Annotated in this window: 63 protein-coding genes and 1 tRNA gene (1 of these 64 running past the window's edge); 17 read left to right on the top strand and 47 right to left on the bottom strand. The window is 44.9% G+C overall.

Translation table 11 applies throughout. From position 1 onward, the window contains the following. The 9 genes from C7460_RS07800 to C7460_RS07760 form a co-directional block, all read right to left on the bottom strand. Positions 1 to 1,495 (bottom strand): PKD domain-containing protein (locus tag C7460_RS07800; RefSeq protein ID WP_115867534.1); only part of this gene is annotated, 1,495 nt, incomplete at its 3' end. Between the two features lie 3 nt (positions 1,496 to 1,498). Further along, the gene (locus C7460_RS07795) at positions 1,499 to 2,512 is read right to left on the bottom strand and encodes a M43 family zinc metalloprotease (RefSeq protein ID WP_170147929.1); all 1,014 of its coding nucleotides are present in this window, start codon (positions 2,510 to 2,512) and stop codon (positions 1,499 to 1,501) included. A gap of 77 nt (positions 2,513 to 2,589) precedes the next feature. Next, entirely contained in the window at positions 2,590 to 12,555 is a 9,966-nt protein-coding gene (locus tag C7460_RS07790; RefSeq protein WP_115867532.1) for a PKD domain-containing protein, read from the bottom strand. Next, positions 12,552 to 13,364: a tail fiber protein gene (locus C7460_RS07785; RefSeq protein ID WP_115867531.1), complete on the bottom strand. Its 813-nt coding sequence runs from the start codon at positions 13,362 to 13,364 to the stop codon at positions 12,552 to 12,554. Before C7460_RS07785 ends, C7460_RS07790 begins: the two co-directional genes overlap by 4 nt. An 11-nt stretch (positions 13,365 to 13,375) precedes the next feature. Beyond that, on the bottom strand, positions 13,376 to 15,331 hold the full coding sequence (locus tag C7460_RS07780) for a fibronectin type III domain-containing protein (protein ID WP_147302883.1): 1,956 nt from the start codon (positions 15,329 to 15,331) through the stop codon (positions 13,376 to 13,378). 325 nt (positions 15,332 to 15,656) lie between these two features. Next, on the bottom strand, positions 15,657 to 17,651 hold the full coding sequence (locus C7460_RS07775; protein ID WP_115867529.1) for an OmpA family protein: 1,995 nt from the start codon (positions 17,649 to 17,651) through the stop codon (positions 15,657 to 15,659). Between the two features lie 97 nt (positions 17,652 to 17,748). Further along, a complete protein-coding gene (locus tag C7460_RS07770) occupies positions 17,749 to 18,231 on the bottom strand; it encodes a hypothetical protein (RefSeq protein WP_115867528.1) in 483 nt (160 codons plus the stop codon). Between the two features lie 9 nt (positions 18,232 to 18,240). After that, positions 18,241 to 19,041: a (Fe-S)-binding protein gene (locus tag C7460_RS07765; protein WP_185148291.1), complete on the bottom strand. Its 801-nt coding sequence runs from the start codon at positions 19,039 to 19,041 to the stop codon at positions 18,241 to 18,243. Between the two features lie 28 nt (positions 19,042 to 19,069). After that, a complete protein-coding gene (locus C7460_RS07760; protein WP_115867526.1) occupies positions 19,070 to 20,395 on the bottom strand; it encodes a (Fe-S)-binding protein in 1,326 nt (441 codons plus the stop codon). An 83-nt stretch (positions 20,396 to 20,478) separates the two neighbouring features. Here C7460_RS07760 and C7460_RS07755 point away from each other — a divergent pair. From C7460_RS07755 to C7460_RS07735, 4 genes are all read left to right on the top strand, one after another. Then, positions 20,479 to 20,551, top strand: a tRNA-Phe gene (locus C7460_RS07755). 964 nt (positions 20,552 to 21,515) lie between these two features. Next, complete coding sequence (locus C7460_RS07745) at positions 21,516 to 25,550, top strand: CHAT domain-containing protein (protein WP_115867524.1); 4,035 nt, start codon at positions 21,516 to 21,518, stop codon at positions 25,548 to 25,550. Between the two features lie 6 nt (positions 25,551 to 25,556). Continuing rightward, entirely contained in the window at positions 25,557 to 27,692 is a 2,136-nt protein-coding gene (locus C7460_RS07740) for an OmpA family protein (protein ID WP_115867523.1), read from the top strand. Positions 27,693 to 27,704: 12 nt separating this feature from the next. After that, entirely contained in the window at positions 27,705 to 29,921 is a 2,217-nt protein-coding gene (locus C7460_RS07735; protein ID WP_147302882.1) for a hypothetical protein, read from the top strand. A 23-nt stretch (positions 29,922 to 29,944) separates the two neighbouring features. On the opposite strand, the gene C7460_RS07730 is transcribed toward C7460_RS07735, so the two are convergent. Genes C7460_RS07730 through C7460_RS07720 form a run of 3 tightly spaced genes read right to left on the bottom strand, consistent with a single transcriptional unit; the run spans position 29,945 to position 31,687 of the window. Then, positions 29,945 to 30,727 (bottom strand): pseudouridine synthase, encoded by a 783-nt coding sequence (locus C7460_RS07730; RefSeq protein WP_245986242.1) that lies wholly within the window; start codon positions 30,725 to 30,727, stop codon positions 29,945 to 29,947. After that, positions 30,717 to 31,307, bottom strand: a complete 591-nt coding sequence (gene scpB / locus C7460_RS07725; protein ID WP_115867520.1) for an SMC-Scp complex subunit ScpB — start codon at positions 31,305 to 31,307, stop codon at positions 30,717 to 30,719. Before scpB ends, C7460_RS07730 begins: the two co-directional genes overlap by 11 nt. Next, the gene (locus C7460_RS07720) at positions 31,307 to 31,687 is read right to left on the bottom strand and encodes a TraR/DksA family transcriptional regulator (protein WP_115867519.1); all 381 of its coding nucleotides are present in this window, start codon (positions 31,685 to 31,687) and stop codon (positions 31,307 to 31,309) included. The genes scpB and C7460_RS07720 overlap by 1 nt, the downstream gene beginning before the upstream one ends. 76 nt (positions 31,688 to 31,763) lie before the next feature. On the opposite strand from C7460_RS07720, the gene C7460_RS07715 reads away from it, so the two are divergent. The 3 genes from C7460_RS07715 (at position 31,764) to C7460_RS07705 (ending at position 36,009) form a co-directional block, all read left to right on the top strand. Then, positions 31,764 to 32,783, top strand: a complete 1,020-nt coding sequence (locus C7460_RS07715) for an isoaspartyl peptidase/L-asparaginase family protein (RefSeq protein ID WP_245986240.1) — start codon at positions 31,764 to 31,766, stop codon at positions 32,781 to 32,783. A gap of 57 nt (positions 32,784 to 32,840) precedes the next feature. After that, positions 32,841 to 34,466 (top strand): hypothetical protein, encoded by a 1,626-nt coding sequence (locus C7460_RS07710; RefSeq protein WP_115867517.1) that lies wholly within the window; start codon positions 32,841 to 32,843, stop codon positions 34,464 to 34,466. A 70-nt stretch (positions 34,467 to 34,536) separates the two neighbouring features. After that, positions 34,537 to 36,009, top strand: coding sequence for a M28 family metallopeptidase (locus C7460_RS07705; protein WP_115867516.1), 1,473 nt, complete (start codon positions 34,537 to 34,539; stop codon positions 36,007 to 36,009). Positions 36,010 to 36,042: 33 nt separating this feature from the next. On the opposite strand, the gene C7460_RS07700 is transcribed toward C7460_RS07705, so the two are convergent. From C7460_RS07700 to C7460_RS07690, 3 genes are all read right to left on the bottom strand, one after another. Beyond that, complete coding sequence (locus C7460_RS07700; RefSeq protein ID WP_170147928.1) at positions 36,043 to 36,336, bottom strand: GNAT family N-acetyltransferase; 294 nt, start codon at positions 36,334 to 36,336, stop codon at positions 36,043 to 36,045. 122 nt (positions 36,337 to 36,458) lie between these two features. Continuing rightward, positions 36,459 to 37,475, bottom strand: a complete 1,017-nt coding sequence (locus C7460_RS07695) for a DUF4382 domain-containing protein (protein WP_170147927.1) — start codon at positions 37,473 to 37,475, stop codon at positions 36,459 to 36,461. A gap of 174 nt (positions 37,476 to 37,649) precedes the next feature. After that, a complete protein-coding gene (locus C7460_RS07690; protein WP_115867513.1) occupies positions 37,650 to 45,236 on the bottom strand; it encodes a lamin tail domain-containing protein in 7,587 nt (2,528 codons plus the stop codon). 75 nt (positions 45,237 to 45,311) lie between these two features. Here C7460_RS07690 and C7460_RS07685 point away from each other — a divergent pair, with 75 nt between their 5' ends. Both C7460_RS07685 and C7460_RS07680 read left to right on the top strand, forming a co-directional pair. Continuing rightward, positions 45,312 to 46,304 (top strand): aspartate-semialdehyde dehydrogenase, encoded by a 993-nt coding sequence (locus C7460_RS07685; RefSeq protein ID WP_115867512.1) that lies wholly within the window; start codon positions 45,312 to 45,314, stop codon positions 46,302 to 46,304. Positions 46,305 to 46,376: 72 nt separating this feature from the next. Next, on the top strand, positions 46,377 to 47,573 hold the full coding sequence (locus tag C7460_RS07680) for a THUMP-like domain-containing protein (RefSeq protein ID WP_115867511.1): 1,197 nt from the start codon (positions 46,377 to 46,379) through the stop codon (positions 47,571 to 47,573). On the opposite strand, the gene C7460_RS07675 is transcribed toward C7460_RS07680, so the two are convergent. From C7460_RS07675 to C7460_RS07620, 12 genes are all read right to left on the bottom strand, one after another. Then, positions 47,560 to 48,153 carry a class I SAM-dependent methyltransferase gene (locus tag C7460_RS07675; protein ID WP_115867510.1) on the bottom strand — a complete coding sequence of 198 codons (594 nt, stop codon included), beginning with the start codon at positions 48,151 to 48,153 and terminating at the stop codon, positions 47,560 to 47,562. The genes C7460_RS07680 and C7460_RS07675 overlap by 14 nt on opposite strands. After that, positions 48,150 to 48,950: a hypothetical protein gene (locus C7460_RS07670; RefSeq protein ID WP_147302881.1), complete on the bottom strand. Its 801-nt coding sequence runs from the start codon at positions 48,948 to 48,950 to the stop codon at positions 48,150 to 48,152. The genes C7460_RS07675 and C7460_RS07670 overlap by 4 nt, the downstream gene beginning before the upstream one ends. Before the next feature lie 23 nt (positions 48,951 to 48,973). Beyond that, on the bottom strand, positions 48,974 to 49,879 hold the full coding sequence (gene atpG / locus C7460_RS07665) for an ATP synthase F1 subunit gamma (RefSeq protein WP_115867508.1): 906 nt from the start codon (positions 49,877 to 49,879) through the stop codon (positions 48,974 to 48,976). A gap of 15 nt (positions 49,880 to 49,894) precedes the next feature. Next, positions 49,895 to 51,469: a F0F1 ATP synthase subunit alpha gene (gene atpA, locus C7460_RS07660; protein ID WP_115867507.1), complete on the bottom strand. Its 1,575-nt coding sequence runs from the start codon at positions 51,467 to 51,469 to the stop codon at positions 49,895 to 49,897. A 37-nt stretch (positions 51,470 to 51,506) separates the two neighbouring features. Then, positions 51,507 to 52,052: an ATP synthase F1 subunit delta gene (gene atpH, locus C7460_RS07655; RefSeq protein WP_115867506.1), complete on the bottom strand. Its 546-nt coding sequence runs from the start codon at positions 52,050 to 52,052 to the stop codon at positions 51,507 to 51,509. 4 nt (positions 52,053 to 52,056) lie between these two features. Next, positions 52,057 to 52,551 carry a F0F1 ATP synthase subunit B gene (locus tag C7460_RS07650; RefSeq protein ID WP_115867592.1) on the bottom strand — a complete coding sequence of 165 codons (495 nt, stop codon included), beginning with the start codon at positions 52,549 to 52,551 and terminating at the stop codon, positions 52,057 to 52,059. A gap of 78 nt (positions 52,552 to 52,629) precedes the next feature. Further along, complete coding sequence (gene atpE / locus C7460_RS07645) at positions 52,630 to 52,830, bottom strand: ATP synthase F0 subunit C (protein WP_115867505.1); 201 nt, start codon at positions 52,828 to 52,830, stop codon at positions 52,630 to 52,632. Positions 52,831 to 52,868: 38 nt separating this feature from the next. Beyond that, complete coding sequence (gene atpB / locus C7460_RS07640) at positions 52,869 to 53,909, bottom strand: F0F1 ATP synthase subunit A (RefSeq protein ID WP_115867504.1); 1,041 nt, start codon at positions 53,907 to 53,909, stop codon at positions 52,869 to 52,871. A gap of 18 nt (positions 53,910 to 53,927) precedes the next feature. Beyond that, complete coding sequence (locus tag C7460_RS07635) at positions 53,928 to 54,296, bottom strand: hypothetical protein (protein ID WP_115867503.1); 369 nt, start codon at positions 54,294 to 54,296, stop codon at positions 53,928 to 53,930. Next, positions 54,293 to 54,532, bottom strand: coding sequence for an AtpZ/AtpI family protein (locus C7460_RS24520; RefSeq protein ID WP_115867502.1), 240 nt, complete (start codon positions 54,530 to 54,532; stop codon positions 54,293 to 54,295). The genes C7460_RS07635 and C7460_RS24520 overlap by 4 nt, the downstream gene beginning before the upstream one ends. Continuing rightward, positions 54,483 to 54,905, bottom strand: a complete 423-nt coding sequence (locus tag C7460_RS07625) for a bactofilin family protein (RefSeq protein WP_115867591.1) — start codon at positions 54,903 to 54,905, stop codon at positions 54,483 to 54,485. The genes C7460_RS24520 and C7460_RS07625 overlap by 50 nt, the downstream gene beginning before the upstream one ends. A 16-nt stretch (positions 54,906 to 54,921) precedes the next feature. After that, entirely contained in the window at positions 54,922 to 55,758 is an 837-nt protein-coding gene (locus tag C7460_RS07620) for a M23 family metallopeptidase (protein ID WP_245986239.1), read from the bottom strand. A gap of 126 nt (positions 55,759 to 55,884) precedes the next feature. Here C7460_RS07620 and porW point away from each other — a divergent pair, with 126 nt between their 5' ends. From porW to uvrC, 3 genes are read left to right on the top strand one after another with little or no spacing between them, the layout of a single operon-like run. After that, positions 55,885 to 58,440, top strand: a complete 2,556-nt coding sequence (porW, locus tag C7460_RS07610) for a type IX secretion system periplasmic lipoprotein PorW/SprE (protein WP_147302880.1) — start codon at positions 55,885 to 55,887, stop codon at positions 58,438 to 58,440. Continuing rightward, on the top strand, positions 58,437 to 60,710 hold the full coding sequence (locus tag C7460_RS07605; protein WP_115867499.1) for a penicillin-binding protein 1A: 2,274 nt from the start codon (positions 58,437 to 58,439) through the stop codon (positions 60,708 to 60,710). The genes porW and C7460_RS07605 overlap by 4 nt, the downstream gene beginning before the upstream one ends. After that, positions 60,711 to 62,516: an excinuclease ABC subunit UvrC gene (gene uvrC / locus C7460_RS07600; RefSeq protein ID WP_115867498.1), complete on the top strand. Its 1,806-nt coding sequence runs from the start codon at positions 60,711 to 60,713 to the stop codon at positions 62,514 to 62,516. Between the two features lie 35 nt (positions 62,517 to 62,551). On the opposite strand, the gene porN is transcribed toward uvrC, so the two are convergent. From porN to C7460_RS07560, 8 genes are all read right to left on the bottom strand, one after another. After that, positions 62,552 to 63,385, bottom strand: coding sequence for a type IX secretion system ring subunit PorN/GldN (porN, locus tag C7460_RS07595; RefSeq protein WP_115867497.1), 834 nt, complete (start codon positions 63,383 to 63,385; stop codon positions 62,552 to 62,554). A gap of 12 nt (positions 63,386 to 63,397) precedes the next feature. Then, positions 63,398 to 65,047 carry a type IX secretion system motor protein PorM/GldM gene (gene porM / locus C7460_RS07590; RefSeq protein ID WP_115867496.1) on the bottom strand — a complete coding sequence of 550 codons (1,650 nt, stop codon included), beginning with the start codon at positions 65,045 to 65,047 and terminating at the stop codon, positions 63,398 to 63,400. A gap of 31 nt (positions 65,048 to 65,078) precedes the next feature. Beyond that, complete coding sequence (gene porL / locus C7460_RS07585) at positions 65,079 to 65,888, bottom strand: type IX secretion system motor protein PorL/GldL (protein ID WP_115867495.1); 810 nt, start codon at positions 65,886 to 65,888, stop codon at positions 65,079 to 65,081. A gap of 44 nt (positions 65,889 to 65,932) precedes the next feature. After that, positions 65,933 to 66,958 (bottom strand): T9SS ring complex lipoprotein PorK/GldK, encoded by a 1,026-nt coding sequence (gene porK, locus C7460_RS07580; RefSeq protein ID WP_245986237.1) that lies wholly within the window; start codon positions 66,956 to 66,958, stop codon positions 65,933 to 65,935. A 175-nt stretch (positions 66,959 to 67,133) separates the two neighbouring features. Next, complete coding sequence (locus C7460_RS07575; RefSeq protein WP_115867493.1) at positions 67,134 to 68,087, bottom strand: PorP/SprF family type IX secretion system membrane protein; 954 nt, start codon at positions 68,085 to 68,087, stop codon at positions 67,134 to 67,136. A 58-nt stretch (positions 68,088 to 68,145) separates the two neighbouring features. After that, positions 68,146 to 68,931 (bottom strand): uroporphyrinogen-III synthase, encoded by a 786-nt coding sequence (locus tag C7460_RS07570; RefSeq protein ID WP_115867492.1) that lies wholly within the window; start codon positions 68,929 to 68,931, stop codon positions 68,146 to 68,148. A 41-nt stretch (positions 68,932 to 68,972) separates the two neighbouring features. Then, the gene (locus C7460_RS07565; RefSeq protein ID WP_115867491.1) at positions 68,973 to 69,998 is read right to left on the bottom strand and encodes a DUF4271 domain-containing protein; all 1,026 of its coding nucleotides are present in this window, start codon (positions 69,996 to 69,998) and stop codon (positions 68,973 to 68,975) included. A gap of 40 nt (positions 69,999 to 70,038) precedes the next feature. Then, positions 70,039 to 71,682 (bottom strand): BamA/TamA family outer membrane protein, encoded by a 1,644-nt coding sequence (locus C7460_RS07560; RefSeq protein ID WP_115867490.1) that lies wholly within the window; start codon positions 71,680 to 71,682, stop codon positions 70,039 to 70,041. A 23-nt stretch (positions 71,683 to 71,705) separates the two neighbouring features. On the opposite strand from C7460_RS07560, the gene hemW reads away from it, so the two are divergent. Both hemW and C7460_RS07550 read left to right on the top strand, forming a co-directional pair. Further along, positions 71,706 to 72,854, top strand: coding sequence for a radical SAM family heme chaperone HemW (gene hemW, locus C7460_RS07555; protein ID WP_317127692.1), 1,149 nt, complete (start codon positions 71,706 to 71,708; stop codon positions 72,852 to 72,854). A 23-nt stretch (positions 72,855 to 72,877) separates the two neighbouring features. Next, a complete protein-coding gene (locus tag C7460_RS07550; RefSeq protein WP_115867488.1) occupies positions 72,878 to 73,243 on the top strand; it encodes a hypothetical protein in 366 nt (121 codons plus the stop codon). Here the strand turns inward: C7460_RS07550 and C7460_RS07545 are convergent. The 5 genes from C7460_RS07545 to C7460_RS07525 form a co-directional block, all read right to left on the bottom strand. Beyond that, positions 73,240 to 73,956, bottom strand: a complete 717-nt coding sequence (locus C7460_RS07545) for a LytR/AlgR family response regulator transcription factor (protein ID WP_115867487.1) — start codon at positions 73,954 to 73,956, stop codon at positions 73,240 to 73,242. The two genes, C7460_RS07550 and C7460_RS07545, sit on opposite strands and share 4 nt — an antisense overlap. Beyond that, positions 73,953 to 74,918 carry a sensor histidine kinase gene (locus C7460_RS07540; protein WP_245986236.1) on the bottom strand — a complete coding sequence of 322 codons (966 nt, stop codon included), beginning with the start codon at positions 74,916 to 74,918 and terminating at the stop codon, positions 73,953 to 73,955. The genes C7460_RS07545 and C7460_RS07540 overlap by 4 nt, the downstream gene beginning before the upstream one ends. Positions 74,919 to 75,051: 133 nt before the next feature. Next, positions 75,052 to 77,940 (bottom strand): excinuclease ABC subunit UvrA, encoded by a 2,889-nt coding sequence (uvrA, locus tag C7460_RS07535; RefSeq protein WP_115867485.1) that lies wholly within the window; start codon positions 77,938 to 77,940, stop codon positions 75,052 to 75,054. 21 nt (positions 77,941 to 77,961) lie between these two features. After that, a complete protein-coding gene (locus tag C7460_RS07530; RefSeq protein ID WP_115867484.1) occupies positions 77,962 to 78,696 on the bottom strand; it encodes an LOG family protein in 735 nt (244 codons plus the stop codon). 37 nt (positions 78,697 to 78,733) lie between these two features. Further along, positions 78,734 to 79,639 (bottom strand): TIGR01777 family oxidoreductase, encoded by a 906-nt coding sequence (locus C7460_RS07525; protein WP_115867483.1) that lies wholly within the window; start codon positions 79,637 to 79,639, stop codon positions 78,734 to 78,736. Positions 79,640 to 79,670: 31 nt separating this feature from the next. Here C7460_RS07525 and C7460_RS07520 point away from each other — a divergent pair, with 31 nt between their 5' ends. After that, entirely contained in the window at positions 79,671 to 80,258 is a 588-nt protein-coding gene (locus C7460_RS07520; protein ID WP_115867482.1) for a hypothetical protein, read from the top strand. Positions 80,259 to 80,428: 170 nt separating this feature from the next. After that, complete coding sequence (locus C7460_RS07515; protein WP_115867481.1) at positions 80,429 to 80,821, top strand: lysozyme inhibitor LprI family protein; 393 nt, start codon at positions 80,429 to 80,431, stop codon at positions 80,819 to 80,821. 74 nt (positions 80,822 to 80,895) lie between these two features. Here C7460_RS07515 and C7460_RS07510 read toward each other — a convergent pair whose 3' ends face one another. The 7 genes from C7460_RS07510 to C7460_RS07480 form a co-directional block, all read right to left on the bottom strand. Next, entirely contained in the window at positions 80,896 to 83,787 is a 2,892-nt protein-coding gene (locus C7460_RS07510; protein WP_115867480.1) for a TonB-dependent receptor, read from the bottom strand. Positions 83,788 to 83,896: 109 nt separating this feature from the next. Further along, positions 83,897 to 85,168: a hypothetical protein gene (locus C7460_RS07505; RefSeq protein WP_115867479.1), complete on the bottom strand. Its 1,272-nt coding sequence runs from the start codon at positions 85,166 to 85,168 to the stop codon at positions 83,897 to 83,899. A gap of 211 nt (positions 85,169 to 85,379) precedes the next feature. Beyond that, entirely contained in the window at positions 85,380 to 86,366 is a 987-nt protein-coding gene (locus C7460_RS07500; RefSeq protein ID WP_115867478.1) for an AAA family ATPase, read from the bottom strand. Positions 86,367 to 86,505: 139 nt separating this feature from the next. After that, entirely contained in the window at positions 86,506 to 87,546 is a 1,041-nt protein-coding gene (arsB, locus tag C7460_RS07495) for an ACR3 family arsenite efflux transporter (RefSeq protein WP_115867477.1), read from the bottom strand. Continuing rightward, positions 87,543 to 88,166 carry a low molecular weight phosphatase family protein gene (locus C7460_RS07490; protein WP_115867476.1) on the bottom strand — a complete coding sequence of 208 codons (624 nt, stop codon included), beginning with the start codon at positions 88,164 to 88,166 and terminating at the stop codon, positions 87,543 to 87,545. Before C7460_RS07490 ends, arsB begins: the two co-directional genes overlap by 4 nt. Positions 88,167 to 88,262: 96 nt before the next feature. Further along, complete coding sequence (locus tag C7460_RS07485) at positions 88,263 to 88,682, bottom strand: ArsI/CadI family heavy metal resistance metalloenzyme (protein ID WP_115867475.1); 420 nt, start codon at positions 88,680 to 88,682, stop codon at positions 88,263 to 88,265. 174 nt (positions 88,683 to 88,856) lie between these two features. After that, on the bottom strand, positions 88,857 to 89,063 hold the full coding sequence (locus tag C7460_RS07480; protein WP_115867474.1) for a hypothetical protein: 207 nt from the start codon (positions 89,061 to 89,063) through the stop codon (positions 88,857 to 88,859). A 236-nt stretch (positions 89,064 to 89,299) separates the two neighbouring features. Here C7460_RS07480 and C7460_RS07475 point away from each other — a divergent pair, with 236 nt between their 5' ends. Then, positions 89,300 to 90,801, top strand: partial view of a sensor histidine kinase gene (locus C7460_RS07475; RefSeq protein WP_115867473.1) — the start only. Its footprint extends 1,609 nt past the window's final position; the window shows 1,502 of its 3,111 coding nt (coding positions 1–1,502); the start codon lies at positions 89,300 to 89,302; its stop codon lies beyond the right edge, outside the window.

The raw sequence follows: 90,801 nt of genomic DNA, 5'->3' as shown, positions 1-90,801 counted from the left end.
CCCAACGAATGACATCTCCGGTGTGACCGCTCAAGCTTAAGGTGTAGTCGCTGTTGTCTGAGGCACACAAAGTGGTAGCTCCTGATACCGTGCCACCCACCGAAGCATCAAATACCTGAATTTGCTGAGAATAGGAGTCCTGACACCCAAAGTCGGAAGTAGCTGTTAAACCAACGGTATAAACTCCCGAAGAAGCATATGTAAGATTGGGACTGGAGGAAGTGGATGTATTTCCATCACCAAATGACCAGGCATAAGTCAATCCACCAGAATTTATCGATGAAGCATTCGAAAAACTAACGGCGTTTCCTTCACAAACATTTCCAGCTGTAAAAGAAGCCTCCGGTAATTCGTGAATGTTTACCACATGACTTACCTCATCCGTACAGCCATTATTAGAGGTGACAAGGAGTGTTACTTCGTAGCTGCCTGTAGCATCATAAAGGTGTGATGGGCTTGCTGAGGTCGAGGTATTGCCATCCCCAAAGCTCCACGCATAGCTTAATGTCCCTGAAGATATGCTGCTCGTATTCGTAAAATTTACAGCTGTCCCCAGGCAACGATCATTAAACGAAAAACCCGCCACTGGCTGAGCATGGACTATCACTTGCTGCGTATGTGTATCGATACAGGAGCCATCTACAGAACTTACTTGTAATGTCACATCATAGGTACCCGCCGCACTAAAAGTATGTTCAGGATTAATCTCAGTTGAGGTTGACAAATCGTCAAAATCCCAGGTGTAGGTTAAATTACCCTGAGCAATAGTGCTATTGTTGGTAAAGCTTATTTTTTCACCCAGACAAATACTTGTGGGAGCCGAAAAATCGGCAACAGGCTCTGGAAGAATAGAAATGGTTTCTGAATACACCTCCGTACAGTTGTAATTTGATTTTGCGGTAAGCATAACCGTATACTCTCCGTAGCTTGAAAAAGTGTGTGTTGGATTAGTAGCAGTGGATGAACCCCCGTCACCGAAATTCCAGGTGTAGGTCATGGTACCACTGGCTATGGACGACAGGTTTTGGAAAGACTGAGCTGTAGAATAGCACCTGTCGCTCCCCAACAAATTGAATCCCGCGGCAGGTGTTGGGCGAACGGTGACGGATTTCGTAATGGTCGCCTCATCTCCATTTTCATCTACTACGGTTAGTGATACCGATTTGGTCCCCGGAGAAGAAAAGATATGCTGTGGATCTCGCACTGCAGACCCCTCACCACCACCAAAATCCCAGGCATAAAGAACGATACTGGAACCATTTGGAGTAGATGTATTTGTAAATACTGTAGCCTCCCCCTGGCATGCGGTAGTAGCCGTGAAATTTGCTGTAGGCTGGGCTGCTAGCCAACCAGCTAACAGGAGCATTGGAACCACTAAAAATGCACGTAGCTTCTTACCCAAATCTTCTTGCATTCGCTGAAACCTATCCAACGAATCGGTAAATTTTCCGAATAGGATTTTAGTCAATTGATTCACTTGCGTTGTGTGTTTCATCCATCAATGTTTTAAAATCAGTTTTTGGGCTACTCCTTTTTCTGCCATTTTGATGTAAAGCAAAGTCTCACAGGTTAGAGGTGTCACCTGCCACCCTTTAGGCAGCTGCCTGCTCTCAAATAATATTTTCCTACCTGAGGCATCTACTATTTGCATACCTCCTGGATCTTCATCTATGAAAAAGCTGTGTATTGCAGGGTTTGGATAAATGGTCAGGCTTTGAGGCTGATGTAAGAGCGTTTCATAAGCCACCTCAAGCTCGGGGCGCAGCGTCAGCAGTGTTTGCCTCATGCGCTCAACCTGCCCAGCAGTGAAAAAATGCATACAATCATCAGGAGCCAGGTTCATGAAATTTTGAACCATGTCAAGTGACTCACATGTAGAGCGACTAAGATCGCAACCATGGGCAGGTCCGTATTGTGGAGGAGTATCAGCAACCTGATCACCATCCCCACAACCATCAGATTTCCATGGGTGGGCTAGCCCCAGCCAGTGCCCTACTTCGTGCGTTAATGTGCGGCCACCATCGTAAGGCACTGTGGCTGTTCCGGAGGTACCAAAAAAGGTATGGTCTATGACCATACCCACTTCCTCGTGATCAAACGACTCTGGTGTTTTGGCAAAAGCGGAAATGGAACCAACCAGATCACACACCCAAACATTTAGTACCCCAGGTATTTTATCACTTCCTCCCGTGCTACTAAAATGAATGTCAGATATGCCAAAAGGCCCTGCTGAAGATGATACACGCAGAATGCCGCCATCACCGATCTCCTGATCAAGGTAAAACTGAATATTGGCTGATGTAGCAACCTTCTGAAATGGTTTGACTACATGGTCCAAATCCTGGTTAGACTTGGAAAAGTCATTATTTAGCACGTTTAGCTGAGCATAAACTTGCTCTTGTGTGATTAGCTCAGGTTGATCGTAGACGATGTGAACAACCACAGGGACGTATAGTGTGGAACCATCATCATGCACTCGATAGTGATTGCTTTCTACTCCTGAAGAATACAAACAAGTCCTCGTTTGCCCAAAACTGCATGTAGCACAAGCAAGCCACGCCAAGACGCTATGTAGTACTAGCCTTCTCATCATTTGACCTTCACAAAACGCATTTTTTCTACCTGTGACCCTGCCTGTACGGTGACGATATAAGTCCCACTAGCTAGATCTGCAATGTCTATTTCTACTTGTCCCGAAGCATCTAAAAAGCCGTAGTGCAGGATTTCAGTACCGCTAAAATCAAACACCCTAAACTCCATCCTGGCCGCACTACTCAATTCAAAATCAAACGTGATTTCATCTTGCGCCGGGTTGGGATAGATGGCCAACTGTCTGAATTCCAGGAATGGAATTTTTGGATCTCCAACATCAATGCTGCGGGCATCAACAACCGTCAGGGTCTTGCTTTGGGTGTCAGTGCATATTCCATTAGAAACCTCAAGGCTTACAGTATACTCCCCTGGAGTAAAGTAGTAAATGGACGGGTTGACCATATTGCTAGAGTAGCGCCCATCTCCAAAGTCCCACCTGAACGATGCAGGTACAGGCTCCGTAAGCTGCACCATGTGTACTTTCTCATTCACACCAATTGTGCTTGGCATCAAAAAACTGGCTGCTATACGTTCACTGGTGCTTTCTATATTGACTACATCTGTTTCCGTGCAGCCAAATTCATCGGTTACAGTCACCCAATACATGCCGGGCTCCAGGTCTGTAATAACTCTGCTCGAGGCTTCAAAGCCATTGTCAGATTTCCACTCGTAGGAGACTGACTCTACACCCGCATCTAGTGAAAAAGTAGCTTCATCACATATCTTCCGATCATCTCCCAGTTCCAACCCAATGGCAGGACGTACTGTCACTTTCACAGTATCGTACCCCTCACAACCAAATTCATTTGTCACCATTAAAACATACTCACCGGATGTGCCCACGTCCAGATATCGTGAGCCCGGAAGTTCATTCCAATGGTACGAGTTGAAAACACCTGCATCGAGGGTTATTTGTTCTCCGTGGCATAGGGTAACATCCTCTCCCAGATCCGGCTGAGGAGAATTATTGATTGTAACTCTCGTAGTGTCGGTTAATTCACAACCATCCTGAGTCGTAATTTTGACCCAATACACACCGTCTTCATCGGTTGTTAGTTTAGAATTGGTACTTCCATTAGACCACAAGTAAGAGCTTCCCGGGTTCAGGGCATCCAATACGACCCAATCACATCCATTATATTCATTTTGTAAAGGGTCTTCTGGTAAAGGATTGAAATGTACATGGATACTATCTGTATAACTACACCCTTCTTCCGTGATTGCTTCCATCCAGTAATCTCCAGTACTGGTGACGGTCACTTCGGATTCAGATGCCCCGGTATTCCATTTATAATGAATTACATCAGCCGAAGGATGACCAGTCAACTCTACAGGCTCACCCGCACAATGTATCTGGTCTGGTCCTAAACTAAACTCTGGCACTTCATGAATTACCAGACCGATAGTATCTCTACTGACGCATAAATCTTCACTGATCACCTCCACCCAGTAGGTAGCGGTAGTAGTAGCCGTTATTTTGGCCGTAGTAGAACCATTGGACCACTTATAGCTAGCTGCATCCACGCCCGGATCCAGTAAAAACTCTCCACAGGCTTCGGTATCCGCTCCCAGGTCAGGTTTTGGGTTCCTCAAAAGGGTAACTTCTGTTGTATCCCTTGCAGAACAACCACTACTATTGGATACTTCTACCCAGTAACTACCTGAACTCTTTACCTCCAGGTGTTGCGCTGTACTATTGTTAGACCACAGATAAGAATCCCCCTCGTCTCCTGCATTCAAGGTCACCACGTCTTTACAGCTTTCCACTTCTTCAGCCAAATCAATGCGTGGTGCCTCACGAATGGTCACCGTTTTTGCTGAGAACGATGAGCAGGATTCTGAATAAGCCGTAAGCCTTACAGTATAGCTCCCCGCCTCTTTAAAGCTGTGAAAAGGGTTCGTTTCGTCGGACGTACTACCATCACCAAAAATCCAACGATAACTCAAGGAATCAGTGCCGGCATATGAAGTCATGTTTTCGAACTGAATAGACTGTCCTTCGCATCCATTGGTAAAACTAAAGTTGGGGGTAGGCACAGGCTCAATGGTCACTAGCTGCATACTTGTAGCCGAGCACCCGTTAGGATCTGTTGCGGTAAGCGATACGGAATAGGATCCAGCTGTAGAATAAGTTTTTTCAGGTATTCGCCGTACATCCTGTGTACCATCTCCAAAGTCCCACAAGTAGTCAATCGACTCGTTTAGGGAATCAGGCACGAAACTAATTTCAGCTCCAGCACATGACCCATAAAAACTAAAAGTAGCATCTGGAGAATCCAGCACTTCCACTTCTACAGAATCGGATTGTGTACATGCTCCGTATGAAACAGTCACTTTATAGCGACCATTATCTGAAACTTCCAACTTTTGACCAGTATGGCCATTGGACCAAAGGTAGCTAGCTCCCGTATTGCCAGCATCGAGCTGTGCTACACCTCCGGGACAAAGGGAAATATCTTCACCCAGGTCCACTACAGGAGTAGACCTGATCGTCACTGAGGTACTATCTATGTGCTGACACCCTTCTTCGGTTGTAACCTGCACCCAATAATCCCCTCCTCGTTCGACTGTGAGTGTGGCCGAAATGCTGCCGTCTGACCATAAGTAAGTGCTTTCAGGGTTTTGTGCATCAAGCACCACCATATCGCATCCTTCATAAGCTGTATCCAGCGGCAAGTCGGGTAAAGGATTAAAATGCACTTCCACGCTATCCCGATAATTACAGCCTTCATTTGTAGTGGCCTCCAGCCAATAAGTACCCTTGCTATTTACAACCAATGAATTGGTAGTAGCACCGGTATTCCAGAGATAACTGACTCCAGCCGTGGAAGTGATCCCCTCCAGCTGAACCTCTTCTCCATCACATGCCACACGATCTGCTCCTAAACTAAAGTCAGGTACAGCAAAGACATCAACTGCTACAGTATCTCTATTGACGCATAAGTCCTTGCTAATCGTCTCCACCCAATATGTTCCTGATTCGTTGGTCACAATCGTTTTTGAACTTCCGCCAGAAGACCAATTGTAGCTAACAGCATTTATGCCGGCACCCATAGTGATTTCTCCACACGCCTCCACATCAGGCCCCAAATCTGGTTTGGGATTCTCCAAAAAGACCACTACCGCGGTATCTCTACTCACACAGCCCTGGCTATCGCGGACCTCTACCCAAAAGCTTCCCGGTTTGGACACTTCCAGCACTTGTGTTGTGTGGTTGTTTGACCACAAGTAAGAATGACCAGAATTTCCTGCATCCAGGCGAGCAACTTCACTGCAGCTATAAACCGTATCCTCAAATTCTATGATAGGTACCGAGTGGACGGCAATCGTTTTAGTGGTGGTAACATCACAAGAGGCACTCGATACTTGAAGCCTAACCGTGTAGCTTCCAGATGTAGTATAAAGATGAGCTGGGGACGCTGAAGTAGAAACGGCTCCATCTCCAAAGTCCCAGGAATAAGTCAAATCCGCTCCTCCCGAAATGGTGGTATTATTTGTAAAAGAAACCTCTGAGCCCTCACAGGCGGTGGAAAAGCTAAAATCAGCTACGGGCACAGGTTCTATGGTTATTTCCTTAGCAGTGGAAGCTTTACACCCATCGGCATTGGTAACGGTTAGTTCCACGGTATATGCGCCTGCAGCAGTAAAGCTTTTAGAAGGTGAGAACCCTACTCCCTGAGTGCCATCACCAAAGTCCCACAGGTATTCCCATTCAGCATTGAATTCTTCAGCCTCAAAATTGATTGCTGAGCCTTCACAAGTACCGCTAAGGGTGAAACTCCCTTTGGGTTTGTCGAGCACCCGAATCTCCACCGAGTCCGATACCATGCAGCCACCATTGGAGACTTCTACCTTGTAAATACCAGCGTCAAAAACTGTGATAGTTTGTGTACTTGCCCCGGTAGACCATAAATGATCCGCACCGGTGTTTCCTGCGTCTATGGTCACAGACTCGCCAAAACAGATGGTGAGATCACCCCCCAAATCAACCACAGGGCTAGCAACCACTGTTAGGTTTACGCCATCCGTAGCTGTACATCCATTTTGATCTGTAACAGATACCGTGTACGAACCAGAGGTGGTCACTTCTAAAAAGCGTGTAGTATCACCAGTAGACCACTGATAAGCGACACCTGGAAACACTCCAGCATCAAGAATATCTGAATCACATATTTGCCTATCGGCACCCAGGTCTATGGTTACAGGGGTGTTGAGTGTTACTTCGGTTTCTTCAATTTTCGTGCACCCCGAACTGTTTGTCACTTCAAGCCCGAGGGTTCGGTTCACCGTTTCCGTGTAATAGCGACTAGTAGCCAAAGTGCTTCCACTTGCTACATCGTACCACCTGTAGGAGTCCATCGCAGCCCCCCCATCAATTTCCACTTCGCTTCCACAGGTAATAATTTCATCCCCCAAATCTACCGATGGCTGTGCCAACACATTTAACATTTTTGTCGCTGCCTGGACGCACTGTCCATCTGTAATTTCCAGGGTAACCTGATAGCTCCCAGCCTCCTCAAACTGATGCACAGGAGAAGCTACAAATGAAGTATTTCCATCACCAAATGACCAACTAAAACTTGCTTCTGAGCTATACCCTGATGATTCATTGGTAAACGACACCTCCGCACCCGCACAGGCATCGCCAACAGAAAAGTCCACTACTGGAGGCTCACCCACGGTAATTGTTTGCGAAAACGTACTCACACACCCTTTCGTACTGGACACCTGAAGCGTGACCTGATATTCGCCATCTGCTTCAAACAATTTTACAGGAGAATTTTCCACGGATGTGGTACCGTCCCCAAAGTCCCAACTGTATGAAGCAATAGCGTCGGAGCCGTTGGAATATGACACATTAGTAAAAGTGACCGTTTCACCTTCACACACGTGCGCGCGATCCACCGTATATCCAGCTGATGGTGGGGCCACGGTATTTACTTCAACCGTAGTACGAACAGCACATTCACCTTTTACTACTTCCAGCTGATAGGTACCGGCCTCAGTGACCAGTTGATTGGAAGAAGCACCGAGAGTTTGCCCTGTAGTCAGATTTTTCCACTGATAGCTATCGGCTGTTACGTTGCTGCTCAGGGTTAATTCAGCATTGCTACACAGTTCTCGATCTGGCCCCAGATCCAAAACTGGAGGAGCCTCTACCAAAATTTGTACAGAGTCTGTATAAGTCCTGGAAGGTGAGCCTATCAGGTCTGTAACGGTAAATGTCACTTCTGCTGTATACCAACCGCTTTCAGTTACCTCCAGCTGTGAGTTCGAATGTCCAAGGTCAACATTGTCTTTTTTCCAGCGGTAAGAAACTTCTGATGATTGTGCTGGAAAGGCCAAAGGCCTGGCATCTAGGATCGTCTGTTCACATACTGAACGATTGCTACCCAGATCATTTGGCTCTAGAATATATACTGGCAAGGTAGAGCTGGTGCGGCAGCTTTGCGGTTCGGGCGATATAACCTCTACCTCATAAAAACCTGAACGTGTAACCCTCACGCTATCATCCTCGGAAGTGAACCCACTCTGCTCGTAGGTCCACTGGTATGAAGATCCAGCTGGCAGATAGCTTGAAGGATCGCTTTTTGGTACCATATCATGGTAACCATTTACAGCGATGACATAATCACCCAAATCAAAAGCTGGGGCCCTGAAAATCTCAATGACTTGTGAAGTACTATCCACACATCCCTTGCCACTGGTAGCTATGAGCGATACGGTATGATCTCCCCACGTGGTATACGAATGTTCGGGCGATTGCTCTGAAGATGACTCACCGTCTCCAAAATCCCACAAATAATCGGAAATTGAGCCCGCAGCAATAGAGGATTGGTTTTGAAAATCGACCCCAATATTTTGACACGCATCGGCTACTGTAAAAGCTACAGATGGCAAGCTATTTACCTTTAGTTGCCTGCTGACCGTGCGAGAACAACCGGAACCAGTAGATTGAATCAACGATATGGTATAAATACCAGGGGTGGAATATGCATGCGATGGCTCAAATGAATCGGCAGTGTGGCCATCACCAAAATCCCAGGCGTAAGTGAGACTGCCTCCATCAGGATCAGATGAGGTGTTTTTTATATAAAATGTTTCGCCCGAACATACCTCAAATATTTTAGCGTTGAGCGCATCTTGAATCTCGAAACCTCCACTGGGCTTAGGCAATACTTCGAAGGATTCCGTCATGCTAGAAGTACATCCATATTCCGAAGTTGCTAAAAGGGTAGCGGTGTAAGTTCCTGCAGTAAAAAACTTGAGGGCCGGACTTTCTGCCCTGGATGAGCGTCCATCACTAAACCTCCATTCATATGTCATACCCCCACCACCAGCAATGGTCGAATTGTTTACAAAGTTGATCTCCTCGCCCTCACAGCCATTGGCCACACTAAACGCTACTCCTGGCAAAGGATCCACCACCAACTGGTCAGTATAGACATCTGAACAGCCAAGTTCAGAGCTGACTGTAAGGGAAACGTCATATGACCCGGCTGCCAGATATGTCTTATCCGGCTGGCGTTCGGTAGACGTGGTACCATCTCCAAAATCCCACAAAAAATCAGTAAGAGGGTCACCTGATGCTGCAGATGATAGGTTTGCAAATGAAAACGCTTCCGTGAGACACACTCTCGGTGATGAGGCATTGAAGGCAGCCACAGGAGAGGAAATTTGCTCCACAGTTACCTCATCTGAAAACGAACAAGTGCCAGAAGCAACTGTAAGTCTATAGGTATCAGCGCTATTAACTAAAAGTTGTTTACGGTTACCAACAACAGACCCTGCAGAGTTTTTCCACTCATACGAGCTTGCAGTGATGTTGCTCTCCAGTGTAGCACTTCCGCCTGCACAAATGGTCACATCATCACCCAGCTCCAACGCTGGGGGAGTATCAATGGTCACAGCTACAGACTGCACATGCGTACACTCTGGTGCCCCCACTAACTCTGGAAGTGCATAAGTTACCTCCACGGTGTAGGTACCCGATGAACTCGCTTCATAAATAGCATGAGTTGCTCCTCCTATTGTGATCCCATCCTTTTTCCACTGATAAGAAAGCTCACCTACCCCAGAGGGATAACTATCAGGAGTGGCATCTAATCTCGCAAAATCACAAGACGTAATGCTAGTGCCCAAATCTGTAGGCTCGACAAGATATACAGGAATGGTATATGCTGCACTGCAGCCATCATTTGTCTCCACCTCCAGGCTGTACTCACCATACTCTGTGACTTGTAACTCGTCCGTAGTGCTCAAAACATCACCTTGGGCATTGGTCCAGGTGAAACTACCGTTGCTCATGTTTGGAAAATCTCCCGCTTCATCTACTGCATCCAGAGTCAGATTGCCTTCACACGACAAGGCATAGGTAGGCAGGGTAAGGTTCGGTGTTTGATGTATTTGTACCACATCCGAACCACTGTCGCTACATCCGTGATCAGAAGTCACCGTTAGCTCTACTGTATACGAATTATGTGTGTCATATATATGGCTGGTATTCTGACCTTCCTTTGAATTTCCGTCACCCAGACTCCAATTGTATGTTACTTCTTCTGTCAGATGACTTTGGTCGGCTGCATTAAATATCACCTCTGTGCCGTCACAAACATCCGCCATATAAAAGTCAGCTACCGGAAAATCGTACACCTCAAAACTCTGAGAAGTACTGTCTATACACCCGTCATTGGTTTCGCGAAGGAGACTCACCGTATACCCGGAGGACTGGGAATAAGTATAAGTCGGATTAGAAGCAGTGGAACTATTACCATCACCAAAGTACCATTTGAAACTACTGAACCCTCTTCCACCAGGCACTGTAGAGTTGTTGGCAAAGGCAACATTTACTCCTTCACATACACCATCTACTTCGTTTCCTCCCACCTGCTTGGTAAACATCCCCTCTGGTGCGGGGAAAATCTTCAGGTTTATGGCTACACTGTCCTTACATCCCTTATTTTCTGACTCGGCTAACAACTCTACAGTGTAGTTTTCCAACTGCGAAACCTTGTAGCTCCGTGATGGACTTTCCTCTCCCTTAAGCTCAGGTTTTGCATGGTCTCCAAAATCCCACGTATAATGCAGGTTGTCCTTACCACCAAGTGCTTCATCATGAGCTATGCTGCTTTCGTTGTTAAATTTGATTACAACCCCTTCACACACCTGATAGGGTAGACTTAAATCCACTCCACCAGCATCCTGAGGCTTAAATACCACTTCAGGCTTCGGGTTTATTTCGATCGTTTGCGTAATGCTATCCCTACATTGATGGTCTTTGTGAGTAGCAATCAGTTTTATACTCAAATTCCCATGTATATCGTAGGTATGCTGCGGTGAAAATTCTGAGGATGAATTCCCGTCCCCAAAAGTCCAATCCATGCTCAGAACAGCTTCTGGGTCAGCCGTTGTTCCATCTATTGGTACATAAGTGCTGTTGTTTGTAAAATCAACAGGCAATCCTTCACATTCACGTGAAGGAAAAGTAAAACTTACCTCAGGTAAATTATGTACCTGAACCAGCCTGGTTGTAACAGGACTCACACAGCCATAAGCGTCTGTGACCTGTAGGTCGACATCAAAATAGCCCGACTCACTAAAAACATAATTTGGGTTTGAGTCAGAGGAAGTGTTATCCAAATCATCAAAATTCCAAGCATAAGATGCAACAGTGGTCCGTGAATCTGAGGTACTAGAGGTACCGTCAAAACTTACAGCATCACCATAACAAGACAGTGTATTTCCTGGGCTGAAAGTAAAAGCCGCAACGGGCAGGTCAATCACGTTAAGCGTATAGTCAGCACTGTTTTCACAGCCCGTATTCATTCGCTCAAAGAGGGTAATCGGTTTGTTATCCAGAGTCGTACCAATGTCATTGATCGAAAAGGAGTCCCCGAAAGTCGTGTCAGACTCTAAAACCCAATAAACATAGTCAGCACCTGAAGACGATAAGTTCAGGTCATTTCCCTCGCATATTACGATCTTATTTTCACTCGTATTTAATTGCCCTCCTGCTACTGCAGGCCTCGCATCTGGCTTGGTGTCACACTCTGCGTCCGCCAAAACGAGTCGGTGACTGGTACTGGGTTTAAACGTAATTGCAGCTTCTACATAGTTTCCTGTTGCATTTGGTGTGGAGGGCTGCTTTACCCATTTACTTCCCCCGTCTTCAGAAAGGTATATCGCTAGATCAGCTGCGGTTAATCCATTTAGTTCTCCTGGTGAATAATTGATCCTGAAATCACTCAGGTAGGTTTCATGACTTCCCGCCATAGACACATCAAAATACCGCTTCATAGATGTGCCATTTGCCACATTATCAGGAGGACTATCGCTATGTGTTCGGGTAATTGTAATCCCTAGTCCCGTAGAACTAAACCCAATACCCGAGCCTTCATAGTTATCTGCATACTCCCCTTTGGCGAGAGAAAACTCCTCAAAATGTAAGACCCCATTTCCAGAAATGTTTTGAGACTCACCAGTTAGCGTCGAATTGTTCGGAAAAGTGATCTTGGCATTGTTTCGTAGGACCAGGTCACCCCCAGAAACGTCTACTCCTATGCGTACATCTAAGCTGTTGTCGAGATAAACCTTCGTGTTATTTATTAAAGTAAGATTCGGTAGATAGAGCGTAGCTTGCGGGCTCTTGATCGTATCTACTCCCCCACCTCCAAATATCACAGAACCATAACCTGTGGTATCGCTGTCCACATCTACTTTGGCTATGAAAATGGTATTGCCTTCATTGATCAGGTCTCCGTCTACGCGCAAAGTACCACCCGCCATTTTGTACTTTTCAGTCTCTGCGGAATTAGATGCATCCTTTAGATTCCCCGACACGTACAGCAGTCCCGAACCACTGATAGAGACCTCAGTGTTTTTAGAGTAGAAATCTGTCTGCCCGAAGCAATAATGCTTCATGCTCCAAAACAGAGCGATCAGTATAATCAGGCGAGCGCTCATAATTTCATGATATAAGCTAATGTGTAATAAGGAGGTCGGTTTTCGTGAGCATCGCCTCCACCACTGCTTCCGGATGTGACATTAAATGAATGGCTGTGGTTGCCAGCTGATCGGATGCTAATGCCAGTAGTGCTGGATTTACTTTCCAAGTCAGCACCATTTTTACTATTCCCTCTTTTCAATTTATCATCTGATCCATCGGCTTTATATCCTCGAATACGGTGCGTATGCCCGGGATCATTTACAGTGTGGGTATGACTTCCCGCTGTACTTGTAGTTCCCGACACATTGTGAGAATGAGCAGGCATCTCATTGATGGATAAACTTACCTCCTCCAGCCCTCCGGTACGACCCGTAGTATCATAATCAGCAACTCGCTCGTCATACCCTACGATAAATCGCCCGCGAAGGTCGGGAGTTTGGACCGTGCGGCTCGAGCTTATGGTTCCTGCATCTGTATTGTCCAGTGGATTGTAATAGCGGCCATCGCAAAGTGCCCAGCCTTCTGGAGGAGTAATGCCCGTCCACATGATAATAGCCCCCTGAGGCATTGGGCTAAGTGGCGTCCAGCTTCCTGCAAAAATGTGAAGCTGTTGGGTACGGATATCATAGGCAATGAGTCCATCTTTTGGTGAGGCAATGTCGCTAGTCACGTCATTCACCCGAGGTAGTAGCACCCCTTTATTGGTAGCGGATACTTCCAAAATAGCACTTGCATCTACATTAGAAGTCCCTATTCCCACTCCATCCTGTTGGCCATAGCCAGCCAACACTCCCAGGAGCAAAATAATCGTTAGGTATTTTTCCATAGCTAAGCATTTCAATTGGTGTTAAAAGGGTGTTTTTGTGAGTAAATCACTTCACCAGATGGTGTGTATGCTCGCACCTGATAGAAGTATGCATCCCCTTTTTTCACATGGTCGGTATATTCAGTTTGGTTCTTTATGATTCCGGAAATAGGCTTAATAGATCGTTCGGTTGTACCCCGGTACACGATATATCCTTTAACAGGCACCTTGAGCTCATTCCATTGCAGTTTGTTAATCTTCTTACGCTTTTTCGTTTTCAGACTCAGCTCTAGGCTAGCCTCTACAGGCTCTAGCACCTGATTCCTGGCAAAGGCCGGGACTGAATAGTTGGATTCATTGCCTGTGGAGTCTACTGCCGACAGTCGGTAGAAGTAATCTTCATTTGCTTCCGCTGACCGATCGATGTATCGAAAAGAATAGGAAGGAAGCAGTCGTTGATTGACTTGAATAAAGTTTTGCTGTGAAGAGTCTGAACGATAAATGTGATATCCGGCCAAATCAGGCTCTACATTGGACGTCCAGTGAACGACCACTCCCTCTGCTGTATAAGTGATCTGCTCAATGAAAGGCTGCTCTGGTGGCGTGACATCTGGCAGCACTGCTGTAGCAAAATCAGATGGTGGGCTTCTATTGAAGGATGTGTCTACAGCCACTACATAGTAGTAAAACTCATTTTTAACATTCTCTGGGAGCTGCTGCTCAAAGAAGTTAGTATCCAAAGGGTCGGCTGTTAGCAACAGGTATTCCCCGGGAGTGTCGGCATCTACAGTTCTAAAGAGCAAATACCCCTGAAGATCTGGCTCTATGTTGGCCTTCCACTGAAGCACAAACCTGCCCGTATCTGAGGTTATGGTAAGACCTGATGGCTTATTCGGAGGAATAACATCCTGAACATCTACGAACGCCCGGTTGGAGTGCGATACATTGTTGGCATGGTCCAAAGCCTCAATTTTGTAGTAATATGGCCCTGGAATACTGAGCTTCTCCTGATAGGTCTGTATATCCACTCCTAGTAGGTCTTTATTGACTTGCTCGAATGGCCCCTCACTAAACCTACTCCTAAGCACATTTACGCCTTTTAGGTCGGGTGCTTTTGGGTTTTCCCACTGTAGTTTCACCTCCAGAGTATCCGCCACACCTTCCAGCCCTTTGGGCATGTCTGGTGGCGTCACATCGTCTAATGTCAAAGTAATGGGATCTGACAACTCAGTAGTAGCTCCGAAATAATCCACTCCTTCGAGGGTAACTTGATAACTGGTTTGCTCTTCTAGTCCTCCCAACTTGTACATTGGATTTGGGTAGACCAGATTTCCTACGCTATCAGGCACCATGCTGAGCATCACAGGCTCATTGTTTGCCTTTATGCGTTCACCCCCTTCTTGCTGGTAGTAAATGTTGACTGCATAAAACCGCTCTGGCTGTTGCTCCCAGTTAATTTCAACAATTTTTCTTTGCTGGTAAACCTCCACACCTTCCACGGAAGCATCCTTTTGGTAGGGGCCAGCTACTATAGATGTAGTACCTATATTGATCTCATTTCCAGAGGCCAATTGAGTCACTCGATACTCATAGCTATACCCTGACTGGACATCATAATCAATCCAATAAATTCCCAGAAAATCAGCAAAAGGTGTGCTCTCAAACGACTTTAGAAGCAGGTTTAACTGCAAGACTGGTTCTCGCTCCAAATCTTCAGGACTGTTGGCAACCTCTACGAAGAAGGTAAGCTCGTCATCCTGTGCAAGTACATTTTGTGGAATCCCTGATTTCTTAATAATTGGGGATGGGTTCAGTTTCTTCCACGATGCATTTCCTGGAGTTCTTCTGTAGATATTGAACCCTTCTGAATTAAAAATATCCTTCGAAAACCATTTCAACTCAATGGCTGAATGCTCCTGAAGATTCTCTGGATGGTTCCTCGAAAAGAGATAGGATTGCTGGGCATTTCCGATGTAGGGCAACATCATAAACACCCCTACTATCAGTGAGTGTAAGGTGGTCTTTGAACCAGGGAGTATGGCTTTTTTAGTGTGAGTTTTGCATACTATTTCCCTGATCACCAAGACATACGTCTTCGGTAAGGCAATCATTGTCGGCTAGGTCGGCTATAACGTTAGGTTCTTAATGTACCGTCAAGTTTAAGAACCAAAATCAACTAATCAAAACAAAAAAGTTAAAATTCGTTGATTTTTATGCCACCTACCTCGTGTGACTCTTTCATCAGCATGTTACCTCAAAACGTGACCTGGGATTTCGGCGGCATACTCCAGGCATGGCTACAAAAAACAGAGCTTAAGAATCGCCTAGTTCATCGTCATCGAAAAAACGATCATATTCATCGGATTCGTCTACAGGAGGAAGATCATCTTCTGTTTCGCGCGGATCATAGCGCAACACCTTAAACTCCGTCCGACGGTTGCGCTGATGTTGTTCTTCAGTAGTAGCATTGGGAACTATGAGCTGCGTTTCACCATAACCTTTTGCGACGATTCGCTCTGGATCTATGCCGTGCTGAATAATGTACTGCACTGCAGACTGAGCTCTTCGCTGTGACAGCTCCATATTGTAAGCGTCATCAGCGCGCGCATCGGTATGAGAACCCAACTCAATAAAAATGTCTGGATTGTCTTGCATGATGGTCACCAGGCTATCCAAAACCACTGCTGCATCTGGGCGAATATTGGCCTTATCCAGATCATAGTAAATATTGTTGAGCACTATTGGCTTTTCCAGCACGATACGATCCATCATGATCTCTGTCTCAAAAGTCACATTGGTGATAAATTCTGTAAGCGTTTCTTTAGCTACTGATTTTCCAATCGTAGAAAACTCCTTTCGCGTGGTAAAGTAATCTGTTTTCTCCCCGATCAGATTGTAATGCTCCTCTGCATAAACTCTAAACCTGAACGCACCATCTTCCCCTGAAAACACTTCATCCAACACTTCTCCTTCATCAGAAACCAGTGCGATTTTAGTATTGGGAAGAATGATTTTTTCACCTGCATCATCCGTAGTATAGGTATTTCCTTTTACGAAATAATTGACCACTTTGAGGTCCGGATCTTCATTCACAAAAGTGTAGATATCGTCATCTCCTTTGCCACCTGGCCTATTGGAGCTAAAAAAACCTCTGGTAAGGTCAAACTGATATAATGAAAAGTCATCGGATGCAGAGTTCATTGGTTGCCCCAAATTCTCTACGGTGATTTTTCCGCGCCTGCGTGTAGCTACAAAAATGTCAAGGTTTCCAAACCCGGCATGCCCATCCGAAGCGAAATACATCCTTCCATCGTCAGAAACAAACGGGAACATTTCATCTCCCGGAGTATTGATTTGTGGCCCCAGGTTCTGCACATCTACCCACCTGCCGCGGCGATTGAGCTGTGCCGAATAGATGTCTGCACCACCATAGCCTCCAGCTCGTGTACTGGAAAAATACAGCGTGGTACCATCAGGAGTAAGTGCCGGGGTACTGTCCCAAGCATCCGGATCATTGATACTGAGTGGCCTTGGCTCGAGCCATTTACCGTTACGGAAGCGAGTAAAATACAGATTCACTTCGTTGTTTCCAGTGGCTTTTCCTGTATTGCCCTTGGCATAGATGATGGACATTCCATTGCTGGAAATGGCAACTGTGCCTTCATTTACCTCAGCATGATTGATAATATCTGGAAGTGCTTCCAGGGTACGAATGCTCACGTTGGCTCCTTTGGTTCGTACTCTGTACAAATCCGTAAAAGGCGTCCCAGTAGTACCATATATTTTCCCTCCCTGGCGATTAGAGGTAAAGTACAAGTAGCCATTTACATATACGGGAGCATATTCTGCGTATTCGGTATTGAGCTCATCCAGCTCCTTAATTCGAAAATAGTTGGTTTCTGCCTCTATGATTCCAATCCTATCCAGGTTGTCCAGTTCTATTTGTGCCAGTTCTTTGAACTTGGCCTCACCCCCCGGGCTGGTCACAAATTCTCGAAGCAAATTCTCTGCTGCGTCGTAGCGCTGATTCGCTTTAAGTGATCGAGCATAGTAATACTCCAGGCCAGCCTCATCGCTGCCCGCTTTTCTGGCGGCATCATAATAAGGTGCTGCTTCTTTCAGTCGATTTGACTTACGGTATGCCTCTGCCAGCATAAAATTTTGCCGCGCATCATCCGGCTTCAAACCTTTTTTGAGCAATTCTATAGCCTGATCATACTTCCCACTTTCAAAATTACTTTGGGCCAGCTTTTCGGTACATGCCGACAGTAGGCATACAGATAGCAGGATATAGATCAATTGCTTCATAAGAGTCGCTAATGAGTATTTGGTCTAAAAGTAAACGAAAAATTAAGGATAATTGATCTCAACAGAAGGGTTAGCATCAATTCTTCTTTGCTTCGAATCAAAAATAACGACTCACCCAGGTATCACCAGCTGGTTGCACCCACCTTGTTTTCCACTCTCCTGCATTCGTGAGGGTATTGTCAAAAACCTGAGTGTCAGGCTTTACTTCCCCACTCAAAACCGCTTGTTTCAACTGATTGAAGGCGTAGGTTTTCACCTCACCGTCGGCGAGAAATGCAACTTGAGTCCGATCCAGCAAGGAAAGCCCGGTTTGCTGCTCTATTTGGCGTATGACATTTACAGACGCATCTATGCTGCAGCCGCTGGCCTGATGCATAGACTCATCCACGGCCAAAACTATAAATTGATCATGTACGATGCTAAAAGTAGCCACCAGCTGTTGGCCGTGCGCTGCCCACTGGCCTGTAAATGCGCTGAGCTGCTCATTGATCAATGCTTTTTGATCTGCTGTAAATCGCTGATTTGCCTGATATACCCATACCCGAGCATGATCGGGCATTTCATGAATTGCTGTTTCCATGTGCCAAATTTAGCCATTTAAACCCTCTGCTTCTGCAATGAGTTCCGCCAAATCGCGCACTTTTACTTCGGATTCCTTTTCCTTGTTTTTCACACCGTCAGACATCATGGTCATACAAAAAGGACAAGCCACCGCAATTGTGCCCGCTCCAGTTTCCAGGGCTTCTTCGGTACGCTCAATGTTGACTTCTTTTTTACCCGGCTCTGCGTCTTTAAACATCTGAGCACCGCCAGCTCCACAGCACAGCCCCTTCGTTTTGCAGCGCTTCATTTCTACCAGCTCAGCATCCAATGCCTCCAGCACCTCCCTGGGAGCAGAGTAGACATTGTTGGCCCGCCCCAAAAAGCAGGAGTCATGATAGGTAATCTTTTTCCCCTTAAACTCACCCCCACCAGCAAGCTTCACCTTGCCTTCGTTGATGAGCTGCTGCAAAAATGTGGAGTGGTGGATGACTTCATATTCGCCCCCCAACTCTGGATATTCATTTTTTAAGGTATTGAAGCAGTGTGGACAAGCCGTCACAATCTTTTGCACACCATATCCATTCATCACCTGTATATTGGCCATGGCCTGCATCTGAAAGAGAAATTCATTTCCTGCTCGCCGCGCAGGGTCTCCTGTACAGGTTTCTTCGGGCCCCAAGACAGCAAAGCTCACACCTACTTTGTTCAGTATTTTCACAAAAGCCTTAGTTACATTCTTGTATCTATCATCATAAGATCCGGCACATCCTACCCAAAAAAGCACCTCTGGGGTTTCTCCTTTGGCAGCCATATCAGCCATTGTGGGGATTTGTATTGATTCAGCCATAATTGGATTGTTGTTCTAAAGGTTGTAATTATTTTTCGTTGATTTCCTGCGCCCAGTTGAAACGGTCTGTGGGGGCAAACTTCCATGGAGCAAAATTGGTCTCCACGTTTTGAAACATCATATTCCACGACTGTGGAGCAGCGGACTCCTCCATAGCCACATAACGGCGCATCTGCAAAATGATATCGAGCGGATTAATGGTCACAGGGCAGGCTTCTACACAGGCATTGCAGCTAGTGCAGGCATTAAGTTCCTCTTTGGAGATATAGTCACCCAAAAGTGATTTACCATCTTCCAGACCTTTTCCTCCTTTTTGCAAGGAAAGGCCCACATCTTCCATACGATCTCGGGTATCCATCATGATTTTCCGAGGTGACAGTTTCTTACCCGTGATATTGGCAGGGCACTCTGCGGTACATCGCCCACATTCGGTACAGGCATAAGCATCCATCAGGTTTTTCCAGCTCAGGTCGTTGACGTCTTTGGCCCCAAACTTCATACCCTCCGGTGGAGGAGAAGCTTCCTCACCAGTGTTCATGCCCAGCATTATCTTCACCTCGTTGGTAATCTCCTGCATATTGTTCATTTTCCCTTTAGGCTCCAGCCTGCTGTAGTAGGTGTTTGGAAATGCCAAAAAGATGTGCAAATGCTTAGAGTAGGTAACATACACAGCAAAAGCAAAAATGCCTACGATATGAAACCACCAGGCAGCACGCTCCATGATCACCAGGGTACTTTCTGAAAACCCATCAAAAAAGTCTACAAACATTCCGCTGATGAGAAAAGTACCCGTCTGCGCATAGTTGGCATTGCCCAGATCTTGAAGCACCAGATCTGTGGCATTCATGGTGAGTATGGCTTTCATTAGTACGATCTCGATGATCAGGATGAGATTAGCATCTAGCGTGGGCCACCCTTTCATTTCTATTTTATGAAACCGGGGGATTTTGGTCACATTTCTACGAATCAAAAAGACCACACATGAAAATATCACCAATAAAGCGAGCACTTCGAAAAAGGAAATCAGAAAAGTGTAGAATCCTCCCAAGAACGGAGCAAACACCCGATGCGTACCCAGTAGGCCATCCAGTATGATTTCGAGTACTTCGATATTGATGAGAATAAAGCCCACATATATCAGCAAATGCAAAAATGCTGGCAGAGGCTTTTTAAACATCTTTTGCTGACCAAATGCTACCAGCAACATCTGCCGCAGGCGATCACCCTTGCGATCATCGATCTGTTGATCACGTCCGAGCTGAATGTTTTTTTTGATGCGGGTGATCCTCTTGTAAAGAAGAAAACCAAAGAATCCGAGTATGACCACAAAGGCCAATTGTGAGATGATTGTCATGGGGTTATAATGTTGTTATTATTTTCAGTAAAAATAATTTGCACGTTTTAAAAGTTTGTCTAGTTTTGCACACCGTTTAACACGGTGCTGTAGCTCAGTTGGTAGAGCATCGGACTGAAAATCCGTGAGTCGGTGGTTCGAGCCCACTCAGCACCACCTTTCAAAACCCTGGTTCTTTTTGAATCAGGGTTTTTTTGTACCCTATCAAAATCCATGAGGCGGTGGCTGGAGCGCCAGCCCGGTCGAGACCACTCAGCACCACCTTTCGAAACCCTGGTTCTTTTTGAATCAGGGTTTTTTTCTACCCTATCAAAACCCGTGAGACGGTGGCTGGAGCGCCAGCCCGGTCGAACCCACTCAGCACCACCTTTCGAAACCCTGGTTCTTTTTGAATCAGGGTTTTTTTGTATCCTATCAAAATCCGTGAGGCGGTGGCTGGAACGCCAGCCCGGTCGAGCACACTCTGCAACACCTTGCAAAACACTGGTTCTTTTTGAATCAGGGTTATTTTGTACCCTATCAAAATCCGTGAGGCGGTGGCTGGTACGCCAGCCCGGTCGAACCCACTCTGTAACACCTTGCAACACACTAGTTCTTTTTGAATCAGGTTTTTTTTCTACCCTATCAAAACCCGTGAGACGGTGGCCGGAACGCCAGCTCGGTCGAACCCACTCTGTAACACCTTGCAACACACTAGTTCTTTTTGAATCAGGTTTTTTTTCTACCCTATCAAAACCCGTGAGACGGTGGCTGGAACGCCAGCCCGGTCGAACCCACTCTGCAACACCTTGCGCATCCATGAATGGGTAATGACTGGCATTTTTGATAGCCCGCTTTTCAATCGACGCTGTTTTTAGAACAGACTCTTCTGAGATTACCTCTGTTAGACTAAGATTGATCTTCATGCAACATCAATTTAATGATTGATCGTGAATATACTAAATGACAAGAATTTAGTATGCATGCATACTATTTTATTTTTGATCACATCCTAATTAAACCAATCCATCCTGAACTTGATACCTCAAAGGAGGTATTTTGAAAAAGCAAGCGCCTTTCACCTTCATAAGAGCGCAATAATTTCCTAAATTCACTACTCACTAACTAACCTAACAAAATCGTGAACAGACTTTTGCTGAGTCTTACACTTGGGCTAGCTGTATCCATAGCCCAGGGCCAGGACTGGGCGCAAGCTTTTCAACAGTCCGTAGACCTCTACAATGACTACCAGTCAGAAGAGGCTCGAACTGCTGCTGAAAAAGCTTTAACACTTTTAGAGCAAGCCCAACCCTCAGCCTCAAAAAACAAAGCTGCCATTCTACGACAGCTGTCCATCATTTGCTACGACCTCACCGACGATGCTGCAGCGCTTTCTTATGCTCAAGATGAAGTGGAAATCCTACTGAGCTTAGGCGAAAAAAATACCAACTACGCACTCGCACTTCAAAACCTGGCGGTCATACGAATGGCACGTAGTGAATACGGTGTAGCTGAACCACTACTAACAGAATCCCTGGAAGTAACACGCACCTTTCACTCGGACGACAGCTATGAGGTAGCCACTATGCAGGGCAATCTGGCCATCGCAAAATTTCAACTCAAAAAAGATGAAGAAGCACTAGCACTTTTTCAAAAGGCTGTAACCACCATGCGAACGTTTGAAGAACTCGATGGTGACTATCTCAACATCATTTACAACTATGGTGCATTGCTTTCAGCAAAAGGCAAGTTTAAAGAGGCTCTCAGCTACTATCAGGAGCTAGAAGACTACTATAGCTATGATAAACCAAACGGTGAGTATGGTCGTATTTTGATAAAAATAGGCGACGCACTCGACGAGCTAGGTCGATTTGCAGATGCTACCCAAAAATACCAGCTCGCTAAAGAAAACTTTGAGCAGCTACAACAAACTGACGATGAAGCCTATGGCATAGCGCTAAACAACCTGGTCATCGACCTACAGAAAACGGGACAGTTTGCTAAAGCACTGAATCTGTCGGAAAACCTCCTTCGGGTAAAAGAAGCAGACCAAGCAAACGGCCTCCGCTCTTATGCACACGCACTGATTACACATGCCAACCTCCTGATTAGAAGTGGCGGCTCAGATGATGCCAGAGACTTGTTGCTAAAGGCAGATTCTATCTATGCAGAGGAGCAATTCGAGAAAGATGAAGCATTTGCACTGGCTCAGGAAAGCCTGGGTAGCATATACCTAAGCGAAGGCAATTTCAGTGAGGCCTCACAGCTAGTCCAAAAAGCCCTGGAAATTGCTGAGAAAAATGAATTAAACGACATTATTTACACACTGTATAACCTGCAAGCTCGTGTACTTCTGAGGCAAGCCAAGTACCAGGAGGCAGAATTAGCTGCTCAAAAAGCATTAACCAGCAGCGAGGAAAAATTTGGACCTGATGCGCTCAAAACAGCCTACATACATAACACACTAGCTACCATCTACACCCAGCAGGGCAAGTATGCACAAGCAGATCAAAGCATCCAGAAAATCTTACCCATCTTCAAAAAAAGCTTTGGAGAAGATCACCCTGAATATGCGATAGTGCTTACCAACTACTCCTCACTGCTGCAGCTTCAAGGAAACTATTATGCAGCCGAGCACCATTTGCTTAATGCAGAAGAAATCAAACGCAAGGCATTTGGCCCACAAAACGCCGACTACCTCACCACCCTTGAAAATCTGGCCTTGCTCTACCTACACACTGCTCGCTACACAGACGCCCTGGATTTGCTACAGCAAATCAAAAGCACTAAAGAGCAAACTTTGCCTCCCAACGACCCTTCTTTAGCCTATACACTATCCAATTTAGGCACGGTGAAGAAGCAACTTGCCGACTATGGTGAAGCTGAAAAGCTGCTAAAAAAAGCACAGAGTATTTACGCTCAGTCTTTGGGTGAAGACCACATCGCTCAGGCCAACGTGAGCAACAGCCTGGCACTTCTATATCAAAAAATGGGCAATCTGGACGCTGCAAAACCCTTATTCGGAAAGGCACTATCCATCTATGAACAGACCATGGGTCGCCACTCTCCAGACTATGCTACTGCATTGGAAAACCTGGCTACCCTACATCAGCTGGAAGAAGATTACACCACAGCCCGTGAGCTACTGGAAGAAGCACTTGAGATCGATGAAGCCATCCTGGGCACTCATCATCCGTTGTACTCAAAAACCCTACACAACCTGGCTAGCGTCTATGAAGAAGAAGAAAACTACGAGCAGTCGCGCGAGCTTTACCTCAAAGCATTGGATATCGATCGGCAGACATTTGGAGAGCAGCATCCTTCCTATGCCAGCACCCTTTACAACCTGGCCACCCTGGAACAAGAACTAGAAAACTACGAACAAGCCCTCTTGCATTACCGAAAAGTGGTAGAGATCAGAAAAAATGTATTAGGGACCAATCATCCAGACTATGCATTTGCTCTCTATGGGCTGGCCTCCATTCTCCACAAGACTGGGCAATTTGAAGAGGCGGAGCCACTATTCGCTCAGGTCACCAACCAGTACCTGGACTTTATCCAAAAATATTTTCCCTCACTTAGCGAAAACGAGAAAAGTGCCTTTTACAGCAAAATCAAACCTGTATTTGAGTCGTACATAGAATTTGCCGTAGAGTACAACCTACTTCAAAAAGGCACCTCCGAACAACAGCAGGCGCTCGTAGGACAAATCTATAACTTGCAGCTGGCCACTAAGGCCCTCCTGCTCAACGCTACCAACAAGGTTCGAAACACGATTCTCAGCAGCAATGACCCAGAACTTGTAGGGTTGTTTAACGAATGGCTCAGCCTCAAAGAACGTATCGTAAAAGCCTACAACATGAGTCAGGAAGAGCTTGCTCAAAGCGACATTTCTATCGCTAACCTGGAAAGCCAGGCCAATGATACCGAAAAAGAACTTTCACTTAAATCAGCAGCATTTGCCAGCACCTTTGAGCAGCAGCAGCCTACCTGGCAAAAAGTAGCCACAAGCCTGACGCAGGACCAAATGGCTATAGAAATCATCCGGGTTAAGAAAAAAATGAAAGCAGACTCTGTGCTGTACGTAGGTTTGATACTCAGCTCTGACACATCTACTGCTCCACGACTGGTTGTAAAAGCCGATGGGGCACACATGGAAAACAAGGGGTTTAAAACCTACAAAAACTCCATCGTGTACAAAGTGAAGGATATGCGATCCTACGACACCTTTTGGAAACCTTTCGACGAGACGATAAACGATGATATCAAGACAATTTACCTATCTGCAGATGGCGTACTCAATAAAGTGAACCTGGCTACCCTTTACAATCCAAAGGGCGATTCTTACATAATAGACCGATATAAGGTGCGCCTGCTTAGCAATACACGAGAATTGACCGAGTACCAGGCCAGTGGTGATTCGGACAATAGAATGACCCTGTTTGGCTATCCGCAGTACCAACTAGACGAGTCTTCCAAAGGCAGGGGCAGTCTATTGCTGGCTGGCAGCAATACCGAGCGTAGTTTTGGAGAAGAGATCTCTTTGCTCCCCGGAACACTGGAAGAGGTAAAATCTATCCAAAACATGGCTAATTCTGCCACCTGGCAAAATGAACTCTTTCTAGAAAAAGAAGCCAATGAAGCCAACATCAAGAACATAACGAGCCCCAAAGTACTGCATATCGCTACGCACGGCTTTTTTCTGGAAGACCTGCCTGAGATAGATGATGAAGCAGGGCTGGCTAGTCGCAACGCACGATTTAACCCACTACTTCGATCAGGACTACTGCTTGCCGGCGCACAAAATACCATGAAAAATGAAGATATACCTGGAGGAGAAGATGGTATACTCACAGCCTATGAAGTAATGAATCTCCACCTGGACCAAACGTCTCTGGTGGTGATGTCGGCATGTGAAACCGGACTGGGGGAAGTAAAAAACGGTGAAGGAGTCTATGGGCTACAGCGTGCATTTATGGTAGCAGGGTGTGACAACCTCATCATGAGCCTTTGGAAAGTAAACGACCAAACCACTCAACTCCTAATGAGTCAGTTTTACAAGCACTGGCTCGGAGGAAAATCTAAGCTTGATGCTTTTAATCAAGCCATTTTATCTGTTCGATCACAGTATGCAGAGCCCTACTACTGGGGCGCATTTGTCATGCTAGGAAAGTAATATGCTATGAAACCAAACCAACTCAACCTAATTACTATCTGGACTATAGGACTCATGCTCTTTAGCTTTTGGGCCTCAGCTCAGATACCGGATACACTTCGGACTCATTCAGATACGATCAACTTCTTTAGATCCACTGCCCAGCCGATACCAGAACTCAACAGTGACAAGGTAGAATATGCACCATCAATTTCGGCTGATGGCCGAACGATGATCTTCGAGTCTAACCGCCAGGGGAAATACGAGCTGTTCGACTCACGCCTGGTCAATGGCTCCTGGACCGAGCCCAGACCCATCGATGCGATCAACAACTTCGGAGACTCTACTGACTTAATAGGGGGACCCAGCATCACCTTTGATGGCAACACGCTCTTTTTCTTTGCCTCTTTTCGCGGAGGTCATGGTAGTGAAGACATCTACTACTCGGTGCGTGACGGAGAGTCCTGGACGGAACCTAAAAACATTGGCGAACCTATCAATAGCGCAGGATACGAAGGCTTTCCATCGATCTCAGCTGATGGCAAAACCATGTATTTTGTAAGGCAAAAATTCGAACCACTAAGAGACAAAGAGCTCGCCAAAGCATGGGAAAACAAGGCGTGCTTTAGTCTGTATATGACCAAAAAACAACCTGATGGTAGCTGGGGAATACCCGAACTGCTGCCCTATCCTATCAATCAGGATTGTGAAAAAGCTCCCCGCATCATGGCCGATAACCGCACCCTCATCTTTGCTTCCAACAGACTGGGAGGAAGGGGCAATTTTGATCTTTACCAAACGCAGCTTACGGATATTGGCGATTGGAAATATCCCGTAGCACTAGAGTATGTAAACACCCCGGTAGCGGATCAGTTCTCGTCCATTTCTGCACAGGGTGATCTGCTCTACTATGTCTATGATGCCAGCGAAATCTATTCGGTGCAAATACCTCCTCACCTCAGGCAGTTTAAAAACATCATCATCCAGGGCTACATTACCGATGGCAATACGGGCGATGGTATAGCTGCAGAAATCGTAGTGTCAGATGCATTTACCTCCGGCGAACTGATGACCATCAACAACAACCCCAACGATGGACGATACACCGTGGTACTGGCCGTAGGTGGCAACTACAACATCGAAGTAAAAAAGAATGGCTATACGTCTCAGTCACTTTTCTACGATCTCTCTAATGAGAATGAATACAAAGAAATCGACCAGGACATCCAGCTGTATAACGCTGCCAGTCTCAACCTCAATATTTACGATGGAGATCTTTTCGAGCCAATACAGGCCAATATCAAAGTAAAAGAACAAGGAGCCTCTGATTTTCTCATGGACATAGAAAACACTGCAGATGGGCGAATTACATTAGACCTGCCACTCGGCAAACTGTATGAGATCATCGTGGACAAAGAGCATTTCGACAGTGAATTCTTTACGCTGGATGTATCGGGACTGGTAGTATACCCAGAATTTATACGAGATGTAGAAATGCTCCCGCACAAACGGGACTTGCAGATCAACGTGGCTGACCTGGTCAACAATGGTAAAATCCGATCACGAGTACGCATCCGAAACCGCAACCGGGATGAAGTCATCGATGTGGAAGGCAACGAAACCGTAGCCCTACGTGTGGGCGATCGCTATGAAATAGAAGCTACCAGTGATCAGGGCTATGCCTTTAACAGTACGGTGATTGATGTAAATCCTGATGAAACCATCATTAGCTCAGGAGATGGTACCACCGGAGGAGTCTCCGTCAGCACCGGAGATGCCATGCCAAGTCTGGAAATGAAACTCCAACCGCTTTTGGCTGGTGCCAACCTCACCCTCAAGGACATTCTTTTTGAGTCTAACTCTGACCAGCTCAATGAAATCTCCTACGATGAACTCCAGCGTGTGATCGACCTAATGAAGCAAAATGCAGGCATGAAAGTGGAGATAGCAGCGCATACGGATGATGTAGGCTCAGCCGCGTACAATGCCGCACTCTCCAACCGAAGAGCCCAAAGTGTGGTGAAATTTCTGATCGAAAATAAAATTCCGGAAGAGCGATTTGTGGCTCGCGGATACGGCGAAAGCCAACCCATTGTGCCGAACGACTCGGACGAAAACAAAGCCAAAAACCGACGCGTGGTTCTTAAAATTTTGGAAATCTAAATGCTCCCAATCATGAAAAAATATATCATCCTTTTCCTTATTTTGACTGGCCTGGGTGCGCATGCCCAAAAACTTGAAAAGTACGAAGATGTCTTACCCTCTATTCTGGCGTTGCCTCCAAGTGGAGCTTTGGCACAGCTGAAAATATACCTGGCAGAAGAGCCGGACAATGCGAGCATCTATCTCCAAATGGCCGTAATCTACGAAACGCGCTACAAAAACAGTGATCCTATAAAAGACTATGCCTACAAAGTAGGCAATGCCCGTGAAGCCTTGAAGGCATACGCCATCACGGAGCGGTTTATTACCGAAAAAGATGTCCGTAAAAATGAAGAACACTACTTCAACTTCGGGCAGCTAGACGATAAAGGTCGTGTAGAAGTGGAGTATGACACCATCAGCAGCCACATGGCCGCCATGAAGGAGGAGCTGCAGTCGTTTATAGACCATGCACCCACGATCTACGAAAAGTTCACCAAAAGCTTTAGCAGCTATGACCGTGCGCATAAAAAGGTTTCAGCCATTTTAGGCCAGTACACCACCTTTAAAGACCTTTACTTGCTGTATGGACCAGAAGTGGACGCTCAGTTTGAGGAGATCAAAACTGCCTACCAAAACTGCTTGAGCTTCTGGGAAGAGTACAAAGCTGCAACTCAGCAGTTTGACATTGGCTACAACCAGACACTGGACATACAACCTGTAAAAGTGTACCGTCTGGATGGGCTCGAATCCAAAATCAACTTCCTGCAGGACAAGGTGCACATTTGGGACTATGCGCAGTGGGTAGATGCTACCCGCGAGGCGATCAACACTGAAATCGATAAGCTGCGGACCGATCTGAGCGCAGAAAACATCCGGCTCAACCAGCGGCTGGAGCAAGCTACGCCAGACTTTATACGAGACCAGTTTGAACCTTTGCGCGTCTCCAAAGAAGTACTCTTTCAGCTTCGCAAATACGATCTGAATTCTGTCGTGGAGCCTATCTTTTTGTACAAAGCCAAAAAACACGAACTGATTTATCAGCAACTACAAAGCAACCAAATAGACACTACGGCTTCTGCAGACGAGAGCCGAAAGCTGTACCTCTATGGACAAATGATCAACCGAATAAAAGAGGCGGACACCCTACTGGCTAATATTGATAAGAAAAACACCCAGGAGTCCTTTGAAAAGTATACTGACTTCATTCGCATGCATTACCAAAACCAATCAGGCATCGTGGAGTTTGCTCAAACGGAACGCAATGAAAACCAAGAGACTAAAGGACAATATGTATCACAAATCCGATCGCGATTGGTCTCTCTTCTGGCCGCTGATTCGCTGGTAGAGGAGATCAAACACAAGCGAATGGAAATCCCACTGAATGAGCAACTGGCTGTAGATTACGAACAGCTAACTGCAGATCCTATCACCACACATCGCTTTAGAAACTTTGATGAATCACAGTTTATAGGGGGTATCCTAAAAAATGAAGATGAAGGTAAGGTTCAAGCCTATGTGGCGGGCATTACTGCAGATAATAAAGTGGGGTGGTACAACGACTACCTCTTGCAAATAGACAGTACAGCTGGATACGATTCCCACACGCGAGTTGGAGCCATGCAGGTAATTCCTGGTGGGTTGGCCGTGATCCTGCACGGAACCGATACGAACAACACCCACATCAACCATCTGCTACTTTTAGATGAGCAGGGCAAACCGACGCTCAGCAGAAGACTGTTACTCAACCAATACCCAAGAACAATTACTTACAATGAACGCACCAACAGCCTCCTCGTAACTTACAAAGGTGAAGATTACATCTCAGACATCTTTCAGCAAAGTGAGATGATCATAGCGAGCTATAGCATTCTGGGTGATTTACAATGGCAGCAGCGCATGAGCTATAAGGGAGAAATCACTAGTGTCACAAACCTGGATGATGGCTACCTGGTAGTAGGAAATTTCAACGAATTGAAAGGTCTGGATGGAAAAATACAGAGAGCAGGCAATCAAAACACGGACACAAAAATCTTTGCGCTAAAGGTGCAACCGGATGGTGCTCTTGATGACCTAAAAACTATTGCATCGGTCGCTAGTAGCTATAGCACCATCACCTACAAAGTCAGCGATGACTGTATCAACCTGTTTGGGATGAAAGGGCCCTATGAAAAACTACTATCCATCACTGAAGAACCGGAGCACATCATCATCACCAAAGACCTGGAAGTACTGGCAAGCTCACTTTAAAACCTATCGGAAGGAGGGGGAGATCATTTCCTCCTTCCCCCACTCAAGTGCTTAAGCTGGTTGATTTCTTTTGGAGAAAGGTGTCTGAACTTACCTCGGGGTAGGTTTTTCTTGGTCAAAGTGCCAAACATCACACGGTCCAGCTTTTCTACGCGATAGCCAAAATGCTCGAAGATTCGACGTACGATTCGGTTTCGACCGATGTGAATTTCGATCCCCAATACCGTTTTGTCATCCGTGATCACCGCCATCTCATCCGGAGTAGCCATGCCATCTTCCAGCTCCACACCAGAGAGTATCGCATCAAAATCCTGATTGGTGATTGGCTTATCCAGGGTCACCTGGTAAATTTTCTTGATTTGATAAGAAGGATGCGTAAGCCGTTTGGCCAGCTCACCATCATTGGTAAACAGGAGTAGCCCGGTGGTATTGCGATCCAGACGCCCTACGGGATAGATGCGCTCATCGCACGCGTTTTTTACCAGGTTCATTACCGTATTGCGACCATGAGGGTCTGATACAGTAGTGATGAAATCGTTCGGCTTATTCAAGAGTACGTATTGCAGCTTTTCGGCTTTCAGCGCCCGGCCCTCATACTCTACTTTGTCAGAGCGGTGGACTTTGAAGCCCATTTCGGTCACCACTTTGCCATTCACTTTCACCTTACCATCGGCAATGAGTACATCTGCTTCACGTCGTGAACACACACCCGCATCAGCTATGTACTTATTGAGGCGTACTTCCTGTGGTTTAGGAGTATATTTCTGTTTGCCTTTGCCAGGCCCTGAAGGTTTCTTACTTTTCATCTTTTTCTTGTTCTTCCTCCGCGTCTTCTTCCTTTCCGATGGCATTGTCATCCTGCACAAAATCTTTCGGTGTTGGCAGGTCCTTCAGTGAGTTGATTCCGAAGTAATCCATAAACTTATCATTGGTACCGTAGAGCATGGGCCTTCCTATTGTGTCGGCCTTGCCTTTGATCTCGATAAGTTCTTTTTCTAATAATTTATTGACCGCATAGTCGCAGTTTACCCCGCGAATCTGCTCGATATCTGTTTTAGTCACCGGCTGCTTGTAAGCAATAATCGCCAGGGTCTCCATGGCTGAGTTGGAGAGCCTTTTCTTGGATTGTTGCTTTAGCAAAATACTAATGCTCGCCTGATAAGCCGGCTTGGTGAGAAACTGAAATCCCCCTCCGCTTTTTACCAGTCCAAAAGAAAAGTCATCGGCATCATATTTTTTTTCCAGAATCTCCAGCCCTTGAGAAATGTCGTCAAGCGGCACATCCGCCTCAAACATTTCTTTCAAGCAAGCGTGAATTTCATCCGGGGTGATGGGCTTCGGTGAGCAAAACACCAACGCCTCAATATGATGAACGAGGTAATCCACTATTTTTTCTGATTGAGCTTTGCTTCTATAGAGTGCATGGTATGTGGCACCGCTCTGAGTCGCTCTTTGCTGATAAGTTTACCTGTATCTACACAGATTCCGTACGTGCCGTTTTTGATTCGGATGAGTGCCTTTTCCAGGTTATTGATAAATTTTTGCTGACGGCCTGCCAAAGTACTCAACTGCTCTTTTTCAGCAGTGTCTGCACCATCTTCCAGTGTTTTCACTGAGCTATGTGTAGCATCTGTGCCTTCGTCTGTATTCCTGGTAAGCGAACCCTTCAAGATTCTTAGTTCTTCACGAGCCTTCTCCAACTTCTCATTGATCAATTGCTCAAATTCCTTCAGTTCGTCTTCGGAATACATTGTCTTCTCAGCCATAATATTGATGTTTATATTTCCGGTGGTATTAAAAGCGCTAAAGTAACATAACCACCTCACATTTAAAACTATAAAAATGACACATCCAAAAATGACACATCACTTCAAAAACCTCATTTTCTCGTTGAGTGTGCTTACTATTCTGGTAGGATGCCAACAATCCGTAAACAAAGAAAATTCCCAGCCTGACCCCTCGCCCAAAGTAGCCATCGTCATACATGGAGGTGCCGGCACCATCTCCAGAGACAAGATGACCCCAGAAGCCGAAGCTGCGTATCGGGAGCAACTGCAGCTTGCACTTACTACGGGATACCAACTACTGGAAGCTGGCGAATCCAGCTGCAAAGCCATCCAGGAGGCTATCCTACTCATGGAAAACTCCCCGCTGTTTAATGCAGGAAAAGGAGCTGTCTTTACAGCCACAGGTGAAAATGAACTGGATGCCAGCATCATGCGAGGTAGTGACCTCAATGCCGGTGCTGTGGCGGGAGTAAAAACAATAAAAAACCCCATATTGGCAGCCAATGAAGTCATGCTCAACTCACCCCATGTGATGCTGGCACGTGAAGGAGCCGAAGCCTTTGCTGAAGAGCGTGGCCTGGAGCTGGTAGCCCCAGAATACTTCAAAACCGAACGACGAGCTAAACAGCTGGAAAAGATCATTCAAAAGGTAGAAAAGGAATTTGGTACGGTGGGTGCAGTAGCTGTGGACCAGGCTGGTAATATCTGTGCGGCTACTTCTACCGGAGGGATGACTAACAAGCGCTGGGGCAGAATAGGCGACTCACCGGTAATAGGAGCAGGAACCTATGCCAACAATGCCACCTGTGGAGTTTCTGGCACAGGCCATGGCGAATACTACATTCGGACGGCTGCCGCCCATGATGTGTCTGCACTGATGGAGTACAAAGGGCTCAGCGTAGAGGATGCTGCCCAGCAGGTAATGGACAAGCTCTCAGCTATGGATGCCAAAGGAGGACTGATAGCGCTAGATCGATACGGCAATGTGGCCATGCCTTTCAACACCAGCGGAATGTACCGAGGATACCTGGTAGAAGGGCGTGACCCGGTGGTTCAAATCTTCAAAAACGAATAAAACTAAACTTACTCGGGGGCATGGAAGTTAAAAGAGGTGATTCTCAATGATCCTTTCATGCCTCCAAACAAACCCATTAGAAACGGACTAGTCATCACAGGAATAGCCTTGCTGATCCTGGGTGTTACCTATATCGTTACCAACTATCTGGCACACCAGAAATTCCCAAAACTTTTTGGCGACAAGGTACAGGTTGCTTCGCTTGACTTAAACCTGCTCAAGCGAAGTGTACGCTTTCGACAGCCAACTCTAAACCTGGATACGGCACAGGCAGACACCTCAGTCAGTATCTATTCTCGAGCTAAGGAAATTTACATCACCGGATTTAGTGTTTGGAGCTTACTCTTTGACCATGAAGTGCATGTAAACAACATCGTATTTGACAGCCTGGCATTAGAAATAAAGCTCCCAAGCGAGCGCCCTACCAATCAGGAGCGAGAAGCTATTAACCTTTTTGTCAAGGAGGTATTCACCCGTATTGAAGTGGAAAACTTTGAGCTCAAAAACGCCCATATTCGGGCTTTTCACCATGGTAAAGCATCAGATTTTTTGCGAGTTTCCGGTTTAAATATTGGCGCCAGGAAGATTGTAGTAGATACGGGCACCATTGATCAGCTTTTTCCTATGGCTTTTGAGCAATCGACCATTACCATAGACAGTACCTACCTAAAACTCAACGAAAATTACACACTAACATCTGGAAAACTGGACGTACGTGATACGGCACTCGCCATAAAATCTCTTCATTTTAAACCCATCTGGTCCAAGGAGAAATTTGCCGAAAAACACCCCTATGAAAAAGCCAGGATTGATTTTTTTGTAGATAGCCTGCATGCTCAAAAGCTCCTCTGGGAACTACATAAAAATAAACGCACAGAGCTCTCTTCTAGCAAATTGCACCTTCACCAGCCGGTGCTAGAAGTATACAAAGACAAAAATCCTCCGCAAGGACCTCCCCACACCAAGCCACTACTTTCGGGCCTGCTACACAAGATCCCTCTTGCCTTTCGCTGCGATACCCTTACTGCTACAGATGGCTTCATTGCCTACGAGCAATACCCTGTAGCGCTACCTCGTAGTGGGCGCATCAGTTTTGAAAACCTGTATGTGAGCGCCTATCACATATCCAATGACACTGCGTACCTCCAACATCAGCCAACGCTTACTATTGATGTGCTTTCACAGTTTATGGGTGTGGGGAAGCTTACCACTCAAATAAACCTGGACATGAACTCAGCCTCCCAGCAATTTGGCGTTAGCGGTTCATTAGACGAAATGCCACTAAGCTACGTAAACCAGGTGCTCTCACCTCTGGTAGGCGTAAAAGCTAAAGGAGACCTCCGGTCCCTGGATTTTGACTTTAAAGGGGATGATTACAGCTCGTCAGGAGAGCTCTTTTTCCAATATGAAAACCTCAACATTACCGTTTTTGATAAAGAAAGGGATGAAAAATGGCTTCAGAGTATACTAGGTAATCTGGTAGTGAGAAATGAAAACCTTCCGTCAGAGTCTAATTACAAAACAGGAAACATCTATTTCATCCGTTACCAAAACAAAGATTTCTTTAACTACCTGTGGAACAGCCTCCGAGTAGGACTGATGGACATAGTGGTGCCGTTTTATACGAACCCCGATAAGGCCAACCCTCCAGAAGAAAGAAAAATAAAGGAGGACAACCACTGATCTAATATTTCTTGGTGATCGCCGATTCCGCCATTAGTTTAGGGCCCAAATTCAAAAAAACAGTATATACATGAAGAAGGTGATCATAGCGGCTCTAATGATGAGCTGCGGAGTAGCTTGGGCTCAAAAAGACAAAAAGCTTGTGGACAAGACCGTAAGCAAGCAGCGCATGGAGGCACATTTGAAGTTTCTCGCTTCGGATGCACTGAGAGGCAGAGACACCCCCTCTCAAGGCCTGGAAGTAGCCGCAGAATACCTGCGCACTCAGCTGGAATATTACGGTGTAAAACCATTTCCTGAATACCCGGACTATTTTCAGCCGGTGCCTTTCAAAAAGTATTACAAACCCGAGCGTGGAGCCCTTACTGGCACAGCAGATACCTTTCAGATTGAAAAAGATTTCCTTTTGCTAAAAGGATCTAACCTCAACTGGACAGGTGAGGTAGTAGTGTTGCCGTATGCCACTCAGGAAGAACTGGAAGAAGCGGATGTAGCTGGCAAGTTAGTAGTATGTACAGCCGGAGATGGCACTGACGAAAGCGTGAGAGCATGGTATGCCCTGGCGAAGGAAAAAAGGCTTTGGGCACAGGATGCTGGTGCTGCGGGGATTATCGAACTGTATCAGTCTCCTCAGATTCCATGGCCACTGCTGGTCAAGTACCTAAGTGGAGACAAGGTGATGCTCGATGAAGGAGAAGACGAAGACGAGTTTTTGACCATTTGGATGAGCAACGCCGAGCGAAAAGGCAGCAAGGCTTTTAGCACTGGAGATACGGTAACTTTGGAAATCGCCGGATCGAAAGTAGAAAAGTTTAACGGCCACAATATAGTAGGCTATGTGGAAGGGTCAGATAGTGAACTCAAAAGCCAGTATGTAGCCTTTACAGCACACTACGATCATGTGGGTGTAGGAGCGCCAGACAGCACAGGAGACAACATCTACAATGGCGCCAGAGACAATGCAGTAGGAACGGTAACGGTATTGGAAGCAGCGAAAAACCTCACCACCAAACCCACCAAACGTTCGTCGCTATTTGTGCTTTTTACCGCAGAAGAAAAAGGCCTGCTGGGTAGCAAATACTTTGTAGACAATAGCCCGCTCCCGCTCAACGAAATTGCATTTTGTTTTAACAGTGACAATGGTGGGTACAACAACACGTCGATGGCCACTGTAATCGGTCTGGACCGTACCACTGCGGAAGATCTGCTCATAAAAGCGATAGAAACCTACGGACTCACTCCTGGAGATGATGCCAACTACAAGGATCAAAACCTGTTTGACCGATCAGACAATGTGAGCTTTGCCTCTAAAGGCATACCTGCTCCGAGCTTTGGCATGGGGGTAGATGCTTTTGATGAAGACATCACCAGGACCTATCACCAGCCCGCAGATGAGTTTGAAACGCTGGACATGGACTACCTCTACACCTTTTATAGAGCCTACGTACTGGCAGGCAGACTCATAGGCAATATGAAAGAGACGCCATTCTGGGTAGAAGGGGATAAGTATTATGAAGCTGGCAAAGCTCTATACGAGAAATAAGCACTTATCCAATTAAGCTAACAAACACCCTGACTATAGCACCAGGTCGCTATGCTCAGGGTGTTTTTCTATATAGCTTTCTACAAAATCGCAAGTAGGCTTTACCTTTAGGTGCTGCTCTCTGGCAAAAGCCAAAGCAGCTTCTACAATCTGACTGGCTATCCCAAAACCCTGAGAATCGTCTGGCACCGTAGTGGATAGCAGGTCGAGATAGGAATCTCCGTGCCGGTCATAGTGCAGCTCTGCATTGCCACCTTTTACCTTGATGTAAAATATCTTACTCAGTATGTCGTGCTGAATTTTTAAGTTGTTCTTGATCTTGCTCATAGTTGGAGAACTGGTCTGTTGTTGTATTGTTGGCATAAATAAAACGCCCGATGAAAGATCACCGGGCGTTTGGATCTATAGCTTGGGCTGCGGCCCGAAGGCCTCACCTCTATTGGTTTCTATTATTGCAAACCAAGATATAGTGACACATTTGTACTAGAGTTGGCCTGTACATCCAATCCACTAAGTACAGCGTTCAATGCAGCATCTGCTGTAAGTTTCGCTTCGAGCGATCCTGAGAAAGAATACTCTTCCTCTTCTGGTGCGTCTTTGCTCTTCTCAAAAGAAGCTACCACAATTTCATATTCGGCATCTTCCATAAATGCAAGCGTAAACGTACCATCTTCTGCTACTACTGCACTGTTTACTGAGTTTTCAAACCTACTCTTCAGTCCTGCTTCACCGTCAGCATCTTCTTGCTCACTGGCTTCATAAGTACCTTCGGCATAAGCATATACTACTACTTTCGCTTTCTTGTTTTGCTCCTCCATTTTGGTTTTCATCTCATTGTAGTTTTCTACACTACCTTTGATGGTACCCGCGGAGTTTGCTTTTACAAGTCTCGCTGTAGTTCTCAGTTTGTACTCTCCTTCAGCTGAAGTTTCAGAAGTATTCTTAAACGCCTTTCTCAGGTCAATATCAGCTACAAGGTCAGTCTGGGCATCTGCATTGATTTCGAAATCACCCATCACCTGATACTCATTACTAGCAGAGCTGTTTCCTTCAATTTCAATTTCAGATTCTGTATTGTCTTTGAAAGTCACATATGCTGGCTTAGATTCGTCAAGTATGAATGAAATGCCAGAGTATGATCCAGCTTTCAGATCCAGACTTTGGAAGTTATAGGTCTCACCGTTTTGGTATGCCATCACATTTACTTCTTGAGTGGCGTCAAACATTACCGTGGCATCATTCGCGTTATCTACTCCATCAGCTTTGATACCTTTTACACTCATGTAAACGCCTGTTACATTCTCAGCGTCCACCGCAGCATCTGTCATGGCAACGTTTGCTGAACCACGCTCAGTTTGCTGATCGTCTGGCTCATTTACGTTTTCATCATCATTGCTACATGCACTAAAGGTTATGGCTGTTGCCATACCGAGAATTGCTAATAAATTAAATCTTGTCCTCTTCATAACATTCGTCATTTTTGATTCGCCCTCTATAAGCCAAGACTGATGCCAAAAACCGAAGAATTTCACTATGCACTGATTTACAGACACTTATATCTGTTCAGTTTTGCGTAATCACCATGCCCGGTGTGATCATTTTTGGAAAAGGCTTTTCAAAATGGGAAGGATGTGCAGGTCTTAATGCCCGACTACCACGGTTTCTTTAAGGTATTGTTGATTTCCGTTGCTATCATACAATTCAAAAAGCACCACATAGTAGCCCATTGGTGCTTTTCTTCCGGCATCATCGGTGCCATCCCAGCGCACAAAACCTTCCTGAGACAAAGAAATGCCTTGAGCTAGTTGATAAGTCACCTGGCCAGCTTGATTGTAGATAGTGATGTTTGCAAATTGACCAGGTTGAGACAGTTGGTAGGATATGGTAGCAAAGGAGGGAAAAGCCGGATTGGAACTGGCAGGAATGAACACTTTAGGTGTTACGGCAAGTTTGCCGCTGGCTACCTGCTGTCCTCGAGCCTGAGAGTTGGCATAGCCCGGGGTAGCAAAACCCACCGCTGACGAAGCTGAAGTCCAGTTGTTGGCATCCTGAGTAGGGTTTTCGAAATCCAGACGCTCCAGCGACACACCGTCCACGTCATCAAGCAAAGTCAAATGAAAATCTTCATCATATTCAAAAGCATCTTGTCGTATGCCTGCTCCGCTCACAATATGGATGTGCCCTGCTTCATTTGGCATAGCTGGTAGCTGGGTCTGTAGCAGACGCTTGCTAACCCGTGGTGGGTACTGGTTCTTTAAAGAAATGGTATCCTCTGTGAGCGCCACATAAGCATGAGGGCCAAGAAGGTAGTGAGTGGTAATAGTGGTCATCTCAGTGCCGTCATCCAATAGTCGCTCCAGATCCCAACCATAAAGATCCACATAGCTATCGCCTGTATTGTACAACTCTATAAAATCTACGCCCTCAGGTTTGGGGTTAAAAAGCAACTCACTGAGCCTGACCTGGCCTTCAGTAGCTACACCTGGTCGGATCAACGTAAACTCCAGTGGTTCATTCGTGTTGCCCAAACAATCTCTCAAACCAAAAATTCGAACTTCATACGGCAAGTTACGTTGCAGCGAGTCCTCCAAAAAGAGCGTTAGCTGAGTGCGATATTTATTCAGCTCCAACCTGGCAACTGATACATCAGGACTCAGATCCACTACCAGGTTGATAACACTGTTTACGGCCAGAGGCTCAGAAAACAAAACATGCAGCTCATTGGCAGTCACTACCCTAGCAGCTAGAACTTCGGGCCCAAAATTGTCTGGAACAGCCTCGGATACAGCATTGGCAAAAGCCGGCGTACCACCATTGGGATGAGTACTTGCTGTCCAGTTGATAGCCCCCGCGCAAACGTTGAGGGGATCTTTTATCTCCAGGCTAAAGCCACCATCAGCCTTTTCTTCTCCATACCATTCTTGATCAAATTCCACCTGATGAATGAGCTCTTCCCCAATAATGGCCAAAAAATCTCCACTATTCTTGATAGCAGCCCATCCACTCAGCCCTACCACGGCTCCCCCTTCGAAAAGCCCCACCGCAGCTTTGGGCACCAGGAGTACATAAGCTCCGGGCTCTACTGTAGCAGCCGGAAGCAAAACGGTGTCTGTTTCTACCACTAGCTGTAAGCCACCGAGTGATAGCAACCTATCTGAGGTGTTGAGCACTTCTACATATTCTGAAGGTGGCAACCCCACCAATGGCTCAGGATCTGCCATGATCTCCGTGATCACCAGCTCTCCAAAAGCTGGACGATCACCCAAGCCAACAGTGAATGAATTTAGCTCCATGCCATTGCCCGAACAGTCTTGTGGACCAGAGAGCGTAATGCTTACCTGCTCTCCACGTGCTACCGGCACAAACAAATGGGCCACCAGGGTATCTGCATAATACCCCAATACTTCGAATTGGTCCACAACCACTCCATCCAGTCGGCTCGACAACAGCGATAGACTGTCCATAGATTCACTAAACACAAAGCGCAAGGTGCTAGCATCCAACACCTCGAAGCTGACCACTTCCGGAGCCGTGGCATCAGGACCTATATGAAACACACTGTTTTGTGTACCAGGCGTACCGCCCAAAGCGTCAGTAGAAGAGGTCCAGTTTGCAGCTCCTTTGCAAGTACCAGCCGGGTTAATCAGTTCTAATGAATGGCCTCCTTCCTGAGCTTCGCTTGCATACCAGTCTGCACTGTAAATCACTTCGTCAATTTTAGCTCCAGCTGAAAAAAGCGTCAATTGCTCTCCTGCATTGGTCAGAGCAGGAAATCCTCTTACACCAAGTGCCGATCCAAATTCTATCAATTGCTGCGCTCCAGCTTCACTAGCGAGAGCAACATATCTTTCTGGTGGCAAAGTATACGCAGGCAAGCCGACCGTATCTCTTTCATCTGCAAACTCTACATCTTCCAAATCAAGGTAATAACTACTTGCGTTGTAGACTTCCACATACTCAACACCCGGCAGCCCATTCGGCGGTTCGGGATCAGCCATGATTTCCGTGATGATCAACTCACCCGACGCTGGGCTTTTGCCTACACTTAACTCCAGACCTATACTATCCAGCGCATTTCCAGTACAATCCAGAGGCCCGGAGATACTGAGTGTATAGGCTTCCCCCGGTGAGAATTGATCAGCCAAATGAAGGGTCAATCGCTCAGCTCCATCGTCAACAGTTCTTCGCTCCACTGGCAGCGCAAAATCCACGGATGCCTGCAGTAAGCTTGCGCTATCCATAGGTTCAGAAAAAACCAGCTCCACCGAACCATTCACAACTGACCAGCTGTTGAGCTGTGGCTTTTCTTCGTCTGGTCCCTCACGGAAAATTGAATTTTGATATCCAGGTGTACCTCCTGCTTCCGACTTACTCGCAGCCCAATTATAGGCAACCGGGCATGCATTGTTCATAGCGTTTCGTTCGAGGCTGTATCCACCATTTGCTTTAGACGCTTCACCATACCAGCTAGAAGAGTAGGCAACTTCATCTACCACTTCATCAAAAATGGTCGATAGCCTCAAGGTCTCACCATCATTGGCCAAAGAAGGCATATTTGCCAGGCCTAGTACATTCCCGGAGTTATATGCTGCCTGATTCGACTCATCAATCAGCAGCACATATTCACCAGCACCCAAACTATATGACGGTAATTTCAGAGTATCCAACTCATCCGAAAGCTTCAGCACACTCAGATCGAATGAAATAGTATCTGCATTGTACAGCTCCAGGTACTCAGCTTCGGGCAAACCTACAGCAGGGCTCGGGTCGGCCATTATTTCTGTAAAGAGCATACCACCAGGCGTTGGGAGGGTGGGTGGTTCATAGACAAATGAGGTAGTATCCTGAAGCAGGTAATTCCCTTTCAGGTCGGCCACCCGATCTACGATCAACTCATACGCTTTTCCTACTTCAAAAGAACCGTTTGGAAACGTAAGGTCAACCTTTTGGTCATTAGCCAGTGCCACCTCGATGGGTAAAGTGCCATCAACGGCATAATGATTTTTAGCCAATGCCGAAGACGCTTCCAGCGCTTCATCAAACGAAACCTGCAGCTTATCACCGTGTGCCGAACCCACCTCCTGTACGACTGGAGGGTGCGTATCTCGCTGCATTGTCACTGCTCCATCAGGCAACCTTCTTCCAAAGCGGTCCATCAGGTCAGTCCATACAATCTCAATAGGGGTATTCTCTGGCAAGCTATTCGCAAAGCTCAACTGAATCAGTGACGAATTTTCACCATCTAATTGCACAAATGCCAGGTCGTGAGATTCCACTTGAAAATGGGAACGGGATGCTGAATCAAAGGCTGTTTGAAACTGCAAAACCAGGGTTTGTTCATCAAGCAGCTGGTAGGTTTCAAAATACGTCTCAAACACAAATGAAAGGCTATCGTCTAAAGTGGCTCCATGAACAGCCTCCACCCCTGACGCACTAATAATCACATGCTCTCCCTGACTAAGTGGGAGTGATAAATAAACTGATGCCTGATATGAAGACACTTCTACAACACTGTCTACCGAACGGTCACAGTGAAGCAGAGGCGCATACCCGCTCTCCAGCGCATGGCTAAAGTCTACCGAGAGCTCACGATCCGACACAGCAGCAATACTGGTGATTTGAGGCGTGTAAGAGTCTACCCTATACTGTATGTTTTCAGATAGATTACCGGCCACATCGGAGATGTCGGTTGCAGAAAAGGATAGAGCTGTGTCATACGCCACAGCGGAAAAAGTGAGCAATACGCTGGTAGAGTCTGGCCCCAAAATTTTAGCCGCTACAGGATGGTCATTTCCGAGCTGATAGTGGCTTAATGCCAAAGACGAAGTGCGTGTGATCTGCTCATGAAAGACAATTAACAGCTCATCTGATCCCTGAAAATCAATACGAGCGATGGAAGGAGGAATTTTGTCGTAAACAAAATCGGTGCGTTTGGTAGACGATGCATTGCCGGACAAGTCTTCCTGGGATTTGATGGTGAGCCTCAGGTCTTTTTCCTGTTCAAATTGGTTTTCGAACCAGAGCTGAAAAGTTTTTTGATCAATGCTTTTTACCCGAATGGGACTAACACCTTCCAGCTCATATAAGGTGGTGGTGAGTGCTCGAAGCGTATCCAGTGGCTCATCCCAATAGAGCAACAATGTGGTATCACTTGCCACCACCATACTGTCAAGGTCTGGAGACCGGGTGTCGTATACAAAGTCCAGAGCCGGGGTAAGCATAGAATTTCCCGCTTGGGAGCGAATGCCTTTCATATAGAGCCGCTGACTTTTATTTGCGGTAAAGTTGGTTTCAAAACCTAGTATGACTGAACGATCATCTGTATTGGCTATGGATTCAGGGTGGCTACCATCAGCTAGCTGGAAATTGCTCTGACTAATCCGACTTGTATCAATAGCCTGGGTAAAGGAAAACGACAAGATATTGGCTGACACCACCCGCCAGTCAGCAATTGCCTCTTCAAAGCTAAACTCCATTCTGGCAGCATCTCCGACATTGCCAAGCGTATCCTCCAAACCGGTAACAAACAGCTCATAGGACTGCTCACTCAAGTCTGTGTGCAAAAGCAAATGCACCCGGTGCCTGGCCGAATCCTGAAGCGTGGCCTGATCAATGGCTATGGCAGCCAGGGAATAATTAGCCTCTTCTTCTGCTGAGGTGGCTTCCAATGGTTCATCAAATAACAGGGCAACTTCATTAGCAGCTATGGGGAAGGTCTCAAGTAATTGTGGCCCATCTATATCGTGAAAAAAAGTATATGTCTGACTACTCAACGAATTACCACGGCAATCCTGAACCGCACCGACCATCAAAGAGTAATACGCCCCTGACGTCAACTCCTCGGACAACCTGAGCTGATAGGTAGACATATCCAGTGAATCCAGCTCAGCAATTGAATACTCTTCCAACTCAAAATCCGCCAATTGGATAGATGCTGATGCCACCGGCTCATCAAAATATATCCTCAGGGTATCGGCTCCCAGCACATCTACATCTATTATTTGTGGACCTTGATGGTCATCATCATGTACTGAATTTTGAGCTCCGGGAGTACCTCCAGAACTGTGTATAGAAGCCGTCCAGTTTTGTACTCCAGAGCAGGGTTGTAACGGGTCAATGAGCTCCAGAGCATATCCTCCATTGGACTTTTCTGAGTTGCCGTACCAGTCGTCGGTGTACGAAACAGTATCTAATGTGATGCCAAATTGATCCTTGAGGCGAATCGTTTCACCACCGTTTGTTAGCGCATCAAATGCCATCACGCCCAAACTGTTGGTAAGGCCAAAGCCTGCCGAATCTTCCCTGTCTGTCAGCAGTAGGTAAGCGTTTGCAGCTACGACAAAAGAATCAAGCACTTTGTCATTTAAGGTGAAGCCTCCAACATTCACGCTATGGCTGTTGGGGTTGTAAAGCTCCACATACTCCGCGTCCGGCAAGCCTACTACGGGCGTTGGGTCTGCCATGATTTCAGTGATGAGCATACTCCGATAATCACTCGCAGTGCGCACCGCCACCCATGCACCAAGAGAATCCGGTTGGCTGTTGGCCAGCGCGTTGATCACACCTTCAATGGCAAGCGTATAATCGGTATTGTACAGCCTTTCCCATTCGAGCATTACAGATGAATCGCTAACAGTAGCAGCAATTGGCTGGCCTGCCTCAGACAGCTCGTAGTTAGTTAGCTCGCCGGCAGCAACAGTGTCCACTCCCTGATTAAAGTAGGCATTTATCTTGTTTTCACCAGCATAAGCTATTTGGCGCAATGCCAGATGTAAATAGCTGAACGTACCTTCACTGTTCTCCTGGAGGGTGTTTCCTTCCAGGTCTTGCAGGTTGTTTACCGCAAGCGTATGGTCTCCGTTTTCAAACTCCGAAAACATCAACAAAACAGATTTTCCATCTGGCTGCAACTCCGCAGAAAGAGGGGTTTCTGCAGCATCCAACTTGTAATTATCCTCTGCTTCGGCGAGCGATGCATTTAGCGTTTTATTAAAGGAAACCAACAAAGTGTTTTCAGACTTTGCCGATAGGGTGTCAAGCACCAGGGGTATCACAAACTGGAAGTCTTTAGCTCCTGAAAAAGTGCTATTTCCCTCGGCATTTTGAAGCCCGGAAATGGTGAGTTTATAGTTCACTCCTTCTGCTAACGCTCCCGCCAATTCGAGTTTTACTTGTTTTGGGTTTTCTGCAACTCGTACAGCTGTAGAAGGCGTTCCTATTCCTTGGTCTACAGTATACGTTGCCACATTTTCGGCCTCAGCCGTGCGCACCGTATCGTTAAATTCCAACAGCAGCTCCGAGTCGGATAAGGTCAGTATGGTATCTAATGTCAGTTCCCGGTATTGAAAATTTATGGTATCCGCCGACTGTCTGGTAAAAGCGTTTTTCAATACCAGTGAGTAGGTGGAGGTGCTTAAAGGTGTACTGCCATCCAGAGTGAGAAACACTCTGGCACTGTCATCAGCATCCCTTTGTGCCGAGTTTATTACCAACCCCTGAATCGCATAATTTGCTGTGTTTTCCGCATCATCTCTCGTCACAAATTGATTGAACTGGATGTCCAGTTGAGTACTGCTGATCACGCTAACGGAATCCACCCGGAGCTGATCCACCTGTACATCATCCAAAAAGAAGCTCTCTTTACGGGTTTTGGTGTGTTTCACTACCCAGCCAAAAGCTGCTGTGGTAGTGTGAGTAAGATCTGTTGTCGCTCCTTCGAATAGGTACTGGTAGCCGCCACTATGGTCTGCCCAGAGCTGCCACTCGCCCTCCGGTGAGCGGGTCACCTTTACTCTCACCTGGTCATCAAAAGGAGTAGTTCCGGTCAGGAGGACCGAACCATCCGTTTTTTTAAGGTTTAAGTAGTCGTCACCTGTCTGCCCCACCTCCAGGTAATACCCATCCGAGACACCTGTCAGGATAGCTTGAGTTGACATCAAGTAAATTTTTACCTGATTACTCCCTGAAGGCGCACTGCCATCGATCTGGAGAAAAAACTCCCAAACGGTATAATCCGCAAGAGTAGTGGGAGTGGACAAGTATATTTCTGAGCTGGCATCTGGTCCAGCAGAGTTCAGCGCCCCATTCGTTATCTGAAAAAAACTAGTTTCTCCATACCAAATGGGTGCTTCAGAAAAATTACCATCACTAAAGTCATCGCTGACTTGTGCTTTGCCGTAAATACCTAAAAAAAGGATAATAAGGTAAAGAGTGGTTCTTAAGCTCATCTTATATTAAATTCGCCGTTCATTAAAAATAGGAAAATAATAATCCGTTAATGTTCAATCTAAGTTAAAATCATTATGAAAATTGCTGTAGTAGGTGCTACTGGTCTTGTGGGCCAGGAGATGTTGAAAGTCATCGAGCAGCGCAATGTGCCGTTTGATGAATTGTTGTTGGTCGCTTCTGAGCGATCTGTGGGTAAGGAAATGACTTTCAAGGGTAAGACCTACAAGGTAATTTCACTTCAGGATGCGGTAGATCAAAAACCGGATATAGCATTATTTTCTGCGGGAGGAAGTACCTCTAAAGAATGGGCTCCGAAATTTGCCGAAAATGGCACCATCGTCATTGACAACTCTTCTGCATGGCGTATGGACCCTACCAAAAAACTGATCGTACCAGAAATCAACGGTCACGTGCTTCGTATTGACGATCGCATCATTGCCAACCCAAACTGCTCTACCATCCAAATGGTATTGGCGCTTGGGCCACTACATGAGCGTTACAAAATCAAGCGTGTGGTAGTATCTACCTACCAATCAGTAACTGGTTCTGGTAAAGGTGCTGTAGACCAAATGATGAACGAACGCGAAGGTAAAGATGGAGATATGGTGTATCCGCACAAAATCGACATGAACGTACTGCCGCACATCGATGTGTTTCAGGAAAACCTGTATACCAAAGAGGAGATGAAGATGGTCAACGAGACCGTGAAGATCTTTGGAGATGAAAATGTAAAGGTTACGGCTACTTGCGTGCGTATCCCAACGATGGGTGGCCACTCTGAGTCGGTAAACCTAGAATTTGAAGAAGAGTACGACCTGGAAGAGGTAACTTCAATTCTGTCTAAGGCTCCAGGTGTGATTGTAGAGGACGATCCTCACAACAATGTATACCCTATGCCGCTCAACTCACATGGTAAAGACGAGGTGTTCGTGGGTCGTATCCGCAGAGATGAGACTCAGCCCAAATCACTAAACATGTGGATCGTGGCTGACAACCTCAGAAAAGGTGCCGCTACGAATGCTGTACAAATTGCTGAATTTATGATGGAAAACAGTCTGGTATTTTAAAACCCGGCATTCCAACTAACAATAACACTGGCGGCTCGGAGGAAACTTCGAGCCGCTTTGTATTTTTACCCCATGAGTAGTCAGATTGAGTTTTTACAGCAAGCAGAAGTACAGGACTTCATTCAGCGCAATCTTGGTACGGACGCACACAAGCTACTCCTCAATCCTCCAGCAGCTTATAAAGCGCATATAGCACTTATTGTAGACCAGCTCATCAGCCGCAAAAAAGCCAGGTCAAAACTCTCTGACTGGTACGGAAATCCTCAACTAGTCATGCCCCCACCGCTTTCCTTAGAGCAGTGCTCCTCACCCGCTACGGCAAACTACAAGGCCAGCCTCATGCAAGGCACCAATCTCATTGACCTTACCGGAGGCATGGGTATCGACACGCTTCATTTGGCTGAAGCATTTGAGCAAACCACCTACGTGGAAAGAGATGAGTGGCTCTGTGAGGTTTTTCAACACAATAGCCAGCTGCTCACCTCCAAAGAGATATCAACAGCTCACACTACCGCAGAAAACTTTTTAGATGAACTCTCCGAAAAAGCGTCCTTCTTCATAGACCCAGCTCGACGCGATTTACAGAAAAAGCAGGTTTTTCATTTTGAAAACTGTACCCCTAACCTGCTGGAGCTTCTGCCACTATTTGAACAAAAGGCAGAGCAAGTACTCGTAAAGGCCGCGCCAATGATCGATATAACTTTAGGTATAGAGCAGCTACGCTTTGTTCATTCAGTGCATGTGGTAAGTGTAAAAAATGAAGTGAAGGAGGTCCTTTTTTTACTTGATTTTAAGAATACTCATTCCGCTCCGCAGATCCACTGTGTGAATTTAGGCTCCCAACACCCAATATTTTCATTTACTCAAAGTGCAGAACGCAACACCGATATTGAATATGCTCCCATCCATAAATACCTCTATGACCCTAATGCATCCATTCTAAAAGCAGGCGCTTTCAAGGCCATAGCGGCGCAATACTCCCTCCATAAACTGGCTCCCAACACACATCTATATACTTCTGATGAACAGCTTGTCAGTTTTCCCGGAAGGATTTTTGAAGTTACGGCAAGTAACATAACCAAGAAAAATATTCGACAGTTGCTGCCCGATAGCAAAGCCAATGTACTCACGAAAAACTATCCACAAAAGCCAGAAGAGCTAAAGAAGAAGTTGAAAATCAAAGACGGAGGCTCTTCATTTATAATCGGATATAGTGATCAGGAAAACAAGCCCAAATTAGTCTTGACCAACAGAGTTAACGTTTCTTAAAGCGGCTATAGAAAATCCACCCCTGAAAGAAGCTTTTATCATCAATTAGCTGAAACCCTTGCGCTGACAACAACCGCTTAAAAGGTAGAAGTTTCCGACCGCTCACACCAGCTGTATATTTAAAAAACAGGTACATCACGTTTATCAGTGCATTATGCCAACCTGTAGAGCGTTGAAAATCTATAATGTGGAGTATTCCCTCAGGCAGTAAAGCATTCTCGATTTTTGCTGTTACGCGCTGTAATTCTTGCTTTGAAAAGCAGTCCAGAAAAAACGGACAGTAGATTGCATCGAATTTGGTTTCGGTGTGCCACTTTAGGAAATCAGTTTGTACAAACCGAACATTTGAATGGCCTTTTTTCTGAGCTAATGCAATCATTTTGGCTGAAGCCTCCAGATAAGTTATTTGAGCAACTTCAGGTAAATGTTCTAAAATTTGTCCACTGCCACCACCTAATATGAGCACATGCTCCGCAGTAGCGAGATGCTTTACAGGCTCTAACTGAACATTTGTCCATTTCGGTCCAAAGACCAGTCTGGCCAAACGATCGTAAAAAACGGCCACCCGATCAAAACTCATAGCAGTAACAGAAAGCCTGGCAGGTAAAAGACTCCATCTCCCAGCGTTCGGTAACGTTCATTCTGGTTGAAAAACTTTGGAGATAAGTAAATAACAAGCAGCACTGCAGTCATGACTAAATATAGCCATTGCAATTGATCGCCATTTGTGATAACACCCCTGACAGAGGTCACCACCAGCGCCGCACTCAAACCCCATATCAAGACTGTTATTTTGGTTTTTCCAAGCCTAAGCACCAATGAGTTGAAGCCATCAGACTTATCAGTATTTTGATCAAAAAATGAAAAGATGAGTAGGTTTAAGAAAGCGACTCCTGCTAGTTGTATTACTGGTAAGATGGGGAACCCCTGAGAGCTCAAACTGAATGGAGCCAGATAGACACCTAACGCGTATACCATAGCCACCAGCACCTCCTTTACCCATAGCCCTCTCACAAGATACACCGCCAAGAGATAGCCAATACAACACGCTGCCAGTAAGGCACCATTTCGTATGATGACACCTTCCAGGAAATAGATATTCACCAAACTAAGACATAGCACAGTGGCCCCAATAACGATTAGCGAGGAATAATACCGCAAATGAAACCTGTGACGACCAGTAGATGGGCTGCTCACCGATCGTGCATCGATCAGGTGATCGGCAGTATAGATAAGCCAAATGGCAGCTCCAAGTGCAAAATACACGTGACCAGTCAGTGCTACCTGAAAGTACTTTTCCAGAAAGGCCAAAAAAAAGATGGCTCCCAGGACTATGTCCAATGAGAGCCATCTAAAATATTTATAGAAATGATCCATTAGCAGATCATCAGTTGTCCGTATTATCCGCCTTGCGCAAGAGCTTCTGCTCCACCCACAATTTCCAAAATCTCTTTGGTAATCGCTGCCTGACGCGTACGGTTGTAAGTCAGTCTAAGCTCTTTCAGGAGCTCTCCTGCATTGTCTGTAGCCTGATCCATGGCTGTCATTCTTGCACCTTGCTCTGATGCATTAGACTCGAGCAAAGTTTTGTAAAACTGTATCTTAAGTGATTTAGGTACAATTTCACTGAAAATGAACGCCTGGTTCGGTTCGTAGATATAATCCTCAGAAGCGTTGTTTGTGGACTCTTCTTCCTGCTCCTCAGCACTATCGTTTTGAATTGGTAAAAACTGCTCTGCTACGGCAATTTGTGTAGCGACATTTTTAAATTCATTGTAAACGATCTCTACTTGATCATAAACACCTTCTACGAAGCTTTCCATTGCGAACTCAGCAGCCTCCATGGCTGTTTCGAAGTTCAAATCAGAAAACAACTCAGCATAGGTATCCACGATATTGTATCCTCGTTTGCTGAAGTGATCATATCCCTTTTTACCGACTGGCATAATAAAAAGGTTCCCCGCAGCTTCTACATCTGCGTACTTCTCTGCTATTACTGCCTTGGCTTTCTTAAAGATACTACTGTTGAAGGCTCCACAAAGCCCTCTGTCAGATGTAACTACCACTAGCAACACCTTTTGAGTATCTCTAACTTCTGCGTAAGGATTGTCAATCTGCTCGCTATCTACTCCTGCAGACACGTTACCAATGATCGACGAAAGCTTTTGAGAGTAAGGTCTCATCTGCGTGATGCGGTCCTGAGCTCTACGGAGCTTAGCAGCCGCCACCATTTTCATCGCTTTGGTGATCTGCTGAGTCGATGTTACCGACTGAATTCTTCCTTTTACTTCCTTAAGGTTCGCCATTTGGTCTTATGCTTATTAGTATCGGCTTGCGATATCTTTTGCTACTTCTGCTACTTTGCTAGTAGCTGCTTCGTCGAGCTTACCAGCTTTGAAGGTATCCAGTACATCTTTGTGAGAAGTTCTCAATGCAGTCAAGAACTCCTGCTCAAATTCCTTAACCTTAGTTTCTGGAACCTTGTCAAGGAAGCCTTTAGTAGAAGCATAGATGATTGCTACTTGCTCTTCTACTGGTGAAGGAGAGTACTGAGGTTGTTTCAATATTTCCTGGTTTCTTCTACCTCTATCGATAGTACGTTTAGTAGCAGCATCCAGGTCAGAACCAAACTTAGCAAATGCTTCTAGTTCACGGAACTGAGCCTGATCTAGCTTCAAAGTACCTGATACTTTCTTCATGGATTTGATCTGAGCAGATCCACCCACACGTGATACCGAGATACCTACGTTGATCGCAGGACGGATACCAGAGTTGAAGAGGTTTGTCTCCAAGAAGATCTGACCATCTGTAATCGAAATTACGTTGGTAGGGATGTATGCAGACACATCACCCGCTTGCGTTTCAATGATAGGAAGGGCAGTCAATGAACCACCACCTTTTACTTTTCCTTTCAGAGAATCTGGAAGGTCGTTCATTTGTGATGCGATCTCATCATTGTTGATCACTTTCGCCGCACGCTCAAGAAGTCTTGAGTGCAAGTAGAATACATCACCAGGGTAAGCCTCACGTCCTGGAGGTCTTCTCAGAAGTAGAGAAACTTCACGGTAGGATACTGCTTGCTTAGAGAGATCATCATATACTACAAGCGCAGGACGACCTGTATCACGGAAGTACTCACCGATAGCAGCACCAGCAAATGGCGCAAAGAACTGCATAGGTGCAGGATCAGAAGCTGCTGCACTTACAATGGTTGTGTAAGCCATAGCACCGGCTTTTTCCAATGCTGCCTGGATACCAGCTACAGTAGAAGCTTTTTGTCCTACAGCTACGTAGATACAGTAAACAGCTTCACCTCTGTCGTAAAATTCTTTTTGGTTGATGATGGTATCGATAGCCACGGCAGTCTTACCTGTCTGACGGTCACCAATGATCAACTCACGCTGGCCTCTACCCACAGGAATCATCGAGTCAATCGCTTTGATACCAGTCTGGAGTGGCTCACTTACAGGCTCTCTGTAGATTACACCAGGAGCTTTACGCTCGATAGGCATTTCGAATAGTTCGCCTTCAATAGCACCTTTACCGTCGATAGGGTTACCAAGGGTATCCACCACACGGCCACTCATGCCATCACCCACTTTGATAGAGGCGATTTTATCAGTTCTTTTTACAGTGTCTCCTTCTTTTACACCTGTAGAATCTCCAAGGAGTACCGCACCTACGTTATCTTCTTCTAGGTTGAGTACCATAGCACGGAGGCCATTCTCAAACTCTAAAAGCTCACCAGCTTGTGCTTTAGTCAAACCATAGATACGTGCCACACCGTCACCTACCTGGAGTACTGTTCCTACTTCCTCCAGTTCAGCCTGGGATTTAGAGTTGGAGAGCTGCTCTCTTAGGATCGCTGAAACTTCATCAGGACGAACATCTGCCATAGTCTTATACTTTTGTTGCCTTTACAGGCGGTTTTGATTAAATCGTTTCTTTTTGGAATTTCAATTGGAGATCTCTTAGTTGACCTCTGACGCTTTCATCTATTTGTTGGTCGCCCAACTGTAAGGTGTATCCACCTACCAGCTCCGGGTTCACTTTTTCGGTCAGCAAAGGTTTCTTGCCAGTGATTTCCGTCACCAGCTTTTCGAAAGCCGCCTTCAGTTCTGCATCCAGTGCTACTGCTGTAGTCACTTGTGCTTCCTGATAGCCCATCTTCTTATTGTACAGAGAGATGAATGCTTTGGCGATTTCGGGTAAAAATTTTGCCCGGTTTTTCTTGGTCACGATATCCAGAAATGTAGCCGTCAGCTCATTTACCTTGCCATCAAATATCTTCTTGAGAATTTCTGACTTCTGAAGGTTTTGGATAATCGGACTCTTTAGCATGAGCAGAAAGTCATGGCTGCTCTCACACAAAGTGCTAAAACTTGCCATATCTTCCTTCACAGCGTCGGTGACTTTACGCTCCTCTGCCAGCTCCAAAAGGGGCGTGGCATATCTGACCGCTATTCTAGAAATCGACATTCGCTTAGTTTACTTTTACTTCTTTCAAAAACTTGTCGATCAGGTCTTTTTGAGACTTATCGTCAGACAGTTTTTCTCTCAATAGTTTTTCCGCTACCTCCAGTGAAAGCTCAGCTACGAGGTTTTTCACTTCTGCCAGGGCTGCTTTCTTTTCAGACTCGATGCTCGACTTAGCGTCAGCAATCATTTTGTCTGCAATAGCCGCAGTTTCGTTTTTGGCATCTTCTTTTATCTTATTAGCAACTTCGGTGGCATCCTTGAGCATCTTATCTCGCTCAGCGCGTGCCTCCTGAAGCAGATATTCATTGTCTGCCTTTACTTGCTCCATTTCTTCTTTGGCCAGCTCTGCTGCTCTCAAAGAATCTTCTATCTGGCTCTCACGAGCTTTTAGAGCACTTGCAATCGGCTTCCATACGAATCCGGCAAGAATAAGAAATACAATCAGGAAGACTAGTGTCTGCCAAAATAATAGTCCGATACCAGGGGTTACTAATTCCACTTTCGTTTCTTTTTTTAAAGTCAAAATAAGACCTGGTTCTGATGCCTAATGCAAACAGAACCAGATCAATTAGATGAATTAAGCTCCGATGGACATAAATCCAATAACAGCTGCGAAAAGTGCTACACCTTCAATCAAGGCTGCAGCGATAATCATTGCTGTTTGGATTTTTCCAGCAGCTTCTGGTTGTCTTGCAATACTCTCAGTAGCACTTTTACCGATCATTCCGATTCCAAGTCCTGCTCCTAGTACTGCTAAACCTGCTCCAATTGCTCCCATGTCAATATTCGTTTATATGGTTATAAAAAAAGATTCAATTAATGATGCTCCTCCACTGCCTGACCAAAGTACATGGCAGTAAGTAGCGTAAATACATAAGCCTGAAGAAGTGCCACAAATAGCTCCAGCATGTTCATCACTGTAGCGAAAATTGTAGCGCCGATACCCACCGCTATACTCTGTGCGATGAAGGTCAGACTCAAAATACTCAAGATGATGATGTGACCTGCCGTAATGTTGGCAAAGAGACGTACCATCAATGAGAAAGGCTTCGTGAATATCCCAATGATTTCAATTGGCCATAAGATTATGTAAAGAGGAAACTTAGCGATCCATGGCATGCTATTGCCAAGAGGATCAAAAATGTGTCCCCAGTAGTTTTTGTTTCCAGACACTAGCGTAATCAGCAAACTAAAGATTGCCAGGACAAGTGTCACTGCAATGTTCCCTGTAAGGTTGGCAGCAGCAGGCAACAGCCCTAGCAGGTTTCCAAACCAAATGAAAAAGAACAGGGTAAGTAGGTAAGGTAAGTATTTTTCGTACTTAGGCCCGATGTTAGGCTTTACGATTTCGTCTCTTACGTAAATGATGATGGGCTCAAAAAACGATTGAATCCCTTTAGGAGCTTTGCCAGCGTTTTTCTTATAACCTCTAGCCACAGCCATGAAGATCATGATCATTACCAGAGCGTTGATAAACAGAAAGAGGACGTTTTTGGTAATGGAAAAATCCAAAACATGCTCGCCGCTAGCCAATGAAATGTGCTCGTGATCCATCACATATCCATTGTAAGGCACCACGTTGTGATCTTCATCATAAAAGTTTGCAGATGAAAATACATCAAGACCTTTTTCTTCAGAATACACGATCACCGGAAGATGCACTACCACTCCGTGCATGATTTCCCAGGAGTGAGCATCCATAATGTGGTGATTGATCATTGCGCTAGGGTCAAAGTCCCCTTCTTCACCACCACCGCCAGCAGCCTTTACAGGAGCAACTGCAAGCAACAAAACGAGTGTAAATAAGCTACTGAATTTCAAAAACTTAGACAATGTATTGCGTTGGTTAAATTCCATTGATATCGGGTTCACTCCTCAATTCCGCCGCAAGTTAGGCAATACGGCAAATAATTCAAAGACCAAATAGGTCAAGTAAAGCCCCACAAACTGGATCATGAGTGCTTTCATATCATCTAATTTCATCACGAAGAGTACCGCGAGGAAAAAAAAGCCCGTAAGAAGCCGGAAAGTAATCGCCCCAAGCGCGTAGATGGGTGTCTGCCAATTGTCCTTTTCGGCCTGGGCAAACACCCAGGAAACGATCAATGACTGAATGAAAAAGAAGCCGACAATAGTCGGGAACTTTGCGTGAAGAAACCCTTCCAGCCACAAGTCATTGGCCAGGTAGTAGAGCGCCAGGCAGCACACAGTGAGCAAGGCAGAAAGGATGAGGTATTTTTTCAATTGACAAACTTTTTAAGAAGGTAGTAGATCGTAGCAGCTACCGAAAAAAAAATGGAGGCTATCAGAAACCAGGGGATTCCGCCTCCAAACTTTTTATCCAGCAAGTAGCCTATGCCTATAATTCCCAGGTTTAGCGTAAGCAGCTCAAACGTAATACTCGAGAGCCTGGCTAGTGTATTTTCTGGTTTAGGACTGGGCTTTGAGGAGTGGTTTTTCTTCTCCGTCTGCTTTGCCAATTTTTATCTCTTTACTTTTTACACCCATTTTACAGCTTCCATTAAAAGTAGCTCCAGATTCTACGATAAGCTTGTTCGTGATGATGTCTCCATCTATGATAGCTGTAGGCTTGAGCACCAATACTTCCGTCACTTCCAGTGTACCGGAGATATGTCCAGCTACTTCGGCATTTTGTGCGAGCACACTACCCTCCACTTGCGAAGAGCTCCCAAATGCAGCTTTCGATTTCGTTTTGATGTTACCCATCACTTTTCCCTCGATGCGAAGATTGCCAAAGGTCTCGAGGTTTCCTTCTACGATGGTTCCTTTACCGATTATGTTGCTAGAGTTGCTCAATTCTTCTGCTACTTTCTGTTCCTGTTTATTAAACATGGGTTTGGTCATTAGTTTATAAGGCTACATACTCTTCAGGGTTTACCGGATTTCCGTTGTGCCACAGCTCAAAATGAAGGTGTGGACCGGAAGTCAGCTCCCCAGTATTGCCAATGATGGCTATGATTTCACCACCACTCACAAAATTACCAACGTTTTTCAACAATTCCGAATTGTGCTTGTAGACCGAAATAAGATTACCTCTATGCTGTACACCTATCACATAACCTCCATCTAAGGTCCAGGATGAAAAAATAACCACTCCATCTGTCGCACATTTCACCGGTTCGTTTTCTTTTGCTACGATATCCACACCATAATGATCGCGTTTGGGATTGAAGCCATCCGTCACAATTCCCTCAATAGGTGTAAATAAAAAAAGCTCTTTAAACTCTCCCGATCCAGAAGTCTTGTAGGACAAAACTCCCACTTCCTGCTGCTCAAATTCAGCTCGAAACTGTGAGTCAATGGGATGAATGCTTTCGCCCAAAGCAGCATCGGCACTTGACATCTCTGTAGACGGCCGATCATCTCCCATGAGCTGAAGTGCCTCCACGTCCCCACCTATGATTCGTTGAATATTGGCTACGTAGCGATCCTTTTCAGCTACCTCATGCTCCAAAGAATCAATTTTCAAGGTGAGATCTACGAGTTGGCGGTTAGACTGCATCATTACATAACGTGGATCTAGCCACTGGTCCAAAACTACAGTCACCAGATACACAGAAAGCCCGAGGGTAATGACAAAGGCCAGCGTCAGGAGTAGAATGACGCGTGCATAGTTGAAACTAATCGTTTTTTTCTCTGCAAAATTTTCCTCATTACGGATAATGAGCAGGTATCGATTAGTCAACCAATTAGATAATGTCTTTTTTGGTGTCAAATGCGCTGATTTTTGTAAGTGTCAAATATATTGAAACCCTACTGTATATCTTTACAAGATTATAGAGGGATATACGTTAATTTGCAAATATCTATTGTGCGAAGGAATCTTGTCATTTATTTCATTTTTATCACGGTAGTAGTCGGCGGATGCTCCTACAGCGGCAGCCCCATTAGTGCTTCTTACCACAATCTCACTGCTCATTACAACGCCTACTTCATTGCTAATGAGCAAATGAAGGAAATAGAAAACACGCTCTACGATAACTATCAGTGGAATTACAACAAGGTACTCCCCATCTATGTACCAGTAGATACCAATGACGCCAAATCTCTGGAAAGCCAAATAGAAGATTGTATTGAAAAAGCTTCCATTGCCATACAGCGCCACCCTGACTCTAAATGGGAGGACGATAGTTACCTTCTCGTAGGAAAAGCACGCTACTATGCACGTGAGCTAGCAGATGCCATCGAAACCTACAAATTTGTCAACAAACACGGCGAAGACGACAATACTCGGCACGAAGCTCTGATCGAGCTGATCAAGACGTTTGTAGACTTCAATGAAATCAACAATGCCATTGCGGTTTCGGACTATCTCAAAAAGGAAGACCTCAACAACGCGAACAGACGCGAACTGGCCCTGGTGAGAGCCTACTTATACCAACAGCGCAAGGACTATGACAACATGATCCAGCACCTGGTAGAAGCAGAAAAACATATGAGCAAATATGCTGACAAAGGCCGCATTGATTTCATCATTGGCCAGGTCTATCAGCAGCTGGGCTTTGAGGCGGAGGCTTACAATTACTACGAACAATGCTTAAAAAACGGTCCGGAATACGAACTGGCGTTTTACACCAAACTTAACATGGCGCAGGTAACCCAGCTTACCAGTTCTGGTGACATTAAAAGAATTGAAAAATATTTCAAAAAACTTCTAAAAGACCCCAAAAACGAAGAGTATAAAGACAAGATCTATTATGAAATGGCCAATTTCGAACTAAAACAGGGCAACCTGGAAGAGGCTATCGGTTATTTCAAAGAATCGGTCCAAAGTTCGGTGAAAAACCAACGCCAAAAAGCCTACTCCTATTACAACCTGGGCAAGATCTATTATGACAGTCTAAAGGATTTCGAACTTGCCAAGAGCTACTATGATAGCACGGTGGCTACCATGCCTCAGGATGAAGAAAACTTTGCTCAAATCAAACAGCGACAGGAAGTGCTTGAAGAATTTGTCACTAACCTGCTCGTAGTTCGTAACAATGACAGCCTCATACACATGTCACAATTGCCGCAGGATTCGCTGTTGGCACTGGCTACGGCCATAGCTGAAGAGCAAGAAAATAAGGCAGAAGAAAAACGAAAGCGGGAGGAGCGCATCATGGCCAACCGACAAAGCAATGCCTTCGATCCCAACAATGCAGACCTCATTGGTACCACCACGGCAGGAGCCCAATGGTATTTTTACAACCCGTCAGCTATAGGTAGAGGTGCCACAGAATTTAAACGCAAATGGGGAGATCGACCGCTGGAAGATGATTGGCGTAGAAGTCAAAAAGCCGGAGGAGAAATAGTGGCCGTAAATGATGGCGAAGCACTCAATGGAACCGACGCTCAGGAAGAATCTAAAGAAAGCAGGGTTCAGGCACAGGTAGACCAAATGCTCGCCGAAATCCCAGGCTCAGAAGAGGAAATTGAAAAGCTTCTCGCTGAAGTAGAAGTAGCCCTGTACAACCTGGGAAACATCTACAATTTCCGTCTGGAAGAAAAGGCAAATGCTGCTACAACTTTTGAATCACTCATCGTTCGTTTTCCAGAAACAGAATACAAAGCAGAAGTCCTTTACCAACTCTACCTCCTTTATAAGAAAGACCAGCCTGAGCTATCAGAGCAGAAAGCCAATGAGCTAAAAGCTACTTTTCCCGAATCGATATATGCGAAGCTGGTGGACAACCCGAACTACAGAGAAGAAAGCCAGCAGGCTACAGAGCAGCTCAAAATAACCTACAAAAAAGCGTACAGCCTGTACGAGCAAGGAGCATATGAAGAAAGTAAGTACCTACTCGATAGCGCACTAAGAGCTACGCCCGACAACAGCTTCAGTGACAACATTCAATTGCTGGCGGTACTCAACACCGGCAAGCTCGAAGGGCAGTATAAATACCAGTATGAGTTGAATAATTTTATAAAAACCTATCCTGATAGTGAACTAGTACCTTATGCCCAATCCCTGGTACAGGCTAGTGAAGATTATCAAATAAACCTGTATAACAGTGCCAAGGCACGCTTCGTTGAGTATTTTAAGCAAAAGCATTACCTGGTAGTGGTTTACCCAAACAATGATCAGCTTACCCAGGAGATACCTACTCAAGTAGAGAGCTATATAGAAGAGAAAAACTTCCAATTTACCACGGGTAACCTCATCCTGGATGAATCAAATGCTATGGTGCTGATCAATGAGTTTCCCGGTAAAGGCACTGCGCAAAAATTCCTTCAGATGATGAATGATGAACTCGACCTTAAAAACACGCATAAAGGTCAAAAAATCTACAGCTTTGCCATCACAGAAGATAACTTTGATATTTTCTATCAGACAAAGGATTTAAACGCATACCTCAATTTCTTTGAAAAACATTACTCCAAATGAGCAAAAGAACGCTTAGAATTTTAACGCTAACCCTCTGGGTGCTTTTCATTGGATCGGCCGTTTCCATTACAGCACTTTTTTACATGGTACAAAACGACACCAATGGCTGGTTTGGGGGATTGCCGAGTCTGGAAGATCTGGAAAAACCCGACCCGGAGCTTTCCTCGGAACTACTCAGTGCTGATGGTGAGCTTTTGGGTAAATACTATCGACACAACAGAACACCCGTCAGCTATGACGAGCTTTCTGCACAACTGGTAAATACCCTTTTGGTCACAGAGGATATTCGGTTCAAAAAGCACTCAGGTATTGACTTAAAAGGATTGCTTCGAGCAGTATTTGGCAAGCTTACGTTCCAGTTCAAAGGTGGTGGCTCCACCATCACCATGCAGTTAGCCGAAAACCTCTACAAAACCTCTTCGGCAAACCGCGGAACTCTTTATGATTACCCATCTGTAGGTCAGATCATCACCAAGCTCAAAGAATGGATCATTGCTATTCAGCTAGAGAAATCGTATACCAAAGAAGAAATTTTGGCCATGTACCTCAATACGGTAGAGTATGGGAGTAATTCCTATGGTATCCAGGTAGCAGCCCAAACATTTTTTAACAAAAAGCCATCACAGCTCACCTACCCTGAGGCAGCGGTACTGATAGGAGCCATCAATGCTCCTACCCGATACAGCCCTATTCTCAATCCTGATAAGGCTATGGCTAAACGTACAGAAGTCCTCTACAACCTTCACAAATACGGCTTGGTGAGCCGTCAGGAATTTGATAGTTTAAAACAGACCGATTTTGGACTGGAATACAAAGTAGAAAACCATAATGAAGGACTTGCTCCTTATTTCAGAAAAGTAATCGCTCGCTATCTACTCCAATGGACTAAAGAACATGGTTATGACCTCTATGAAGATGGCCTAAAAATATACACGACGATAGACAGTCGCCTACAAACCTATGCAGAGCAAGCAATGGAAGAGCATATGGATACTTTGCAAGCCCAGTTTAATGCTCACTGGGGTGACGACAACCCATGGATAGATGAAGAGGGCAATGAAATTGTTGGTTTTCTGGATAAAGCAATCAAGCGGACACATCATTACAAGAGTCTTGTAAAAACCTATGGCGAAGAATCTGACTCAGTAGAGCTTATCCTCAACCGCAAGCGTCAAATGCGTGTGTTTACCTGGGACGGTGAAGTAGACACGCTGATGAGTTCGTATGACTCATTGAAGCATTACAAGAGATTCTTACAAGCCGGCTTCATGGCCATGGATCCTCAAACGGGACATATAAAGGCTTGGGTAGGGGGTATCAATCATAAGTACTTTAAATATGACCATGTCAAGCAAGGAAAACGACAGCCAGGATCCACCCTCAAGCCTATCGTATACACTGCAGCTATCGACAATGATTTTTCGCCTTGTTATCCTGTGGTAGATGCTCCAGTAACTTTCCCTCGTCCCGGTCAGGACCCTCCCACCTGGACGCCTGATAATGCCAGTGGTCGATTTACCGGCGAAGTGATGACGATCCGCCAGGCCATGGCCAGATCCGTAAACAGTATCACAGCATTTATGATGAAGCAGCTCAAACCCGAAACCGTAGTAGAGTACGCTAAAAGACTGGGTATTGAAAGCCATCTAGACGCAGTACCGGCACTATCGCTGGGAGCTGGAGGTGATGTGTCCCTTTATGAACTAGTAGCCGCATATTCCACATTTGTCAACAAAGGTGTTTATACTAAGCCGTTTTACATTTCACGAATTGAAGACCAAAACGGAAATGTTATCCAACAGTTCGTACCCGAAACCCGTGAAGCACTCAACGAGGAGACGGCTTATATCATGCTTCATATGCTCAAAGGAACAACAGAGGAAGTAGGAGGTACCGGAATGGCGCTGGATAGAGAGCTAAGGGTAGACAATGAAATAGCAGCTAAAACAGGTACCACGCAAAATGCCTCAGACGGCTGGTTTATGGGGGTGACCAAAGACATAGCTGCCGGAGCATGGGTGGGTGGAGATGAGCGATCCATTCACTTTAAGCACTGGTACCTGGGACAGGGTGCACGCACTGCCATGCCTATCTGGGAGCGTTTCATGAAAAAAGTATATGCAGACCCTACACTTGGGTTCACCAAAGGTCCATTCGCAAAACCAGTAAAACCTATCAGTATAGAGTTGGATTGTGAAAAATACAATAACTTCTCTCAACCTTCTGATTCGGTAAGGATGGAACTCATAGATGAAGATGAAATCATGTAAATGCAGTCATTCAAGTTTACACCAAATTCTTACCGTGATCTTCCCAATCAACCTGGTGTTTACAAGTTCTACGACACTACAAACACAATCATCTATGTAGGGAAAGCTAAAAGTCTGGCCAAACGCGTTTCAAGCTATTTCACAAAAGCTGGCACACAAAACCGCAAAACGGTTAAGTTGGTACGTGAAATCGAAAGTATCGAAATCGTCATAGTAAACAGCGAATTCGATGCCTTGTTGCTAGAAAACAGTCTGATCAAGGAGCACCAACCCAAATACAACATCCTCCTTAAGGATGACAAGACGTTTCCGAGCATATGCATTACCAATGAGCGGTTCCCCAGAGTATTCGCTACTCGCCAGATAGATCGGTCACAAGGCACCTATTTTGGCCCATATACAAGTGTTAAAGCCATGAACAGTGTTCTGGACTTGCTAAGGAAATTATATACGCTACGCACTTGTAATTTAAACCTGTCACCGGGCAACATACAATCCGGAAAATTCAAAGTATGTCTGGAGTACCACATAGGCAACTGCCTGGGTCCTTGTGAAGGTTTACAATCAGAAGAAGACTACCAAAAGGATATCGATCAGGTTCGTCATATTCTTAAAGGCAACATTGGCATAGTTAAGTCCAATTTTAAGGACATGATGGCCGATGCTGCCTCCCAATTGAAGTTTGAACTCGCTCAGTCCTATAAGGACAAGTTAGAACTTTTGGATAAATTTCAATCCAAATCCACCATTGTCAATCCTAAGATTAACAATATGGACATCATTGGGGTGAACTCTGATGAACACAAATACTACATCAATTATATGAAAGTAGAACAAGGTAGTATTCGTGTATCTGAAACAATCGAAGCTAAGCGTAAACTGGAAGAGCCGGAGGCAGAACTCCTTCAATTGTTGGTATTCAACTTACGCAAAAAATTTGGTAGCCTGGCACGTGAAATTGTCAGTAATCGTGACATAGAGACCTGGGATCAGATAGAACTAACACATCCCAAAATAGGAGATAAGAAAAAACTACTTGACCTTTCACTGAAGAATGCACTCTACTTCAAAAATGAAAAACAGCGCTTAAAAGAGCAGTCCAAATCATCCACTCAGAAGGTTATGGAGCAGCTTCAGTCAGACTTAGGATTGAAGAGTCTACCCAAACACATTGAGTGCTTCGATAATAGTAATATACAAGGCACCAACCCTGTATCCTCGATGGTTTGTTTTAAAAATGCTAAACCCTCGAAAAAAGATTATCGCAAGTACCATATTAAAACTGTGGAAGGACCAAATGACTTTGCAAGCATGACCGAGGTAGTTGGCCGTAGATATCGCCATTTAAAAGAAGAGAACCTCGACTATCCGGATCTGGTCATCATAGATGGGGGTAAAGGCCAACTAAGTGCAGCTTGTGAAGCTCTAAAAAATTTAGAGCTCTACGGTGAAATCCCGATTATTGGAATTGCTAAACGCCTGGAAGAAATATACTTTCCGGAAGATTCTATACCTGTACATATTAGCAAAAAATCTCCTTCGTTAAAGCTACTACAGCATCTTCGGGATGAAGCGCATAGATTTGCCATCACATTTCACCGACAAACTCGTAGTAAAGCAGCCACACAATCAGAGTTAGATCAAGCTCCGGGAATTGGCCCGACCTCCAGGGATAAGCTATTGCAACATTTCAAAAGCATAAAAAGGCTTAAGACCGCAAGTTTGGAAGAAATACAACGCATTATTGGCCAGTCAAAAGGTCAAGCTCTTCATAAGTATCTAAATGAAAAAAGGGATCAAAATTGATCCCTTTTTTCACCTAAATATTTATGAGCATATTTCTAATATTCCCAAAGTTCACTTTCATATTCCATCAGGTCGTACTCATACTTTTGCTGTAGCATTACAGCTTCGTATGGATCAGATGTTTGCTGACGGATATCAAGGTTTTCAGAGTTAGAAACTTTTGTGATCGGCGCTGAGAAAAGTCTCAACTCGAACGCATCACCATAGTTTCTGTGCTGAGCCTGGTTTTGATTATTATACCATAAAGCTCTCTCTGCGTAAGGACCTCTAAAAAGTGCTACCACGTCTTCATACTTGAAGTGTGCCACCATCTTTTCAAACCCTGCAGGATTGTATACCGAACCAGCTCTACCTGGCAGTGCCAGACTTAAGCTACGAATGTACCAGTACATTCTTGAACGGTTTCGATCAAAAATGATCTCCTCTCTCAAGTAAACCACATCAAATGACGTAGGTGGGATTGGATCATACAGAGGACCACTTGATTCCTGCGTTTGCGACCCAGAGTCATCTCCGAATCCGCCTCCGAATCCGCCTCCGAATCCACCACCACCGCCACCTTGGCGTTCTACCTGGGTGTTTTCCTTAAAGACATCATCTGGCATCACGTTAATGCATGAATCTGTCAAGTAAGGCTTCAGCAGGCCTTCATTTACCGCATCAATAAGTAAGCGCGGCATCTCTCTATTGGTTGAGAAAAAGGCCTTGTTTTGTTTCTCTAATAAATCCATTCGCCTCCAAACCATGCGCTGAAACATGATTTGGGAGTCCGTTACTTCAGGTTTGATGATTGGTACTTTTGATTCCTGAGCGCTGAGTTCAGGGATCACCAAGAGTCCAATCAAAACTGCATAACATAAATTTTTCATAACCTTGTTTGATTAATTCAGCGAAATGTTGATGAATCGATTGAAGTTACCGAAGTTCTCAACATCCTTTCTGAAGTTTTGTCTTTGTACTTTTTTGATCTCAATCACCAATTGATCACCTTTTCTTGCCTGAGCGGTCAACTGACCAAGATTTGCTGTTTGACCAACAGTGATTGTTCTTCTACCAATACCACCAGACACCAATGTGATTTGAGCCTCAGCTACTCTAAATTTAGCATCGTCTGGAAGGAATTGTTGGAAACTTTCATCAGGAATAGCATTTAAATACAATCGAGGAGTTTTTGCAGGAATACCTGTTTTCATATTCACTTCTCCCTGGTCTGTATATGCTTTAATCTCTGGAGCAGGTATTCTTCGTACTCCGAAGTTTCTCGAACCAATAAAGTTTCCATTACTTGAAACTTTCAGTTCGACTTCTTTCACAGAAGTAGGTACGATAGTAACCTGACCTTTAGCAGATCCAGTATATGTCTGTGCGTTACTAGCAGAAAACGAAGGGTTGTAGGCTACACCCAACTGAGGTACCTGTACATCCAACTTGTTTCCACAACGCAAATACAATGCCTGAACTGACTGTGATTGAATCTGTATAGTCGGTTTTACAACGAAATACTCGATATCCTGAGTGAACGTCGTGTCTCTTCCACCTGGTTGCGTGATAGTAATTGCAGCCTTGTAGGTTTGTCGAGCCAATCCATTCTCATCGAATTTGCTGGCGTTTGCTGTAAATTCAACTAAACCCTGTCCGCTTGCGTCAACAGGAATTTCATTGTCGTTATAGGTCATCGTAGGAGTTACTCCCGAAGATGATGCCGCGATAAACATCTTTGCAGAGTACTTGGTACCTGCTGCCACGTACTTAGACTCAGGTTTTACCATAGGTACGATAACATCAAACTTGAGGTCACCAGCACCTACTTTACCAGAAAGGAAGTCTAATGCACCCGTCTCATAGTTGAGCACGCGAGACTGAAACTCACTGATAGTAGCAAGACCCGCCGGAGTAGGTGAGCTATCAAATGCTAAAGCAGCAAAACTCTTTCCTTGTTGGTTAGGGTCCTTTTGATAAATGGGATCCTCGTCTGCGTCCAAAGCGATGGGTCGGAAGTAGGTAAGCTCTCCTTCTTCTGCACCTAATGCGATGAGTTTTTCACGTACAAACTCAGCGTATCCATTGAGCACTTCTTTTAGTCGTGCGCCATGTCCTTCTCCACCTTCTTCTTCAGGCATCATATAGTGACCTACCTTATCGTAATCGGTCTTACCTTTTAGGTGACGAGCATCTCCTTTATATTCTGGCTGATGCCCTTCTTCGTAACCTCCAGTTAGGTCGACTAATGTAGCCTTTAGCTCACTAAGTTCTGTGATGACACGTGCAGCTTCGGCGCGGATTTCCTGAGCAACCTCTACTACTTTCGCATCTTCAGGCCTGTTTCCTGTATCGTCAACAGTCTTTACAATACTCTCAAGAATTTGAGTATTTCTCTCTTCGGATTCCTTGTTGGCTCTAACTAGAGAGTCATCAAGGAATACGAATTTATCGATCACGGTAGTGGAGACGTTTAGTGCTAACAGTGCTGTTAGTACTAAGTACATCATCCCAATAAGTTTCTGCCGTGGTGTTTCTTTTCCTCCAGCCATATGTTGATTATTTAAGCTTTAAAGTGGAAAATTAACCTTGCTTCATTGCACTCAGCATATTGCCGTAAACTTTGTTTAGGGAAGCAATATTTGTTGTGAGTGAGTTCAACTCTTTCTGGAAGGCTGAAGTTTCTTTACCAGCCTCACCCATGCTTTCCAGGGCTTGAGTCAGGTTAGAATAGAATTTGTTCATAGACTTCACATGACCCTGAGCATCCTTAAGCTCCATCTCATATACAGCATTCAAGGCACCCAAAGATTTGGTCACGTTCTGAACCTGAGTATGATATTCTTTAGTGTCTTTTGATGCTTGTGCCATTGCTGACATAGCTTCCATAGATGATGCGTAAGACTTATTCATTTCTACTAGAGAATTAGAAGCAGTCTTTACATTCTTAGCATACTCGTTAGTCGCGAGTGCAGCATCACCTAATTGAGACATCTTTTTGGCCGAATCAGCCAGATTTCTCATGCCATCACCTAAACTCTTTATCAATTCAGGTCCTACTTTGGCATCTGCCAGCATTTTATCCATACCTGCACTAACACCAGAATTGTTTCCTGAAGTCACCTTTCTGGGAGCGGCAGGAGGACCATCATAATCATCCGCCAATTCAGGATATACTTTAGACCAGTCAATTTCTCTGTGCTTAGGCTCAAAAGAACTTAAGAAGAATATCACTGCCTCTGTGGTCAAACCAATTACCAGCATGGCAGTAGCTCCTGGCCAGTGAGAAATTTTAAACATCGCCCCTACAATTACGATAGCTGCTCCAATACCATAGATTTTGGGCATTATTGTACTAAAGAGAAGCTCTTGGAATCCGCCTTTTTTGCTCATTTTCTTGTAATATTTAGGTTAGTAATTTAAGTCCCTGTTGTTCATTAAAATTCGTATCCGGATGAACGACCCAGATAAGTCATTGCACATCTAAAACCAATAGAAGATCTGGCTGTGTCTCTATGCTCGTAAGACCTGGTACCAGTCTCCAAATAGTACGCGATATCTTTCCAAGACCCGCCTCGTACAATTTTGTAATCAATTCTGTCATCATAATAGGTTGGGTTCAAATCCCATACCAATGGCATTGCTGATGGGTTGTAAGCATCTTCACACCACTCTGCCACATTACCAGCCATATCAAACAGGCCGTAATCGTTAGAGAAATAAGTCCCTACTGCCGCTGTGTATGCAAAACCATCATCGAAGTAGTTACCTCTGCCCGGCTTGAAGTTAGCCAGCAGACAACCTCTTTGGTTTCTGATGTAGGGGTTACCCCATGGGTACTTGGCCATATCTCTACCCCCACGAGCTGCATATTCCCACTCTGCTTCTGAAGGCAGTCTAAAGTTTGGCATGATAGGCATGCCAACGCTCTGACGGTACTCATTGAGATGCTGGGTTCTCCAAGTACAGAAGTACTGTGCTGCATTCCAATCTACCCCTACTACAGGATAATCATCAAATGCAGGGTGAGACCAGTAGTAAACTACAAGTGGATCTCCCATGTGGTGAGTAAAGTCACGTGTCCAAACAGCTGTATCTGGCATCAGGTCAGCGATAGAATACCCTGCTGGGAGATCTACTTCTGAGCCTTCAGTAATTGCCTGAGTGAATTGTCTGTACTCGTTGTTAGTGATTTCGGTATCATCCATGAAGAACGCACCAATAGTAACCTGTTTATTCAGGTTGATTTGTGTAGCTGCCACATCCTCATCGGCTTGTCCCATGTGGAACGTACCGGCAGGAACAGCTACCATACCATACGGCCGGGTCATCTCCCAACCCTGGCGATCCATTACGCCTATCAGCTCTCCGTTATCCGAAGAACCACCTCCGAATAAGCCACAACTTTGTGACAACAAACCAAGAGCGAATACGGCTAAAGTCGAAAACTTTATAACACGCATATTATTCATAACACCTTATTTGAACTTGCAAGTATGTAAATTAAACAAACTTTATCAAAAAATATTGTGACTTAGTCAGCCTAAATATATAACCTTAATTGAAATCAACCCAAGAATTGTCTTCAAATAATGGTTTTTTTAGATAGACCGGTTTCAAAGGCACATGGACAAAAACCTAGAAACTGAACCTCGGAGTTTTGACTACTTTTTTCCCGCCAAATACTAGTTCAGGAAGATCATAGCGCAAAAATAACTCATGTGAAGTAGCAGCTTTGGCCGTTCGATTTTGAATGACATAGTCGAAAGAATACCCGGCCCGAAGGCGGTTGTCCAGCAAACTATATCCCAAAAATAAAATTATTGATTCTTCATATCTATAGGAGATGCCTGTCCAGGCCTTTCCTTTTAAAGTAACTATAGCCCCAATATCAAAAGTATAGCTTCCAAGGTTGGTACGTGCCAATACAGTAGGAGTCAAGCCTATTTCATCGGACAGGGAAAAGCTTTTTCCTGCATGAGCGTAGTAGTGGATGGCCTGTTTATTAGTAAGGCTATCCTGTCCAAAATCAAAACCTGGTCTCAGCAGATTAGTAGCGCCCACACCCACAAAAAAATCATTTTTGTTTTCGTAGAATGCTCCAGCTGACAAGTTGGGCTGTATCTGTGTTTCTCTGCTACCAATGTTTAATGGATCAGATGCATCATTGAATCTTAGCTGATCAAAGCGAAGCGTTTGTGAGTAGATAGCAGGAGCTAACCCCAGTATCCAGGTACTTTTGGGTCGCTCTATGGTGTAGGAGACTGGCAGCTGTACCTGCACATTATTAAGTGCTCCTAATTGGTCGTTACTCGCTACGAGACCTACAGATGACACGAAAAAGTTGCGAATAGGTACTACGGCAGTGAGTTGCTGGGATGATGGAGCACCCCCATTGCCATCAAAGGTGGTGCCGTAGCCCAGCCACTGAGTTCGGTGCTGTGCTGCGACAAATCCCGTAGACTCACTTCCTGCCCACGCAGGATTAAAGTGAGTAGGGTTGAACATGTAGTGGCCGAAAAAAATATCGTTCTGAGCAAATGTTTGCCAGCTAAGCGAACTCATTAAAATCAACAGCCACCACTTTCTCATAAGGGAATCTTTTGATGCTTATCGTCTATAACAAAAATACCCTTATTTGTATGCTCTACTAAAGATTGTTGGCTTTTTTTATGTACATCTCCAATGCTCCTGTCATACTAGGGGCATTTGGGAGTGGTGCCTGTATATCTAAAATTAGGCCAGCATCCTTCACTGCTTTGGCTGTGGTAGGCCCAAAAGCAGCAATCCGCGTTTTGTTTTGTTTGAAATCAGGGAAGTTGTCAAACAATGATTTGATCCCAGAAGGGCTGAAAAATGCCAGGATATCGTAGTAGACGTTTTCCAAATCTGAAAGATCGCTAGCTACTGTTCGGTAGATGATCGCTTCAGAATATTCACATCCGTTTTCTTTCAGAAAATTAGGAATATCATCCTTTCGTATATCTGAACACGGAAAAAGGAATTTTTCTTTTTTGTGTTTTTTTATTACCTCCAAAAGATCTGCTGCGGTACGCTCTCCTGTGAAAATTTTGCGCTTCCTAATCACGATATACTTCTGCAAGTAATTTGCAGTTTGCTCCGAAATACAGAAATACTTCATATCTGTAGGGATCTCTACTTTATTCTCCGATGCTAGTCGGAAAAAGTGATCCACCGCATTTCTACTTGTGAAGATCACTGCTGTATGATCGAGGATATTTACCTTCTGCTTTCTAAACTCCTTGGCATCCACCGGGTCTATCTCAATAAACTGGCGAAAGTCAATCTTAAGATTATACTTTTCAGCAAGCTTATGATACGGGGAGTTTTGATTAGATGGTTCTGGCTGCGAGACGAGTATCGATGATACTTTGTTGAGCCTTTCTTTGTCGGTTACTAACAATTCTTCACTCATTCCTATCTAAAATACTTTTTCGAGGTATTACCTGTTTGCAACTACCGGACTAACCAAGTGATCAGTAAATATCCGGGCAAAAATTCGGTGGTGCAAAGGTAGGCAATTATCATCAGTTTTCTATGAGAAAGAATTTTATCCAATTTGAAAAACAATCCCAGTACAAAAACTCCCAATGCCAAAACGAGCAAAATGACAACCGATATCTTCATGAATTCTGAGGTCTGAGCAAACAACGTAAAGTCTACCAGGGACAAGCCCAGCGCAATAGATCCAATAAGGATAAAAAAGCGAATCATATCCTGCCCCTGAATATTAGGAATGTGACTGAAGTTAAATATTAATGCCAGGAGCTGATACAGTCCGAACTTGATGATGATCGCAATGGCGATCAGCCCAGAAAACATCAACCAGTCAAAGGTGTGAACCCAAAACCCATGATCACCCCAAAAAAGTACAGGAGCACGATTGATATAAATGGTAACGGTAGCAAGGAGTACGGACAGGAACCCTATCGCGTATAAATTGTCTAGATTGAAAAAGCTGTCATAGGATGATTCATCACTAAGGCTTCGCACTTTGGAAGCTAGCGGATTTTGAAACGACTGACTAAATGCCACTGGGAAAAAGCGACGAAATAGCCCCATTAAAATGAGAATGATAGTGATTTTAAGGGTAAAAACTTCTTTTAAAACATCATCTCTGGATGCTGTTTTGAGTAATGGACCGCTGGTTTGCAATACATCTAACAAATGACTTTTTACATGGTGTGCAAAACCTGGGCTTCCATACAAAACAATAAGGCGACTATTCGTTGGCCCTTCAAAAAGCAAATCTGTAGCCCAATACATATTTCCGCTAAATGCTGAATAAAATAATTGATCATTGATCCATATGTCAACGGGAAATTTTGAACTTAAAAAAAGTTGCCTGGAAACATCAGGAACCTCAAAGGCCAGTACTTCGGCAGATAGCACCCCCTTACTACTTGGCTCTCCATTGGGCTGTATGGTATACCATCCATGGCTTAAGTCCTGAAAAACAAGCGTATCTGTTTGCCCAAACAACGTGCTCGAGAGGAACAGAATTACGAACCCAAAAAATATTTTAAAATTTTGAAATATATCCAATGTGAACTTTGACTGAAGATGGATCTATGGGGACATTTTTAGCCATGCCCACGGCCATGGCAAATGTAAACAAGCCTGACGAAGTATCTAAAGTAAGGCCAACTCCAACTCCTCTGGGAAATGACAAGCGCTCCTTTTGGTCTAGTAATGCCTGATCGTAAAACGCCATAAAGTATGACTCATTCTCGAAATATTGCCTTATTTCCATACGGCTAAGCACATAGGCTTCAGCAAAATAAAATTTTTCATTGAAGCCTCGAAGCGACCTCAATCCACCTATGCGAAACATTTCATTGGTCAGCAGCTGGCTAGTTTGCATCCATCGGCCTGCGATATCATGCACCAGCGCAGTACGTCTGCTACGCAACTGATACTTAAATCCAAAAATGGCCTGAAAATGAGAGGTTTTTAAGTCTATCCCTTCATAAACCTCTTCGTCTAATGCCGGGTTTACTTCTATGTTTTTGGAGCCCACTGCCAATCCTACCTGATACCCCCACCTACTAAAGAGGTTAAAGGGCTGATCATAAGAAAGGCTTTGGAGTCTAAAGCCGTACAGTTTTCTGTTAAAATCAGCAAAGCCTTGCCTCACAGCAGATGCGTCTGGCTTGATTAGGCTACCTGCAGTGCGCGTAAAATCTACATAAAGCCGCTGCAACCCCAACCCCACGTCCGCTTCTACCTGCCAGTTTTGATTGAGAAATGTGGTGTCTTGTTTTAACAATAAAAAGTCAACACCTACAGTAACCGGAGACTGAAAAAGAAAAGGGTGGTCATAGCCAAGCTCTAAATTTTGAGACTGATCAGCGAATCGATTCCAACTAAAGCCTAAAGATTTCCCTGATTTGAACAGGTTTCCTAATTGTAAATCTAAAAAACCTGTAATACCCAGGCTTTCACCCGCCGACTGGCGAGGCAAAAGCCCAACCACGCCCTCAAAGCTGTTTTGCCTGGTAGGTTTTAGGTCTACATAAACAGTCGCCTTTCCATTTACAAATGATACATCTAGTGGACCATTGAGTTCTGCCGCTGGCAGTTGTGAAAGCTTTGCTGCCGCTTTTTGATAGCTAGATTCATTATACGGACCCCCTTTTGGCATGTCCATAACCACTCTCAGGTACGATCTGCTGTAAACCGAAGGATCGCTAAGGACCAACGAATCAAATGCTATATAGGGCCCGGGAAACAGAGTGGCATGCAAGCTATAGCCTGTATCTACAATTTCGATTGAATCGTTTTGGAGGCTCACAAAGGGGTATCCATTGTCTGCATAGCTCTTTATTTTCCTGGAGACATACTGCCGAAAATTCCCTGAAACCCGTTCCTTAGTATATTCTGCTTCGAAGGGATTATATACTGACACAGTCAGTGTTTTTAGGTCATAGTTCTGACCTGTATGAAAAAACACCGAATCAGCACTTTGGCGAGCAATCGCCGAATACAAATACCCTTCCATCCACAGGGACGATAGTTGTTTTTGGATTATTTGCTTGCGATCAGCCGTATGCTGGTAGGTTTGCGTTTTGACCTGATCGCCAACGACCAACACGAGTGTGTCCGGCTGAGCACCGACAAACGATGCGCAAATGAGCAATGCGATATAAAATGCACTCTTCTTCAAGTGTGTGTGTTTAGCGTGTAGTTTTGCAAATTAAAACAAAGACTTTGGCCGGCATCTACCTACATATACCCTTCTGCAAACAGGCTTGTCATTATTGCAACTTTCACTTTAGCACCCAACTAAACTACAAAAGTGAGATGATAGCTGCCCTTTGCCAGGAGGTGGAGATCAGGCACGGTGAAATTTCCGAGCCTATTACATCCATATATTTTGGTGGAGGTACGCCCTCGCTACTAGCTGCAAACGAGCTTGAGGCCATATTCAGTGCCTTGCGTTCGTACTTTGAGATAGCACCCAAAGCAGAGATCACACTGGAAGCCAACCCCGATGATCTAGACCAGGAAAAGCTGAGCATGCTAAAAGAATCAGGCATCAACCGGCTGAGCATTGGAATTCAGTCATTTGATGACGATAGCCTGAAGTACTGCAATCGTGCACATGACTCCAGTGAGGCTGCCTCTTGTCTTAAGCTCGCCAAAGATGCCGGGTTTACAAACATTTCGGCTGACCTGATGTACGCACTACCGGGCACTGACCTGGATCATTGGGCAAAAGACCTGCAGCGATTGTTGCTCTTTTCTCCCAGACATATTTCATTATATGGCCTTACTATAGAAGAGCGCACCGTTTTTGGAAAGTGGCAGACTCTGGGCAAACTTGATGAAGTGCCGGAAGTAAAAGCCGCAGACCAGTACAGGCTGGCTATAGAAGTGCTTTCAAATGCAGGTTACGACCATTATGAAGTTTCCAACTTTGCCAAGCCCGGCTATCACTCTCGGCACAATACCAGCTACTGGCAAGGTGCCCCGTATCTGGGAATAGGTCCCGGGGCGCACTCCTATAATGGCAAAGCACGCGGCGCCAACATTAGCAATAATCAGACCTACATGCGTGCGATACGCTCCGATCAGCTACCGATAGAATGGGAGCAACTTTCTGATCTGGACAAGCTGAATGAATATTTGTTTACAGGCCTGCGAACCAACAAGGGAATAGACCTGAACATAATCAAAGAGCAATTTGGCAAACATCTGTATGATGACTATAAGGCGTTGCTGTCAGACTTTGCTACGCGCGGATTACTCACAAAAACCAATAACAATATCCGGTTGACGTCAGAAGGATTCATGATCGCTGACGAAATTACCTGGAGACTCTTCTATGACACCTAGAATTATTTACTTTTATTGACGGGATGGAAAAAGAACTGAAAAAAGCCAATATGTTGCTCAAGTCTCTCGTCTTGCACTACCACGGACTAGATGAGGAAGAAGAAAAAATACTAGAGCAAGCAGCTGATGATCTGGATGGACATGCGGAGCTAGCATGGGCTAATAAGTTTATTTCCGATGACTACATGTCTGCCTATGATCGAGCCAAAGAGTTTTTTAGTAAAACCATAGGCAAAGCACCGGAACGCGTACGACTAAGGCTGCTGCGAGAAGTATGGGAAGACAACAACCAGAAAGGCTATGTTACGGAAATGGAGACAATGGCCATGATCAATCTCGCTAAAGACTGGGGAATAGAAAAGGAGTTTGTCAGCGCTATACAAACCTAAAGACTCATTTTTTCTTTGAACCGGGAAGCCTGTCTTCTACTCACTTCGATCTTTTCTCCTCCTCTCAGCTGCACCAGCAGACCTCCATTGAACCAGGTGTCGATATTTTCTACCCAACCCAGATTGATGATATGCTTGCGACTCGCCCTAAAAAATGTGCGGTCATCCAGGCGCTCGTCGAGGGCATTGAGTGATTTGTGAATCATGGGTTTATTACCGCCAAAATAGACTTTGATATAGTTGCCATCAGACTCAAATAGCCTAACATCGGCAAGTTTTACAAACCAGCACTTATCTCCATCTTTCACAAAAACCTGATCCTCTTTACCCAGCGTACGTTTTTCTATCTCAGCAGTTGGCGGGGTTTCTTCCACCTTCAGCTTGTTGATCGCTTCTTCCAGCCTTTCTGGCTGGATGGGTTTGAGCAAGTAGTCCAGAGCATTCACTTCAAATGCCTTGAGTGCAAACTCATCATAGGCAGTAGTAAAGATAACCTTCGGTACGGCATCTAGTGATTCTAGCAGGTCAAAGCCCGTTTTGCCAGGCATCTGGATATCCAAAAAGATTAACTCCGGCTTTAATTTCGCGATTTGCTCCTGAGCATCTTCCACATCCGTAGCCTCTCCTACAATTTCTATTTGCTGAAATGGTTTCAGTAAATTGATCAGTTCTTTGCGTGCAAGTCTCTCGTCATCTACTATAAGTGTCTTCATAAAGATTTTGGTACAGATATTTGGGTTAGTACGGTATTTTTAGATTCATTGTTTATCAAGAAAGTAGCCTGATCGCCATAAATTAGCTCCAGTCGTTTTTTGGTATTGCTCAATCCGAAGCCTGTATTGCTGGCTAATTGCCCGTTCAGGTATTGACCAGTATTTCGAATCTGGATGATCAGACTATCCTCATTTACTTCAGAGCTTACCTTGATTATCCCTCCTGTTTTTAAGGTAGCAATCCCGTGCTTTATACCATTTTCTACCAGTGTTTGGATCATCAGCGGTGGGATGAGATGTCTCATGCTTTCCGGATCTATGTCAAACTCGGTGTGTAGCCGCTCTTCGTAGCGAATGCTCTCCAGCGCCAGATAGTCTTTGACCATAGCCAACTCTTCGGATAAGGTGACCATCCGCTGACGGTCTATTGTCAGTGAATTTCGTAAAATATTGGATAACTGCGTAATCGCATTCTTGGATTTTACGGGATTTTCATCCACGAGCGCCCTGATGCTGTTTAGTGCATTGAAAATAAAGTGTGGGTTGAGCTGGGACCTTAGGTTTCTCAGCTCAATCTCTTTAGCAGCAGCTTCGTACTTAAGGCTTTTGTTATACCGCTCGAAATAGTGAAACGTAAAGTAGATCATCGCCCAAATGAAATAAATGATCATCGGGCCGAAAACATTCAAAACGATAGTCAGCGGCAGAAAATCACGCACAGTGAGCTCATTGCTGAGTAGCGAATACCCTAGAAGAAATGCATAATTGAACACGCTGAGGCCAAAAATGATAAGCAGCAGTCGGGGTATCAGCTTCACCCAGTTCAGTGCCAGCCAGCCATTTTTAATGACTATGAATCTGAGCAGATGGGTAGACCCAATATAAAAAAGCACTTGCAGAGCTTCCCCTACAAAGTGAGTCATGTCTGGCTGCTGGGCTATGGCATATAGGAATATTTGCAAGAAGCCATAAAAAGACCACCCACCAATTTGACAAACCCAATATATCCTGCGCTTATTCATATGAGAAGTAAAATAGCTGCTAACCTAAGGCCAAATCAAATAAACTTTTCGATTTGCCCGTGATCAGTGGCTACTATTTTTGACGAGCGGTGGCTTCTAGTTCTTCTTTTAGAAACTTACCTGTATGGCTTTTAGGGTTTGCAGCCAGATCTTCCGGTGTGCCCATGCCCACTATCTGGCCTCCTTTTTCGCCCCCTTCAGGACCAAGATCTACGAGGTAATCTGCCACTTTGATCACATCCAGATTATGCTCGATGATCAATACGGTATTACCCTTGCCTACCAGCTTGTGCACTACCTCCAGCAAGTGTTGTATATCCTGAAAGTGCAATCCTGTGGTAGGCTCATCAAGTATGTAGAATGTTTTACCAGTATCTCTTTTGCTAAGCTCGGTGGCAAGTTTTACCCGCTGGGCTTCTCCTCCCGAAAGTGTGGTAGCATGCTGTCCCAATGAAATATACCCAAGACCTACTTCATTGAGCGTTTCTATTTTCTTGAGAATTTTTGGCTGGTTGGCAAAGAAATCTACCGCTTGCTCCACGGTCATGTCCAGTACATCCGATATCGACTTGCCCTTGAAGCGAACCTCGAGGGTTTCCCTGTTATATCGTTTCCCTTTGCATGTTTCACACGGCACGTGTACATCAGGAAGAAAATCCATCTCGATCACGCGCATGCCTCCTCCCTGACAGGTTTCGCATCGCCCACCCTTTACGTTGAAGGAAAAGCGCCCAGGTTTATACCCTCGTATCTTGGACTCTGGCAACTCCGCAAAAAGCGCCCTTATATCCGTAAATACGCCGGTGTATGTGGCCGGATTCGACCGTGGTGTTCGGCCAATTGGGGACTGGTCTACTTCAATTACTTTATCAATATGCTCCAGTCCGGTTACCTTTTTGTATGGGAGCGGCTCTGTACGTGATTTGTAGAAATGACGCCTGAGCACCGGGTAAAGTGTCTCGTGAATAAGTGAAGACTTCCCACTACCACTTACACCTGTCACACACACTTTGCAACCGAGTGGGATTTTTAAATCTACATTTTTCAGATTGTGTCCGGTAGCTCCTTTTAGTTCCAAAAAGTTGCCTGATCCAGTTCTGCGTTCTGCTGGCACAGGTATAGATCGCTCTCCATTGAGATAGTCTGCCGTGATCGACTTGTTTTTTACAAACTGTGCAGGAGGCTCTGCCGCCATGATCTGTCCTCCATGAATACCTGCGCCAGGCCCGATATCTACTATGAAGTCCGACTCCAACATCATGTCTTTGTCATGCTCCACCACGATCACCGTATTGCCCAGATCACGTAAGTCCTTGAGTGCTTCTATCAGTTTTACATTATCCCGCTGGTGCAGGCCTATACTGGGCTCATCCAGGATGTAGAGTACATTGACCAGCTGGGTGCCAATCTGGGTGGCCAGCCGTATACGCTGTGCTTCTCCACCAGACAGTGTCCTCAGAGGTCTATTGAGGTTTAAATAGTCCAGCCCTACATCTAGCAAGAAGCCGATACGCTTACGCAGTTCTTTAAGTATCTCTGCGGCTATGACATTCTGACGTTCACTGAGCCGCTGCTCCAATCCTTCAAACCACTGAGCGAGCCTGTTTACATTCATCTCGGCCAGCTCTCCAATGTGTTTGTCATCGATTTTGAAATGCAGGGACTCCTTTTTGAGGCGATAGCCATCACAATCAGGACAAGTGGTAATGTCTGTAAACTCCTCTACCCACTGGCGTATTTTTTCGCTTCCTGAATCTTTATGGTTTTCCAAAAATTTGATGATCCCTTCAAACTTGGTATTCCAGTCCGTACCGGGATACTTCACGGAGCTTACTGCCACCGGCACGCTATCGCCATGCAGTAGTAGGTCCAGTGTTTTTTCTGGTATGTCTTTGATAGGAGTAGTGAGGCTTGCTTTGTTTCGCTTGAGTATAGCCTCTACTTTTTTGAAGATCCAGATATCTCGGTACTCTCCCAAGGGAGCTATACCCCCACGACTAATGGAGAGACTGGGGTCTGGAATGACCGAATCTTTGGAGATTTCTTCTACCTGGCCCAGTCCATTGCACGTAGGGCAAGCCCCATACGGGGAATTAAAAGAAAAAGTATTAGGCGCTGGCTCATCATAGGATATTCCGGACTCCGGATCCATCAAGAATTTAGAAAAATGAGCAGTTTCGCCCTTGTCGTCCTGCACCATCAGTATGCCGTTGGCATGCTTGAAGGCGGCCTGCACAGATTGCCGGATTCGCTTTTCGTCTTTCTTTTGGACGATCACCCGATCCACTACTATTTCGATATCGTGGGTCTTGTACCGGTCTACCTGCATCTTTGGCACGAGCTCTTGTATCTCCCCGTTGACACGGACTTTGGTAAAGCCCATTTTTCTGATCTGTACAAAAAGCTCCCGATAGTGACCTTTTCGGCCTTTTACCACCGGCGCCAGAATGATGAGCTTCTGACTATCGTAGGTTTTCAGGATATGTTCTACGATCTGGTCTTCGGTCTGCTTGACCATTTTTTTGCCTGTCACATAAGAGTAAGCTTCACCAGCCCTGGCAAAAAGCAGACGCAAGAAATCATAAACTTCTGTGACCGTACCCACCGTAGATCGTGGATTACGAGAGGTAGTCTTTTGCTCTATGGAGATCACCGGACTAAGACCGTTAATTTTGTCTACGTCTGGTCGCTCCATGTCGCCAATAAAAGCACGCGCATAGGCCGAAAAGCTCTCCATATACCTGCGCTGCCCTTCAGCATAGATGGTGTCAAACGCCAGCGAAGATTTACCGCTACCGCTGATCCCTGTGATCACAACCAGTTGGTTTCTGGGTATGGACAGGCTCACCTCCTTTAGGTTGTGCTCCCGAGCCCCATAGATCTCAATAGACTGATGATCGATATCCGGGCGTGTTTCTGAAGTAGGGTGTGGCTGAGCTGTTTCGGCTTGTGCAGAATTCATGTATGTGCTTTAGAAATCAGATTAGAAGTTTGGACTCAATAGGTACTTGCTGTAGAACTCATCAATAACCGCTACGGCCTCTTCTGCTGTGTCTACCAGGCTGTAAAGTTCCAGGTCTTCTTTATTTATGTTGTTGGCAGCTGTCAGTAGAGTACCTTCTATCCAATCGATAAGTCCTCCCCAGTATTCTCTGCCTACTAACACAATTGGGAACCTGCCGATCTTTTTTGTTTGGATTAGTGTAAGCGCCTCGAAAAGCTCATCGAGTGTACCAAAACCACCGGGCATTACGATAAATCCCTGTGAGTATTTGACAAACATCACCTTACGAACAAAGAAGTAGTCAAAATTAATGAGTTTGTCTCTGTCTATGTAGATATTATCAAATTGTTCGAAGGGCAGATCGATGTTTAGTCCTACTGATTTACCACCCTGATCATGAGCCCCTTTGTTTCCGGCCTCCATGATACCAGGGCCTCCACCAGTGATCACACCATATCCATGGCGAACGAGCTTGGCAGCTATCTGCTCTGCCATTTTATAGTACTTGTGATCACCCCGGGTTCGAGCCGAACCAAATATAGATACGCAAGGACCAATTTTGGCGAGCTTTTCAAAGCCATCGACAAACTCCGACATCACTTTGAAAATAACCCAAGAGTCCGAAATTTTTATTTCGTTCCAGTCCCGATCCTTGAAGGCCTGAATGATTTTCTCTTCCTCCTCTTTTGTAACTTCTTTCGCTTTTTCTGTCATGTTGTTAATTAAATAGGTTTTCTAAAAAATGGGGTGTCTATTTTGCTGTCAGCAAATCATTTACGGCTGACTCTACGTTGGTAAATTTAAACTGATAACCCTGACTTTGTATTTTTTCACAGGAAACCCGGTTTCCTCCGAGAACAATTTGTGCCATTTCGCCGAGCATAAGTCTCATCACAAAGGCAGGGACATTGGGTAAAAACATCGGTCTGCCTGTGGCTTTGGCCAGTGATTTTGTCAGAGCCTCATTAGTTACGGGATTTGGGGCTGTTGCGTTGTATGTTCCTGTCAATTGTTGCTCCAAAACATACTTAAAAATCTGACATAAGTCCTCAATGTGAATCCAACTCATGTACTGCGTGCCTCGTCCCAATGGGGCGCCTACATAGGCTTTTACGGGCTTGAGTACCTCTACCATGGCACCGCCTTTTTCACTTAGCACCACACCGATGCGTACTTTGGCCACCTGGGTGATGTCTTGAAAATGGTCTGCAGCAGCTTCCCATTTTTCTACGACTTCTGCTAAAAAATCCGACCCATGTGGTGCTTCCTCGTCTACTATCTGATCGCCGGTATCTGCTCCATAGATGCCGATAGCACTAGCCGAAATAAATTGCTGAAGCCCAACATCGAGTTCTGCCACTTTTTGCCGTAAAAGCTCAGTAGACTCCACCCGGCTATCCACGATTACTTTTTTCCGTGCTGGCGACCATTTTTTATCCGCCACTCCAGCGCCAGCCAGGTGAATGATGTGAGTGACACCTTCCAGAGCCAGTGGGTCAATATGGCGGGCTGCGATATCCCATTCAAATGTAGGAAATTGTTCCTTACCTGTAACTGATCTACTCAGGTGTCGTACATCATATCCAGATGCAGCAAGCATCTGACTAAGATGAGACCCTACCAGTCCACTTCCGCCCGTGATTAATATCTTTGTCATAGAGTGTAGCGTTGCACGAACTAATAAACATATGTCTGGCCGAATCCTCCTTGTATTCTTGCATTTTTTTTGGTTGTTTCCTCTGTGTGCCCAGCAATTCACGCCGAACATCTATGAAGAAACGCTTACATTGGCCGGGCAGTCACGAAAGGGATACATTACAGATTTTCCTTTTGGTGCAAAAGAAATAGCAAAAGAATGGTGGCGCTTTTCGAAGGACTTTGGGCGGCCGCTCAATATGCGCAGCTACTATGAGATCACCATCCCCAGTGATATTCACCAAGGCACCGTGGAGATTACCCTATATTCAAAAACACTGCGCAAAGGGTCTGGAAGTCAATTTTTCCTGACATTAAAAACCGAGAAAATCCCAAAGCAAAAACACGCCGACTATATGAGTCAGGTGAAACAGGTCATGCAAAATTTTAAGCAAACGGTGTATTTGCAAAAGCTCGAAGCAGGCCTGGAAAAATTGGAGAAGAAAGCAGCCAAAGCAAGTAAACGTGTAGAAAAATCTGAAGGGCGACTCAGAACACGCAGGGTAGGCGAGCTGGAAAAGCTGCGCGAAGACATTCAGGAATATCGCTCGCTCATCAAAAATATCTACACGGCTTATTAGAACAAACCAGCAATACTATAGAAACTCCAAAGGCCCCTCATAGAGGAGCCTTTGGTTAGTCAATGTAATATGAAGAGGTTACTGTATTAAGAAATAGTAACCAACAGGAGAAAGTTCATTCCAGGGTGGATAAAAAGTCGGAAAGCAGATATTTTTAAGCAAAAAAACTAATGTCTAGAGGTACATTTTTGGCTTTATCCTTTCTTATATCCTTGGCAGCGTGCCAAAAGAATCCTAACAACACTGAAAGTAAAACGTCATGCACTCATTATGATCAGGTAGATAAAGAGATGCTGGACCTAATCAACAAAATCGAACAGAAGTATGCGGGTGAAAAACGCTTTATAGACCGGCTTACTGAAGCTCAAGTTTATTGGGTACAATACCGGGATCGGCAAGTTAGAGCTCTTTTCCCTCGAGACGTCAAAGACTACAAAAAGGAGCACGGTGAAAGCTACTTTGTATGTAAATGCGACGAGCTAATCCGGCTAACCAATCTTCGGATAGCAGAGCTCAACCGATGGATGGAAGGGTCATCAGATTGCCCTAATTCCATCCGCTAGATTCACAACAGGTACAACTAAAAAGGCCACTCCATTGACATGTAGTGGCCTTTTTAGTTAATGTAGTTTTATTCTTAAAAGTTGTAGCTGAAGCTCAAGCTAAACTCTCTTCCGGGGCTCAATCTACTGAACAATTCGTCTTTTGCATTGTAAGCCTTATAAACGAACTCTTTGTCATCATTCAGGATGTTATCTACTCCGAATCCAACTTTCATATGATCTCTAGCTCCAAGCGTGTAGGAAGCGTTGAAGTTCAAAGCATGAAAAGGTACGGTGTATACATCTGGGATGTTGGCTATACCCACGTAAGTAAGTGTTTCAGATTGCATATTGTAGAAAAGCCCGGCTTCTAGGCCATTGTTTCTTCCAGCATAAGACAATCCTGCATTTACAATCAATGGAGACTGACCAGCCATGTTACGCTCGTTTTCGATGACCTGACCTTCTCTGGCAATATTCACTCTTGAGTTATACTCCGAAGGGCTCATTTCAATTTTAGAATCTACAATCGTTACATTGGCATTTACTGAGAATACGTCCAACTGAGGCGCAATGAATCCGAAATTTTGACGTGCCTCTAACTCTACTCCTAGCACCGTACCATTACCTACGTTTCTAGGCTGGAAGCTGTTCGGTGCCTGCACGAACTGTACAATCTCTATAGGTGCATCAAATGACTTATAGAATCCACTTACCGATACAGTTTGACCTCTTTTCTGGAAGAGCTCCCATCTGAGGTCAAAGTTATTGATACGTGTAGCCTGCAGATTACCATCCCAAATTACCGCTCTATTCGGGTCATTTACATCTATATCCTGAGCAAAGCCTCCAATAAACGTACGTCCAGAGATAGGATCTACGATATTGGCAAAAGAAGACTCTCTAAACGAAGGCCTTGCTATTGTGCTAGAGTAAGAAGCTCTCAAATTTTGTGTCTCACTCAAGGCATAAATAAGATTTACTGACGGGAAGAAATCCAAATCATCGATCACTGCCTCATTGATGTAAGTAAGACCTTGCTGGTTTGATCCAGTGTAAGTTTGGTAGTATTTCTCCATTCTTACTCCAAGTATTGACTTTAGCTTCGGCTGGATCGAAAACTCGTTTGATACAAACGCAGCATAGTTATTTACGCTTGCGTCATACAGGTTCGGGTTATTAGGTATGAAGCCTGGATCGTAGGTGGTACCTTGATCTTCGTTTTCATTTGTTGGCCAAAGGTTTTCTTCAGCAAACAAATCATCTGGGTTCCCACTCAGGTTAGTCCCTGGTCTCGGAATGATCTGAAATCCCTGAATCTCGTAGTTTCGATTTTTGTAGGTATGACCAACTCCGAATTTCAATTTAGCGTCTCTGTCAAACAACTCATATTCTTTCGTTGCCTGAGCTTTAGATGACAAGTTTTTCTCATCCAGAAATCTCCAGATTCGCTCAGGGATTCCAGACTCTGTGCCGATGGAGTACCCTCCATTATCTGTACGAAACCTTGTGAAGCGGATGTCCGGATCTTCTATTTTTGAAAACGTAGGAGAGAAGCTCACATCATATTGCCAGGTCTTATCCTCTGTATAAAAGGTACCACTCAAAAGTCCATTGGTCATAGACCGCTGGCTATATTCAATATTGTGCTGGATGGCTTCAAAGTTGGAGCCCAGATCAGATCCTACATAATCGAAAATACCTGCCTTTGACTGGCCATTTTGAAGGTGTAAAAGATTGAACTTGTACTTCGCATTTTTCGTCTTCAAAGCAAGACCCGCAAGTCCGCCTAGTAGCACTTCACTTTCACCAAAGTTTCCTTTTTGGTACTCCAACCTATCCAATTCAAATACACTTTGATCTCCTTCTATGCCGTATCTAGAGTAGATGGCATCTTTGTAAAAATTGGTTTTGTATTTATAGGATAGAGCTACGTTATAACCCAATGTATATTTATCAAAGCTTTTCTGATTACCGGCTGAAAAGCCAAGACTATAGTCCATAAAATTAGTCGTAGGACGTGCTGCCAGATTTTTATTAAAGTTTTCCAGAATATTTCTATACTGCTGGCCTTCGGTGCTTGAGGCATTGCCTACTACTTCCGTAAACAAAGGAATATTTTCGCTCCGACCCGTAGGAATAGCTCTGTCGCCATTATCAAAACCGAGCCAATCTGTTCCTCCTTTTTCTGAAGACAGGTAATCACTCTGAAAGTGCATGGATGGGTTGTAGCTGATTCCAGCTGACACGCTCATCGTCTTTTCTTCTGGAAAATCTTTGGTTTCCACGTTTACCACACCACCTGTAAAGTCCGCAGGAAGGTCCGCGGTAAACGACTTCATCACTACAATGCTGTTTACCACATTCGTAGGAAAGATATCCATCTGAAGTGTATTACGGTTAGGGTCAAGGCCCGGTACATCCATGCCATTTAGGATAGACTTGGTATAGCGATCACCCAACCCTCTTACGTATACATACTTGCCGTCTTGCACTGACACTCCTGTCACACGCTTCACAGCTGCGGCGGCATTGCCATCACCCATTTTTCGGAAGCTCTGGCTTGAGATTCCGTCCAATACGTTGGTAGACTTACGTTTTACTGTTAATAGAGCAGCTTCAGAATTTCGAATCACTTCGGCAGTAACGACAACTGCCTCTAATTCTTCTACCGACTCTTTCATACGGATACCGTCGATAACAGTAGCCTCGCCAGGAGCAACATTTACTCCTGTAATTGTAATTGTATTGAATGACACGAATGAAATATTCAAGTCATAAGTTCCAGGCTCGATAGAGATCTGAAATGCTCCATCGAAATCTGTAACAGCACCTTTAGTGGTACCCTGTATCAACACTGTCACCCCGATGAGTTCTTCTCCTGAAGCATCATCGATTACCTTCCCTCTAATAAATCCATTCTGTGCCGAAAGCACAGTGGAAATACACACTAAAAGAAGCGTCAAAAAAGAATATTTCAAACGCATAAAATTAATAATTAGTAAATATGAAAACGTCTTGTATAAAAAATGCCCGCGGGAGAAAAACCCGCGAGCTGGATAATATTATGTACTTTATTATGTGTTTTACCCTGATTTAGAAATCAGAAAGTTCACCACTTGCATCAGCCCAGGTCCATCCTGAGAATGCTGATTTGTCAGCACCTACAGTTGCAGTAGTCACTACCTGGTTAGTAGCATCTAGCTGAGCTCTTGAGAATGCATCCTTAGCGTCAGACTTGTCTACAAAGATGTCTGCTACTGAAAGGTTACCCTCAGAAAGGTGGCTTACATCAAACTGAAGGCCAGTCATGATGATTTTACCATCTACATAGTTAGTAGCCACACCTTCATTGTCAAGCTCCACATCAGAGTCTGCAGAGAAATTGAAGAAATAGCTGTCAGCGATTTTAGCTCTTACGTTTGAGCGGAAGTCGATGTACTCTCCTCCACCTTCACCATCATCGTTCCAGCCTTTAAGGGAACCATTTTTCAAAGTGAACATGGCGTCAGTAGCATCACCTTCTGGACCGTCAAGCTCCATAGCGTGATCAGTTTGGTCACCACCAATGAAGATGAAGTTGTCAATTGTTCCTTTGTAATCCTGATCCATATCGTAAGCATCGTCACCTACGTTCCATACGATCGCATTAGAAACATCAACACTTCCACCGAAGCACTCGATTCCGTCATCCTGGTTTGCAACTACTTCTACGTGGCTTATTAAAGTTTTAGAACCTACACCACCAAGTGTCAATCCGTTGATCTCGTTACCTTCTCCGATGTTTGATCCACCGTGACGAATAGAGATATAAGTGATTTCGCCAGAGTAGTCATCTTCTACAGTACCACCATAAAGACCTCTAGTGTCATCAGCAGGAATACCTTCGATTTGGAATGATTCTACATTACCTTTAAATGAACCAGAAGCATTACCCAGGATGATCACACCACCCCAAAGTCCTACCAAATCATTAGAAAGATTAGGGCTTGCAACTTGACCCAAAGTAATCTTGTCAGCAACAGAAGTAAAGATAATCGGCTTGGTAGCAGTACCTTTAGCCATCAATTTTCCTCCTCTTGCTACTATAAGAGCGGTAGCGTTAGCACCAGATCCAGCTTCACCTTTTACAATTGTTCCAGGCTCAATCGTCAAAGTAGCTCCAGATTCTACTACAATACGCGACTGAAGGATATAAATAGAGTCTGAAGACCAGGTAGTGTTGGACGTGATGTCGCTATTTACAGCTACACCAATGCCGCCTTCCAGCACTTCTTTTTCTTCGATAACCGTGCCCCCATCTTCTTCACATGCCGTGAAGGTAAGAGCTGCTGATAGCGTAACAGCTAAAGCAAGTAACTTTCTCATAATTGTCGTTTTAGATTCGTTTTTCAAGTGATTAGTTCAATCAATTACGAGTGCAAAGGTGTCTGCCCAATGTTAACTACCATCACTTGCGCTGTTACGATATCATTAAACTGAGAATAGGTTCTTTAACTAGTCATTACCATTGTTAAGAAAATGTGAAGCATAAAAAAGGGTGCTCTGTGGCACCCTCTAAAAGTCTGTTTAGTGTGTCTTACTTGGATATCTGTACCTTGTTAAGGATAGATTGGATGATCTGATGAGTAGTGATTCCATCTGCTTCGGCTTCATAGTTGAGCAATATTCTATGGTTCATCACGTCAGGAGCAATCTCCTTAATATCTTCTGGCAGCACATAATCACGCTCATTAAAAAAGGCAATTGCCTTGGCTGCCAGATTCAGGTTGATAGATGCTCGTGGTGACGCTCCAAATTGGATGTACTGTGCTTCGTCATTTAACCCATAGGCTTTTGGGTCTCGTGTGGCGAAAACCAACTCTATGATATAACGCTCCAGGGAATCGGAGATGCTCACCTGATTGATTTCCTGACGGATCGAAAAAATATCCTCTTTAGAAAGCATCGTTTCCACTTCAGACTTAAACGTCATATTGGCCATCCGGCGCATCACTTCCAACTCTTCCTCTTTGGTAGGGTAGTCCACGTGCACTTTGAGCATGAAACGATCTACCTGTGCCTCAGGTAGTGGGTAGGTTCCTTCCTGGTCTACCGGGTTTTGGGTAGCCAGCACCAAAAACGGACGGTCTAGCTCAAAGGTGGTTTCTCCAATCGTCACCGTCTTTTCCTGCATAGCCTCTAGCAATGCCGACTGCACCTTGGCAGGAGATCGGTTGACCTCATCGGCCAGTATAAGATTGGCAAATATGGGACCCTTTTTCACTTCAAAATCAGCTTTCTGCTGGTTGTAGATCATGGTACCAATGAGATCCGCTGGCAATAAGTCAGGGGTAAACTGGATTCTCTTAAAGTCCAAATGCAACACATTGGATAGTGTATTTACCGTAAGGGTCTTAGCCAGACCAGGCACACCTTCCAGTAGGATGTGTCCTTGCGTAAACAAGCCGATCAAAAGGCGATTTACCATATACTCCTGGCCTACCACCACTTTTCCTACCTCGGAGATCACCTGCTTTATTTTCGCCTGATGTTCTTTTTTGAGATCCTGACCTATTTGCTCCATGTCTGCTTTTTTGTTTTAAAGGGTTTTTTCTGCGAATGCAAAAATAACCGGCTTTGGCTAAACAGAAAACGCCCTGCAAGCAGGGCGCGCACGTTATACATACGTGAGTTCTTAAAAGATGTTAATTGTCAGTACTTGATCAGTGGACAGGATACCATCTGCGCTTTAGCCAAAAGGCCACCCTAACAAGAGCAATTAGCGCAGGCACCTCTACCAACGGACCTATAACTCCCACAAAAGCCTGACCGGAATGTAAACCAAATACACCGATAGCCACAGCTATGGCCAACTCAAAATTGTTGCCAGCAGCTGTAAATGCGATGGCTGCATTTTTGTCATAGTCAGCACCAGAAATCCTGGAAATAATAAAGCCCACTAAAAACATCACTACAAAATAGATGGACAATGGAATAGCTACTAATAGCACATCTCCAGGAATCTGAACGATCAAGTCGCCTTTTAGGCTAAACATCAATACGATAGTGAACAATAAAGCGATCAGCGTAATAGGAGATATCGCCGGGATAAACACTTCATTGTACCAGACTTCTCCTTTCATCTTTGTCAGCACAGCTCTGCTCAGTATTCCGGCAATGAAAGGAATTCCCAGATAAATCATTACGCTTTCGGCTACCAGGGCTATAGGGATATCTATAATAGCTCCTTCCATACCAAAATAAGGAGGAAGTACCGTAATAAACAGCCAGGCATAAAAGCTGTAACCAATCACCTGAAAGATACTGTTGAGCGCTACGAGTCCGGCACCATAGGTACGATGGCCATCAGCCAGATCGTTCCAAACCAGCACCATAGCTATACAGCGTGCCAGCCCTATCAGGATCAGCCCCACCATATATTCGGGGTGATCTCGTAAAAAGATAATGGCCAGTGCAAACATGAGCACAGGACCTATCACCCAGTTGAGCAATAGTGATACAGAAAGCAATTTCACATCCGCAAACACTTGCGGTAGCAAACGGTAATCCACTTTTGCCAATGGCGGATACATCATCAGTATGAGCCCCGTGGCCAGCAGAAAGTTGGTATTTCCCGTGCTCAAACTTGAGATAGAACCTGCCACCTGGGGAAATACCGCCCCGATAGCTACCCCCAATACCATGGCCAACCCAATCCAAAGCGTAAGGTATCGGTCTAAAAAACTTAACTTTTTTGTACTCATTGTTTATTGGACACTTTTTGAAATGCGTAAAAAAGCTCACTGGCAATCTGCAGGCATCGCTCTGCATAGCGCTCTTGTTCTTGTGGCGTATCATCTGCTTCCTTGGGATCATTGTATAAGAGCCTGATGCGCTGACTTGCGCCTGGCACAAACGGACAAGCCTCATCAGCGTCTGAGCACGTCATCACAGCTGCAAAGTCTGCGGTAGGGTTTGCCTCATCATCAAATCGCTTACTAAAGGCCTCTAATTTAAGTGTGTCTCCTGCAGTGACAATATATCTTGGGTTTTCACCCCCGGGGTTTTCTATACCAAAGCCTGCCTGCTCCACTGCTCTCACTGCCCGAGGGTTGAAAGCGGTAGCCTCTGTTCCTCCTGAATAGGTCTCAACCTGAATACCATAATACGCCGCAGCGGTACTCGCCCAGATCTGAGAAAGATGGCTTCTTCTGGAATTGTGCGTACAGATAAATACAAGCCTGGGTGGATTTGCAGTAGCAAGCTCTTGTTTCAAATAGGCGATCAGCGGCTCTAGTGCTGCCTTACGCTCAGGTGTCAGCCGTAGTGTTGCAGGCAATACCTGCTCATCGATGTACTGAAGTAGTGTGGGATTAAGCTTCATTTTAGATTTCAGCAATGTTTGGAATTGCAAAGACAATAAAAAAATACCACAATAATGCATTATTGCATTATTGCGATATTAAGAAGTAAAAAATAATTAGCAACATGCTGCACTCTCAGGCCTCTGGTCATTCACCTCTACATCCTCAATGAGATGATAGACTTCCCACTCGTAACCATCGGGATCGGATATCCAAAACTTGTCTTGCCGGGCATAGCAGCAATTGGTGCTTTCTTCTTCCAGACCTAATGTCAGTTCTTTTTGAATAGCAGCCTTTCGTTCTTTCAATATTTCAGCATTCATCACTTTTAGCCCGAGATGGCCAAAGTCTTTTTGAACCCTCTGTGGCACTTGCAAAAAAGTGATGATTAAGCCTGGGTTGTCAAGCTCAAACTTGAGGTAGTCTGGTTTCTCTTTTACCGGTTGTGCATCAAAAAGTCGTTGATAAAAAGCTTTGGTTTTTGAAATGTCAGAAACGTGAATAGCTACATGAAATTTAAGTTGTTGATCTGTCATGATAATTAGGTTTTGTTTACATCGCTATATTACGATGTTTTTCATCGTAATGTTACGATATATCAAAAAATAAAATAAAAAACCCTGACGTTTCCGTCAGGGCCCCAACCAGCTATAGACAAGACCGAGCATTCGCATCGGGCTTATTTTAAATGTCTAAATGATTTTTATACTTTAAGTGTAAGAGTTTGTCAGTGATGATTCCACTCTGGCGGTGTTGAGTTGATTCACAATTTTCTTTATGATGGGCATTTCAGCATCTGTCATTTCATAGAGCACTTCCATCTCCTCTCCTGTGAGCGACTCGGCTACTTTGAGGTCCATTTCTGATCCAAACGTGTATTGACCAGTCTGTGCGCTATACCATATCAATTGTTCCATTATCCAATTTTAAAATTGCTAATCATCCATTTATCAAAATGAATATTGCTTCATTTGTCATTTGGCAGAACTAAGATCTTGCAAAGGCAGATTTTAATCCTGCCAAAGAACATTAAAATCCTGCCAATCGGGGATAAACCTTCAAATGGCAGAATTTTCACTAGTTTTGTCAGTCGAAAACGATCACCACACTGTCAACTTAATTCTGTTCAACTCACTGTAGACAGTTACACCTTATGTGGACATCAAGTTTCGGGAATAGCCTGTGGGGACTTTTATTTCTTCTCGCTGTTCCATTGTATACTTCAGCGCAGTACTTTTCGGCTACCGTCTATAAGGACGAATCTGGCATGCCCTCAAATCGCATTTTTGACATGTGTCAAACTGCCACTGGAGAAATGTGGATGCTGACAGAAGCTGGACTCGTAGCCTATGACGGCCTACATTGGCATACCTTTCATGACTCTTTAGACTTGCCTATTCATGGCAATGTCCGGCTCAAAGCACTTCCCGAGAGTTCTGTAATTCTTACCGGCCTGGATAAAAACGGACTGTCCATTCGATATTTCAAACATGGGATCTGGTCAGAAATACCATTGCCCAATTCTATAGGAGCAGGAGATATTCATTTCCAATATCGTATAGCAATTTCATTGGACCCTTCAGGGTCCTTTCGTATTGCACTGGGTACCTCCTCCAGGCTCATAATCTACGACGGGGAATCCTGGAGTACCACTAGCTTCAAAAATGGCCTTAGTGACCTTGTGATTGAGCAATTGGCATTTATGGGTGAATCTATTCTAGCGGCTACTTCAGAAGGGCTGTTTCGGTTTCATAAAGGAAATCTCACCCAAATGCACCATAAGCCGGGAGTGAAAGCCATGCTCCCAGACCTGGAGAACTTTCGAATATTCCTAATGGGAGCAGATTGGCTAGGCCACTTCAACACTTCTCAAGACAGCCTCCATCTTTATTTTGATAACCAACCCATAGGTTTGAAAGAACCTGCTGCCAACTCAAACCTTCTTTTGCACCAAAATAAACTATACTATAGCTACAACTCTGTACTCACACAATATGACCTAAAAGAAGGAACAAAGACACCGATCATCACCCGGCTTTTTGACAAAGACCACACCTGCATCAGGGCGCTGTTTGACCATGAAAAAAACCTCTGGGTGGCCACCTTGCGTGGAGCCTTCAAAGTAAACAACCTAAATATTTACAGCTATAATGGCTTCCAACTACTAGAAAACGAAGTAACTGCTATCTATGAAGCATCCGATGGCCGCATATTTTTAGGGAGCAACAATGGGTTTAACATCCTGGATCCAGATGGTCATATCTCTAAACACGTCTTTGCTCAAAAATATTTAAACCCACGGATCATGGACATTGTAGCCTACCGGGGTACCATTTATATGGCAGCCAATGAAGCTGGAATAGTATCTATTCTGCCAGACGGAACTCTTCAGCACTACCATCCAGCAGGCAGCAACACCCGGGTCATTGACCTACACGTGTATGATGACCAACTTTTTGCGCTCTCTCGTGGACAACTCTACTCCTATAACAATGGCAAATGGGTGAAATCTTCATATCCGCGTGTGATCACCTCAGGGTCAGTACGCAAACTGGTATTGGATCAAAACCGGGCAATGCTACTCTCTCAAACTGGCGTTTATGATTTTGATCAGAAAATGACGATCGTGGATGATGAACTGTCGGGCAATAATAT

The organism is Marinoscillum furvescens DSM 4134 (genome assembly GCF_003386095.1).
GTDB classification, from domain to species: domain Bacteria; phylum Bacteroidota; class Bacteroidia; order Cytophagales; family Cyclobacteriaceae; genus Marinoscillum; species Marinoscillum furvescens.
Note: the sequence above shows the minus strand (reverse complement) of the source record. Positions and strands in the feature narration are given on the sequence as shown.

Bases quoted from the DNA above. Each gene is read 5' to 3' on its own strand.
- C7460_RS07790 (WP_115867532.1), bottom strand. From the start codon at position 12,555: ATGAGCGCTCGCCTGATTATACTGATCGCTCTGTTTTGGAGCATGAAG.
- C7460_RS07785 (WP_115867531.1), bottom strand. From the start codon at position 13,364: ATGGAAAAATACCTAACGATTATTTTGCTCCTGGGAGTGTTGGCTGGC.
- C7460_RS07780 (WP_147302883.1), bottom strand. From the start codon at position 15,331: ATGATGTTGCCCTACATCGGAAATGCCCAGCAATCCTATCTCTTTTCG.
- C7460_RS07775 (WP_115867529.1), bottom strand. From the start codon at position 17,651: ATGAAGCAATTGATCTATATCCTGCTATCTGTATGCCTACTGTCGGCA.
- C7460_RS07770 (WP_115867528.1), bottom strand. From the start codon at position 18,231: ATGGAAACAGCAATTCATGAAATGCCCGATCATGCTCGGGTATGGGTA.
- C7460_RS07765 (WP_185148291.1), bottom strand. From the start codon at position 19,041: ATGGCTGAATCAATACAAATCCCCACAATGGCTGATATGGCTGCCAAA.
- C7460_RS07760 (WP_115867526.1), bottom strand. From the start codon at position 20,395: ATGACAATCATCTCACAATTGGCCTTTGTGGTCATACTCGGATTCTTT.
- C7460_RS07740 (WP_115867523.1), top strand. From the start codon at position 25,557: ATGAAACCAAACCAACTCAACCTAATTACTATCTGGACTATAGGACTC.
- C7460_RS07735 (WP_147302882.1), top strand. From the start codon at position 27,705: ATGAAAAAATATATCATCCTTTTCCTTATTTTGACTGGCCTGGGTGCG.
- C7460_RS07730 (WP_245986242.1), bottom strand. From the start codon at position 30,727: ATGAAAAGTAAGAAACCTTCAGGGCCTGGCAAAGGCAAACAGAAATAT.
- C7460_RS07720 (WP_115867519.1), bottom strand. From the start codon at position 31,687: ATGGCTGAGAAGACAATGTATTCCGAAGACGAACTGAAGGAATTTGAG.
- C7460_RS07715 (WP_245986240.1), top strand. From the start codon at position 31,764: ATGACACATCCAAAAATGACACATCACTTCAAAAACCTCATTTTCTCG.
- C7460_RS07710 (WP_115867517.1), top strand. From the start codon at position 32,841: ATGCCTCCAAACAAACCCATTAGAAACGGACTAGTCATCACAGGAATA.
- C7460_RS07705 (WP_115867516.1), top strand. From the start codon at position 34,537: ATGAAGAAGGTGATCATAGCGGCTCTAATGATGAGCTGCGGAGTAGCT.
- C7460_RS07700 (WP_170147928.1), bottom strand. From the start codon at position 36,336: ATGAGCAAGATCAAGAACAACTTAAAAATTCAGCACGACATACTGAGT.
- C7460_RS07695 (WP_170147927.1), bottom strand. From the start codon at position 37,475: ATGAAGAGGACAAGATTTAATTTATTAGCAATTCTCGGTATGGCAACA.
- C7460_RS07690 (WP_115867513.1), bottom strand. From the start codon at position 45,236: ATGAGCTTAAGAACCACTCTTTACCTTATTATCCTTTTTTTAGGTATT.
- C7460_RS07685 (WP_115867512.1), top strand. From the start codon at position 45,312: ATGAAAATTGCTGTAGTAGGTGCTACTGGTCTTGTGGGCCAGGAGATG.
- C7460_RS07680 (WP_115867511.1), top strand. From the start codon at position 46,377: ATGAGTAGTCAGATTGAGTTTTTACAGCAAGCAGAAGTACAGGACTTC.
- C7460_RS07675 (WP_115867510.1), bottom strand. From the start codon at position 48,153: ATGAGTTTTGATCGGGTGGCCGTTTTTTACGATCGTTTGGCCAGACTG.
- C7460_RS07670 (WP_147302881.1), bottom strand. From the start codon at position 48,950: ATGGATCATTTCTATAAATATTTTAGATGGCTCTCATTGGACATAGTC.
- atpG (WP_115867508.1), bottom strand. From the start codon at position 49,879: ATGGCGAACCTTAAGGAAGTAAAAGGAAGAATTCAGTCGGTAACATCG.
- atpA (WP_115867507.1), bottom strand. From the start codon at position 51,469: ATGGCAGATGTTCGTCCTGATGAAGTTTCAGCGATCCTAAGAGAGCAG.
- atpH (WP_115867506.1), bottom strand. From the start codon at position 52,052: ATGTCGATTTCTAGAATAGCGGTCAGATATGCCACGCCCCTTTTGGAG.
- atpE (WP_115867505.1), bottom strand. From the start codon at position 52,830: ATGGGAGCAATTGGAGCAGGTTTAGCAGTACTAGGAGCAGGACTTGGA.
- atpB (WP_115867504.1), bottom strand. From the start codon at position 53,909: ATGGAATTTAACCAACGCAATACATTGTCTAAGTTTTTGAAATTCAGT.
- C7460_RS07625 (WP_115867591.1), bottom strand. From the start codon at position 54,905: ATGTTTAATAAACAGGAACAGAAAGTAGCAGAAGAATTGAGCAACTCT.
- C7460_RS07605 (WP_115867499.1), top strand. From the start codon at position 58,437: ATGAGCAAAAGAACGCTTAGAATTTTAACGCTAACCCTCTGGGTGCTT.
- uvrC (WP_115867498.1), top strand. From the start codon at position 60,711: ATGCAGTCATTCAAGTTTACACCAAATTCTTACCGTGATCTTCCCAAT.
- porN (WP_115867497.1), bottom strand. From the start codon at position 63,385: ATGAAAAATTTATGTTATGCAGTTTTGATTGGACTCTTGGTGATCCCT.
- porM (WP_115867496.1), bottom strand. From the start codon at position 65,047: ATGGCTGGAGGAAAAGAAACACCACGGCAGAAACTTATTGGGATGATG.
- porL (WP_115867495.1), bottom strand. From the start codon at position 65,888: ATGAGCAAAAAAGGCGGATTCCAAGAGCTTCTCTTTAGTACAATAATG.
- porK (WP_245986237.1), bottom strand. From the start codon at position 66,958: ATGCGTGTTATAAAGTTTTCGACTTTAGCCGTATTCGCTCTTGGTTTG.
- C7460_RS07575 (WP_115867493.1), bottom strand. From the start codon at position 68,087: ATGAGAAAGTGGTGGCTGTTGATTTTAATGAGTTCGCTTAGCTGGCAA.
- C7460_RS07570 (WP_115867492.1), bottom strand. From the start codon at position 68,931: ATGAGTGAAGAATTGTTAGTAACCGACAAAGAAAGGCTCAACAAAGTA.
- C7460_RS07550 (WP_115867488.1), top strand. From the start codon at position 72,878: ATGGAAAAAGAACTGAAAAAAGCCAATATGTTGCTCAAGTCTCTCGTC.
- C7460_RS07545 (WP_115867487.1), bottom strand. From the start codon at position 73,956: ATGAAGACACTTATAGTAGATGACGAGAGACTTGCACGCAAAGAACTG.
- uvrA (WP_115867485.1), bottom strand. From the start codon at position 77,940: ATGAATTCTGCACAAGCCGAAACAGCTCAGCCACACCCTACTTCAGAA.
- C7460_RS07530 (WP_115867484.1), bottom strand. From the start codon at position 78,696: ATGACAGAAAAAGCGAAAGAAGTTACAAAAGAGGAGGAAGAGAAAATC.
- C7460_RS07525 (WP_115867483.1), bottom strand. From the start codon at position 79,639: ATGACAAAGATATTAATCACGGGCGGAAGTGGACTGGTAGGGTCTCAT.
- C7460_RS07520 (WP_115867482.1), top strand. From the start codon at position 79,671: ATGTCTGGCCGAATCCTCCTTGTATTCTTGCATTTTTTTTGGTTGTTT.
- C7460_RS07515 (WP_115867481.1), top strand. From the start codon at position 80,429: ATGTCTAGAGGTACATTTTTGGCTTTATCCTTTCTTATATCCTTGGCA.
- C7460_RS07510 (WP_115867480.1), bottom strand. From the start codon at position 83,787: ATGCGTTTGAAATATTCTTTTTTGACGCTTCTTTTAGTGTGTATTTCC.
- C7460_RS07505 (WP_115867479.1), bottom strand. From the start codon at position 85,168: ATGAGAAAGTTACTTGCTTTAGCTGTTACGCTATCAGCAGCTCTTACC.
- C7460_RS07500 (WP_115867478.1), bottom strand. From the start codon at position 86,366: ATGGAGCAAATAGGTCAGGATCTCAAAAAAGAACATCAGGCGAAAATA.
- arsB (WP_115867477.1), bottom strand. From the start codon at position 87,546: ATGAGTACAAAAAAGTTAAGTTTTTTAGACCGATACCTTACGCTTTGG.
- C7460_RS07490 (WP_115867476.1), bottom strand. From the start codon at position 88,166: ATGAAGCTTAATCCCACACTACTTCAGTACATCGATGAGCAGGTATTG.
- C7460_RS07485 (WP_115867475.1), bottom strand. From the start codon at position 88,682: ATGACAGATCAACAACTTAAATTTCATGTAGCTATTCACGTTTCTGAC.
- C7460_RS07480 (WP_115867474.1), bottom strand. From the start codon at position 89,063: ATGGAACAATTGATATGGTATAGCGCACAGACTGGTCAATACACGTTT.